This is a genomic window from Psychrobacter sp. NPDC078631 (assembly GCF_050268165.1).
Lineage (GTDB): Bacteria > Pseudomonadota > Gammaproteobacteria > Pseudomonadales > Moraxellaceae > Psychrobacter.
Genome location: NZ_JBNNGG010000005.1, coordinates 1 through 115,343 on the forward strand (window position 1 = coordinate 1; position 115,343 = coordinate 115,343).

At 42.8% G+C, this 115,343-nt stretch carries 100 protein-coding genes and 1 tRNA gene (1 of these 101 running past the window's edge); 50 read left to right on the forward strand and 51 right to left on the reverse strand.

Annotation, left to right across the window (positions count from 1 at the left end):
* The first annotated feature begins 112 nt into the window (after positions 1 to 112).
* From ACQKCP_RS11735 to ACQKCP_RS11745, 3 genes are all read left to right on the forward strand, one after another.
* A complete protein-coding gene (locus ACQKCP_RS11735; RefSeq protein ID WP_427612437.1) occupies positions 113 to 937 on the forward strand; it encodes a M48 family metallopeptidase in 825 nt (274 codons plus the stop codon).
* Between the two features lie 153 nt (positions 938 to 1,090).
* A complete protein-coding gene (locus ACQKCP_RS11740; RefSeq protein WP_427612438.1) occupies positions 1,091 to 1,264 on the forward strand; it encodes a hypothetical protein in 174 nt (57 codons plus the stop codon).
* A 205-nt stretch (positions 1,265 to 1,469) separates the two neighbouring features.
* Positions 1,470 to 3,116 (forward strand): RNA-binding domain-containing protein, encoded by a 1,647-nt coding sequence (locus ACQKCP_RS11745; RefSeq protein ID WP_427612439.1) that lies wholly within the window; start codon positions 1,470 to 1,472, stop codon positions 3,114 to 3,116.
* A gap of 87 nt (positions 3,117 to 3,203) precedes the next feature.
* On the opposite strand, the gene ACQKCP_RS11750 is transcribed toward ACQKCP_RS11745, so the two are convergent.
* The 6 genes from ACQKCP_RS11750 to ACQKCP_RS11775 form a co-directional block, all read right to left on the reverse strand.
* Positions 3,204 to 3,464 carry a helix-turn-helix transcriptional regulator gene (locus ACQKCP_RS11750; RefSeq protein WP_427612440.1) on the reverse strand — a complete coding sequence of 87 codons (261 nt, stop codon included), beginning with the start codon at positions 3,462 to 3,464 and terminating at the stop codon, positions 3,204 to 3,206.
* A gap of 168 nt (positions 3,465 to 3,632) precedes the next feature.
* Positions 3,633 to 4,544 carry a hydrolase or metal-binding protein gene (locus tag ACQKCP_RS11755; RefSeq protein ID WP_427612441.1) on the reverse strand — a complete coding sequence of 304 codons (912 nt, stop codon included), beginning with the start codon at positions 4,542 to 4,544 and terminating at the stop codon, positions 3,633 to 3,635.
* Between the two features lie 140 nt (positions 4,545 to 4,684).
* Positions 4,685 to 5,788, reverse strand: a complete 1,104-nt coding sequence (locus ACQKCP_RS11760) for a YqaJ viral recombinase family protein (RefSeq protein WP_427612442.1) — start codon at positions 5,786 to 5,788, stop codon at positions 4,685 to 4,687.
* Positions 5,789 to 5,897: 109 nt separating this feature from the next.
* Positions 5,898 to 6,890 (reverse strand): DUF932 domain-containing protein, encoded by a 993-nt coding sequence (locus tag ACQKCP_RS11765; RefSeq protein WP_427612443.1) that lies wholly within the window; start codon positions 6,888 to 6,890, stop codon positions 5,898 to 5,900.
* A 49-nt stretch (positions 6,891 to 6,939) separates the two neighbouring features.
* The gene (locus tag ACQKCP_RS11770; RefSeq protein ID WP_427612444.1) at positions 6,940 to 7,230 is read right to left on the reverse strand and encodes a hypothetical protein; all 291 of its coding nucleotides are present in this window, start codon (positions 7,228 to 7,230) and stop codon (positions 6,940 to 6,942) included.
* 133 nt (positions 7,231 to 7,363) lie between these two features.
* Positions 7,364 to 8,278, reverse strand: coding sequence for a YagK/YfjJ domain-containing protein (locus tag ACQKCP_RS11775; protein ID WP_427612445.1), 915 nt, complete (start codon positions 8,276 to 8,278; stop codon positions 7,364 to 7,366).
* A gap of 691 nt (positions 8,279 to 8,969) precedes the next feature.
* Between ACQKCP_RS11775 and ACQKCP_RS11780 the strand changes: the two genes are divergently transcribed.
* A complete protein-coding gene (locus tag ACQKCP_RS11780) occupies positions 8,970 to 10,226 on the forward strand; it encodes a hypothetical protein (RefSeq protein ID WP_427612446.1) in 1,257 nt (418 codons plus the stop codon).
* A gap of 7 nt (positions 10,227 to 10,233) precedes the next feature.
* Here ACQKCP_RS11780 and ACQKCP_RS11785 read toward each other — a convergent pair whose 3' ends face one another.
* Together ACQKCP_RS11785 and ACQKCP_RS11790 are read right to left on the reverse strand one after the other, a co-directional pair.
* Positions 10,234 to 11,601 (reverse strand): tyrosine-type recombinase/integrase, encoded by a 1,368-nt coding sequence (locus tag ACQKCP_RS11785; RefSeq protein ID WP_427612447.1) that lies wholly within the window; start codon positions 11,599 to 11,601, stop codon positions 10,234 to 10,236.
* A gap of 283 nt (positions 11,602 to 11,884) precedes the next feature.
* Positions 11,885 to 11,975 (reverse strand) — tRNA-Ser (locus ACQKCP_RS11790).
* 174 nt (positions 11,976 to 12,149) lie between these two features.
* Between ACQKCP_RS11790 and ACQKCP_RS11795 the strand changes: the two genes are divergently transcribed.
* The 3 genes from ACQKCP_RS11795 (at position 12,150) to ACQKCP_RS11805 (ending at position 13,978) form a co-directional block, all read left to right on the forward strand.
* Positions 12,150 to 12,998, forward strand: coding sequence for a DNA/RNA non-specific endonuclease (locus ACQKCP_RS11795; protein WP_427612448.1), 849 nt, complete (start codon positions 12,150 to 12,152; stop codon positions 12,996 to 12,998).
* Positions 12,999 to 13,069: 71 nt separating this feature from the next.
* Positions 13,070 to 13,333 (forward strand): hypothetical protein, encoded by a 264-nt coding sequence (locus ACQKCP_RS11800; protein ID WP_427612449.1) that lies wholly within the window; start codon positions 13,070 to 13,072, stop codon positions 13,331 to 13,333.
* 261 nt (positions 13,334 to 13,594) lie between these two features.
* On the forward strand, positions 13,595 to 13,978 hold the full coding sequence (locus ACQKCP_RS11805; protein WP_427612450.1) for a DUF2147 domain-containing protein: 384 nt from the start codon (positions 13,595 to 13,597) through the stop codon (positions 13,976 to 13,978).
* A 199-nt stretch (positions 13,979 to 14,177) separates the two neighbouring features.
* Here the strand turns inward: ACQKCP_RS11805 and ACQKCP_RS11810 are convergent, their stop codons facing one another.
* The 4 genes from ACQKCP_RS11810 to ACQKCP_RS11825 all read right to left on the reverse strand — a co-directional run bounded on the left by ACQKCP_RS11810 (position 14,178) and on the right by ACQKCP_RS11825 (position 18,894).
* Positions 14,178 to 15,440 (reverse strand): ammonium transporter, encoded by a 1,263-nt coding sequence (locus ACQKCP_RS11810; protein ID WP_427612451.1) that lies wholly within the window; start codon positions 15,438 to 15,440, stop codon positions 14,178 to 14,180.
* Between the two features lie 107 nt (positions 15,441 to 15,547).
* Positions 15,548 to 15,886 (reverse strand): P-II family nitrogen regulator, encoded by a 339-nt coding sequence (locus ACQKCP_RS11815; protein ID WP_010197981.1) that lies wholly within the window; start codon positions 15,884 to 15,886, stop codon positions 15,548 to 15,550.
* 479 nt (positions 15,887 to 16,365) lie between these two features.
* Positions 16,366 to 17,220, reverse strand: coding sequence for a universal stress protein (locus tag ACQKCP_RS11820; protein ID WP_057762029.1), 855 nt, complete (start codon positions 17,218 to 17,220; stop codon positions 16,366 to 16,368).
* Positions 17,221 to 17,394: 174 nt separating this feature from the next.
* The gene (locus ACQKCP_RS11825; RefSeq protein ID WP_057762027.1) at positions 17,395 to 18,894 is read right to left on the reverse strand and encodes a SulP family inorganic anion transporter; all 1,500 of its coding nucleotides are present in this window, start codon (positions 18,892 to 18,894) and stop codon (positions 17,395 to 17,397) included.
* A gap of 709 nt (positions 18,895 to 19,603) precedes the next feature.
* Here ACQKCP_RS11825 and murD point away from each other — a divergent pair.
* Both murD and ACQKCP_RS11835 read left to right on the forward strand, forming a co-directional pair.
* A complete protein-coding gene (murD, locus tag ACQKCP_RS11830; RefSeq protein ID WP_427612452.1) occupies positions 19,604 to 21,028 on the forward strand; it encodes a UDP-N-acetylmuramoyl-L-alanine--D-glutamate ligase in 1,425 nt (474 codons plus the stop codon).
* A 280-nt stretch (positions 21,029 to 21,308) separates the two neighbouring features.
* Positions 21,309 to 22,505 carry an FtsW/RodA/SpoVE family cell cycle protein gene (locus ACQKCP_RS11835; RefSeq protein ID WP_182176715.1) on the forward strand — a complete coding sequence of 399 codons (1,197 nt, stop codon included), beginning with the start codon at positions 21,309 to 21,311 and terminating at the stop codon, positions 22,503 to 22,505.
* A 149-nt stretch (positions 22,506 to 22,654) separates the two neighbouring features.
* Here the strand turns inward: ACQKCP_RS11835 and gluQRS are convergent, their stop codons facing one another.
* From gluQRS to ACQKCP_RS11865, 6 genes are all read right to left on the reverse strand, one after another.
* Positions 22,655 to 23,650 carry a tRNA glutamyl-Q(34) synthetase GluQRS gene (gene gluQRS, locus ACQKCP_RS11840; protein WP_427612453.1) on the reverse strand — a complete coding sequence of 332 codons (996 nt, stop codon included), beginning with the start codon at positions 23,648 to 23,650 and terminating at the stop codon, positions 22,655 to 22,657.
* 242 nt (positions 23,651 to 23,892) lie between these two features.
* Positions 23,893 to 24,330 carry an RNA polymerase-binding protein DksA gene (dksA, locus tag ACQKCP_RS11845; RefSeq protein WP_057762021.1) on the reverse strand — a complete coding sequence of 146 codons (438 nt, stop codon included), beginning with the start codon at positions 24,328 to 24,330 and terminating at the stop codon, positions 23,893 to 23,895.
* Positions 24,331 to 24,822: 492 nt separating this feature from the next.
* Positions 24,823 to 25,662: a metallophosphoesterase gene (locus tag ACQKCP_RS11850; protein ID WP_427612454.1), complete on the reverse strand. Its 840-nt coding sequence runs from the start codon at positions 25,660 to 25,662 to the stop codon at positions 24,823 to 24,825.
* Positions 25,663 to 25,971: 309 nt separating this feature from the next.
* Positions 25,972 to 26,775 (reverse strand): metal ABC transporter permease, encoded by an 804-nt coding sequence (locus tag ACQKCP_RS11855; RefSeq protein WP_427612455.1) that lies wholly within the window; start codon positions 26,773 to 26,775, stop codon positions 25,972 to 25,974.
* A gap of 113 nt (positions 26,776 to 26,888) precedes the next feature.
* Positions 26,889 to 27,686: a metal ABC transporter ATP-binding protein gene (locus ACQKCP_RS11860; RefSeq protein ID WP_427612456.1), complete on the reverse strand. Its 798-nt coding sequence runs from the start codon at positions 27,684 to 27,686 to the stop codon at positions 26,889 to 26,891.
* A gap of 72 nt (positions 27,687 to 27,758) precedes the next feature.
* Positions 27,759 to 28,337 carry a Fur family transcriptional regulator gene (locus tag ACQKCP_RS11865; RefSeq protein WP_427612457.1) on the reverse strand — a complete coding sequence of 193 codons (579 nt, stop codon included), beginning with the start codon at positions 28,335 to 28,337 and terminating at the stop codon, positions 27,759 to 27,761.
* 210 nt (positions 28,338 to 28,547) lie between these two features.
* Between ACQKCP_RS11865 and ACQKCP_RS11870 the strand changes: the two genes are divergently transcribed.
* The 13 genes from ACQKCP_RS11870 (at position 28,548) to ACQKCP_RS11930 (ending at position 41,620) form a co-directional block, all read left to right on the forward strand.
* Positions 28,548 to 29,441, forward strand: coding sequence for a metal ABC transporter solute-binding protein, Zn/Mn family (locus tag ACQKCP_RS11870; RefSeq protein ID WP_427612458.1), 894 nt, complete (start codon positions 28,548 to 28,550; stop codon positions 29,439 to 29,441).
* 277 nt (positions 29,442 to 29,718) lie between these two features.
* Positions 29,719 to 30,117 (forward strand): ATP synthase subunit I, encoded by a 399-nt coding sequence (locus ACQKCP_RS11875; protein ID WP_102093133.1) that lies wholly within the window; start codon positions 29,719 to 29,721, stop codon positions 30,115 to 30,117.
* Positions 30,118 to 30,793: 676 nt separating this feature from the next.
* Positions 30,794 to 31,660, forward strand: coding sequence for a F0F1 ATP synthase subunit A (gene atpB / locus ACQKCP_RS11880; RefSeq protein WP_101205957.1), 867 nt, complete (start codon positions 30,794 to 30,796; stop codon positions 31,658 to 31,660).
* A gap of 33 nt (positions 31,661 to 31,693) precedes the next feature.
* A complete protein-coding gene (gene atpE, locus ACQKCP_RS11885; RefSeq protein ID WP_010197960.1) occupies positions 31,694 to 31,942 on the forward strand; it encodes a F0F1 ATP synthase subunit C in 249 nt (82 codons plus the stop codon).
* Positions 31,943 to 32,059: 117 nt separating this feature from the next.
* Entirely contained in the window at positions 32,060 to 32,530 is a 471-nt protein-coding gene (locus ACQKCP_RS11890; RefSeq protein WP_101205956.1) for a F0F1 ATP synthase subunit B, read from the forward strand.
* A gap of 13 nt (positions 32,531 to 32,543) precedes the next feature.
* A complete protein-coding gene (locus ACQKCP_RS11895) occupies positions 32,544 to 33,167 on the forward strand; it encodes a F0F1 ATP synthase subunit delta (protein ID WP_057762004.1) in 624 nt (207 codons plus the stop codon).
* A gap of 93 nt (positions 33,168 to 33,260) precedes the next feature.
* Positions 33,261 to 34,805: a F0F1 ATP synthase subunit alpha gene (gene atpA, locus ACQKCP_RS11900; RefSeq protein WP_057762002.1), complete on the forward strand. Its 1,545-nt coding sequence runs from the start codon at positions 33,261 to 33,263 to the stop codon at positions 34,803 to 34,805.
* 216 nt (positions 34,806 to 35,021) lie between these two features.
* Positions 35,022 to 35,903, forward strand: a complete 882-nt coding sequence (gene atpG, locus ACQKCP_RS11905; RefSeq protein ID WP_057762000.1) for a F0F1 ATP synthase subunit gamma — start codon at positions 35,022 to 35,024, stop codon at positions 35,901 to 35,903.
* A 38-nt stretch (positions 35,904 to 35,941) separates the two neighbouring features.
* The gene (gene atpD / locus ACQKCP_RS11910) at positions 35,942 to 37,375 is read left to right on the forward strand and encodes a F0F1 ATP synthase subunit beta (RefSeq protein WP_057761998.1); all 1,434 of its coding nucleotides are present in this window, start codon (positions 35,942 to 35,944) and stop codon (positions 37,373 to 37,375) included.
* Between the two features lie 114 nt (positions 37,376 to 37,489).
* Complete coding sequence (locus ACQKCP_RS11915; protein WP_057761996.1) at positions 37,490 to 37,906, forward strand: F0F1 ATP synthase subunit epsilon; 417 nt, start codon at positions 37,490 to 37,492, stop codon at positions 37,904 to 37,906.
* A gap of 600 nt (positions 37,907 to 38,506) precedes the next feature.
* Positions 38,507 to 39,223, forward strand: a complete 717-nt coding sequence (locus tag ACQKCP_RS11920; protein ID WP_057761994.1) for a response regulator — start codon at positions 38,507 to 38,509, stop codon at positions 39,221 to 39,223.
* A gap of 329 nt (positions 39,224 to 39,552) precedes the next feature.
* The gene (locus tag ACQKCP_RS11925) at positions 39,553 to 41,250 is read left to right on the forward strand and encodes an ATP-binding protein (RefSeq protein WP_427612459.1); all 1,698 of its coding nucleotides are present in this window, start codon (positions 39,553 to 39,555) and stop codon (positions 41,248 to 41,250) included.
* A gap of 190 nt (positions 41,251 to 41,440) precedes the next feature.
* Entirely contained in the window at positions 41,441 to 41,620 is a 180-nt protein-coding gene (locus ACQKCP_RS11930) for a hypothetical protein (RefSeq protein ID WP_427612460.1), read from the forward strand.
* Between the two features lie 38 nt (positions 41,621 to 41,658).
* Here ACQKCP_RS11930 and ACQKCP_RS11935 read toward each other — a convergent pair whose 3' ends face one another.
* Positions 41,659 to 43,134 (reverse strand): ATP-binding protein, encoded by a 1,476-nt coding sequence (locus ACQKCP_RS11935; RefSeq protein ID WP_427612461.1) that lies wholly within the window; start codon positions 43,132 to 43,134, stop codon positions 41,659 to 41,661.
* Positions 43,135 to 43,560: 426 nt separating this feature from the next.
* Here ACQKCP_RS11935 and rpsP point away from each other — a divergent pair, with 426 nt between their 5' ends.
* The 4 genes from rpsP (at position 43,561) to rplS (ending at position 45,999) form a co-directional block, all read left to right on the forward strand.
* A complete protein-coding gene (gene rpsP, locus ACQKCP_RS11940) occupies positions 43,561 to 43,830 on the forward strand; it encodes a 30S ribosomal protein S16 (protein ID WP_025651495.1) in 270 nt (89 codons plus the stop codon).
* A 165-nt stretch (positions 43,831 to 43,995) separates the two neighbouring features.
* Complete coding sequence (gene rimM, locus ACQKCP_RS11945; protein WP_427612462.1) at positions 43,996 to 44,529, forward strand: ribosome maturation factor RimM; 534 nt, start codon at positions 43,996 to 43,998, stop codon at positions 44,527 to 44,529.
* A gap of 77 nt (positions 44,530 to 44,606) precedes the next feature.
* Positions 44,607 to 45,371, forward strand: coding sequence for a tRNA (guanosine(37)-N1)-methyltransferase TrmD (gene trmD / locus ACQKCP_RS11950; protein WP_427612463.1), 765 nt, complete (start codon positions 44,607 to 44,609; stop codon positions 45,369 to 45,371).
* 205 nt (positions 45,372 to 45,576) lie between these two features.
* On the forward strand, positions 45,577 to 45,999 hold the full coding sequence (rplS, locus tag ACQKCP_RS11955; protein ID WP_057761981.1) for a 50S ribosomal protein L19: 423 nt from the start codon (positions 45,577 to 45,579) through the stop codon (positions 45,997 to 45,999).
* Between the two features lie 239 nt (positions 46,000 to 46,238).
* On the opposite strand, the gene ACQKCP_RS11960 is transcribed toward rplS, so the two are convergent.
* Positions 46,239 to 46,799: a DUF4442 domain-containing protein gene (locus ACQKCP_RS11960; RefSeq protein ID WP_427612464.1), complete on the reverse strand. Its 561-nt coding sequence runs from the start codon at positions 46,797 to 46,799 to the stop codon at positions 46,239 to 46,241.
* Between the two features lie 512 nt (positions 46,800 to 47,311).
* On the opposite strand from ACQKCP_RS11960, the gene ACQKCP_RS11965 reads away from it, so the two are divergent.
* Together ACQKCP_RS11965 and uvrC are read left to right on the forward strand one after the other, a co-directional pair.
* Positions 47,312 to 48,835, forward strand: a complete 1,524-nt coding sequence (locus ACQKCP_RS11965) for a DUF3360 family protein (protein WP_394125059.1) — start codon at positions 47,312 to 47,314, stop codon at positions 48,833 to 48,835.
* A gap of 154 nt (positions 48,836 to 48,989) precedes the next feature.
* Positions 48,990 to 50,834, forward strand: a complete 1,845-nt coding sequence (gene uvrC / locus ACQKCP_RS11970; RefSeq protein ID WP_427612465.1) for an excinuclease ABC subunit UvrC — start codon at positions 48,990 to 48,992, stop codon at positions 50,832 to 50,834.
* 129 nt (positions 50,835 to 50,963) lie between these two features.
* Here uvrC and ACQKCP_RS11975 read toward each other — a convergent pair whose 3' ends face one another.
* The 8 genes from ACQKCP_RS11975 to urtA all read right to left on the reverse strand — a co-directional run bounded on the left by ACQKCP_RS11975 (position 50,964) and on the right by urtA (position 59,924).
* Positions 50,964 to 51,536: a dihydrofolate reductase gene (locus ACQKCP_RS11975; RefSeq protein WP_427612466.1), complete on the reverse strand. Its 573-nt coding sequence runs from the start codon at positions 51,534 to 51,536 to the stop codon at positions 50,964 to 50,966.
* 64 nt (positions 51,537 to 51,600) lie between these two features.
* Positions 51,601 to 52,470: a thymidylate synthase gene (locus tag ACQKCP_RS11980; protein ID WP_427612467.1), complete on the reverse strand. Its 870-nt coding sequence runs from the start codon at positions 52,468 to 52,470 to the stop codon at positions 51,601 to 51,603.
* 148 nt (positions 52,471 to 52,618) lie between these two features.
* Complete coding sequence (gene lgt / locus ACQKCP_RS11985) at positions 52,619 to 53,503, reverse strand: prolipoprotein diacylglyceryl transferase (protein ID WP_057761969.1); 885 nt, start codon at positions 53,501 to 53,503, stop codon at positions 52,619 to 52,621.
* Between the two features lie 302 nt (positions 53,504 to 53,805).
* Positions 53,806 to 54,504, reverse strand: a complete 699-nt coding sequence (gene urtE / locus ACQKCP_RS11990; protein WP_101204888.1) for an urea ABC transporter ATP-binding subunit UrtE — start codon at positions 54,502 to 54,504, stop codon at positions 53,806 to 53,808.
* A gap of 78 nt (positions 54,505 to 54,582) precedes the next feature.
* Entirely contained in the window at positions 54,583 to 55,395 is an 813-nt protein-coding gene (gene urtD / locus ACQKCP_RS11995; protein ID WP_427612505.1) for an urea ABC transporter ATP-binding protein UrtD, read from the reverse strand.
* A 32-nt stretch (positions 55,396 to 55,427) separates the two neighbouring features.
* Entirely contained in the window at positions 55,428 to 56,498 is a 1,071-nt protein-coding gene (urtC, locus tag ACQKCP_RS12000) for an urea ABC transporter permease subunit UrtC (protein WP_427612468.1), read from the reverse strand.
* A gap of 10 nt (positions 56,499 to 56,508) precedes the next feature.
* Positions 56,509 to 58,332 (reverse strand): urea ABC transporter permease subunit UrtB, encoded by a 1,824-nt coding sequence (gene urtB / locus ACQKCP_RS12005; RefSeq protein WP_427612469.1) that lies wholly within the window; start codon positions 58,330 to 58,332, stop codon positions 56,509 to 56,511.
* A gap of 239 nt (positions 58,333 to 58,571) precedes the next feature.
* Complete coding sequence (gene urtA, locus ACQKCP_RS12010; protein WP_427612470.1) at positions 58,572 to 59,924, reverse strand: urea ABC transporter substrate-binding protein; 1,353 nt, start codon at positions 59,922 to 59,924, stop codon at positions 58,572 to 58,574.
* A 411-nt stretch (positions 59,925 to 60,335) separates the two neighbouring features.
* Between urtA and ACQKCP_RS12015 the strand changes: the two genes are divergently transcribed.
* Both ACQKCP_RS12015 and ACQKCP_RS12020 read left to right on the forward strand, forming a co-directional pair.
* Complete coding sequence (locus tag ACQKCP_RS12015) at positions 60,336 to 61,988, forward strand: DUF4139 domain-containing protein (RefSeq protein ID WP_427612471.1); 1,653 nt, start codon at positions 60,336 to 60,338, stop codon at positions 61,986 to 61,988.
* Positions 61,989 to 62,096: 108 nt separating this feature from the next.
* Positions 62,097 to 62,930: an NRDE family protein gene (locus tag ACQKCP_RS12020; protein ID WP_427612472.1), complete on the forward strand. Its 834-nt coding sequence runs from the start codon at positions 62,097 to 62,099 to the stop codon at positions 62,928 to 62,930.
* Positions 62,931 to 63,027: 97 nt separating this feature from the next.
* Here the strand turns inward: ACQKCP_RS12020 and ACQKCP_RS12025 are convergent, their stop codons facing one another.
* Positions 63,028 to 63,546, reverse strand: coding sequence for an RNA pyrophosphohydrolase (locus ACQKCP_RS12025; protein ID WP_057761956.1), 519 nt, complete (start codon positions 63,544 to 63,546; stop codon positions 63,028 to 63,030).
* A 475-nt stretch (positions 63,547 to 64,021) separates the two neighbouring features.
* On the opposite strand from ACQKCP_RS12025, the gene ACQKCP_RS12030 reads away from it, so the two are divergent.
* Positions 64,022 to 64,435: an OsmC family protein gene (locus ACQKCP_RS12030; RefSeq protein WP_341610314.1), complete on the forward strand. Its 414-nt coding sequence runs from the start codon at positions 64,022 to 64,024 to the stop codon at positions 64,433 to 64,435.
* Between the two features lie 11 nt (positions 64,436 to 64,446).
* Positions 64,447 to 64,875: an MAPEG family protein gene (locus tag ACQKCP_RS12035; RefSeq protein WP_427612473.1), complete on the forward strand. Its 429-nt coding sequence runs from the start codon at positions 64,447 to 64,449 to the stop codon at positions 64,873 to 64,875.
* Between the two features lie 217 nt (positions 64,876 to 65,092).
* On the opposite strand, the gene ACQKCP_RS12040 is transcribed toward ACQKCP_RS12035, so the two are convergent.
* The 7 genes from ACQKCP_RS12040 to ACQKCP_RS12070 all read right to left on the reverse strand — a co-directional run bounded on the left by ACQKCP_RS12040 (position 65,093) and on the right by ACQKCP_RS12070 (position 71,489).
* Complete coding sequence (locus ACQKCP_RS12040) at positions 65,093 to 66,127, reverse strand: tRNA dihydrouridine synthase (RefSeq protein WP_427612474.1); 1,035 nt, start codon at positions 66,125 to 66,127, stop codon at positions 65,093 to 65,095.
* Between the two features lie 75 nt (positions 66,128 to 66,202).
* A complete protein-coding gene (locus ACQKCP_RS12045) occupies positions 66,203 to 67,702 on the reverse strand; it encodes a UvrD-helicase domain-containing protein (protein ID WP_179799124.1) in 1,500 nt (499 codons plus the stop codon).
* A 216-nt stretch (positions 67,703 to 67,918) separates the two neighbouring features.
* Complete coding sequence (tatC, locus tag ACQKCP_RS12050) at positions 67,919 to 68,656, reverse strand: twin-arginine translocase subunit TatC (RefSeq protein ID WP_379544901.1); 738 nt, start codon at positions 68,654 to 68,656, stop codon at positions 67,919 to 67,921.
* Positions 68,657 to 68,823: 167 nt separating this feature from the next.
* Positions 68,824 to 69,534, reverse strand: a complete 711-nt coding sequence (tatB, locus tag ACQKCP_RS12055; protein ID WP_427612475.1) for a Sec-independent protein translocase protein TatB — start codon at positions 69,532 to 69,534, stop codon at positions 68,824 to 68,826.
* 26 nt (positions 69,535 to 69,560) lie between these two features.
* Entirely contained in the window at positions 69,561 to 69,800 is a 240-nt protein-coding gene (tatA, locus tag ACQKCP_RS12060) for a Sec-independent protein translocase subunit TatA (protein ID WP_057761945.1), read from the reverse strand.
* Between the two features lie 205 nt (positions 69,801 to 70,005).
* Entirely contained in the window at positions 70,006 to 70,857 is an 852-nt protein-coding gene (gene hisI, locus ACQKCP_RS12065; RefSeq protein WP_427612476.1) for a phosphoribosyl-AMP cyclohydrolase, read from the reverse strand.
* 188 nt (positions 70,858 to 71,045) lie between these two features.
* On the reverse strand, positions 71,046 to 71,489 hold the full coding sequence (locus ACQKCP_RS12070; RefSeq protein ID WP_427612477.1) for a thioesterase family protein: 444 nt from the start codon (positions 71,487 to 71,489) through the stop codon (positions 71,046 to 71,048).
* Positions 71,490 to 71,924: 435 nt separating this feature from the next.
* Between ACQKCP_RS12070 and rpmI the strand changes: the two genes are divergently transcribed.
* The 5 genes from rpmI to ACQKCP_RS12095 all read left to right on the forward strand — a co-directional run bounded on the left by rpmI (position 71,925) and on the right by ACQKCP_RS12095 (position 77,083).
* Positions 71,925 to 72,122 carry a 50S ribosomal protein L35 gene (rpmI, locus tag ACQKCP_RS12075; protein ID WP_057761939.1) on the forward strand — a complete coding sequence of 66 codons (198 nt, stop codon included), beginning with the start codon at positions 71,925 to 71,927 and terminating at the stop codon, positions 72,120 to 72,122.
* Positions 72,123 to 72,241: 119 nt separating this feature from the next.
* Positions 72,242 to 72,598 carry a 50S ribosomal protein L20 gene (rplT, locus tag ACQKCP_RS12080; protein WP_011281252.1) on the forward strand — a complete coding sequence of 119 codons (357 nt, stop codon included), beginning with the start codon at positions 72,242 to 72,244 and terminating at the stop codon, positions 72,596 to 72,598.
* Between the two features lie 327 nt (positions 72,599 to 72,925).
* Positions 72,926 to 73,981, forward strand: a complete 1,056-nt coding sequence (gene pheS, locus ACQKCP_RS12085) for a phenylalanine--tRNA ligase subunit alpha (RefSeq protein WP_201608011.1) — start codon at positions 72,926 to 72,928, stop codon at positions 73,979 to 73,981.
* A 187-nt stretch (positions 73,982 to 74,168) separates the two neighbouring features.
* Positions 74,169 to 76,568, forward strand: a complete 2,400-nt coding sequence (gene pheT, locus ACQKCP_RS12090; RefSeq protein ID WP_427612478.1) for a phenylalanine--tRNA ligase subunit beta — start codon at positions 74,169 to 74,171, stop codon at positions 76,566 to 76,568.
* A 215-nt stretch (positions 76,569 to 76,783) separates the two neighbouring features.
* The gene (locus ACQKCP_RS12095; RefSeq protein WP_057761935.1) at positions 76,784 to 77,083 is read left to right on the forward strand and encodes an integration host factor subunit alpha; all 300 of its coding nucleotides are present in this window, start codon (positions 76,784 to 76,786) and stop codon (positions 77,081 to 77,083) included.
* A 246-nt stretch (positions 77,084 to 77,329) separates the two neighbouring features.
* On the opposite strand, the gene ACQKCP_RS12100 is transcribed toward ACQKCP_RS12095, so the two are convergent.
* Positions 77,330 to 77,686, reverse strand: a complete 357-nt coding sequence (locus ACQKCP_RS12100; protein ID WP_165598186.1) for a hypothetical protein — start codon at positions 77,684 to 77,686, stop codon at positions 77,330 to 77,332.
* Between the two features lie 544 nt (positions 77,687 to 78,230).
* Here ACQKCP_RS12100 and ypfJ point away from each other — a divergent pair.
* Positions 78,231 to 79,118 (forward strand): KPN_02809 family neutral zinc metallopeptidase, encoded by an 888-nt coding sequence (gene ypfJ, locus ACQKCP_RS12105; protein ID WP_427612479.1) that lies wholly within the window; start codon positions 78,231 to 78,233, stop codon positions 79,116 to 79,118.
* A gap of 195 nt (positions 79,119 to 79,313) precedes the next feature.
* Here the strand turns inward: ypfJ and ACQKCP_RS12110 are convergent, their stop codons facing one another.
* The 3 genes from ACQKCP_RS12110 to trxA form a co-directional block, all read right to left on the reverse strand.
* Positions 79,314 to 79,541: a hypothetical protein gene (locus tag ACQKCP_RS12110; RefSeq protein ID WP_057761930.1), complete on the reverse strand. Its 228-nt coding sequence runs from the start codon at positions 79,539 to 79,541 to the stop codon at positions 79,314 to 79,316.
* A gap of 317 nt (positions 79,542 to 79,858) precedes the next feature.
* Positions 79,859 to 81,127: a transcription termination factor Rho gene (rho, locus tag ACQKCP_RS12115; RefSeq protein WP_055125334.1), complete on the reverse strand. Its 1,269-nt coding sequence runs from the start codon at positions 81,125 to 81,127 to the stop codon at positions 79,859 to 79,861.
* Positions 81,128 to 81,652: 525 nt separating this feature from the next.
* Positions 81,653 to 81,979, reverse strand: a complete 327-nt coding sequence (gene trxA / locus ACQKCP_RS12120) for a thioredoxin (RefSeq protein ID WP_165598184.1) — start codon at positions 81,977 to 81,979, stop codon at positions 81,653 to 81,655.
* A 481-nt stretch (positions 81,980 to 82,460) separates the two neighbouring features.
* Between trxA and ACQKCP_RS12125 the strand changes: the two genes are divergently transcribed.
* Positions 82,461 to 83,174, forward strand: coding sequence for an RluA family pseudouridine synthase (locus tag ACQKCP_RS12125; RefSeq protein WP_427612480.1), 714 nt, complete (start codon positions 82,461 to 82,463; stop codon positions 83,172 to 83,174).
* A 216-nt stretch (positions 83,175 to 83,390) separates the two neighbouring features.
* Positions 83,391 to 84,893, forward strand: a complete 1,503-nt coding sequence (locus tag ACQKCP_RS12130; RefSeq protein WP_427612506.1) for a flavin-containing monooxygenase — start codon at positions 83,391 to 83,393, stop codon at positions 84,891 to 84,893.
* Positions 84,894 to 84,904: 11 nt separating this feature from the next.
* Here ACQKCP_RS12130 and ACQKCP_RS12135 read toward each other — a convergent pair whose 3' ends face one another.
* The 3 genes from ACQKCP_RS12135 to ACQKCP_RS12145 form a co-directional block, all read right to left on the reverse strand.
* Positions 84,905 to 85,852, reverse strand: a complete 948-nt coding sequence (locus tag ACQKCP_RS12135; protein WP_427612481.1) for a D-2-hydroxyacid dehydrogenase — start codon at positions 85,850 to 85,852, stop codon at positions 84,905 to 84,907.
* A gap of 310 nt (positions 85,853 to 86,162) precedes the next feature.
* On the reverse strand, positions 86,163 to 87,119 hold the full coding sequence (locus tag ACQKCP_RS12140) for a response regulator (protein WP_427612482.1): 957 nt from the start codon (positions 87,117 to 87,119) through the stop codon (positions 86,163 to 86,165).
* Positions 87,120 to 87,224: 105 nt separating this feature from the next.
* Positions 87,225 to 89,537: a sensor histidine kinase gene (locus tag ACQKCP_RS12145; protein ID WP_427612483.1), complete on the reverse strand. Its 2,313-nt coding sequence runs from the start codon at positions 89,535 to 89,537 to the stop codon at positions 87,225 to 87,227.
* A 666-nt stretch (positions 89,538 to 90,203) separates the two neighbouring features.
* On the opposite strand from ACQKCP_RS12145, the gene rapA reads away from it, so the two are divergent.
* Together rapA and ACQKCP_RS12155 are read left to right on the forward strand one after the other, a co-directional pair.
* Positions 90,204 to 93,092, forward strand: coding sequence for an RNA polymerase-associated protein RapA (rapA, locus tag ACQKCP_RS12150; protein ID WP_427612484.1), 2,889 nt, complete (start codon positions 90,204 to 90,206; stop codon positions 93,090 to 93,092).
* Between the two features lie 360 nt (positions 93,093 to 93,452).
* Positions 93,453 to 94,355 carry an acyl-CoA thioesterase gene (locus tag ACQKCP_RS12155; RefSeq protein WP_057761915.1) on the forward strand — a complete coding sequence of 301 codons (903 nt, stop codon included), beginning with the start codon at positions 93,453 to 93,455 and terminating at the stop codon, positions 94,353 to 94,355.
* A gap of 88 nt (positions 94,356 to 94,443) precedes the next feature.
* Here ACQKCP_RS12155 and mutY read toward each other — a convergent pair whose 3' ends face one another.
* Positions 94,444 to 95,685, reverse strand: coding sequence for an A/G-specific adenine glycosylase (gene mutY / locus ACQKCP_RS12160; protein WP_427612485.1), 1,242 nt, complete (start codon positions 95,683 to 95,685; stop codon positions 94,444 to 94,446).
* A gap of 178 nt (positions 95,686 to 95,863) precedes the next feature.
* On the opposite strand from mutY, the gene ACQKCP_RS12165 reads away from it, so the two are divergent.
* A complete protein-coding gene (locus ACQKCP_RS12165) occupies positions 95,864 to 96,418 on the forward strand; it encodes a hypothetical protein (protein ID WP_427612486.1) in 555 nt (184 codons plus the stop codon).
* A gap of 22 nt (positions 96,419 to 96,440) precedes the next feature.
* Positions 96,441 to 96,620: a hypothetical protein gene (locus ACQKCP_RS12170; RefSeq protein WP_427612487.1), complete on the forward strand. Its 180-nt coding sequence runs from the start codon at positions 96,441 to 96,443 to the stop codon at positions 96,618 to 96,620.
* Between the two features lie 100 nt (positions 96,621 to 96,720).
* Here ACQKCP_RS12170 and ylqF read toward each other — a convergent pair whose 3' ends face one another.
* From ylqF to ACQKCP_RS12185, 3 genes are all read right to left on the reverse strand, one after another.
* On the reverse strand, positions 96,721 to 97,677 hold the full coding sequence (ylqF, locus tag ACQKCP_RS12175; RefSeq protein WP_296210189.1) for a ribosome biogenesis GTPase YlqF: 957 nt from the start codon (positions 97,675 to 97,677) through the stop codon (positions 96,721 to 96,723).
* Positions 97,678 to 97,802: 125 nt separating this feature from the next.
* A complete protein-coding gene (locus ACQKCP_RS12180) occupies positions 97,803 to 101,030 on the reverse strand; it encodes a DUF2339 domain-containing protein (RefSeq protein WP_427612488.1) in 3,228 nt (1,075 codons plus the stop codon).
* Positions 101,031 to 101,202: 172 nt separating this feature from the next.
* On the reverse strand, positions 101,203 to 101,940 hold the full coding sequence (locus ACQKCP_RS12185) for a dienelactone hydrolase family protein (RefSeq protein ID WP_427612489.1): 738 nt from the start codon (positions 101,938 to 101,940) through the stop codon (positions 101,203 to 101,205).
* A 235-nt stretch (positions 101,941 to 102,175) separates the two neighbouring features.
* On the opposite strand from ACQKCP_RS12185, the gene ACQKCP_RS12190 reads away from it, so the two are divergent.
* Positions 102,176 to 102,715, forward strand: a complete 540-nt coding sequence (locus tag ACQKCP_RS12190; protein WP_427612507.1) for a YcgN family cysteine cluster protein — start codon at positions 102,176 to 102,178, stop codon at positions 102,713 to 102,715.
* Positions 102,716 to 102,722: 7 nt separating this feature from the next.
* On the opposite strand, the gene ACQKCP_RS12195 is transcribed toward ACQKCP_RS12190, so the two are convergent.
* Positions 102,723 to 104,072, reverse strand: a complete 1,350-nt coding sequence (locus ACQKCP_RS12195; RefSeq protein WP_427612490.1) for a DUF4105 domain-containing protein — start codon at positions 104,070 to 104,072, stop codon at positions 102,723 to 102,725.
* A gap of 288 nt (positions 104,073 to 104,360) precedes the next feature.
* On the opposite strand from ACQKCP_RS12195, the gene ACQKCP_RS12200 reads away from it, so the two are divergent.
* The 5 genes from ACQKCP_RS12200 to ACQKCP_RS12220 all read left to right on the forward strand — a co-directional run bounded on the left by ACQKCP_RS12200 (position 104,361) and on the right by ACQKCP_RS12220 (position 111,866).
* Positions 104,361 to 105,260 (forward strand): CBS domain-containing protein, encoded by a 900-nt coding sequence (locus tag ACQKCP_RS12200; protein WP_057761902.1) that lies wholly within the window; start codon positions 104,361 to 104,363, stop codon positions 105,258 to 105,260.
* 290 nt (positions 105,261 to 105,550) lie between these two features.
* Positions 105,551 to 107,125 carry an apolipoprotein N-acyltransferase gene (gene lnt / locus ACQKCP_RS12205; protein ID WP_427612491.1) on the forward strand — a complete coding sequence of 525 codons (1,575 nt, stop codon included), beginning with the start codon at positions 105,551 to 105,553 and terminating at the stop codon, positions 107,123 to 107,125.
* A 192-nt stretch (positions 107,126 to 107,317) separates the two neighbouring features.
* Complete coding sequence (locus ACQKCP_RS12210; RefSeq protein WP_427612492.1) at positions 107,318 to 107,773, forward strand: hypothetical protein; 456 nt, start codon at positions 107,318 to 107,320, stop codon at positions 107,771 to 107,773.
* 299 nt (positions 107,774 to 108,072) lie between these two features.
* Positions 108,073 to 109,641: a peptide MFS transporter gene (locus ACQKCP_RS12215; protein WP_427612493.1), complete on the forward strand. Its 1,569-nt coding sequence runs from the start codon at positions 108,073 to 108,075 to the stop codon at positions 109,639 to 109,641.
* 407 nt (positions 109,642 to 110,048) lie between these two features.
* Positions 110,049 to 111,866, forward strand: a complete 1,818-nt coding sequence (locus ACQKCP_RS12220; RefSeq protein ID WP_427612494.1) for an aminopeptidase P family protein — start codon at positions 110,049 to 110,051, stop codon at positions 111,864 to 111,866.
* 138 nt (positions 111,867 to 112,004) lie between these two features.
* Here the strand turns inward: ACQKCP_RS12220 and ACQKCP_RS12225 are convergent, their stop codons facing one another.
* The 3 genes from ACQKCP_RS12225 to ACQKCP_RS12235 all read right to left on the reverse strand — a co-directional run.
* Positions 112,005 to 112,850, reverse strand: coding sequence for a hypothetical protein (locus ACQKCP_RS12225; RefSeq protein WP_427612495.1), 846 nt, complete (start codon positions 112,848 to 112,850; stop codon positions 112,005 to 112,007).
* A 130-nt stretch (positions 112,851 to 112,980) separates the two neighbouring features.
* Complete coding sequence (gene fabF / locus ACQKCP_RS12230) at positions 112,981 to 114,315, reverse strand: beta-ketoacyl-ACP synthase II (RefSeq protein ID WP_427612508.1); 1,335 nt, start codon at positions 114,313 to 114,315, stop codon at positions 112,981 to 112,983.
* Between the two features lie 153 nt (positions 114,316 to 114,468).
* Positions 114,469 to 115,343, reverse strand: the 3' portion of a protein-coding gene (locus ACQKCP_RS12235; protein ID WP_427612496.1) for an anhydro-N-acetylmuramic acid kinase. The gene runs 484 nt beyond the window's last position; the window shows 875 of its 1,359 coding nt (coding positions 485-1,359); its start codon lies off the right edge, out of view; it ends in the stop codon at positions 114,469 to 114,471.

Genomic DNA, 115,343 nt, shown 5'->3' on the forward strand with positions numbered 1-115,343 from the left:
ACGGATTTGGGTATCGATAAAGCGCAACAGCTCATCGAGGAAGTGCTAAAGACTACCCGTCTTGGACTTTCAAGAGATAAGTAGCCTAAGAGCAGCAAGAGGGTAGTAGGTAATGACTGAGAATGGTGTGTTTTATTATGGTCAAGATAAGATTGATTATGAAGTCGTGCGTAAAGAAGCAACTTATAAAGAAAAGATAAATAAGCCTGAAAGCGACAAGCTGATTGCTAAAAAGGCTAAGCCTCGAAAAGTAGTCATTAAAGTACATCCTGATCAGCGTGTGGTTGCCACCGCACCTATCGATGCCAGCGAAGAAGTAATACATAACGCGATGATGAAGCGTGCTCGCTGGATATGGCAAAGCCTACAGGACTTTGCCAAGCAACAAGATCATGTATTGCCCAAACGTTATGTTAGCGGTGAAACCCAGTTTTATCTAGGCCGCCGTTACGTGTTAAAAGTGATAACCGATGCAGAAACTGCTGATGGGATAAACAGCACGGTGAAGCTCAGTCGCGGTAAATTGAATGTGGAATTGTCTCAAAGCGATTCTGAGTTGGACGCTGAAGAACGAGCTGTCTTAGTTAAACGTCTTATTGATGAATGGTATAGAAATAAATTTAGATCGATCTCTAGAGAGAGGCTTGAAGCCTTGATATATAAGGCTTCATGGGTGAAAAATAGTCCTTCAATAAAATTAATGACCATGAAAAAGCAGTGGGGAAGTTGCTCAACTAAAGGCAATTTAATACTCAATCCGCATTTAGCAAAAGCCTCAAAGGAGTGCATTGATTACGTGATACTACATGAGCTCTGCCATATCGCTGAGCATAATCATAGCGAGCACTTTTGGCGCTTATTAACACAAGTAATGCCAAACTGGAAAGAGGTGAAGGCTAGACTTGATGGTATGGCTGAGTTGTATTTGAATGAGTGAAGTTTGGAGCTAGAGAATTTAATGTTCTATTTTGGAAAAGTATTGAAGTACATAATGATCTACATTCCCAGACAAAATATTGAAAATTTACTTGAAAGAATGAATTAATCGTTCGATACTATTTTCTTACTTAATGAATGTAAGGAAAGTACGATGGGTAACCCATATGGTGACGAGCATGACGATGATGCTGAAGAATTAAATGATGCTGATCAACAAAAAGAAAATGATGAAATTCAAGAAATGGGTAAGCAAGGTTTGACTGATCAAGACTTTCCAAATGGTAGGCCACTTGGTACATTCAGTATTGGTAACACAAAAAAATAATGATCTTGCGGGTAGTTGTTTAAAACCTCACTTACAAGTGAGGTCTTTTTGTATGGGTCATTCCAGCTATGTGCGAGACTTTTTATATTCAGTTTTATAAATGACTATTTGGAAAATGGACAAATTAGTTTAAACTAAATAAGTAGATCATACCGCTCAAATAGACGCAATACACACTCTCTTTAACTAGATATAGTATCTTACTATGCCCGATCACTATCAAAGCCTTATCCTAAGCCTAACTCAACAGCCTACCGAACAAGAGTGGCTTGAGTTTAAGCATAACTTTCATAGCTCTGATGAGATTGGTAAGCGTATATCTGCGCTTGCCAATGGTGCTTGTTTATCTGGCAAGAAATTTGGCTATTTAGTGTTTGGCGTAGAGGATGGCACGCATAATATCGTTGGTACAAGCTTTAGCCCAAGGACAAAAAAAGCCAAAGGCAACGAAGACTTAGAGCATTGGCTGGTTAGCCGTTTAAGTCCTAAAATTCATTTTACAATTCATGAGTTGCAGATTGATGGTAAAGCGGTGGTGCTGTTCGAAATTCCAGCAGCCACAGATATGCCCATTAGCTTTTTACATGAGCCTTATATTCGTATTGGTAGCTTCACAAAACCACTTAAGCATTATCCTGATCAAAGCCGTAAGCTGTGGCAAAATCGAGCGGATGACTGGAGTGCCGAGATTTGCCATGAGGCAACGCTTGACGACCTTGATCCTAAAGCCATTGCTGTTGCTAGACAAGTCTTTGCTGATAAAAACAAACGTTTGGTTGAAGATATTCAAGAATGGGATGACATTACCTTTTTGAATAAAGCTAAAATTACCATTCGTGGTCAGATCACCAACACAGCCATTATTTTATTAGGACGTTATGAATCCACGTATTTCTTAAGCCCAGCGCAAGCGCATATTACTTGGATTCTAAAGGGCGTTGATGGTATTGAAAAAGACTATCAACATTTTGAACCACCGTTTTTGTTAGCCTTAGACGAGGTATATAACAAAATTCGCAATCTCAATTACCGCTACATGCCTGCTGGTACGCTGTTTCCTGAAGAGGTGCAGCAGTATGATCCCTATATCATCCGTGAAGCATTAAGTAATGCTATTGGTCATCAAGACTATCGTCTGGGCGGACGTATTACTATAGTTGAAAAAGAAGACTCAACACTGATTTTTCAAAACAGTGGTGAGTTTATGCCTAAGACCATCGAGAACGTCTTGCTACAAGATGCGCCTGAAGCGAGCTATCGTAATCCATTTTTGGTTAATGCCATGGTCAGTTTAAATATGATGGACACCATTGGTAGTGGCATCAAAAAAATGTATCAGATTCAGTACAAGCGTTTTTTCCCCTTACCAGATTATGACCTATCAGACAATATAGTGCGAGTGAAGTTCACTGGTAAAGTGCTTGATCAGGAGTACGCTAAGCAATTAGCGCAAGTTGATAACCTTGCATTACACGACATTATTGCACTAGATAAAGTACAAAAAGGGCAAGCAATCACTGAAAACGAAGCAGAAACGTTACGTAAAAAATCATTGATAGAAGGTCGTAAAAATAATTACATGATCGCCGCTGATGTTGCCAAGCATACTGAGCAGCAAGCTGAGTATATGCAAATGCGTGGTTTAAACGACGACTATTATGAAACTGCTATTTTAGAGTTCCTGAAACAATTTGAACAAGCCCAGCGTTCGGATTTCAATAAATTTTTATCTAACAAGCTTCCTGATATTCTAACGGATGAGCAGAAATTTCATAAAATAAAAAACCTACTTCAAAAAATGAAGAGGAAAAACCTCATCTATTTTGAAGATAAGGTTTGGAAATTGGTCTAAACTTAGACGAACTTAGACGAACTTAGACGAACTTAGACGAACTTAGACGAACAAGCCGCACTATACGGCTTGTTTTTACATTCCTGCTTAGTGGATCCGATCAGCCATCTTACTCTCAATCCAATCAGCCACCTCACTCTCAACCCATGCTACACGTCCCCTTGATAGCTTTACCTGAACAGGAAATGTTGGGTCGTAACGATCAGATTTTTCACTGAGCATCTCATAGATTGTAGTACTGCTAAGCGCTGTATAATGCATTACCTGCTTGAGCGGTAGCATGCGAGGTATCTGTAAAGTGCTAGCTGTTGATGCGTTTTGTTGTGTGTTCGCATTTAATAATTGCATGATTATCTCCTTTGTAAGTTAATGAGAATTTTTCTTCTCATACAGTTACGAAGTCCCATATTTTTTTACGGCATCCCATGTAGTCCCATGACAAGCCTTAGTTGAAGCAATAAAAAAAGGAGCTGATCATTCAGCTCCTCCTTATTCTGCATCTATAGCCCGATAGCGTTAGCTCACCGTTGTCACACTCTCCCTTAGACTTCTTTCAATATTACCGACATTGTAGGGAGCCATACCATTTTGTGATCTTCCTTGATGATTACTATTAGCCTCACATGCCTCTACGGGATAAAACTCTTCAGCCACATCGAGTAGACCATCGTTATCAACCTCAAAGCATGAATTCACATAACCTTGTTTGGCTGCTGCCTCTAATGCCGTTTGATCAAAGCCATGTTCGATCAGCTCCTTATCAATCGATTGTGCATCTTGTACCGCTTGTTTGAGTGTCACATCATCACGCAGCGTTAAATCCACAAAGTAAATCGGTGTGCGATAGCTTTGCGTGGTGCTTTTGCCACGTAGCGTGAGTTGCAGTGGTAGACACGACAGCGTATTACCTGATACTGCTGCAAAGTAGCTTAAGCGTGCTGCCAAGGTACGAATGCTGTTAAAGCCCGTAGTGCGAAAGATAAACGTACCCAGCTCATCGTCCTCAGACAAGTTCACGTACAGTCTGCCATACGGCTTACAAGCCCCGCCTTGCGCTAGTGGACAGCGATCAGGGGATGGACACGGTAATTGCTCGACACCATTATTGGTTCTGCGCTGACACTGTTCACCATCACCGACACATAGTGGACGACCGGTTTGTCTATCAAACAGCGTGTACTCAGCACGTAGGTTTAGCTCAGGATCATTAAACAGCATACGTACGGGTATTTGTCTCAGCTTGCCGTCATTCTTTTCGCGTAGCTTTGCATCAAGTGGGTGATTGATCCAGCCATCCTTGTTCTGAACTTGACTGGTAATGGTGAATTGATCGTCTTTGGCAGGTAAACGCTTGCCATCCTTTTGAATGACACGTCCAATGCTGATACGACCTAGAACTGGCGGGGTTATCGTTAGACCTTTAATCATGATGGTGTTCCTTATGTGTTTAATAAATTATGTTTGACCATAAAAAAGCTCACCTGTGCTAGGTGAGCAGTTATGCGCTTGCTTTGATTCATTAGCTTTGACTGTTTGATTGCTGCATTGATAATTGAATGATCTTCAGCTCAGTCATTAAGCACAACGAAGCGTCTGCTACCTTGCTTGGTTTTACTGAACTTGGCTAATAGCTCAGGATGCACTTTGATAACGGCTTTGTTATCTAGACCGACACTGTCTTTCGTGCGCTTCCATGAGATCGCGCCTTTATCAAACACAGCCACTTCATTATCAGCAATCAGCGTTTGCAGCTGATGCTTTACCTGATTATGACGCTCTTCTAGCTCTTGCATATAGTCACGGTAGCTAAGCAACTGCTCAAATAACTTATTGGCACCATCGTCATCTCTCAGATCAACCTTGCTTGACGGCTTAGGTGCGGGATAAAGCTGCTTTAAGGCCCGAGCTGCGGATTCACTATGATCAGGGGTTGGTGGCGTATCGGTTTCTACATATTGCCAGAAAAGACGCTCATGCTCGATGATGGACTCAATCAAGCGCTCATCACGCTCAACCTTGTAAATCTTGGCTTCGTGTCCACATAGCAGCACGCAGATATGAGCAGCTTGTTTACCTGTGATTGCCAGTTGATGCTGAACTTGGCACGTCACATACAACGGCACGCCATGCTTCCATAATTTAGCCCCATGTTCACCAGCAGTTTTACACTCTAGTATCTGCACCTCATCATTACCTGTAATGGCATAGTCTAGGTTAGCGAGTATAAAAGCTTTGTCAGAATCAGGATGCTGCAAGATGGCATTGACGCGGCGTACTTTGTTTCCTGTATGCTCTTGATAATACTTAGCCACCATCGGCTCAAGCGTATTGCCCCAGTACAAAGGTGAATAACCCTCGATGCTCTCATCGATGTTTGAGGTCATACGACCAGTCTTAATCATCCATAGCTCAAGCATTGATAAATACGGATGAATACCACAGGCGGCTGCGGCATCAGAGCTGCCAATGCCTTGCTTACGAAACTGTAGCCAGTCTTCACGGCTTAAGTCTTTAGTGTTGACCAAGCGCTTAGCAGTGGTTGATGTGTTCAGTTGGGTAGGTTTGTCAGCAGTATCGCTTTGCTTCGTTTTCACTACTGATGATTTAAACTTCACGGTGGCACGTTTGGCCTGTCTTGGCTGAGTAGAACTGTTTAATGCGATCATGTTCATGGCAAATTCCTTAGATAAATTGACTATTGGGATTCAATGAAGTAAGCGACATAAAAAACCACGCTCGAAGGCGTGGTTGATTGTATTGTCAGATTTTAAACGTGGCTGGTTAAGCCAGCATCAGTAAGGATTCCTCTAAACCCTTTTGTTTAAGCTTAGCGCCAGAGCCAAACCAAGCACCGTCTAATCGATGGTCTCTCGACATTGCCCTGCGTTCGTGATCGACGTATTCAGTGATGCTGCATAGCAGACCGTAAGCCGTGTCACGCGCTGAATCAAGATCTGCACCGCGACCTTGACCATTAAACATGTTCATCACTTGATTCATCGCCTTGGCATTGGGCACGGCGTCTTTCTCTTTCTTAGTGCTGTTAAATAAAATGAGGTCATTGTCCTGATCATTGAAGACACGGCTTAAATAATTGGCGGCCTCTACCTGAGTAACTCGGCGCTCAGATAACTGCTTCATCTCGTAGCTGTGCTCTTCCCACTGCTTCACCGACACGCCTAGTTGCTGCTTGACCTTTTTGGCATCAAAGGTAGTGCTATGCGGTACTTTCACTACGCCTCCGCTTCGGTTAGCTAAGCTAATAGCAAGCGTGTTATTACAGACCACACGGATCGATGTAAACTGTGCCGTGGTCGCTAGCGTGCCATCACAAGCGGTGGCAAGAAGCAAGTAGCCATTACTGACATCTTTACCTTTAAGTGTTGCTGACTGGCCTGTACGAGCCAACGCCCACATCTTACGACCGCCCTTTAAGATACCTGCGGTTTCCAGCTCAAAGTCAGACTGTTCCGTAAGATCACGATAGAATTCTAAAATCTCACGCGGCTGTACTTCTTGATAGCGTTGGCTGACCACCGATAGCGGCTCGAAGTTATCACTACGGTATAAAACCTTCTGCTCAGCAAAGGGCAAGATCAAATTATGCCCTTTGTTATCATTAGCCATGTAACTGACGTCTGAGGACTCAATACGCCAGTCCATACCGGCTTGCTTAGCCCAAACATCGATAGGCTGCTTAGGCGCAAGCTCGTTACCTAAGCCATGCCAAGGGGTTTCGCCAACGTATGCCATTGTTTCGATTAAGTGTGCCATATGAATATTCCTTTTAGATTTAATTATGAGTATTAGCTATATGTGTGCTTTAGATGGTGAAGGTTCTTGAGCAGGTATTGCAGGTATAAGTGGGCTTTGCTGTCAAAACGAGTAAGGGTGGCTGTTGTAGCTTGTCTTTAGCTAAGCTGATTGCAGAGGCAAGGGCTGTACCTACGACCACACCGATTGCTGAATTGATTTTGTAATACCTACAGATACTCGCACCAAGACCTGATAGAGCAGATTGTGAGCACAGTTGCTCAAAGATATTAAAGGGACTGTCAGTATCCGTATTGCTCGTCACCCTTGATGAATGACAGTAAGGACAGATCGTTTGCATATAAGCTCCTTAAATTAAGCGCATAAAAAAAGGCCTGCGATTAAGCAGACCTTTAGTTAGGGTGGATGGGGTTTAAACGGTCAGAAAAGCATAGCTATCTGACTGCTCTCATAGGAATACTATATATCCGAGATTATTTTGATATGGGCGGTAGGCCTCTACGTTTTTTTGTACGATAAATACCATGACCAAAGGTACGCATGTTTGGTAACCAAAGTTTAAGTTGCTGCTCACTCTTGCTTGGCTTCGTTAGGTATAAAGCTGAAGCTATAGCGTTTTCGACTTCCTGAGGGTTATCACGATGAATCATGCCGATACCTAGTTTGCCATGTTGCCTATACTGCTGCTTACGTTCTTTATCGTGATAGCTATAGTATTCGCCTAGACCAGCGGTTACCTCCTTCCATTTTTCGCCCACCTCTTTAGCCAAGTACCAATCGTTCTGTCGCTCTGAGCCATCATATATAAGTAGTAAATGACAGTGCAACCCGCCCTCGATACCGCCTTGTTCTAAAGCCCAAGCATTGCCTTGCAAATGCTCAAAGCACGTCTTTTTATTACCGATAAGCTCACGGAACTTGCTCATGTGAAAGTCAAAGTCTTCGATAGATACATGATGACTGGTCTGCTGTGCGTACTTTAGGTCGATGCGGATAAATAGCAGTTTTGAGTAATGAGTGGTCAGATTACCTACGTAATTCGCTAAATTGTTTCTATTTTGCGACTCCTGATAGCTGAACGTGATGCGTTCACGCTCAATGTCATTTCTATAGCATGACAGCATGTTGATAAAATGTTGTGTTTTATCATGATCCCAAATGACATTAACGGGATATGAATCACCAACGATAGCGTTGGTGCTATGAACAAATGCGACAACCGGCTGTGAATAGAATAGCTCAGTATTTAAGTGTGTCATGAACGGATAATACAATTCGTTCAGTTGATTTATAATCTCGTTAAAACAGATGGTGTTCGCTAGTATATCTGTAACCAGACTATGGACGTTTGCAGCAACTAGCGGTTGGTTTAGGTGTGAGTAAGACATTATGGTACTCCTATGAAGTTAGTTTCATAGGGTGGGATCAGTCCGTATTTTTATAATGTTAGTCGCTGAGAGATGAGCTCTCAGCAATAGAATAAATGACTACTGGAGTATTAATAATATACATAACCCATTAAGGATCAGCTGCCGGAAAGCAGCTGTATTTCAGCTAACGTTGAAGAATCGCACGCTAAGTAATTTCAAATTGCTGTGTGCTACAGGTGGTTTCTTGGGATGGAGTTAGCTAAACAAAGCGACAAATTATACTGAACAATTTTCCGCTGTAATATTTTAACACAGGTAGAGACCACAAATTTTTAAAGCTATTTATTCTGATTTATAACTAGGCTTGATAAGCATGTTTTCGCTATTGAACTAGCACTTTCGATTAAAGCTGTTAGTTCTTATATCTAGTAAATTCTAACTTAGTAATTACTTAGATTCATCTACGCTAATTTAGTATAGACTGGCAACATTCATCGCTGTAGCTAACCATCCCATTATTTAATAGACAGTAAAATATAGACTCTAATCGTAAGGTACTATATATTAGCTATAGATGAATAATATTACCTAGTTTTAAGGTTTCCATGGATTTATTGCTAGAAATAAACTAGAAAAAGCATAGTATAAAACCTAATAAAAACTAGGTTTTATACTATGCTTTTTCTATAATATTTTATGAGGAAATGACATGATGGATGGACAATTAACTATGCTTCCCGACAACCAGAACTATCCATTTGATCAAGCATCAATGATGTACAGTCAATCGCAACTCTTGAAATTAATGACAGATGACTACATCAAAGAGATAAAATCTGGTAGGAGAAAAATTGAAGAATTTTACAAAAGCCTGAATAGATTGAGCGCTCATGACGCAAGATCACTACTATTTATAGAGAATAATTTATTAGGCAATAGTTGGGAAAATTTAGAGTATGATGATGATGACTATAAGAACTTACTGATTAGTCATCTTAAGAATTGGCAGATGCCTGTTGAAAGATACAACTTTTTAATTCAATGTAAAGCTCAAAATCAAGTACCTGAAAAATATCTTGAATGGTTTCAAAATGATTTACGTTGCTCGCTTTTCTTGACAAGTCTAGTTGGTCATTCATTGAGTGCTGAAGCTTACAAAGGCAGATATGAACTTATAGATGGTATAACTAATTTATTACGCTATGACATTATTAGTTTTAATAGCAATGTAAATACTGGCCTAGACTATTCGGAAAAAATATCAAGAGGTGGGGATTGGCGAGTTTCATACTTATTATCATTTAAATCCACGTACCTAAAAGGGCGCACTCAGCATAAGGAATTAAGATGGCTTGATGTTTCTAACCATGAACAGATCGAGTGGGCGTATGATTATCTTGAAAAGAATAAACACATTATTCTCGAAGGTGTGTTTTTCCCTGAGACCATTGAGGAAAAATATGAGCTTATATTAGCAAGTTTAGATAGGCTTTCTAATATTGAAAGTGACGATATTGGAACTGAAAAGAATAAGGGTTATTCTCCACGAAGCTATGTTTTATTTAGTATTAAGAAGGCATGGGATGGGCAAAAGCAATATGATTCTAAGAGTAAAATGAGCGATGGCATTATAAAAATATATAAGAAAAATCAGGCTAAGTTAGACGAGCTCACAAAGAAAAATAAGATGACAGCAAATAAACTGATAAATAAATACATTGAAGACGTTCATAAGAAAATGTTGTCCCCAAACGACCAAAGTGAGAAGCAAGTTTTTGAGCACTATGAAGAATATAAAGCCGACGAAAAGTATATGAACATATCGTCAACAGAGGAGGTGCTACCTGACTCAAATTCAACTAAGCCAGCAATAGAAATTACATCTCCTATAGATAAGAAAAAAAATCACCATAATGTAAATGTTAAGCCTCGTAGAAACAACGTCTTTGAGAAGCCACCTTGCTGATTAAGGCTTAATTTTTATTAGATAATGATAATTGTATCTCTTCAGTGCTTAAACCTTTATCTATTAACGCTTGTATCAGAGCTTCGCTGTCCATATCTGACAGTGATGCTTTTTTATGCTCATTTAGCGACTTTTCAATCTGCTGCCGTGCTGTCTGAAAGTCAACGACTTTGCCTGTGTCCCTAAGCAGGTCTAAAAAGTCTGCCCAAACTTGCATAATCTTACGGCGCTCTTCTAAGTGTTGCGCGTGGTTATAAACCGCGCGAATGCTACTTTTCTTATCATGGGCCATTTGCTTTTCGATCGCATCGCCCATGTAGCCAAGTTCGTTCAGATTGGTTGAAGCGATGTGTCGAAAGCCATGTCCTGTCTGTTTACCAGCATACCCTAGTATATCTAGCGCGTTATTGATGAATTCTTCGCTATACGGCTGATGCATGCCCGTGTGATAGAAAACATATTCATATTGCCCTGTGATGGCTTTCATCTCTTCTAGCACTGCGAGCATTTGATCTGATAGTGGTACGACATGCTTACGCGCAATTTTAAGATTGTCGATATCAACACGCCATAAACGGTTAGCAAAATCAATGTGTGACCATTTCATCATACGTAGCTCAATGGTGCGACAAAATGAATAGGCTAAGAATTTCATACCCAATCTAGTTTGGTCGTGACCATGATAACCTTCGATAGCTTGTAGTAGGGCAGGTAGCTCATTAATATCTACATGCTTCATGTGCTGACTTTTGGCTTTAGGGTAAAGTGCTTTTAGATCGTCGATTGGGTTTTGCTCAATGATACGTTCACGTTTGGCACGTTTTAAAACATTAGCAACCAAATCAATGGTGCGTCTGGTGACCTCACGTGGTGGTTCCCCTCTATTGTTTACTCGCTTCTCAATCTCATCTGCCATCGATCGGCAATCTTCAAAGCTTACATTTTTTAAAGCAATACCTTCAAAGTTTGGTAACACATCTTTATGCATGCGGTTGTAGTCTTGCTTATAGGTAAGTGACTTTACGTTACGCTTGCGTTCAGCTAGCCAATCTAATGCGTAGTCATTGAATTTCTGCGCGTGGATATTAGCCAGTTTATCTTGACGCTTTTTAACTTTTGGATCTATGCCTTTAGCTAATAGCATTTTGATATCAGTATTCGCTTGTCTTGCCTCAGAAAGAGACATAAGAGGATAAGTACCAAGGGTTATATTTTTCTGCTGACCATTAAAGCGATATGCATTTATCCAAGTTTTAGTACCTGAACTACGTACCAGTAACTGCAAACCTTGTTGATCACTATATTTGTCTGGACAAGAAGGGGTGCATTTATCAGTGGGCTTAAGCTTACGAATTTTGGTATCAGTCAACTTCATGTTGGTCTATTCCTTGTACCTACGAGCTATACATTTAAAGCGTTAAGGCAATTATGTTGGTCTAAGTCGTATAAATCTAGATCGAATGTTGGTCTAATTACGATGTATATGAATAATAGACCAAAGAATAGACCAACACAAGCAACGTGATAGGTGGGTCGCATTGGGTAGAACTGGGAAAATAGCAGGCATAAAAAAAACGCTAGACGCGTTATTTATAAAGGGTTTTCTTGGTATATGTGTGGAATTGGGGCAAGGTGGGAAAACTAAGATTTCACAAGATTGGCGGTGAAGGAGGGATTCGAACCCTCGATACGCTATGAACGTATACACACTTTCCAGGCGTGCGGTTTCAGCCACTCACCCACTTCACCGTTTTTTGAACGCCTAAGTATAGCGGATACCATTTAAAATGTCACGACTTGCGCGCTATCTTTCTTTATTGGCAAGCGCCTGCTAGGATAGCAAGTATGTAACGGCAAGTATAAATGGTTGAAAGTTGAATGATAAGTTTTAGTAGGCTTAAGTACGGATGTAAGAATAGTGCGATGATGGCAGTATTGCTTGTCGCGACGGGTATTACCCAAGCGCACGCTGATGATTTGACCCAATGTAGCCAGTCTTTTTATGGGGGTGTTTATCCTGAATTTACCAATACCAAGCTAAAAAAAGACACACAAGCACTATGCATGGATGGCTTTGCGGTGATGTACTCAGGGGTATCGCGTACACCGCTATGGTCAGCAGAATATCTCGATCGCACACGTCTGCAACAAGCTAAACAGATCGATCGTGAAGATAGCTTTCATGAAGAAAGTAAGCTACCAAAGTCAGCACGAGCCTCATTATCTGATTATTCAGGCTCTGGCTATGATCGAGGACATTTGGCACCCAATGCCAATATGGCCAATCGCAGCCAGCAGTACGATAGTTTTAGTTTAGCCAATATTGCCCCGCAGTCACCACGTAATAATCGCTATATTTGGCGTAATATTGAATCTGCTACTCGGTATTTAACGCAGCAATACGGTGAGGTGTATACCATCACAGGTGTGGCATTTACTGATAAAAAAACCAAGCAGCTCGCTAACCGTGTCCTTGTGCCTAGCCATTTCTTCAAAGCGGTATATATCCCAGCAACCAATCAAGCAGGCGTGTATTACGCTCCAAATGATGAGTCAGAACGCATCGATGTGATTAGTATCGATGAGCTGAACACTGAGATTGGCATCGATGTATTACCTATGCTAGATAGTCAGTCCAAATCTCAAGCGTTTGATTTACCATTGAAGGCAGGTGAGAGCTCAGATACACCTGAGGCACCAGTGGAGGAGCCTGAGTGGATGCTGTTTGTCTGGGCTATTTTAGAGTGGTTAATTGCACAGTTGCAGGCTTAATTTGGCAGTAAGCCCCTAAAATAGCCACATTTCGAAAAATATAAAATGTTACTGACAATAAGGATAATTAAATGATTGAGCCATTCGCCAACGACCATCAAAGCATGCAGATTGGTGATCTTGTCATTGAAAATCAAAAAGACAAGATTATTATATATGGTGATATTGATCTCACTTTTGACGAGTTAGGATACGAGCAAGCCCAACAGCTACATGAGCTGTCGGGGAAAATCGTACAAGCATTTGCAGATGAAAATCTATATAGTAAGAACGATGCTAAGTCAAAGGAAAAGGATGACCAATTAGATAAAGATATTGACAATCCTTTCCTATAAGTCTTTGATATGGTTTTATTTTTACAGAAATAAGAAACTGTAAAAAAATTACTAGGCAAAACCTAAAAATTGCTTATAATGAGTTAAGACATCGCTTGTGTCGCTCGAATCTTTAACCAAAAGCTTATAAGTTGTCATGGTAACTATCATTTAAAAAGGTCGAAACCGTAAAGCTCGTAATGAAAGGTTCTAGCAAAGGATAAGCATAGGACAACAGAAACATAACGTTTCGAGTAATCATTGTATGAAGGGAGTCAATCTATGAAATTATTTACAAAGACCACTTTAGCAGTTGCTGGTATTGGTATTGCTAGCATGGCATTCGCCGCTGACCCATTAGCCAACACTACTTGGCAGACATATGATGATGGTGAACCAAAAGGTACGGTAAAAATCACTGAGTCAAATGGTGTTCTGACCGGTACTCTTGTTGCTGCCAATACTGCGAAAGGCAAAAAGCACGTTGGTACGACCATTATTAGAGGTCTAAAAGCTGACGGTGGTGGTAAATATAGTGGTGGTACGATTACTGATCCAGCAAAAGGTAAAGACTATCGCATGACTGCAAGCTTAAGCGGCAACACATTAAAGCTAAAAGGCTATATCGGGCCATTCTCTCGTAGCCAAGAGTGGAAAAAGAAATAAACTAGAAAGTTAGTCTTAGTTTAATATATAAAATCCCGCGTTACCGAAAGGCCTCGCGGGATTTTTACGTTTTAGATTTGAACTTATATTTCATATCTTCAATAGGGGAGATCTTTAAACACTAAAATTATAAGCGCCGATACTACAGTGGGTAGTATCAGCGCATTTGACAGCAATCTTTAGCTTACTTAAAAGGAGCTTATCTTATAAATTCTGGGTAAGCTTCCATACCACATTCTGCAATATCAGCACCTTCGTACTCGTCTTCTTCAGAGATACGTAGACCGATAACTAGCTTGATGATAGACCAAACCACTAGGCTGGCAACGAATACCCAAGCAAAGATGGTTGCAGCACCCACAATCTGACCGATAAAGGTAGATGCTGGGTTAGTGATAGGTACAATTAGCAGACCAAATAGACCAACAACACCATGAACTGAGATTGCACCAACTGGATCATCAATCTTGATTTTGTCTAAGGCTAAGATAGATAGCACTACAATGATACCGGCGATAACACCAAAGATAGTAGCTTGTAATGCAGAAGGCGTTGAAGGCTCAGCAGTAATGGCTACTAGACCAGCTAGTGCACCGTTTAGGAGCATGGTTAGATCCGCTTTACCAAAGATGATGCGAGCTAAGATCAAGGCACCGACAGCACCACCAGCAGCAGCAGCATTAGTGTTCAAGAATACCATTGCAACAGCATTAGCACTAGCGATGTCGCCTAATTTAAGCACTGAACCACCGTTGAAACCGAACCAACCCATCCACAAGATTAGTGTACCGAGTGCCGCTAATGGTAGGTTAGCACCAGGAATAGCACGTATCTCACCGTTAGGGCCATATTTACCTTTACGTGAGCCTAATAGTAGTACACCTGCTAGAGCTGCTGCAGCACCTGCCATATGCACAATACCAGAGCCTGCAAAGTCAGAGAAGCCCATGTCGCCTAGGTTAAATAGACCAAAGACATCGTTGCCGCCCCATGTCCAACTACCTTCTAATGGGTAGATAACCCCAGTCATGACCACAGCGAACAATAAGAATGACCATAGCTTCATGCGCTCAGCAACAGCACCTGATACGATTGACATACAGGTTGCTACAAAGACCACTTGGAAGAAAAAGTCTGATGCGGCAGAGTAGACAGAGTCGCCACCGAAGCCGTTTTCAGCAGAGGCTGCTAGGGCGTCTTCTACTAACGTATCACCGCCTGCAATTCCGCTTAAGAATAGATCGCCACCATACATAATCGCATAGCCGCATACCATATACATGATACTAGCCGTTGCAAATAGTGCGACGTTTTTGGTTAAGATTTCGACTGTATTTTTTGATCGGACCAGTCCGGCCTCTAACATAGTGAAGCCTGCTGCCATCCACATGACCAACGCACCACATATCAAAAAGTAAAACGTATCGAGCGCATATTGGAGCTCAAAGATTTGACTTTCCATTTAAATTCCCCCTTGAATTTATAATATAGATATCGGCATTACCGATAGATAAAAATGCTGTAAGAGTCTGTACCTATAAGTTTATGCCCGTAGGTAGGTCTTCAAATTTAGATAGCGTCAGGTCCCGTTTCACCCGTACGGATGCGGATAACTTGCTCAAGTGCAGTGACAAAAATCTTACCATCACCAATCTTACCAGTGCTAGCGATACGAGTGATTGCCTCGATAGCAGGCTCAACCATCTCGTCGATCACAGCGACTTCGACTTTTACTTTAGGTAAAAAGTCCACCACGTATTCTGCGCCGCGATAGAGCTCTGTATGACCTTTTTGACGACCGAAACCTTTGACTTCAGTGACAGTGACACCTTTAACACCGATGTCAGAAAGCGCTTCACGCACGTCGTCGAGCTTAAACGGTTTTAAGATCGCAGTGATTAGCTTCATAAAAAATTCCTTATTTGTGTGATGCCGCAGATTGATAGAAGTACTATGGTGCATCATCATATCTCTGCCTTGCTTACTGTAAGTTATTCAAGAACCGTGCCAACCTACTCAAGGGGGGAGGTAGAATTGGCGTTATTCATTAAAAAGTAATGACAGTAGTAACATAGAGTATGGGCTACGATGCAACGATTAGAGCCATCGCTACAAGCATAATAAAGGTGAATCAATCTTTAGCGTTTGGCTAACGAAAACTTTATTATAACCAACTTTTTGAGTGCTTGGGGAGGCTATCCCTTTATTTCATGTGACGATTTGCTAACTTGAGTTTGGTCGTTAGCTTGGCCGTTTCATGTATGCGTATCAAAGATGAATGGCGGGAAGGTAGAGAGAAAATAGAGATAAGCGGCAGAGCCTAACATAGTAGTCAGACCCCTGCGCCTAGGTAGATAAAGGGCTTGGACGTGTTTATATATACGTCGTTAGGCTTTAGGAAATAATAGATAAGGGGTTTTTGTGCTGACCAATAGCTTTTTTGTATCGCTACCTTGTAGTAATTCGCGTAGACGAGATTGGCCAAAAGCCCCAGTCATAAGTAAACCGATATCATGCTGATTTTGATAGTAGTTCAAAGCTGCTGCAACATCACGGCAGTCAAGCAATGTCTTTTTGGATTTGATACCCGCCTGTTTGAGTTTGGCGTAGGCTTCACGCAAAGCATCACAGTTATCAGAAGTTTCCTTGCCAACCATCACAATATGAACCGTTAGTGCACGCACCAGTGGCGTTTTACACAGCCAATTTAGTAGTTTATGGCACGTTGGACTGTTATCAAACGCGAATAAAGCGGTAGTAGGGGGCAAAAATGGTGCATGTGTCACCAAAATGGGGCAGTGACTGACTCGAATGAGTTGGCTCAGTGTTGATTTGCAGGTGACATGATGACCTATAACGATCATTTGTGCTTTGTCATCGACGTAATCAATGCTCTGATTGAGGTTCTCATGACGATGCAATGTATATGTCTTTAGCTTATGGCGTTGCTGCTCACAATACGAGGTTGCTTGAGATAATAGCAATCGGCCCTGTGCTTTTAGCTCACAGTTGCTCAGATGTTCTTTAGATGTGAACTGTTCGAGTAACGCATTTTCGTCATCAATATTGAGGCAACCAGAGTAATTAATAGCGGCTTTTTGCTGCAAGCTTGGCATTGAGTGCAATAAGCCAACAGGCGCGCGCAGGCGAATAGAAGCCCACATACTGGCCTCTAGTACCGCTTGAACATGATCAGGACAGTCCAAGCAAGCAATCACACTATCTGGTTTTAAATTACTCATAAAACGACCACATCATTTTAGTAATAAAAATCTGCTATTTCAGTTTAGGGTTGGCGTATGAAAAATACATCCAACCCTTTTACCAATATAACTGTCTATTAATATCCGATACATTAGCCATAGACTAAGAATATAGCCACATGGCAACCGCGTAGATTCGCTTAGCAGTTTCGCTTAGTCTAACAAGCCAATGTCTCGGCGGTCATGAACAGAGAAGCGATCAATCAGTGTTCGACTCGCATTGTTGAGTCCTACCACTTTGACATCAATACCTTCACGTTGCAAGCGCATCACTAGCTTGTCCAAGGTATCAACAGCGCTGACATCCCAAAAATGCGCTTGGCTTACATCAATCTGAATACTATCTACAGCTTCTTTGGTATCGAAACTATGCAAAAACTGGGTGGTAGAGGCAAAGAATACCTGCCCTTGAACATAATAGTAACGGGTATTGCTGCTGTCATCATATTCACTAAAGATGGTTAGGAACTGACCAATTTTATTAGCAAATGCTAAAGCAGACAGTAAAACACCTACGCCGACACCGTAAGCTAAGTTGTGAGTAAAGACGGTAGTCAATACAGTCGCTAGCATAACGATATTAAATGACATTGGATGCGTCTTAAACTCGCGAATAGATTGCCAGTTAAACGTACCAATCGATACCATAATCATCACTGCAACTAGGGCTGCCATTGGAATTTGACTGACCCACTCACTTAAGAACACGACCATAATCAGAAGGACGACGCCGGCCATCAAGGTAGATAGACGCGTACGCCCACCCGATTTGACGTTGATCATTGACTGACCAATCATCGCACAGCCTGCCATACCACCAAAGAAACCTGATACGACGTTAGCCATACCTTGACCACGACATTCTTTGTTTTTATCACTTGGTGTATCGGTCAGTTCATCGACGATCGTTGCTGTCATCATAGACTCTAAAAGACCGACGATGGCAAGCGCGATAGAATACGGTGCAATAATCAGCAAGGTATTTAGGTTTAATGGAATATCAGGCAACAAGAATACTGGCAATGAATCTGGCAAATCACCCATGCTACCAACGTTGCGAATGTCAAGATTCATATACATTGCAACAGCAGTCAAACCTACGATACAAATAAGCGGTGAAGGAACGATGCGACCGATTTTAGGGATAAGTGGAAACAGATAAATAATCGCCAAACCAGCTGCCGTCATGATATAAACAGTCATGCCAACACGCTCAGTCATTGGGTTCAATTCTGGTAATTGCGCAGCAAAAATCAATATTGCTAGGGCGTTAACGAAACCGATAACCACTGAGCGAGAAACAAAGCGCATCAGATTACCAAGTTTTAGAATGCCCATCACGACCTGAATGGCACCGCAAAGCAAAGTTGCGGCAAGCAAATATTGCAGTCCATGGTCAGCAACCAAGTCGACCATGACCAGTGCCATAGCGCCAGTCGCCGCCGAAATCATACCCGGACGACCACCGACAAAACTGATCACTACCGCGATACAAAATGAGGCGTATAAGCCAACCTTTGGATCGACACCAGCGATAATAGAAAAGGCAATGGCTTCTGGAATAAGGGCTAGGGCTACAACCAAACCCGATAAAACGTCACCGCGAACATTGGAAAACCACTCGTCACGCAAGTTATCAATAAAAGATGTCATAAGTAAACTACATAGGGTTAGAGGCAAAAAAAGTAATCATTACTCATTTATAAAATGATCGCGTCGCTAATAATAGCTATTCATTTTTCTTTTACTTCAACATGCACTAGGTCATGTTGCTGTGTTGGATTGTGAGAAACTAATAACCGAGGTATCTAACTAATAACCAAGATATCTAACTAATAACTAAGGTATCTACTGATTTTTTTGGTATCAAAAATACGCTCATCAATAATCAATACGATGATAAGGGCAGTAAATTACCTAAAAATATTTTTTAAAAGATTGCTTAAAATAGGCGACTAGATAGATGTACCTACAATAATATATAGAGTCAGCAATCACTTGCTGTAGTAGAAGGTGATATATCACTCGTCAAATTATCAAAATTGTCTGATACGCCCTTATTACAACAAGAATCGTTGATAAAGAGGCGTGACAATCGCGCGATAAATCTGACAACATGCTAAACTAAAATGCTTGAGCAATGTGCTCAGCAAAATACTGATAAATATTAATCAAGCTGACTATTATAGCATTAGCCACTTAATATAAAAACAGGCGAATAATAGCATAAACTCATAAAAAATCAGTACCGAGATCTGAACGATGGCGTTAAGATGCTGCATATCTTAGCAGCGCAGATTAGAGTCGCTATACAGCAGGTTTATTTGATACAACTTTTCTCGTTTATATAGAAGGAATAGATATGACCACTAATACAGCAACAGAAGCCTTACTTCATAAGGGTAGTGGTCTACAAGTCGTGGTGGGTTTGGGGCAGTCTGGATTGTCAGTCGCGCATTATCTGGCCAAGCAAGGCTATCAAGTCGCAGTCACTGATGCTCAAGTTACCCCTAAATTGGCCGATCAGTTGCCAGCCGAGATAGATATTCGTCAGTTTGGTGAGATAGATGCCGATTTATTGCAACAAGCCGCACGTATTATTATTAGCCCAGGTATTTCTCTTGAAACTGCCGCTGTGGCTGCTGCTCGCCAAGCCAATATTCCTGTAGTTAGTGATATTCAACTGTTCTGTGAAGCGTGTACTGCACCCATCGTAGCGATTACAGGCTCTAACGCTAAAAGTACAGTCACTACGTTAGTTGGTCAAATGGCGGCAGATGCTGGCGTTAACGTGGGTGTCGGTGGCAATATCGGTGTACCAGCTTTAACATTGCTAGATAATTCTGATATGGAACTTGCGGTGCTTGAGCTGTCTAGCTTTCAATTAGAAACCGTCACTAACTTGGGCGCAAAAGTAGCGACTGTGCTCAATATGTCGCCTGATCATTTAGATCGTCATGGAGATATGCTTGGCTACCATCAAGCCAAACACCGTATCTTCCAAGGTGCCAAGTCGGTAATGATTAACCGCGAAGATGCACTTACTCGTCCATTGGTCGCAGACAACCTACCGAGAATTAGTACGGGTATTCATGCCCCTGATAAAGGTCAGTATGGTCTGATTACCGACACAGAAGGCCAAACTTATCTTGCTCGTGGTACAGAACGATTACTGTCGGCAGACAAACTGTTGATTAAAGGTCGTCATAATCTACTGAATGCGCAAGCGGCTCTAGCACTTGGTGAACTGGCAGGATTACCGCTAGAGAGTATGCTAACCACTTTGCAGCAGTTCACAGGTCTTGAACACCGCTGCCAATATGTGGCCAACGCTGCTGGTATTGATTATTTCAATGATTCTAAAGGCACCAATATTGGTTCGACCATGGCCGCTATCGAAGGCTTAGGTGCAGTCTATGCGCCAAAAGACGGTAAGCTATTATTGATCTTAGGCGGGCAAGGTAAAGGGCAACAGTTTGGTGAATTAACGCCTTTTATCAATCGATACGTGAGCCAAGTCTTGTTCATTGGTGAAGATGGTCAGCAGATTGAACAACATCTAAGAGCTGCGAAATTGAGTGATGATGTCGCACTACATCAGTGTCAGACACTAGAGAATGCATTTGCGACTATTCAACAAGTCACTACCAGTAGTTTATCGCAAGTACAGGCTGTATTGTTGTCACCTGCCTGTGCCAGCTTTGACCAATATAGTGGTTATGCGGCTCGCGGTGAGCACTTTAGCCAACTGGTTAATCAATTAGACACCGCTCAATCAGAAGCTTGATAGGTAGTCGAATATATTAAGCAGCTATATAGGTTGGCATAGCAGACGTCTACTCTCTAGCAACAGCCAGTATTTTCTGGATAAATGATTGTTTTGCTTATAGATTGCTGCTACTGTCAAGCATATAATCTTGATTACTGAAATAGGTGCTAGCTAAGGCGTTTGCCGATGGTTACAGGTTTTCTATCACAATCTATTTAGTACGATTTATTTTATGATTTTTTAAACGGTGGCGTTTCATAGACGCCGTGTTTTTTCGTTTGTTAGTGTATATAAAATTATGGCGCTCTCTTCTTTTTTTCGTTCCTCGCCCCAAACCAAGCAAACCTCTGGCTCAGATGGTGTTCTGTCTATGCCATCAGCGCGCGCAATTTTGTTATCAAGCGTCGGCTGTATGATGGTGCTTAGTCTGCTAATGGTTGCTTCTGCTTCTATCCCTTTTGCGCTTAGCCGCGGTATGACTGAGCTGTATTTTTTCAAAAACCAGCTGTTATATATGACGATTGGTTTAATTGTTGCGGTTATTCCTTATTATGGCGTTTCTTTACGCACACTATATAAGACCGAGACCCAGTTTGCTTTGCTGGGCATCACGGGGTTGTTGCTTGTTGCCACATTGTTTAGCACACCAATTAATGGCTCTAAACGCTGGCTCACAGTAGGCGGCTTTAATTTTCAGGTAGCTGAGTTAGCCAAACTGGTCATGATTGTGTTTGTATCTGACTTTGTGGTGCGGCGATCTTTTGAAGTTCGTAATGGCCTAGATGGTTTCTTACGAATTATGTTGGTAGTGGCGCTGATAACGATACTGCTATTGTCGCAGCCAGATTTTGGTTCTTTTGTCGTCATTATTGGTACGCTGTTCGCGATTTTTTATATCGCTGGGGCGCCTTACAAGCATTTCTTAGCATTGGGTGCTGCTGCTGTTGGCGGGGCTGTCTTGATGGTGACTACGGCCGAGTACCGATTGGTGCGTGTGATGTCGTTTATGGATCCATTTGACGATGTGCAGGATACCGATTATCAGCTGGCACGTAGTTTGATCGCCTTTGGTCGTGGGCAGTTCACGGGTGTCGGCTATGGCGAAAGTGTACAGAAACTGTCGCATTTGCCTGAGGCACATACGGATTTTTTATTAGCCATTACAGGTGAAGAGTTAGGGTTTGTCGGTGTCAGCATGGTACTGATACTTGAAGCGTTGATCATCGGTAGTGCGATGCGGATCAGTTACAACGCGCTGAAACGTCGTCAAATGCGCATGAGCTATACTGCTTTCGGTATTGGTGTGGTGTTTATTGCCCAGACGATTATTAACGCTGCGATGAACATGGGTGCCATCCCAACCAAAGGTCTCACTATGCCGTTCTTTAGTTATGGTGGATCGTCTATGTTGATTAGCTTGGTTATGGTCGCGCTATTATTGAAGATATATAAAGAAAGCCCTGAAATAGAAAAAAGCCAATGCCGTTATTACTAATAGGCTCTATATATAATAGTCTCTGCATAGATTCAGAGTTTCGGTATATAGCATCTAGCATCTAGCATCTAGCATTATTGCAATAAAAGCGTCACTAATAGTGGCGCTTTTTATTGTCTATGTTATGACTTTTGATGGAATAACTCTCATTAATAAGACAAATTTAACTGCTGCTTACCTTGTAGCGGGGTGTTATCCCATTGCGCAATGGCTTGTTTGAGCATGTTTTCTGGGGTGTCGATATCGACCTTTGCTTGCTGTAGTAGTGATAGAGCTTCAACAATAAGTTGACTCGGGTCTGATGTGTCGATTGGTTGAGCAAGGTTTTGCTTAGAGAGCTTTTGGCCGTCAGCATTATTGATCAATGGCAAATGATACCATCGGTCAATAGTGGGTAGGCGCGCGGCTTGCATGATACCGATTTGCGCCGTCGTCATAGGTAGGATATCAAGACCACGCATGATATGAGTAACCTGCTGTAGACCATCATCGAGACTGGCTGCCAGTATATAATTAATCATACCGTCTTGGCGGCGAGCAACCATATCACCTAACGTCTGCTGCGGATTATCCCACTGCAATCCTTGAATACCGTCATTGAATCCAATCCGATAATCTGGTAGCTGAATACGTAGCTTATGCTGCTGTCTATCAAGGTCAGTTGCCACACAGCGACGCGGATACCGCTGTCTATTTGGTTGTACTTGGTCAATTGATGAAACTTGTTCGTCTAACGATGTCTGGTCGGTCAGCGCAGCTAAGCTGGCAGGACTATGGTTTCTACTTATCTCTTCTTGCGCCCAGTACTGCTCTAAGTCTTTACGGGAGCATTGGCAGCCATAGGTCAACGGCCCTAGATATGATGATAGATAATCGTTGTAGATATCAATGCGCTCAGACTGATAAATAACATCACCATCCCAATGCAATCCAAGTGCCTCAAGATCCATCAAAATTTGCTCAGTGAACTGTCTATCACAGCGTTCAGTATCGGTATCTTCCATACGCAACAGCCACTTACCACCGATTGATTTGATATGGCAAAAGCTGGCAAGCGCAGTGGTTAAAGAGCCGAGATGTAACTCACCCGTTGGTGAAGGCGCAAAGCGGCCAATAGGCTGTGATATTGTCGTTTGAGTTGGCATGGCGGTAGGCATTGTTTTCAAAATAAATGGCTGTCTATAAGAGGTAATAAAGATAGAATAATAAATATAAGTATCAAAAGATATTCATTAAATGAGATTGTTTTGTTAGTCATGTCATTATTCAGGCGATTGTATTTATCAGAGTAAAGTCAGAAACGCAGCAAAATAGTGAACGTCTAAAATACAAAAAGCGACCTATTATAAGGTCGCTTCTGCTTACATTTATATCTGTAATATCTGATCTAAGCGCCTTGGTTTTGACGTTCTTTGATTTCAGATAAGGTTTTGCAGTCGATACATTGAGTTGCGGTTGGACGTGCTTCAAGGCGACGTAATCCAATCTCTACACCACAAGTCTCACAAAATCCATAGTCGTCATTTTCGATTTCTAACATAGATTTGTCGATTTTGCGGATAAGTTTGCGCTCACGGTCGCGAGTACGTAATGCCAATGCAAACTCTTCTTCTTGAGTGGCACGGTCATTGATGTCTGGCATGGCGCTTGACTCATCTTGGATGTAGTTTTTGGTACGATCCGCTTCGCCAATCAGTTGGTTTTTCCAATCCAATAAAATAGCCTTAAAGTGCTCCAACTGCGCATCAGACATATACTCTTCGTCTTTGGCCGGCACATAAGGAGTAAATTTAACTTCACTCGGATTCGTGGTCAGGGTGCTCATATGGGTATCCTACTTTTTCAAATTAATTCAATAAAACGACGTATCAAAAGACAAGACGTTATTAATGCTACAAACGCTACAATTTGTCCTTTTATCAAACGTTTCACCACTTGGTAATACAAGTAACACAGCTGATCAAATAATATCGTAGACTTTATATCTTGACAGTTATACACCGATTGTTAGATAGGTTGTTATATAAACTTCGGTTTGAATAATACTGTCTAAAGCATGCCGTAGGTCATTGATTGTGAAAACTGAGCTTGTGGTTAATGGGCCATCCTAGCTATCGTGCAGTGGCTTCATATTAGATATTTGGCCACCCTTGCTTTATTTCATAAGTTGTATCATTGTTTGTAATAATAATGAAGTGATTTTTTATATTGAATGCATATTTTATTTTTTTATTACTGTATTTTTTATCAAAAAATATTGGTGAAAGCTATAAGTATAAAGGGCTAAGACTTATACCAGTACCAATAATTCTGGGCATCAAGTATCCAGTCTTTCAACCCAGCTTGCAACTGTTCCATTGTTGGCTAATTGCAACCAGCGATATCCTGGTAATGCATGCTCATCATAAGAAAAATCATCTTCATAGGGTTTGAACTGATAGCAGGTAGATGGCGTGCTATACACCGTGACGCCTTGGCGCAGTCGAACTTGCTCTTGGTGAGTATGCCCACTGATCACCACTTGTAGCTGTTCAAATGGCGCCATATGCTGCCAAAAGCTCTCAGTGTTTTCTGCCATATGGGTATCAATCCAGTCAGAGTCAACTGGAACAATATGGTGGTGTAGGGCGATTAATGCAGGCTTATTACAGGTACTGAGTCTCTCACATAACCAATTAATATCAGTAGGCGTAATCTCGCCTGCGACCTTACCAGAAATGGATGAGTCTAATAACAACAGCTGCCAGTATTCAGTCTCAATGACATGACGACTTAACAAACGTGAGTCAGCAGGCTGAGCGACAAGCTCTCGCTGAAAAAACGGCAAGTCTTTACCATTCTCGTCCGTCACATCGTGATTACCCGCAATACAAGCAAAAGGAATCTGAGTCGCTTGTAATACAGTAAAGATATGATCGTAAATTGAAGACTTTACTCGATTGACCAAGTCACCTGTCACAATAATCAAATCACAGCGAATATCTTCACTAAGTGCCTGTTGAAGCACTGCTTCAAAGCTACGCTGACAAGCCAAGTCATCACTATAGGTGTTACTCTCATCAACAAAGACAGGCGTCGATAAATGCAAATCAGTAATCTGTAAAATATTTATTGTTTGGTCGGAGGTGCTTAACTTATTGGCAGGATAGTTTGGCATTGGTTCAGTCCCTTATCGAATCACAACAATAAGTATTGTTAGCGCGAGTATGGATAAATGAGCTACTATTTTTCACTGGGTATTTATAATTATTATTAATCTACTATAAAAGAGCAGAGCGTTTGCCTGGAGCTTACTTTGACTCTAATCAACGATGTTTATACTATCAACTAGTAATATCAAAGTTAAAGCCATCTTATAGTATTATCGAGCTAAAGTATTAATTATATTAATAAAATAAAGTCCAACAAAAAGATAGCGAAAAACAGTCATGCTTTATTTATTATAACGTATTTACAGCGACGCTAACTAAAGTTTTATCTTTATTAACTTCGAAAAAATGAGTGCAGCAAAAAATAAAGCAGCTAATATCAAGACGATAGAAAGACCTGTTTGAATATCTAGCCAAATACTGCCCCACACACCAAGTGTCACACCCAGTTGAGCGATTATCAACGCTATAATCACCATTTGTTTTGGTGATGCTGACCATAGGCGTGCGGTCAGTGCAGGTAGCACTAATAATCCGCTGATTAATAGACTGCCAACCGCCTGTAGAGCAATCGCACAAAATCCTGCCAGTACACCCATAAAAAACAGTCGTTGCCGTGTTGGATTGATACCTTGAATACGTGCCAATGCTTCATGTGTTGCCAGCTTGATTTGCGCAGGCCAAATGTAGATAAGTAGTCCCAAGCCAGCTAGTACGCTACCAGCAAGCAAAGGCAAATCAGCCCAATCAAGGTCTAGCAAGTTGCCGAATAAAAATCCGAGCACATTGGCTTGTTGGTCAGTCAATTGGGTTAAGGCTAGTAGGCCTAAGCATAAGAGTGAAACCGACACGACTGCCAATACAGCATCCACTGGCAGACGCTCATCATCAATCAATACCAGTCCCAGTACGACCATGACACTGATCAATGCAATGCCGATACCCATTGGCAGTTGCCACCATACAGCCAAAGCCACACCTAACAACGTGCCATGGGCTAAAGCATCAGCGAAAAACGCCATACGCCGCCACAATACTAAGCAACCTAACGGCGCTGATAATAACGCTAATATACTGCCAGCGATCCAAGCAGGCGCAATGATGGCTAACCAAGCAGTCATAATGAATGTCCGTAAAATTTTTTATAAAAGAGTAGAGCCGTATCATTTATATGTTTGATATTTTTGGCTTTAATGAGCTGGATTTTGGCGATTTCGAGCCTTGATTACTGACGCTATAACTCGCTTGGGGCATGGTGTTCACAGGCATGGGGCTGATGCACGTATGGCTGTTCGTAATGATGACCAAATAGCTTTTGAAATTCAGTACTAATGGCCAGCTCGCTTGGTTGTCCTTCACAGCAAATATGCTTGTTCAAACAAATGACGCGGCGGCTGCCTTTCATGACCCAGTGTAAATCATGAGACACCACTAGCATGGCGCAACGTAAGAAATCCGGTAGCCCATCAATGAACTGATACAGCCAAATTTCGGTATCGGGATCGAGACCCTGCATCGGCTCGTCTAAAATAAGCAAATTGGGTTTGTCTAATAGCGCTCTGGCCAATAGTACGCGCTGCGTCTCACCACCTGATAAATGCAGCATTTGCCGTGATAGTAGATGAGTTAATGATAAGTTATCAAAGATAAACTGTCGCTGTTCAGGGGTTAAACGTTTCTTATCTGCTTGCGCCAACAAGTCGCAGACACGCAGTGGCAATATTGGTGGCACAGCAAATCGCTGCGGTACGTAGCCAAGCTGTAGCGGCTGATGTGCTGTCATAGAGCCATCAGTTGACTCAATTAAACCTAAAATAAGTTTGACTAGCGTTGACTTACCAGCACCATTTGGACCGATAAGGCTGACCGTCTCATTCACAGCAATGTCAATATCGATGTGAGAGAGCAGGCGTTGAGGCCCAATATGGTAACTGATATTGTTTAAGCTCAATAATTTGTCAGCATTACTCACAGTACTGCTATTCGCAACAGCAGTATTTGACTGATTAGAAGGTAGGGTAGAGGTATTCATAATATGACAACGCATAGGTAAATAGACAATCGACGAATCATGCTTAAAACGTTTACACAAACCATAGTAGCTCTACTGGCAAGCTTGGCAACGACCGCTAAGCTCAATGACACTACGCTCAACCACAAACCCTACATCTTGCTCGGCAAAGCTCATCATTTCCTGAACGGGTAGGCTGCTGCATTCTTGTACTCGTTGACACTGATCGCAGATTAAGAAGGCGGCTGTATGCTGGGCGCGAGGATGACAGCAAGGAACATAAGCATTGATAGAGGTTAACTGATGAATCAACCCTTCACTTAGTAAGAATTCTAAACTGCGATAAACCGTTGGTGGCGCGACATTTTTCGGTGCGCGTTTTTTGGTTGTCTTAGTGTCTTCTGACAGTGTTGGTGAGCTCGCTACTTTTTGAATATCGCTGTCATCAGGTATAGACAATCGCATTTGCTGTAACTGAGTGATTAGGTCATAAGCGCCGACCGGCTGATCTGCTTCCAAGACCAATTGATATATCTGCTGACGCAAAGGCGTAAATCGCGCGCCATTTACACGGCAATGTTCTTTAGCTGCTGCTAAGCGTTCATGAACATCATGCGGAGTCAGATCTTGCACATCATGTAAATGTTCGCAGATCGATGAAGTAATAGACATGGTACAAGCTCCTAAAAATAGCATGGTAATCGCATGACATTTTTTATGATAGCGTTTTTTATTGTTATAGTATAACATACTAAAATAATAACTGAGTCAATTGTCTTATAGTAGTCTTGTATATCTACCCTTTTTACAGGAGTGGGGCAGGACACTATTACTCATACGTTCGTTATCCAACAATGCTATCTAACAATAAAAGAGCTTACTATGAACGCTGTTTTTACTTACTCCGTACGTTCGCTTATCACATTACAGCGCTTGCTAATGACAGGACTGATCGTTCTAGGGTCTTTCACATTGAATGCACAAGCTGCAACGGTCAGTGTTAGCAATTATCCGCTATTCTTGTTAAGTGAAGCAGTAACAGAAGGCGCACCATCAGCCAATCGACTATTGCAAGCGGGGGAGGTAGGACATCATGGTAGTATCAGCCCAGGTGATATCAAAGCAATCAAAGACAGTAAGTTTGTCGTATGGTTCGGTGAGCCGCTAGAAAACAATCTAGCAGCGAGCCTGAAAACAGCCCCAAATGCCATTGCTTTATTTGAGTTTGATGCATTCAATCGACATCCATTACGTGATGTAAAGGGCAACGCTATCGCCGGTACACTAGATCCACATATTTGGCTAGATCCTGAAAATGCCAAAGCCATTACTCGTGCATTGGCCGTAATTCATAGCCATGCAAATCCACAATATAAAGATCTATACCAAGCCAACGCGAAAAAATTTGCACAGCAACTAGATAAAGAGGTTGCTGTATTAGAGCAAAGCTCTACTCAAAGTGCCTCAAAATCACGACCTTATTGGGCCTATCACGATGCTTATCAATATATCGAAGATAGTTTAAACTTAACGCTCGTCGGTAGCCTTAGCGTGGATCATCATCTATCACCTAAAGCAAGCCAACTACGTTGGTTAAATGAGCAACGCCCAGCCAAGCAAATGTGTTTGGTTAGTCCAAGTGAGCCAGCAAAAGGCTTACTTGCGAAGCTACAGCCAGTGAAGAGTACGGTACAGCCAGAAGATATGAGTAGTAGCGATGACTTTATCAGCGGTTGGCAGAATATGGCCAAACAGATATATCAATGTATCTCGTAATGTAGCCAAAAACAGCAATTTGCTAGGATTGTTTGAGTTGGTTGTATAGCTTCGCTTCAAGCATTTATTATAGACTAAATAATATAATAATCTTAGCAAAATGCGTTAGGTGACTGATAAAAGTCATATTTTACTTGCTTAATAGTTACGCTCTACCTATAATAAGTAGCGTTTTATTTTGGCCGAAAGGTAATGCCTGTAGAGTAAGTCATTCACGGATAAAATTATCATAAGTATGATATATTGTCCCAATGCTGTAAGGGCTATAGGAATACCGATGACCAAGCCTGCCAAACGCACGCAAAAAGACAAGATTGGCATCTATATTAAACGACAAGCATGGATACTATTTATCCTTATTATCATTGCTTGGATAGTAGATACTATTTGGCTACATAGTGAGCTTACGATAGCAAAAAGCGCCGCCATTGGTGCGCTACTAAGTTTTATCACTCAAGCAGTATTTGCGTTTTTTATTTTTTGGTATACCGGATATCGCGCGCGCCAACACATCGTTAGCCAGCTATATCGGGGTCAAATGTCAAAATGGTTATTGACCGTGTTTGGTTTTGCACTAATTTTTATTACCGTACAACCCCTATCTGCGCCAGCGCTGTTTATCGGTTTTATGGTAATGCAAATTAGTCACAGTTGGATGTTGTGGCATATACGCTAGCGCTAATAAATGATCGCTAAACAGATGGTTTATTAATAGTACTGGCAAGTCACCCTGCCGTCCAGCTTCTCTATGACTAGTTCGAAAAGTCGAAGCACAACGCTGTCTTAGGATAGCACCAGTGATTATAAAGACCGCACTATGAGTCTCAATGTTAGACGTAGTATGCAGTGAGAGGGTAGGGGTTACTCAACTATCTGTATTGCTGATAATTAGAGTATTGTTATCTGATTATGGTTAGTGGCTATATTAGCGAGTAAGACTGGTGGCTAACTTATTCATACAGTGGATAAAAAAATCACAATTGACTTTACACGAATACAACGCTGCATTAATATAGGCGGCTAAATATTTTGCTTATAAGCGCTACATTAAGCGCCGATTGTAAAAAACGGTCAGTGGGTAAGCACATATATAATAATTTTGCGTATAAAAATGCAAGGGCTATTACTGAGTTATCATAAGCCCTTTTTTGATAGCTAAAATTTATCTCACGCTATCAAATATTGCATATTAGTAATAGAACTATGGGTTGGATGTTGTTGGTTACATGAGTGATTTAGTACGGTTTATTTGTCTGCTTAATAGCAAGATAGATATTAATACTACACCTCATCAGATGACAACCATATTTTTGGTAGTTGATTAAATCGTTGATTAATAAGAAGCTTACATTATGGCATCCGAGCAAACATCATCAGAATATATCTCTCACCACTTAACGAATTGGACGTATGGCTATCTGCCGGGCGAAGGTTGGAAAGTTGCTCATACTGCTGAAGAAGCAGGGGCAATGGGCTTTAACGCTATCCATCTTGATTCTATGCTATGGTCGATTGGTCTAGGTATCTTATTTTGCGCTGTCTTTTGGATGGTTGCCAAAAAAGTCACTTCAGGCGTGCCAGGAAAAACTCAGGCAGCAGTTGAGATGATCGTTGAGTTTGTTGATAACAACGTTCGTGATTCATACAGTGGTACATCAAAACTGATTGCGCCATTGGCGTTGACCATTTTTGTCTGGATCTTTTTGATGAACTTGATGGATTTGATACCTGTTGATTTCATTCCAGGTATTGCTGGGCAAATCGGTGCCGCTATGGGCCATGATCCACATCATGTTTTCTTTAAGATTGTTCCAACGACTGATCCTAACATCACGCTTGGCATGTCGTTCTCTGTCTTTGCACTGATTATCTTTTATAGCATTAAAGAAAAAGGTTTGGGCGGCTTTATCGGTGAGTTAACACTGCATCCGTTTGGCGCCAAAAACCCAATCGTACAAGCGATTTTGATTCCCATTAACTTCATCCTAGAAGCAGTTACTCTAATAGCCAAACCTGTATCACTTGGTTTGCGTCTATTCGGCAACATGTATGCTGGGGAATTGATTTTCATACTGATTGCTCTAATGCCGTTTTGGATTCAATGGGCGTTATCGGTACCGTGGGCTATCTTCCACATCTTAGTTATTACACTTCAAGCGTTCGTATTCATGATGCTGACGATAGTTTACATGTCGCTTGCATCATCAACTGAACATTAATTAGACATTCAATAGGTAAATGAGGATACATCAATGGATCCAGTATTAGGTGGTTACACAGTTATCGCAGTAGCACTACTTATCGGTCTTGGCGCACTTGGCACAGGTATTGGTTTTGCTATTCTAGGTGGAAAATTCTTAGAAGGCGTTGCGCGTCAACCAGAGCTTGGCTCACAATTGCAAACTCGTATGTTCATCGTAGCAGGTCTTCTTGATGCTATTCCGATGATCGGTGTTGGTATTGCTATGCTATTGTTGTTCGCTAACCCTCTAGCAGGTTAATCCGAAAGCTCAGTTGTAAATGTTTGGTATTCGGAGACTTTCTATCAAATATAGTCAAGATTTGACTACCAAACATGATCAATGAAACTGATTTTTCATTAACAAAGAGGTGATCACGTGAATATCAATTTTACCCTCGTCGGTCAAGCCATTGCTTTTGCAATATTTGTGATTTTTTGCATGAAATTCGTGTGGCCACCACTTATCGGTGCCATCAATGAGCGTCAGCGTAAAATTGCTGAAGGTCTGAATGCCGCAGAAAAAGCAAAAGCAGATTTGGCGACCGCGGAGCAAAATGTCCAGCAGGAACTTGATCTTGCAAAGACTAAGGCTGCCGCTCTAATCGAGCAAGCGAACAAGAGTGCCAATCAGCTCGTCGAAGATGCAAAATCGCAAGCCCAAGCGGAAGGCGAGCGCATTCGTCAACAAGCGCAAGCATCTATCGATCAAGAAATCAATCAAGCGCGTGAATCATTACGTGCCCAAGTTGCTGAACTGGCTGTACTTGGTGCAGAGAAGATTTTGCAAGACAAAGTCGATGTGCAAAAACATGCCAGTATGTTAGACCAACTGGCGGCGAAGCTGTAATTGTGAGGATATAATGGCTGACTTATCAACCTTAGCACGACCGTACGCTAAAGCCGCGTTTGACTATGCCAACGAAAACGGCGCAGTCAACGAGTGGGAAAACTTCTTACTTGTTGCTAGCACTGTTGTCAATGACAAGTCGTTCAGTACTTGGCTAGACAATCCAGCTGTTTCTGCTGAGCATAAGTCAGCTGCTTTGGTCGATCTTTATGATACGCAAGTAGCTAGCGCTAATGATTCTGCTTTTAAGCAGTTATTAAGCGAAGCTCAAGGGACTAGCCTTGACAGTAACGTAAGCTATCCAAAAGTATCAGTAGCACTTAGTAACTTCGTTAAACAGTTATCAGAACAAGAGCGTCTGGCGCTGCTTCCTGAAGTTTATGAGCATTATCGCCGTCACAAGGCAATAAGCTTAAAGCAGCTTGACGCATATGTGACCTCTGCCTACCCATTGACTGATGAACAGCGTCAAACGCTACAAACGCGTCTTGCTGCCTCGCTAAATGCTAGTGTAGTGATTCACGAATCAGTTGATCCAAGTCTATTGGCAGGCGCTACAATCAAAGTCGGTGACAAAGTCATTGATGATTCGATGCGCGGCAAGTTACAACAGTTAAAAACACAGCTAACTGCCTAATGCCAATCATCAATACAGTCAAATATTGACTGTATGATTATAAGAGCAATTAAGTCAGTGGGCGGGTTATCATAAATTAAAGGAAACAAGGCAATGCAACAATTGAATCCAGCGGAAATCAGTAACCTGATTAAGCAGCGTATTCAAGACCTTGATGCGGGTGCAACTGCAAAGAATGAAGGCACGATTGTCAAAGTATCTGACGGTATCGTGCAGATTCATGGTCTTGAAGATGCCATGTACGGCGAAATGATTGAGTTTGAAGGCGAAATCTACGGAATGGCTCTAAACTTAGAGCGTGATTCTGTTGGCGCGGTAGTACTTGGTGATTACCTAAAGCTGCAAGAAGGTCAAAAAGCCTATTGTACTGGTCGTATTCTTGAAGTACCAGTAGGTCCTGAGCTGTTAGGCCGTGTTGTTGATGCTTTGGGTAATCCTATTGATGGCAAAGGTCCTATCGATGCCAAGATGACTGATAAAGTCGAAAAGATCGCTCCAGGCGTTATCGACCGTCAATCAGTAGATCAACCAGTAATGACTGGTTATAAAGCCGTTGATACCATGATTCCAATCGGTCGTGGTCAGCGTGAGCTTATCATTGGTGACCGTCAGACTGGTAAAACAGCGATGGCTATCGATGCGATCATCGCACAGAAAGCTTCAGGCATTAAATGTGTATACGTGGCTATCGGACAGAAACGTTCGACTATCGCTAACGTCGTACGTAAGCTTGAGCAAACTGGCGCACTAGAATATACCACTGTTGTGGTTGCTTCAGCATCAGAGCCTGCAGCACTTCAGTATATCGCACCGTACTCAGGTTGTACGATGGGCGAATACTTCCGTGACCGCGGCGAAGATGCACTGATTGTATTTGATGACTTATCAAAGCAAGCAGTTGCTTATCGTCAGATTTCACTACTATTACGTCGTCCGCCAGGTCGTGAAGCTTATCCTGGTGACGTATTCTATTTACACTCACGCCTACTTGAGCGTGCATCACGTGTAAATGCTGATTATGTAGAAAAGTTCACTAACGGTGAAGTGAAAGGTAAAACTGGTTCTTTAACCGCTCTACCAATCATTGAAACACAAGCTGGTGACGTATCTGCATTCGTACCAACCAACGTGATTTCGATCACTGATGGTCAGATCTTCCTAGAGTCTAGTTTATTCGCCTCAGGTATCCGTCCAGCAGTAAACGCTGGTATCTCGGTATCTCGTGTTGGTGGTGCTGCTCAGACTAAGATCATCAAAAAGCTATCTGGTGGTATTCGTACCGCTCTAGCTCAGTATCGTGAACTAGCAGCATTCGCTCAGTTCGCCTCAGATCTTGATGACGCAACTCGCGAGCAGCTTGATCATGGTGAGCGTGTGACTGAATTGATGAAGCAGAAGCAATATCAGCCGATGTCAATCTCTGAGCAAGCAGCCGTTATCTATGCTTCAAACGAAGGCTTCTTAGCTGATGTACCTGTCGAAAAGATTGGTTCTTTCGAAGAAGCGTACCTACGTTATATGCATGATGAGCAAAGTGAATTGATGCGTGAGATTGATGACACTGCGAACTACAATGATGATATCGCAGGTCGTTTAAAGTCATCTCTAGAGACCTTTAAACAAAATCACAGTTATTAATTTAACGGGTTAAGCCGAATTGGTTATAACTGTAGCTTAGAGCTGATAAAGTGGCGCGTTGTCTGACCAGATATTTGCGCCACTGTTTTAACCATTACCGGTATTAGATCGCGTAATGCCACAAGATATAAAATGTTATTCTGTAGGATTGATGTTGTATATCAAACGATTGTCGCATGCGCCAATGCTTTTTAACCCTCTTATATTGGAATCATTATGGCAAGCTTAAAAGAGATACGTGCCAAAGTCACCAGTATTAAAAGCACCCAGAAAATTACTCGTGCTATGCAAATGGTAGCGGCAAGTAAAATGCGCCGTGCGCAAGAGCGCATGGAAGTGGGTCGCCCGTATGCTGATAGTATGCGCCGGGTTATTTCACATTTGGTGCATGCCTCATCAGACTACAAACATCCGTATATGGTATCGCGTCCAGTCAATAAGGTTGGCTATATTGTCATTACCTCTGACCGTGGCCTAGCGGGTGGTTTGAATATTAACTTATTCAAAGCCCTAACTAAAAGTATCCAAGATTATCAAGATCAGTCTGTACAAGCTGAGTTTGCAGTCATCGGTGCCAAAGGTGTGAGTTTCTTCAAAAACTTTGGTGGTAAAGTTACGTCGGCTGTGACCGATTATGGCGATAAACCAACGTTTGAACAATTGAATGCACCGGTTCAAGCAATGCTTGAAGACTATAGTAACGGTAATATTGACCGTATCTATGTAGTCTATAACCGATTCATCAATGCGATGACTCAGAAACCAACAGTCAATCAGTTGGTTCCTCTACCAGAGCAGTCATTTGATGATGAAGACAGTGGTCTACAGACAGAACTTAGCTGGGATTATATCTACGAGCCTGACATCAAGACGTTAATTGATGAATTGCTTGGTCGCTATATTGAGTCGATTGTTTATCAAGCGGTAATGGAAAACATTGCCTCTGAGCAGTCTTCACGTATGGTTGCGATGAAAGCGGCAACAGATAATGCTGGTGACCTTATTAACGATTTACAGTTGGTTTATAACAAGCTGCGTCAAGCGGCGATTACCCGAGAAATCTCGGAAATCGTTGGCGGTGCTGCTGCTGTTTCATAATTGACTACACCTATATATAGAAGTTCAAGGAGAACGCAATGAGTAGCGGTCGTATTGTACAGATTATTGGCGCGGTTCTTGACGTTGAGTTCAACCGTAATGAAGTTCCTCAAATTTTTGATGCCTTGCAAGTAGACGGTACCGAAACTACCCTAGAAGTACAGCAACAGCTAGGTGACGGTATTGTACGTACTATTGCAATGGGTTCAACCGAAGGTTTAAAGCGTAACCTACCTGTTACTAATACTGGCGCACCTATCTCTGTGCCTGTAGGTACTGGTACGCTAGGTCGCATCATGGATGTTCTTGGTCGTCCTATCGATGAAGAAGGTCCTGTTGTTGCTGACGAAAAATGGTCTATCCACCGTGAAGCGCCAAGCTACGCGGATCAGTCAAACAGCACTGAGCTACTAGAAACTGGTATTAAAGTTATCGATCTACTTTGCCCGTTCGCTAAAGGTGGTAAAGTTGGTCTGTTCGGTGGTGCTGGTGTTGGTAAAACCGTTAACATGATGGAGCTGATCAACAACATCGCTCTAAAACATGAAGGTTTGTCAGTATTTGCTGGTGTTGGTGAGCGTACTCGTGAAGGTAACGATTTCTATCACGAAATGCAGGAAGCTGGCGTTGTAAATACTGAAGACTTCAGTAAATCTAAAGTAGCAATGGTATATGGCCAGATGAATGAGCCACCGGGTAACCGTTTACGTGTTGCACTGTCTGGTTTGACCATGGCTGAGTACTTCCGTGATACTAAAGATCCTGTTACTGGCAAAGGTCGTGACGTACTATTGTTTGTTGATAACATCTACCGTTATACACTAGCGGGTACTGAAGTATCAGCACTACTTGGTCGTATGCCGTCAGCAGTTGGTTATCAGCCAACACTAGCTGAAGAGATGGGCTTACTACAAGAACGTATTACGTCAACTCAGTCAGGCTCTATTACTTCAGTTCAGGCGGTATACGTACCTGCGGATGATTTGACCGATCCATCACCTGCTACAACGTTTGCTCACTTGGATGCAACAGTTGTACTAAGCCGTGATATCGCATCACAAGGTATCTATCCTGCGGTTGATCCATTGGATTCAACATCACGTCAGTTAGATCCACAAGTAATCGGTGAAGATCATTACAATGTTGCTCGTGGTGTTCAGGAAGTTCTACAGCGTTATAAAGAGCTTAAAGACATCATCGCTATCTTGGGTATGGATGAGTTATCAGAAGAAGATAAACTGGTTGTTTATCGTGCTCGTAAGATTCAGCGCTTCTTGTCTCAACCATTCCACGTAGCCGAAGTCTTCACTGGTGCACCTGGTAAATACGTACCACTACGCGATACCATTGCTAGCTTTAAAGCAATCATCGCTGGTGAATACGATGATCTACCAGAGCAAGCGTTCTACATGGCTGGTAGCATCGATGAAGTAGTCGCTAAAGCTGAAAAAATGAAGTCTAAGTCAGCGTAAGTTGTATGAGCATAAGCTAACGAGTAGATATAATATAAACCTTGTATCTACTCTTCAGTAACGCATCGCAGTTTTACTGTTTTTTGATCGCGCTTTGATGGTAAGGAATTAAGTATGGCAACGTTACAATGTCGCGTCGTAAGTGCTCGTGAAGAGTTGTATTCAGGCGAAATTAGCATGTTAATAGCTACTGGTACCGAAGGCGAGATTGGTGTATTGCCAGGTCACACACCGCTTATTACTTTGCTAAAGCCAGGTGCAATGCGAGTGCAAACACCAAACGGTGAAGAAGAAGTAATTTACGTCTCAGGTGGTGTATTAGAAGTACAGCCTAAGATGGTTACGGTATTGGCTGATACAGCCATGCGTGCACACAATCTTGACGAAAGCAAAATCGTTGAAGCACGTAAAAAGGCTGAGCAAATGCTAGTTAACCAGTCTGATACGCTACAAACCAATGCGGCTTTGGCCTCACTTGCAGAGTCAGTAGGACAATTACAGACTATCCGTAAGTATAAAAACCGCGCTTAATTTATTACTGATGGCTTTAGCTAGTCATTTAGAGTTATCGCTAGAAGTAATAATAAAAAGACAGTCCATTATATGGGCTGTTTTTTTATGTCTATTCATTATTAAATTAACTGTTCTATACTGAATACACATAGTTATTACTTCGATAGTATTTGCGGCAGTCCAATCTATTTCCAGGAAAAATCTTTTATTATCAATGAATCATTGTCCATTAGAATTTTCTTAAAAAGACACTGGCGACAACGGTAATATATGGTTATATTAGACATAACGTATTATAAGCAACGAGCAGTAACTGTACGCGATAACGTTGGCTCGATGGTTTGGATAATTAGCAAACGATAGATAATACAAATTGCGATGTACTAACGAAGTAATTGACGTAATTTCTGGACGCAAACTAAAGTTTTGATAGGGGTAGTTTATAGGTTTTGTTACCGACTATCAGCTATAGTATAGGAAGCTGATAATTTAATAGTATACTGTGCTACCAAGTTTGTAACAGCTATACGAACATCAATTGTGCCACTATATGGTGCTATTAATTTTACCGCTCTTACTTTTACTGCTTTTAAATTAGATGTATTAGAGGATATAACAATGACAACGAATGAAGAAGACAACACCCCCCGAATCTTGATTGTTGAAGATGATGAGCGTCTGGCCATGTTGACTCAAGATTACTTGGTCAAAAATGGTTTAGAAGTGGCAATTGAAACTGATGGTAATCGTGCTATTCGCCGTATCGTCAATGAGCAGCCAGATATGGTTGTACTTGATGTCATGCTACCTGGTAGCGATGGTCTGACTGTCTGCCGTGAAGTACGCCCGCATTATCAAAATCCAATTTTGATGTTGACTGCGCGTACTGAAGACATGGATCAGGTATTGGGTCTTGAGATGGGTGCTGACGACTATGTTGCCAAGCCTGCTCAGCCACGTGTATTGCTTGCACGTATTCGTGCGTTATTACGCCGTTCAGAAAATGCACCATCAGAAGATGTGCCACAACGTCTAGAGTTTGGTGAGTTAGTCATCGACAACGGTGGTCGTTCAGTTAATCTAGGTGATGAGTTGGTTGATTTCACTAGTGCTGAATATGATCTACTATGGTTGCTTGCTTCTAATGCAGGTCGTATCCTATCTCGTGAAGATATCTTTGAGCGTCTACGCGGTATTGAGTATGATGGTCAAGATCGTTCAATTGACGTACGTATCTCACGTATTCGTCCAAAAATCGGTGATGATCCAGAAAATCCAAAGCGTATTAAGACCGTACGTAGTAAAGGCTATCTATTCGTAAAAGAAGGCAACTAATATTGTTACTTCTATAGGTTGATTAATTATTAATCACTATTCGAAAAAACCAGCAACGATGCTGGTTTTTTTGTGGCTAAATTTTAATTTTTAAACTTAAATGCAGTGTTATGTGGTTTAATTAAGACATTATTATAGACGCTGACTAAATATATGTCATACATATAAGTCTTTGGATGATCGCTGCATATGGATTAAAATGCGGTCATTAAAAGTCAAAGTTAAAGTTTATCCCTATTCGATCATGTTCGATATCGTCAAACACATAGCACTACCTATATGTTTGATGATATTGGCAATCTCTATTTATTAAGTTGGTCACGGCACGTATGTCATTAGTCTCTTCTTTAAAACACAGTATTTTTGTTCGTATCTATGCTGGGCTACTTATAGTCTGCTTGTGTGTGGCACTGTTTGCGCAGTTATTGATGGATACCATTAATAAGGAGCGTGTGCAGTCCTATCGTGAAAATATGGCAATGGGGGCTTTCCATTTGGTGAGTGAAGGAATCTCTCACCAAAATAGCGAAGAAGAGCGTGAATATTGGTTATCAGATGCGAGTAGTTTGTTTGGTACTACTTTTAAAGTCTTGCCTATTGACGAAGTAGATTTTAGCGCCAGTGAGCTACGCCGTTTTAAAAATGATAATACCGTTGTGCGTTATTTTAACCAGCCTGTATATGCAGATGTTTATTATCGTTTGCCGGACAACAAGAGTGTGTTAACAGCAAGAATCTCTCAAGTTACCGAACAGCAAGTACGGGCAATCGCGGTCTTTTTATTAGATGACTTGTCTTATCACATGACATTATCGGACAAGCGTGCACGTTTGGCTGAATTGGAGAAGAAGTTTTCTTTTCCTTTAGCGTTCAAAGCAGTCAATACACTTGAGTTAGATTCAGATCAGATGTCTCGTCTGCGTCGTGACGAAGTCGTCATATCACTGCAAGATACTAATAGTAGTACAAGTAACTCGGCGATTAGAGTAGTGGTACCCTCTGAAATCAATGATATGGCAATTTTGATTGGGCCTATACCGTTATTTAATTGGTTCCCGCTCAACTTAATTATTAGTATGATTCTTATTAGCATGTTCCTAATTAGCTTAGGTGTATATGCGCTCATCTTCCCGCTTGAACGTAAGCTACAATTGATTCAGGTAGGTGTGAATGAGGTCAGTCAAGGTAACCTTGATATTCAAGTACAGGTTATTGGTCAAGATGAAATAGCGCGTTTGTCAGCGACTTTTAATGCCATGACCTCGCACATTAAGCGTTTGATTGAATCACAGCGAGAGCTTACCCGAGCGGTCTCACATGAGCTGCGTACGCCAGTGGCTCGTATTCGATTTGCAGTAGATATGCTTGCTGATACGGATGACGAAGACTCACGTTTTATGCAGCGTGACTATATTGATGAAGATATTGAATCGCTTAATGGTTTGATTGATGAAATTTTGACCTATGCTAAGCTTGAGGAAGGGTCACCAAAGTTAGATTTAGAACCAGTAAACTTAAGAGAGCTGTTAGAGCAGATCGAGCGCGAAACCAATGCACTAGGTAAGCCGATTAAAATAGTAACCAGTTTGCCAAATGCAAAAGTCACAGCAGTGGCAGATAGACGCTACTTACACCGTGTAATTCAGAACCTTGCAGGTAATGCGTTACGCTATGCAGAAACGACTATTATCATTAGTGCTGGTGTCAAAAAAGGCAATGCCTTTGTCAGTGTCGAAGATGATGGACATGGTATTCCTGAAGCAGATCGCGAAAAAGTGTTTATTCCATTCTCACGCTTAGATGACAGCCGTACACGCGCCTCAGGTGGCTATGGCCTAGGCTTGTCTATTGTATCGCGCATTGCCTTTTGGTTTAATGGTAGTATGAAAGTAGATGAGAGTCGTGAGTTAGGCGGTGCAAGGTTTGTGATGACGTGGCCTATTAAACCATTGACGCAGATTCTTGCTGCTGATGAATTGACCCAAGAGAAAAGCGAGCGCGACTTCGATACTAAGTTGCCAGATTAGGTCAAGTTATAGGGCTAAGCTATAAGAGCAAGCTATCAGGCTAAATCATCAGACTACGCCATAATTATTAGTCATGATACTAAAGACAATTAGCGTCATTTTAATGGTATAACAGGATACAGCTTTATAGCTGGGTGACGCGCTTGTCGCTATTTTTCAGATAGTTGGACAATGTCATAGGAGGCATAGGATGCCATATTTATTTGGTGGCTTGGTAATGTTGAATGCGATTACGCTAAGCTATTATTTATTCTTAAAACAGCCATCAACGACCCAAACACTACAAACAGCTCAGGCTGAAATTACCCAGCCACTAGCTTTTACTAACAGTGCTGAGTATATTCCGCCGACTATTGGTAGCAAAGACTAGCGTTGACCTCTTTGCTTATTCAGATTAAAGTCTCATCACTATTTTGAATTTGGTACCGTATTGTCTACCTCAGATACCTCTTCTACTTCAGCCGCTAACGTAGTATCTCCAGCGACTTTGGAGAGTAGGGGTATACGTACGCATACTTGTAGCCCGCCTTCAGGGTGGTTGATGGCTTCAACAGTACCATGATGTAATCGTGCAATACGATCAACAATCGCAAGACCTAGTCCGCTACCTTGAGTAGTCCGTGCCGTCTCTCCACGTTCAAACGGTTGCATAATTCGCTCTAATTGATCGTCAGCAACGCCATCACCGCAATCTCGTACACAAATCACTAGTTGTTCTTGAGCTTCTTTGTTCACCACATTTTCGCTGACCACATCCGTATCTTCGTCTTCGACAGTTTCTATAAATGTCGGTACAACCGTTGCCGATAAATAAATTGGTGGTTTTCCATAACGATTGGCATTATTGACCAAGTTGATAATCAGACGTTTGATGGATAATGGACGTACGGGAACAACCTTGTCACATTCTGACTCATATACAAACTTCATTGGCGCAAACTGCACCATGATTTCGTTAAATATGGTATCTAGATTGGTCAAGCTGACTGGCTCATCAGAACCATCTTTCATAAAAGAGATGAACTGCTCCAAAATAGCATCCATATCCTCAATATCGTAAATCAGCCCTTCACGGAAAAAATCATCTGGCAGCATTTCTGCGGTCAAACGCATACGGGTCAACGGTGTCCGCAGATCGTGTGAGATACCCGCGAGCATGATTGTTCGCTCTTTTTGCGCTTGGTTTAAGGTCGTAAACAGTCGGTTAAACGCCATATTAACCTGACGTATTTCTGTGGGGCCTTTCTGAGTGGGCAGTGTGGTTGCATGACCGAGACGAATATAATTAGTAGCCGCCCGTTGTAGGTAGCGTAGCGGACGATTTAACTGACGCGCTAATAGAATAATCGTGAGTAACGATAGGATAGGCAGTCCAATCAAAAACAGTACCAATAATGTCGGGCTATATTGTGAATAGTAGACGACAGGCTCACGCACCCAAAAACTGTCATCACGGCTATCTTGTACCCATAGCTGCGGCGTTGGCTTAAATTTAAAATAAACCTCTACAGGGCGACCGAGCTGTGCACCGATTTCACGTTGTAATACGTCAGTAAAAAAGCTTACGAATGGCTTGTCAGCGACTTCTGGAAAGTCACTCGGATTGTTTACCACGACGACATGAGAGTGCTGGTAAATCCATTGGCGTACTTCGGGACGACCTTGCCAGTCTTTATTGACGCTATTGATCAGCTGCAACTCACTCGTTAAATAACGCGCATGGTTTTTTAGCTCTGGCAGATATAGACTGCGCCAAAAGAACAAAATTGATAAGCTCACACTGATAAGCACGATAAATGCAACCATCAAAGTCGTTAGCCAAGTATTGGAATAAGAGCGTGGCAGCCAACCTTTACGACGCGGCTTTGAGTTTGGAGAGATCATATATGTCCAACAGAGTAAAAGAAAAGTTATTGTGATATAGCTTGTAGCTCTCTAAATACGATTGCCTTAAGGCTAGTCAGTGCATCAACCTATAGCGGTATATCATAGAATAGCATAATCAATAAATAGTACTGATACAGTATGCAATCGACGAGCGAGCCAAATAGTTATTGGAATAGATATAAAGTTAAGCTTAAGGATAAATGTGTTTAGCAATCATCTGTTTTTCAGAGAGAGCGATAGTAATCTATAGAATCTAAAGAAAAAATTTAAAAATAAGCCATTATCATCAGTTATATTTTACTTAGGTCGTCATTTAAGCTATTGTTAATAAATAATTAAATATGCACAGTTTATGTTTTCAACAAATAAAGACTGTGATATAATTATGCCCTTTTTGGTATACCTGCGAAAGAGAGAATTCACATGGTTGTTATTCGTTTAGCACGGGGCGGTGCCAAGAAACGCCCATTTTATCAAGTAGTTGTTGCTGATCAACGCCGCGCGCGTGACGGTCGCTATATTGAAAACATCGGCTTTTTTAACCCACTCGCTAAAGAGTCTGAAGAAGCAGTACGCCTAAACATGGAAGCGTACAATGCGTGGATCGCAAAAGGTGCACAACCTTCAGATCGCGTTGCTTCATTAGCAAAAGCTTACAACAAGTCTACAGCTCAAACTGAAGCAACTGCTTAAGTTTTGGTTGTTACTGAGACGTTCGTAGCAAAACTATGACATGACTCAGTAGACTTTAGAATACATAGCGTAACTGGTCTGACCAGGGTGCGCCATTAACTGTTTATCGCTTTTGACGCAATTGTTTTTGCAATTGCTGTTTTAATCATTGTTAGGTTAGCTGCTATGTCATCTGTTCCAAACGCTAGTGCCCTTATGAAAATTGGTCAGCTTAAGAAGCCTTACGGCATTAAAGGCTGGCTTTGGGTATTTAGTGATACGGATGACCGTACAGCGATATTCGACATGAAGCCGTGGTGGATGAAAACTGCCACTGGCATGAAACCTTTGACTGTGAAGGCTTGGCGTGAGCAAGGAACAGGAATTGTGGCTCAATTTGAGCAGATTCCTGATCGTAATGTTGCTGAGACTATGAACGGTGTTACCGTTTGGGTCGAACAAAACGTCCTACCTGAAACAGCTGAAGACGAATATTATTGGTCGGATTTGGTCAGTCTGCGCGTGATTAACGAGCAGGATGAGTATCTAGGTAATATCACTGAAATGTTTGAAACCGGTGCCCATGACATCATGCGTGTAACGGCAAATTCAGACAGTTTAGACAATGAAGAACGCCTGATTCCATGGCATAAGCAAACTGTGATAGAAGTCAATATGACTGAAAAAACAGTGCTTGTGGCATGGCCGAGTGATTACTGATAGCGTTTCTGGCTTTTTAGTCAGACGTTGTTATTACTTACACCGATTGTTGTAGCCTTAACGTAAGTAGACATCAGATGTATTTTACCGTAATTAGTATTTTTCCTGAGATGTTTGCCACGATTCGTGAATTTGGAATCACGGGCCGAGCAGTGACTCAAGAGCAAGTTACGATTGAATGCATTAATCCACGTGATTATACCACCGATAACTATCGCCGTATTGATGAGCGCCCTTATGGGGGTGGTCCTGGGATGGTGATGATGGCTGAGCCATTATCGAAAGCCATTGAGGATGCACGATTGCGTGCCAGTCAGCATGGTTGCCGTGTCGATAGTGAGCACTGTCCGGTGATTTATATGTCGCCGCAAGGCCAGACGCTTAGTGAGAGTAGCGTAGTCAATATGACTGATTACGATGGCATGATTTTATTATGCGGTCGTTATGAAGGTATCGACGAGCGTCTACTATCACAATATGTCGATATGGAAGTATCGTTAGGTGATTATGTGTTGACTGGTGGCGAGTTGCCAGCAATGGTGCTGATGGATAGTGTGATACGTCGTCTGCCCGATATCATGGGTGATGACAAGTCAGCGGAGCAAGACTCTTTTGTCGATGGCTTGCTTGACTGTCCACACTATACTAAGCCGCATGAGTTTGCGGGTATGGCGGTTCCTGAGGTATTACTTTCAGGTCATCATGCCAATATCGCTAAGTGGCGTTTTAGTCAGCAAGTCAGTCGTACGCAAACGCGTCGTCCAGACTTGTGGCAAGCGTTTACCCCAACGGTAGAGCAAGCGAAGTGGTTGAAAGCATTGGCTAAAGCAGATAAAAAGTAGATGTTTAAAATCTAATTTTATCGTTACTAAGTTTGATAAACAGTTAAGAAACAGAATTTTGAGCAATAATAAAACGAGTCATAGCATAGTGGCCGTTGGTTATAACCCATTTACGTTGTGTCTCACTATAAAGAGATGCGATTAATTATTACAAACAGGTGATATGCGTCAAGCCTCTATTATCTAATGTGAGGAGATAACTCTCATGAGCAACAAGCATCCATTGGTTCAGGTCATCGAAAACGCTCAATTGCTTGAGCGCCCAAGCTTTGCACCCGGCGATACCGTTGTGGTACAAGTAAAAGTACGTGAAGGTGAGCGTGAGCGTTTACAGGCTTTTGAAGGCGTTGTAATTGCTAAACGTAACCGCGGTTTAAACTCAGCGTTTACCGTACGTAAAATCTCAAGCGGCGTTGGCGTTGAGCGTGCATTCCAATTGCATTCACCAATCATCGAGAGCATCGAAGTGAAACGTCGCGGTGCTGTTCGTCGTGCGAAACTATACTACTTACGTGAGCGCTCTGGTAAATCAGCACGTATCCGCGAAAAACTTGGTGCTCGTCCAGTTGCTAAGAAAAAAACTGACGCTGGCGTACCTGATGCAGTTGATACTGCACCTGGTATCTAAGCACAAGTTTGCCGTTTTGAGTTAGTCCTATAATTTTAGGGTTGGCTCAAGACAAGGTAATAGTAGATACAAGCCCTTATTCATAGGTTTATTTATAAATAAGCGGGCCATACCAAAAAAGACGAAACCCCAATCTATGCGAAAGCTAGATTGGGGTTTTTGTATGTATAGCATTAATAATTTGAGTTTTATCAGCTCTAATACTATCAGCTCTAATAGTGCCAGTTATAAGATAAAGCTTATTGAGCATCAAAGGTATCGATACGGTTGACTTGCTCCTTGGACTTACTGTATTTGCGAAGTCTAATGTATAAAGTCTTGGTGACAGTCGCAATGAGCATTTGCTGCTCGTCAACGATATCGACTTTATACTCACGGAATACCGCTTCGCCTTCTTTTGCCAACTCTTGAATAGTAATAATTTCAGAGCTAGGTATTTTCATGCGCGCAGTGACTTTGCTACTGCCAGGCGCAACAAAATCAATGTGTGAGCTTTTGTCCCACACCACATAATTACTACCCAATTGATGCATCAACATGAGCATATAAAAAGGGTCAACCATCGAATATAGACTACCGCCGAACTGAGTACCGACGATATTTTTGTTCAGAGTGTTTAGTCCCATGCTTACCACGCACAAACCCTGATCGAGACTGATGTGATCGATTTTGATACCTGCGCCAATGTATGGTGCATAAGTATTAAGGCGCAGCTTTAATAGATGCGGTGTCAGCAATGGCATGATGCTTTGCTTGGCCCGACGTTTCAAAGTCTCAAGGTTGGTAGGTAATACGCTCATAAACTAGTCCTGTTGCCTTTTCTCAATTTTTTGATTGTATTAATAATGCGGTTTTACACAGTATCACTGAGAAATAAATCGATAAAAAGTATTTATCATAATTAAAAAGTGCTCAGCCTGCTAGCTCTAAAGCGTAACCAAAATGACATATTTATGCCCACTTATAAGTAACGATCGTTATTTATTATAACTATCTTTGCTATTCATCTATGTGATAAAAATCCATCTAGATGTAAATCATTATCAATAAAACGGTCGTTTACTATAATTCGAAGTCTATAAAAGAGAGGTTTTTTTCTCATGGTTTTCTATTAAGGTTAATTTTGTCTCAAATGGAAACTTTAGTTTATATATTATAATGAGATACATAGTATCTTTAAATGGTTTTAGGTTCGCATTTCATCAAGTCTTAGCATACAATAGTTCGCAGTTTGTAATAGGCGCTTTGGTCTATGACATTAGAGCAGAGCGTGTGTAGTCAATCAAAGACGTAATCGACACAAGGAAATGTGATGAGTAACCCTCAGACCCCCTCTTCAGGGTCTAATACGCCGACCTCGAACATAAACCACGACAGTCAAGTACAAGGCAGTTATGTAGATTTGCATAAGCCCAGTTCTAGTTTCGACAGTCGTGATGCTTATTTAAACCATGAATTACAAATCATGCAGCCGAAACGCTGGCGTCCTAATTTACCATTCCGTGATTACCGTTTTGAATACGAAGATACTATTCCAGCAATGGCCGCGACCATCGGTAAAGTTGTTATGGTGGGCGCCATTGCAGCAACCTTTGCAGGTCCACTTGGCCTAGGTGATGCGTTTGTTCTAGAAAACGTGCGCTATGAGCTATTGATTGTCTCCTTCTTTATTATTTTATTTTCGGGCTTTTTATTGCCGACGGCCAACCTTGCTGGTACTCACGGTCCATTAATCCCTCTGATTCCTATTGTGGTAGCAGCTGGTGGGCACCCGATGGCTTTTGGTTTGCTTATCGGTGCTTTTGGTCTGCTCCTCGCAATTAGTAAAGGGGGGAGTTTGCTGGCTAATTTGACCAGTAAGGGTGTGTGCGGTGGCCTCTTGATTTACTTGGGCTTTATCGGTACCACATCACAGGTCAAAAATCTCTTTGCTTGGGCAGAAGGGATTGGCATGTCACATATCGCTTTCTTTATTATTCTGGCGACTATCCTGCTGTATGCATTGCTTGAGCATTGGCAAAAACGCTGGCTCGCGGTTCCGCTAAGCTGTGTGTTAGGTGGTGGTCTTGCATTTGCATTGGGCGCACCTTTTGAGTTCAAAACAGCACCAGGTCTACCAAACATGAATCCAATGTATTGGTGGGGCGAAAACACAGGTTGGATGTTAGGTCTGCCGACGATTGAAAGCTTCATTGTAGTATTGCCGTTTGCTATTTTGGCCGTGGCAATGTGGTCGCCAGATTTCTTGGGCCATCAGGTATTCCAAAAAATTAGCTATCCTAAGCGTACTGAAAAAGTGCTTATGGATATCGATGATACGATGACTAGTGCTTCATTTCGTCAGGTAGTTGGCTCTGTATTGGGCGGTGCCAACTTTGCGTCATCTTGGGGAACGTATATTGTTCCTGCGGCGATTGCTAAACGTCCAATTCCTGCTGGCGCTTTATTGACGGCTCTATTCTGTATTATCGCAGGAGTTTGGGGCTATCCGATGGATTTGGCCATTTGGCAGCCAGTGATGTGTGTGGCCTTGATCGTTGGGGTATTTATTCCATTACTAGAAGCTGGTATGGAGATGACGCGTGAAGGTAAAACCACGCAATCTGCTGCTATCGTGGTATTCGCATCGGCATTGGTCAACCCAGCCTTCGGTTGGTCGCTCACATTGTTGCTTGATAACTTAGGTCTGATCGGCTCTAAAGAACGTAGTGCCAATTTGACTAAGATGAGCCGCTGGATCATACCGGGTATTATGTTCGTGGTACTGACAGGCGTCATGGCTATCGTCGGTATGCTACCGGGTATCCCAGCATTGATGGCAAACTTCCGTCATTAGCAGTAGGTTATTGCATAAACGATAATAGAACAAACTAAGCCGGCGAAAGCTGGCTTTTTTCTGGGTAGCACTGCGATAATAATTGGCTTGTAAAACAATGACTCCCGCCCCATAACTAGCAGTATTAATAAGATTTTTAAGAGCAATAAATTCTATGGTTAATGTCTCAGAATCGAGTCCTGTCGATGATAAAAAAGCCCGTCTTAAGCATTTGATTAAACGCCTGCCTAACTTGCCAGGGGTATATAAGATGCTGGGTAAGAACGGCGATATATTATACGTTGGTAAAGCTAAGTCGCTAAAAAGTCGGGTAAATAGCTATTTTGCCAAAACGATAGATCATCCAAAGACACGGGCGCTAGTGGCGCGGATTCATAATATTGAGACTATTATCACGCGTAGTGAGACCGAAGCGCTGTTGCTTGAGCAGAATCTAATCAAAGAACATCGACCGCCCTATAATGTGCTGCTGCGTGATGATAAATCCTATCTTTATGTGTTTATCTCAGCCGATAAGCCTTATCCACGTTTGGCCTACGGTCGCGGCAAAGGCAATCATCAAAAGGGTCGATTCTTTGGCCCGTTTCCCTCTGCACATGCGGCAAAAGAGACGTTGGTCTTGATGCAAAAAATGTTTCAAATGCGTCAATGTACCAATACCTTTTTTAAGCAGCGTCAGCGTCCTTGCCTTGAGTATCAGATCAAACGTTGCCGTGCGCCTTGTGTCGGTTTGGTGTCGCCAGAAGAGTACGCAGAAGACGTGAATAATACCATTCGTTTTTTAAAGGGCGACTCTAGCGATATCCATAGTACGTTGATTGAAAAGATGGAAGCGTCAGCTGAAGCACTAGATTTCGAAAAGGCGGTATTTTATCGCGATCAGCTGTCTATGCTACGTGAAGTACAAGCAAGGCAAGCGGTCTATACCGTACAAGGTGAGGCAGATGTGATTGCCATTGCTAGTCAGGCTGGCATGACCTGTGTGAACGTGCTAACGGTACGTGGCGGCCGTGTATTGGGTGGAAAAAATTATTTCCCAGATGTGGATAGTAGTGAGTCGCTAGCAGACAATTTATCAGCCTTCATTACGTCATTTTATTTCCAAGTGACCGATGATTTGCCCGCTGAAATCATATTGAGCCATCAGATACCGGATCAGGTGGCAGTGAGTGAGGCATTGGCAACGCATTTTGGTAATAAAGTAGTTATCAAGACCAATGTACGTGAGCACCGTTCAGAGTGGCTAGACTTAGCAACACTAAATACCAGTAATGCATTAAAAACCAAGCTTGGCGATTATTTAGAGCTGCATGCACGCTTTGGCGCACTAAAAGACGTATTGGCGACGGTCACCGATCGGACGATTGATCGCATTGAATGTTTTGATATCTCCCACACGATGGGTGAGGCGACCATTGGTAGCTGCGTGGTATTTGACCAAGGTGGCTCGCGCCGTCGTGATTACCGTCAGTATGCTATCCATGACATTCAAGGTGGCGATGATTATGCAGCGATGAAGCAAGTGCTGACTCGACGTTATAAAAAGCAGCCGTTGCCGGATTTGCTATTGGTTGATGGTGGTAAAGGTCAGCTTGGCATTGCCAAAGAAGTATTAACTGATTTGGGTATTCTTGGCGACACCTTGCTCATTAGTGTAGCAAAAGGGGAAGGGCGCAAGGCTGGGCTTGAGGTATTGCACTTTATCGATCATGAGCCGTTAGATTTACCGATGGATAGCAAAGCATTGCACTTGCTGATGCATATTCGTGATGAGGCGCATCGTTTCGCGATTACCGCTCACCGTAAAAAACGCGATAAGCGTCGCTCATCATCAGTGCTAGAGGTAATACCGGGACTGGGTGAGAAACGTCGTCGTGACTTGCTCAATCACTTTGGTGGTATGCAGCAGCTGTTAGGCGCTTCACAGCAGGAGTTGGCAGGCGTACAAGGTATTGGACCAGTACTCGCAAAAACGGTTTATAAAGTATTGCATGAGTAACGGATTAGATATTATCAAGCAGCAGTTTTTATTGATTGTCTACAAAGAAAACTGTGTAAAGATTAAAAAAAGGGGCAGTTTCAGATAAGTAAAATTATCCAAGACTGCCCTTTTTTTAATAGGCTTTTACTACTTATCAGTTTCTACTTTATAAGTGGTAAATTTAAAGCTTAAATTACTTTTTTCATCGTGCATCTGCTCAGACTCGTCTGCTACTTTAAAGCGTTCTGGCAACTCAGGGTAAAATGCATTGCCGTCTGCAATATCAGTATCTACATGAGTCAGTTCAATACGGTCGGTGTACATCAGAGCGTCACTAAATACGCGCTCACCGCCAATCACCCAAATCGTATCAAGATGCGCACCATGTGCAAGGCTAGCTGCTTGTGTCAGAGCATCGTCTAAGTTGTGTACCACATAAGCATTGCTGCTATCTGCAAGACCTTTTGTCTCAGCATAATCCATCTGTGTCGTGACAATAAAGCTCACGCGTTTTGGTAATGGTTTACTACCCATTGACTCAAATGTCTTACGACCCATGATTACGATACCTTGAATCTTGCTATCATTTTCTTTGGTCGTCATGCTTTTGAAATGTTGCAAATCTGCTGAGATATGCCACGGTAGCTCATTGTTTTTGCCGATACAGCGATTGCTACTAATAGCAGCGATTTGGGCAACTTCGGTATGGGCATAGCTCATAATATATCCTTTTTATTGTATTTTTAAATTTTGCTTTTATTTGGTGTAGTTAACCAGACTAACTTTATACAGCAACTTTGGCTTTGATAGCAGGGTGCGACTCATAGTCATTGACACTAATGTCTTCGTACTCAAATGCAAATATGTCTTTAACATCAGGGTTTAAAGACAACGTCGGCAGTTTATATAGCGAGCGTGTCAACTGTAGCTCGGCCTGTTCACGGTGATTTTGATAGATATGGCAATCACCACCCGTCCAAACAAACTCTCCAACTTCTAGACCACACACCTGCGCGATCATATGAGTCAATAGTGCATAGCTCGCAATATTAAAAGGCACGCCTAGGAATAAGTCAGCAGAACGTTGATACAGTTGGCATGACAGCTTATTGTCTGCGACAAAGAACTGAAATAACGTATGACATGGTGGTAAGGCTACTTGCTTTGCCTCACCTGGATTCCAGCCAGAAACAATCAAACGGCGTGAATTCGGATTGGTCTTTATCTGTTCAACGACTTGTGCGATTTGATCGACGCCATCAGCGTTATAACTGGCATCTTCATTTTTGGTCGCGCCATAGTTGCGCCATTGATGACCATAGATAGGACCCAAATCGCCAGCAGGTCTGTTAAAGCGCGCGGTCTGTTCTGCTGTCGCCCACTCATTCCAGATACGAACGTTATTCTGTTGTAGATAATCGACATGAGTGCTGCCACTCAAAAACCATAATAGCTCATAAGCGATAGATTTAAAGTGAACCTTTTTGGTTGTTAGCAGTGGAAACCCATCTGCTAAGTCAAAGCGTAGCTGTGCACCGAAATGGCTAAGCGTACCCGTACCAGTACGATCGCCTTTTTCGGTGCCATTGTCGAGAACGTGGCGTAGCAAATCTAAATAGCCTTGCTCATTATTACTTTGGGTGCCATTGATCATAAAATGCTCTTTAGTTACTGCTGACAGCGTATACAGACTAGATGGGTAGTCGATATATACACTGTCATTATTGAAAGTATTGCTAGGATAAGCGTTTTGATAGCATACCCTATTTTAAGTCATCAACCTTTATCACAAAAAGGCAGGCTTAATAGGCAGCTTGCTTACCCCAGTCGTAGATGCCGCGTTTATAGGCGTAACCGATCAAGAACAGACCGATAATTATCATTGGGGCGCTTAGTATCTGACCTTTGGTCATCCAACCTAGCAATATGAATCCTTGGTCGATGTCTGGCTGGCGGAAGAACTCAATGATGAAACGGCTAAAACCATAACCAAGCATAAAGACACCGGTCACTGCCATACGAGGACGGGGCTTCGATGAGTACCACCACAAGAATAGAAACAACAGTAGACCTTCTGCAAGGGCTTCATACAGTTGCGATGGGTGACGAGGCAACAGGTACTGACCATTGACTTCAGTCATCAGGTCTTGCAGCGCAGGATTGGCTTGTAGCTGCTGCATATCAACACTAGCGGCCTGCGGGAAGTAGGTCAACCAGTTGTAGCCACCGTCAGAAACGCGGCCCCATAGCTCGGCATTGATATAGTTACCAATACGTCCGAACAATAAACCAGTTGGTACACAGGGAACGACAAAGTCGAGCACTTGGAAAGGTGTCTTCTTATATTTGCGGGCAAAATACAGCATACCCAACATGACACCAATCAGGCCACCATGGAATGACATACCGCCTTCCCAGACTTTGAACAGATAGGCAGGGTTTTGGAGCAGTTCACCGAACTGATAAAACAATACATAGCCGACACGGCCACCTAATATCACACCAAGTGCGCCAAAGAACACTAGGTCTGAGACCATATCTGTCGTCCAGCCTTCACGCTTGGTACTGCGATACCACGCCAGTCCGTAGGCGGCGGCAAATGCCAACAAATACATCAGCCCATACCAATGGACTTCGACAGGTCCAACTGCTAATGCTACAGGATCGTACTGAGGATGAATCATCATAAGGGCATCATAATATTGATAATAAAATGCTGACTATAATAGCAAATTTCGTTCAATGGGCATACACAATTGCTATGACGCCAATCAGAGGATATTGGTAATGTGAGTTTTTGAAATGGCACAGAATATATAGGCTAAGAGTCAAAAAATAAGAAGTTAGGTAAAAAAGTGACTTTAATTAAGGAGTGTTTTCGTGATGATATGTAATCTTGGTAGCTAGCAGCTTGAGATAAAAGTGCCATTTTTAGCATTATCGAGTGTTCACTACCAATTTGTATTATTACATTTATTATTAAAAGAAATTAGATGGCGACCAGATCTTGTACGTTATTTTCGACCATCGTATCGCCTGCACCTTGTGAGACTACCTTTCCACGTGATAGTACGGTGTAATTGTCAGCGAGCTCTTCGGCGAATTCATAGAATTGCTCAACCAGCACAATGGCCATATCACCTTTATCCGCTAAGTCGCGCAGGACGCGGCCAATATCTTTGATGATAGAGGGCTGAATACCTTCAGTTGGCTCGTCTAAAATTAACACAGTCGGCTCGGAGGCTAGGGCACGGGCGATAGCAAGCTGTTGCTGCTGACCACCAGACAAATCACCACCGCGGCGATGCTTCATCTCATCGAGTACGGGGAAAATATCATATAAATGCTTAGGTACATGCTTGGCCTTACTGCGTGAAAACTTTGCCATACCAATTAATATGTTCTCTTCTACCGTCAGTGTCGAAAAAATATCGCGTCCTTGTGGTACATAAGCCAAACCTGCTCGGACACGTTGCTCTGGAGACATTTTACTAATGTCTTTATCATTAAGCAAAATCTCTCCTGATTTAATAGGTAATATCCCCATCAAACATTTGAGTAGTGTGGTTTTGCCCACGCCATTGCGTCCAAGTACCACGCTGCACGCGCCTACAGGCGCTGTAAATGAGACGTCTCGTAAAATATGACTGCCGCCGTAATACTGGTTGATATCGTTCACTTGTAACATGGCTGTCTCCTAAACTCTAAAACTTTTCTAATATTTTAAAGGGAATATTCGTTTGGCTCGTCTAGATGATACGTTTAGCTATCGACCTAAGTAGGACTCAATCACTGCTTCATTGGCTTGCACTTCAGCTAACGTACCTTCTGCCAAAATCGCCCCTTGTGCCAATACTGTGACTTTTTCACTGATGGCATCGATAAAGGTCATATCATGTTCGACTACTACTAAAGTGTGGTTCTTTTTAAGCCGTAGACACAGCTCGGCGGTATGCTCAGTTTCTGCATCGGTCATACCGGCCACAGGCTCATCAAGCAAAATCAGCTTGGGGCTTTGCATCAGTAGCATGCCAATCTCTAACCACTGTTTTTGCCCATGTGAAAGCAAACCAGCAGGTTTGTTGATTTTGTCGGTCAAACGAATTTGCTGTAGGGTAGCGTCGAGGGTATCGCGAGTATCGGCATTTAGTTTGTTAAATAAGCTTTTGACCACACGTTTGTCTTTTGGTGCGGCAAGTAACAGATTATCCATGACGGTAAAATTTTCAAAGACAGTAGGTTTTTGAAACTTACGGCCGATACCTGCTTCAGCGATTTGTTCAGTAGATAAGCTGGCAAGGTTGTGAGTCTGACCAAAAAACACGCTGCCTTCGGTAGGGCGGGTTTTACCCGTAATGACATCCATTAGCGTGGTTTTACCAGCGCCATTTGGGCCGATGATACAGCGTAGCTCGCCTTCTTCGATATATAGAGACAGATTATTAAGTGCGCGAAACGAATCAAACCAAACGCTCACATCTTCTAAATACAGAGCAATACCATGGCTAAAGTCGACGCCTGATTTTTTGGGGTGACTGAGACCGTCACGTCCATCAGTATGATCATATTCATTAATGATTTGCTCAGTCGTTGACGGTTTATCATTTAGCATTATTGTTTCTCCTTTTTGAATCGATCGAACAAGCCCATAATGCCATTGGGTAAAAACAACGTCACGACGACGAACAGTCCGCCTAATATCAATAGCCAAAATTCAGGGTAGGCGACCGTAAAGTAGGTTTTTACAGCGTTCACCACACCAGTTCCTAAGATCGCGCCAATTAAGCTTCCTCTACCACCAGTCGCTACCCAGACGGCTATCTCAATTGAGTTCACTGGGTTCATCTCACTCGGATTGATAATGCCTACTTGCGGTACGTATAGCGCACCTGCGATACCAGCGATGACTGCGGACAGCACCCAAGCGGATAGCTTGTACCACAACGTACGGTAGCCTAGATACTGCAAGCGGTTTTCGCTGTCACGAATGGCACCGAGTACTCGACCATAAGGCTGATTCATTAAATGACGCAAACCCATATAAGAGACTAACAATGCTAAGGCTGTGACAAAGCACAGCATAGAGCGGGTAGAGGCAGCAGTAATGTCATAACCTAAAAGGGTAGTAAAACCAGTAAAGCCATTGTTACCACCGAAGCCTGTCTCATTACGGAAGAATAGCAAGGCTGCTGCATAGACCATGGCTTGAGTAATGATAGAAAAATAAACGCCTTTGATTTTGGAGCGAAAAGCAAAGAAACCAAATATAAACGCAACCAAGCCAGGTACTAATACGACCAGTACGACTGCCCACCAAAAGTGCTGCGTGCCAGCCCAATACCATGGCATCTCAGTCCAGCTCAAAAATCGCATAAAATCAGGAAGCGCGTCGCCAGCAGTCTCACGTGTTAGGTACATGCCAAACGCATAGCCACCTAAGGCAAAATACAAGCCATGACCCAAGCTCAAAATACCGGCATAGCCCCAGACAAGATCTAGTGCCAAAGCCACCATGGCCAGTGCCATGATTTTACCAATTAGGGTAATCCAGTAGGCTGAAAGGTGAAAGGCTGAAGTCTCCGGCATAAGATGTAGCCAAGGCAGTATCAATAGTATGGCAAAACATAAGCCAATTAAAACAGCACTACGCGGCGTATCAGACAGTAATTTGGTCAGTATCATAGAAGTCTCCTTATTCGACAAAGCGGCCTTTGAGTGCAAATAAACCTTGTGGCCGTTTCTGAATAAACAGAATCACAAGAACCAACAACACAATCTTTGCCAATACCGCACCGATACCAATCTCAAGTACCGTACCGCTAATACCAAGTCCCAAGGCGGCCAGTACTGCGCCCCATACTTGTCCGACACCGCCAACGACGACGACTAAAAACGTATCAATGATATAGGTTTGTCCCAAATCAGGACCCACGTTGCCTACTTGGGCAAGGGCACACCCAGCCATACCAGCTAGCCCAGAGCCCAAACCAAATGCCATCATATCGATACGTGCAGAAGGAATACCGACAGCACGTGCCATTTGACGGTTTTGGGTGACGGCTCTTATAAACAATCCAAAGCGCGTTTTGTTGAGTAAGTAAACCAGCAGCGCTACGACAATGACAGTAAAACCAATAATGGCAATACGGTTGTAAGGCAGTACCAAACTTGATGATACCTGATATGCGCCGCTGAGCCATGCCACGTTACTGACTTCAACGTTTTGCGCACCAAAAATCATCCGTACTAACTGCATCAATATTAAGCTCACGCCGAATGTCGCCAGCAAGGTTTCTAGCTCACGACCATATAGCGGACGAATGACAATGCGCTCGATTATCATACCGATGATGGCGCTGACTAAAAACGCAGCTGGAATAGCAGCAAGCAAATACCAACCTGCCATATCTGGCATATAAGCTTGAAAGAAATTTTGTACCATATAAGTGGTATAAGCCCCAATCATAATTAGCTCACCGTGCGCCATATTAATCACGCCAAGCAAACCAAAGGTAATGGCGAGACCAAGCGCCGCTAGCAGTAAAATACTGGCGGTACTCATACCGGTGAAAATATGACCCGTCCATGTGCTGATTTCGATACGGCGTGACACGCTAGATTCAGCATCGATAAGTGCAGCTTTGAGCGAGGCATCTAAATTATCAGCGGCAAGGGCCGACTCGATATTGACTAAGACTTGTGGGTTATCACTATCTGCAAGTAGATTGACCGCTGCAATCTGAGTGGGCAGGTCACCGTTTTTGAAATCAATACGAGCTTGTAGAGCAGTTAGTGCTTTTTGAACTTTAGCGCTGTCTTCATTTGCCGCTGCTGTCGTAATAATGGCTGGATCTACTTGGTCAATATTATCGGCCAAAATCTCTACAGCTTGCAAGCGCTGTGCTGGCTTGTCAGATTCCAGCTTTACCTTGGCTTGCCCAAAAATGAGCGCTGAGCGAAGGGCATTGGTTAGGGTGATTTGTGATAAATCACTTGGCCAATCGTCAGTCTCTTTTTTATCAGGATAAGTAAATAGCTGGTCATCTTTATTAAGTAGATACGTTTGCCCACCGTTGCCTTGATATAGCTCATCATTGGCAATAAATTCAACCAAACTATCTAAACTCTCAACGGATCCTGGCCAATCACTTAGCATGGCTTGACGCTTACTAAAATTGCCCGCCACAAATTGTTGAATGGCATCGCCTGAGTTTGTAGTTGCTGCTGAGGTATCTGAGACGGTTTGAATAGAGATAGATTTATTCGCAGGCGTGAGCAACGATTGCTCACTATGAGTGGTATTTGTATCGTGGTCATGTACCTGACCATCATGATCGGCATACGCCGTGGTTGTAAAAGTTGTTATGCATAATGCCATCAATGCAAGTAATCGCAGAGGCGCATAAATTGAAAAACGAGCCGCATGCTGCATGACTTCACTGGCTGATGCTTGTGGGTTATTACCACTTTTGGACGATGTTTGCCCTACAAACGGGCGTAAAGTATGGTGCTGCATGTGCGGATCCCTGTTTTTCACAGACAACAAACCCTTAGCCCCTACTGCCTAGCGTACTAAGCGATAGAAGAGTTGATAAGGTTTGGTGTTATTTAAAAGTTGAGAATAAGTGTTAAAAATAAATATGAAAAGTAGGCGTTAGGACTGTTATCAGTGTCGTTTATCCATCCGCCTACTATTCAATGACTATTCAATTACTATCCAAGTGCTTTTCAGTACCGCTTTATTTGTAGAACAAGTTATTTAGGAATGTACTCGCTCCATGGCTGGGCTTGGATAACTTCTGGCGTTTTGAAAATCGTATCAAACTGTCCGTCGGCACGAATTTGACCAATCATGACAGGCTTCCATAGATGATGGTTTTCTTCATCCATTTTTAGCGTGTAGCCAGAAGGTGCATCGAACGTTTGTCCCGCCATGCTGATACGCACTTTGTCTACATCAGTCGTACCTGCTTTTTCGACAGCTTGCTTCCACATGTTGATACCGACATAAGTAGCTTCCATTGGATCATTGGTCACGACTTTTTCAGCATTTGGTAGTTTTTGGTCCAATGCATACTGCTTATAGCGTTTGGTGAAGGCACTATTGGTAGGGTTTTTGATCGACATAAAGTAGTTCCACGCCGCCAAATGCCCTTGTAGCAGACTGGTATCGATACCACGTAGCTCTTCTTCACCGACTGAGAATGCCATGACTGGAATATCTGACGCTTTGATACCTTGGTTCGCTAGTTCACGATAGAACGGAACGTTTGAGTCGCCATTAATGGTCGAGATAACGGCGGTCTTTTTACCCGTTGAGAATTTTTTGACGTTAGATACGATGGTCTGATAATTGCTAAAACCAAATGGTGTGTACTCTTCCATGATGTCTGCATCAGCCACGCCTTTTGATTTCAAAAATGCCTTTAAAATCTGGTTGGTGGTGCGTGGATAAACGTAATCAGTACCTAACAATACAAAGCGCTCTGCACCGCCGCCTTCTTCACTCATCAAGTACTCTACTGCTGGAATGGCTTGCTGGTTTGGTGCCGCACCAGTGTAAAAGATATTTTCTGACTGCTCTTGTCCTTCGTACTGTACTGGATAGAACATCAATCCGTTTAACTCTTCAACCACAGGTAATACGGATTTGCGTGATACTGACGTCCAACCGCCAAAGATAACATCTACTTTGTCTTGAGTGAGTAGCTGGCGGGCTTTTTCAGCGAATAATGGCCAATCAGAAGCAGGGTCGACGACGACTGGTTCGAGTTGCTTGCCGAGCACGCCGCCATTGGCATTGATTTCATCAATCGTCATCAACGCGGTATCTTTGAGAGAGGTTTCAGAGATGGCCATGGTGCCAGACAGCGAATGTAAGATGCCGACTTTGATAGTGTCGCCATCAGCAGCAGGCTCGGTGGTTGTTTCTGTGCTGGTTTCAGTTGTAGTCTCAGTTGATGCTGCAGTTTCGGCAGGTTTTTGACAACCAATAAGACTTAAACTGCCAACGACGGCTACTGCTAGTAACGATAAACGTGATTTTATTTTTCCGTGTGATTGAGGGTTTACTACTTGAGTATTGGCTAAAATTGGTAACGAAAACATGGACATCTCCTAATACATACAAAAGGTAAAATAATGTTCCTGAACACCTATTAAGAGTTCAAGTTCCGTGCCAAGTTAAAAAAGCCAATAATCGAGTAATAATTGAGCAATAAATAAGTTTTGATTAATATATTCATTAATTTAGTGCAGGATGGTTAATAAATTGCACCATAAAGGGGAGATGAACAAAAAATGGTGCAATGTTAAAAACCAAATTTTTAAAATTGAAGAGCTACCATATGAAGAGATTTATCGATAAAGGCGCTTTTTACTAAGAATGCTGTCTGCGAAAAGCATTTATTGCCAAAGACTTGTAAAACGGCTACGGTAATATCTCTAAGATAGTTACTATTTTGCGCGTTGAGCCAATGCATGGCTGCCATGATGGATTTTACTGCTAAGGAATGATATATGAACGCAAAATTAACGGATTCGCCTGTCTCAACAGACCATGGCAGCGTATTATCGCCACTTAACCAAATGACTAGATTTGCTATCCTGCCATTTGTACTTAGTAGTAGTGGCATCTTGGGATTGTCTTCGGCACAAGCGGCCACCAGTAGTGTCGAGCAAGTGACCATTTATCAGGGATTGGCGAGTGTGACGCGCGCATTGCCAATCAAAGGTAGCGGTGAGCAAACGGTGGTGTTTTCGTGCTTGTCACCTTATATGGATAAAGAAAGTCTAAGTGTACAAGCGACGAGTAATGTTAGAGTTGGGGAAGTCAGTATCGAAGAGCTGACAGGTGAGCAGGCAGCCCAATGCCAGTATCAAGGTGATGCCAAGTTACAGACGCAGCAAAATACCTTAGCCAATATCAATGCTGAATTAGAAGCGGCACGGTTAGCAAAGGCCTACTTGCAGAATTTGACCAAAGCCACGCAAGTCAATACAGACAATACGATTGCCAATAATGCCCGCGATATAGAAACTCAAGCGACCAGTATTAACCAAAGAATTCTAGAGATTCAACAGCGACAATCGCGTGCCCAAAACGCACTGAATCAACTGATGGCAGGCAGCGCGACATCGACCTTTAACAAGGTGACACAGGTGAGTGTACGTACGGCAAGCCGCTCGCCAAGCAGCGTTAAGTTGCATTATCAAATGCAAGGTGCAGGTTGGGAACCTGCGTATCAAGCTCGACTAAACACAAACAGTGAGCAGTTAAGTATCACAGCTTCTGCGATTATCGCTCAGCAAACTGGCGAGAACTGGACAAACGTACCACTGACACTCAGCACCGTTAATCCCAATCAAAGTACGACGGGGCAACTGCCGTATGTACAACGTCTATCATTGTATGAAGAGAGCGAAGATGCTCGAGTAAGACGTGAGCTACCTATGATGGATGCGTCCCCTGTTATGATGGAAGAGCCTGCTTATAACAAAGGAGCAGGGGCAGCTATGGCACCGCTACCTAGTTTCACGGTCAGTAGCCAAAACAAAAATGGCATTATCGAATATCGTTTACCGCAGTTGGTCAGTATTCCGAGTGACGGGAGACGGGTACGCACAGTGATTGGCGAGCAGACAGGTAATAGTAAGCTCTGGATGCGCAGTACGCCAAGTGTTGAGACTGCTGCCTACTGGTATGCGTCAGCGCCGTTTTTGACGCCGGACTGGGTCGATGGTTCGCTACAGCTGTACCGTGATGACAATTATGTGGGTCAGTCGCGTTATAATTATCAAGTGCTAAAAGAGCAGGGGATTGGATTTGGTCGTGACTCAAATATGCTCGTAAAAGAGCTGACTAATGAAGATAAGCAAGGTGAAAAAGGTGTGTTAAACCGTACGCAAACACTGACGACCACCAAAGCATATCAATTTACCAATCAGCACAATCGTAGCGTACGCTTGCAAGTACTGGGCAGTGAACCTATCAGTCGTGACGATAGTTTAAAAGTTGTGGTGACGCATACGCCGCCTGTAACTGAGCGAGATTGGAATGACAATCAAGGCATGGTAGCGTGGGAATTTGACTTACCAAGTAAGCAATCACAAGTAATACGTTCAACCTCCCAAATTAGTTATCCTGCCAATAAATTATTGACTGGCAATTAATAAGTACTGCCTGTAAGTGCTACCTTATTAATAGGTAAAGCTTGAAATAGTATTTTTGCCTCTATTAAGAATTACCCGCATAACGAAAATTATTATAAAAGGAAAGCTATGTGTATTGTCGCTATTGCTTGGCAATTATTTGATGAGTTACCACTGGTATTACTGTCTAACCGTGATGAGTTTTTGCAGCGCCCAACTGAGCCGCTCCACCAGTGGTCTGACCAACCTATCTATGCTGGACGCGATAAGCAAAGCGGTGGTACGTGGTTAGGCATTCATCAGCAAGTGTCACAAGCTCAGGAGCCAGAATACCATCATCAAAATGGTCGTTGGGCTGCAGTATTAAATTTCCGTGATGGTGTGCAGGCCAGCAGTGATGAGCGCTCACGCGGTGCACTGGTCACTGAGTTCTTGACAGGAACTCTAAGTCCAATGAATTTTGCACGGCAGATTGATTTGCAGGATTATGCGGGCTTTAATCTGATCATTGGTGACGCTGCGCAAGCTGTGATCGTCAATAATCGTGGTCATGCACCCACGCCATTGTATTCAGGTCTACATGTTATCTCTAATGGACAACCAGAGGACAGCTGGTTTAAGACAGAGCGGTTGCGCGGGCGACTACGTCAAGAAGTACTGCCATTGATTGCAGAGGATAGCTCGCCTGCGTACTGGCAAGCGGCGGCTTTTAATGTCTTGTCAGATAGTATCAAAGCACCAGAAGACAAACTGCCTATTACTGGCGTGGCATTTGAAGTAGAGCAGATGTTATCGTCTGTTTATATTGAACCCGTCGCTTTTGGCGATACTGAAACTAGCAAACCTACTTATGGTACCCGCACTCAAAGCATCTTAACGTTGCGCAAAGAGAGAGATACGGGAGCAAACTATATGGCTAATATTATTAGCCGTGAGTTTGGCAATCATAATCGTAATCACTAACAATGACTGTTAGTAGATAATAAAAAAACACCCACGGTAATTGCTAACATTCTAGCTACTATCGTGGGTGTTTTGCATCGTACTATTAAGTGATTCATTACATAAGCAGATGATTATTTTGCTCAGGAATGATCAGCTCTTGCTTTAGGGGGAGTTCGCGTACCAATTCTTGTAAGGCACGACGATAAACGCCTCGTTTAAAGTGAATCACTTGTCCGAGTGGATACCAGTAGCTGACCCATTGCCAATGGTCAAATTCAGGTTTCCCTTCATCAAAGCGGATATGTTGAGTATTTGGCTCATCTAAGCGTAGCAAAAACCATTTTTGTTTTTGCCCAATACATAAGGGATGCTGACCATGACGTACATAACGTTTTGGCAAACGATAGCGCAACCAGTCTTGCGTGACTGCCAATAAGTCTACGTGACGCGGATGTAAGCCGACCTCTTCCCAGAGCTCGCGATACATTGCATCCATCGGTGTCTCCCCGCGGTCGATACCACCCTGCGGAAATTGCCAAGCGTTGTGACCAATACGTTTTGCCCACAGAACCTGCCCTTGTGTATTTGCCAAGATGATGCCGACGTTGGCGCGAAAGCCGTCTGCATCTATCATGACTAAACCTTTTAATTTGTTTAAAAATAGCTTGTTTTGACTTGAAACCGTGACAGCAATCGTAATTATTATAAGGTGATTGTTATCGATATTCGCTCAAAACAAGATTCATTACCGTTATTAAACCAAGAAACAAGCAAAATGTGTAACAGTATTTTGCTATAAAATGTTTCACGAGTTTTACCTTTCAAAATCAACTACTTATAAACAAACTTTTGTAGGTTTTTATATGGCATTTTTAGGCAAGTGTTGAAGGGTAGTAATAGGCATATGGACATACGATTATTCAGTAAACTATCGAACTCCACTATTTTGATATGTATAAAGTGATAAAAGCACAGATTTCACTAGTGAGCTAGCAGCAAAACAATGAGCCTATAAAATCTTGCTTTGGCTTATGCTACACTAGCTAGGCAATCTATCATCTACACAATAATAATAGGCAATACGCCATTTAAAATAAGGAACATCTATAATGTCAGAATCAAAAGCAAGCGTCATATGGCAAGAGAATAAAGCCTTTATGGGTGTGTCACCATCAGGACATAATGTACAAATCGATGCTGATAAAGAAAAAGGCTCAAGCCCAATGGAGCTCATTTTGTTAGGACTAGGTGGTTGCGCCAGTTATGATGTCGTAGAGATTTTACAGAAATCACGCCAAGCAGTGACGGATGTACGTTGTGAGCTAACCGCCCAGCGCGCTGAAACTGTACCAGCGGTCTATACTGATATTCATATGCATTTCGTTGTCACTGGTCAAGAGGTCAAAGAAAAACAAGTCGAAAAAGCCATCCAGTTATCAGCAGAAAAATACTGTTCTGCCAGCCGTATGTTAGTAGCAGGTGGGGTCAATATCACCCATGATTTCGAAGTGGTTGCAGGCTAGGGACTTATATAATGATAAGTGCATTTTTTGAGTTGGTAACTGATAAAGTGGCGTCTGCCATTTTAGCCATGGTGGTAGCAAGTCTACTGCCATGGGCGGTGTCAATCGTTGCAAAAGTATCTGGTGGCTTTAGAATCAGAAATAATGCACATCCTCGCGAATTTTTTCAAAATGCGACAGGCGTGGCAGCACGTGCTAATGCAGCACAACAAAACAGCTATGAAACCTTGCCAGTATTTTTGGCAGCAGTATTGGTAGCTATGCTGTTCTTTGTACCGCAGTCGATTATTAACGTACTGGCTTGGCTGTATGTGATGATACGAATTGGTTTTTGTGTGGCGTATATTACTAATTTGGCAATGTTCCGCTCTATCCTCTGGGTATTATCAATGGCCTGCTGTCTGATGCTATTTTATTTAGCGATACGAGTCAGCGTCTAGGGCATGTCCTCAATTCAAACGACAGTTAACTAAACGGATTAAAAATGGCTCAATTTTGCCAAACAGCGTCAAACCGCTTGCTCGTATCTCGATACTATCTACGCTATTTTTCTCGTTTGACGGCAATTTATCTCATTTTTATCTCCATTTTTGAAATGAGGACACACCCTAGTAAAACTACCCGTAACTGCCAAAATGCTCAAATACAAGCAAGTGATTAATCTCGTACGCTTGCTTGTAGTGCGCTAATAATCACCGCTTTATTTTTTTCTCGTTTGATACCTTCCCACACTGTCTGCGCCTCAACATAACCTTTGGTAAGCATTCCTAACCATTGCTTATATCGACCGACTAACACAACATCGTTCTTTGCCTCACCTTCCAAAAACTTAATCTGATGGGCAATCAAATCTTGCCATAATAATGTAGCCGTATTATCTCCGTTGTCAGCACTGTTTTCAGTATCATTATCAAACTGTGCCACTAAATCAGGACGTGTTACTGCACCGCGACCTAACATTAAGTGCTGTGTACCTGCTTGTGTCATACAGTTCTGCGCATGCTCAAAGTTCCAAATTTCTCCATTGGCAATGACTGGAATATCGAGCGCATTAAAACTTTGAATTTTATCCCAATAGGCAGGTGGCTTATAGCCTTGGGTTTTGGTACGTGCATGGATGGTGAGCCAATCAGCGCCGCTAGAAGCAATCGCGCCGCGAATATCATCCATTCGGCTAGTGTCGGTATAGCCCAGACGAATCTTAGCTGATACTGGTATATGGGCGGGAACGGCTTGGCGTACGGCACTGATAATTTGATACATGGTTTCAGGTTCATCCAACAATACAGAACCACCACGATGGCTGTTGACCGTTTTTGCCGGACAGCCAAAATTGATATCGATAGCAGGCGCACCAAGCTCACAAGCGTACGCGGCATTTTCTGCCATCAGCTGCGCTTCGCTACCCAAAATCTGTACATGAATGGGCGTACCAGAAGCCGTTTTGGCATCATGATGTAGCTCAGGCACATATTTATAAAACACATGCGCAGGTAAGACGTGCTGAGTGATGCGAATAAACTCACTGACCGACCAATCATAAGGACGACCCAAATCTGTCGCAATTTGCGTTAAGATTTGGCGCATTAATGGATCGGTCAAGCCTTCCATAGGCGCGAGCAAACGCACGGGGGCTGCAAATAACTGATTAATAGTATTTTGACACGTTTGAAGTTGCTGGCTATTATTCATGCTGGTGATTCACTGCTAAAGGGTCGTTATAAGAGAGATTGAATAAAACTTGAGGCTGACAGAGGTGTAGGACAATTAAGTATTGCCAAAAATCACTTTTTTGCCCGTCTGCAATCCTGATATCAAGTCTTTAATATTATGAATATCCAAATTGCTTTGCGCACGCGTGCAAGCAACGTAGAGCAAACGCAGCTCTTCTGGACTGATCTTAACCGCATTGGTGGTCACATCGTAGTAAAAATCATCATCTAACTGTACTTTTCCCCATTCGAGCCCTTTGGCTTTATGAGCGGTAGAGATGACATAATCAGCATTTTCGATACTGGTCAGACTATTGACCGCTTGGCTCAAGACGTTGGTACCGTGGTCATCAACCAGTTTGACCAGTGTTTTGAGGTCGCTACCCTCGTTGGTCTCAGCGTACTCTTGCACATCACCCCAATTATAAAAATACGCCAGCTCAGGTACACCGTAAGCCGATTTACCATTTTTTAAATTTTCGGCTGCTTGGCAGAATTTGAGCATACGATCGGTATCCGCTTGTAGCGCCACGCGATGCCCGTGCTTTAAACCTGTCAACAGCTGCGACATGGCAGCGGCATTGGTACGGCACAAAATAGCATCTTTCTTACTATGTACCATGCCCTTATCGGTAGAGGACTGCTTATTCGGATTGCCTTTTAGCGGTACGTCCTCTTGTAATGCTTTTAATAGGGTATTGGCCACTTCTGCAATCGGCTCACCGAATCTGAAAGATTGCGTCAATAATGTCTGCGGTAATGGCAGCTTTTTCATCGCATTGACCGCGCCGCGCCACTCATAAATCTGCTGATGCGCATCGCCCACATAGATGACTTGTCTCGACTGCTGGGTCAAGATACCCATCATCAATGGATCCGCATCCTGTGCTTCATCGAATAAGATAAAGTCCGCTGGAATACTGGGCTTAGACAATGCCCAAAGCTTAAGATAAATATCATGGCCAATACCAGCAGGGTGACGCGCATCAATCGACTGTAACCAGCGCTGCTCAACAGCAGGGTAGAGCATTTCGCGTAGCTGCTCTGCATCTGAGTCATCGAGCCAGCTTGGGAACAGTATGTGCCTTGGCGCAGGGTAGCTGGCATGCGTGCTGCAAAAATTACTTACTGCATCGCTGACGAATCGAGACAATCGTGCGGGCGTCAGCGTAATATATTTATTAATCCCATCCATTTGCCGACGCACTTGTACAGGCTGTAGTCCCAAATCATCACCGAGACGCTTAGGTGAAAATCGTGGCAAAGATAGCTTGGCGGTAATATCACGAGCAACATGACGATAAGCTAATGAGTGAAAAGTACGACACTCTACATGCGGCGGAAACTTTGAACGAGCATCATTGGCAATCGCTTTGTTAAAGGCCAGATATAGTCCGCGTCCGCGTAGGCGCTCACCAATCAGCTTGAGCGTCGTTGTCTTACCGGCGCCCGCATAAGCGACCACTTTAAACGACTTGTGATCCATCGCCATATTCAGCGCGCTCAGCTGCTCGTCAGTGGGATCGCTCATATAAGCTGGCATAGATGCGGACATAATAAAGCTACCTAAATACAAAAATTGATTAAAAACAAAAGGGGCAAAAAAAGCCACTGGGTAAACAATGGCTTATAGATGATGGTGATGCTAAAACGTGATAGTAAGCAATCAGCTTACTAATGAGGCAAGAATAAAACGGTGTAATGGTAGTTTAACGCATAGCTATATGTAATCAATAACTTTATTTTAGTCTGGATTAGACTGATAAGTGTTTTATTCTTTGTCTGTCGATACGAGAGTAGGACTGGGCTCTTCTTTGATTAAAATCTTTGCCAAAAACAAACCAAGCTCAAACAATAACCACATCGGAATCGCTAGCATGAGCATCGATACGCCATCGGGCGGCGTAACAACGGCAGCTACAGCAAAACAGCCCACAATGATATAACGACGTTTCTCTTCTAAGCTCTGAATGGAGACAATACCTGCCAATATCAATAGCAAAGTGACAACTGGAATCTCAAAGGTTAAGCCAAATACCATAAATAATTTTAAGGCAAAACTGAGATAGCTGTCGATATCCGTCATGGGTAGTACGTTTTGCGGAGCAAACATAATGAAGAACTTTAAGACCCCTTTGAGCACAATAAAGTAAGAAAAAGCCACACCAGCATAGAATAAAAATATAGAGGATAGCAGCACTGGAATAGCGATTTTCTTTTCTTTTTTATACAGACCGGGCGCTACAAATGACCAAATTTGATAAAGAATGTAGGGCATCGCCAAAAACGCGGCTACGAATACGGTCAGACGTATCGGCGCCATAAAGTTCGAGGTGATATCAGTGGCAATCATGGTCGAGTTGGCAGGCAATTGCGCCACCAATGGGTCAGACAACAAGTTATATAGCTCGCGCGAATAACCGACCAAACCTAAAAATATTATCAGTACCGCCACACATATTTTGATCAAATGCCGACGTAGCTCAATCAAATGCTCGGTAATAGGCATATCAGCCAAAGGGCTTAAGACGTCATCTGATTTTTTATCTTGAATGGTATTGGTTGCTGTAGCATCTTGCCTAAGGGTGTTTTGACCAATAGCTTCTTGATCAATGACATTTTGGTCAGTAACGGCGATTTTCTCTTGACGACTTTTTTTGCGCTTGAATAATGGCATCAATCAGTCTCCTGCTTATGGTCAGAAGTCTGCATATTGGCAGGACTGTTGAGTAGGGCATCAGCTTTATAGTTTGGCACATATGGCGGCATTGGGAGCCGACGTGCTTTATCATAAGCGCCAAGTTGAAACCACATGTTTTCCCACGGTCGGGTAGTGATGGTCTGAACAACTGGTACTGCTTTAGCGTTGTCACTCACATTTGCATCATCTACATTTGGATCATTTATATTGTCACCGCTGTGACCGCCTTTCGATAATCGGCCATTTTCCAATGTATCTGGCTGCTTGTCAGTGGCATAAGCATAGTCGAATGCTTTTGGCGTGGCTGGTTGCTGCTTTTGTGTGCGGTTATTTTCATGAGCTTCGTCGCCTCTGCTATTTTCAGCATTCGTAGCGGTTTCAGAAGCTATCGAAGCAGGACTATGTGAGCTTTCAAAAGCTTTCATATTGCCGCGCATTTCAGCCATCTCTCGCCTCATTTCGGCTTCGGTCTGGCGAATTTTGGCAAGCTCTTTTTGCATTTGCTGACGTGTCTCAGCCAAGTCAAGCTCAGCCTCTATTTCAGATTGCAATGTTGAGACTGTGCGGCGAATTTTGGCGTACCATTGCCCAGCCGTGCGCGCTGCCTGTGGCAGTTTTTCTGGGCCCAGTACGATTAGGGCGATAACGCCAAAGAGAAGTAGTTCAGAAAACCCGATATCAAACATAATGGTCCGATGTCACTGTTTAGATGCTATACGTTATGCTTATCATCAACCTTGGTGGTTGAGCGCTCTTCAGTGTGTGCCGTCGCATCGTGGTCAAGAACCGCGTGTTTTTTGGCATGCTCTGTATTTTCATCTTTAACAGCTTCTTTAAAGCCTTTCACAGCACCGCCCAAATCTTTACCAGCATTTCTGAGTTTTGAGGTGCCAAACACGACAACGACAACGACCAATAGTATCAGCCAATGTGTAATAGAAAAACTACCCATAATGGTATCCTTGTGACCTGGTTTTGTGACTTGGTTTTCAGTCTTTACATGCCTGCTTTTAGTTTGCAAAAAGGTCTATCTATCAAACAAAAAGCATCGACATATAATGCGAGATAAAACAGAGCTATATTATAACCTGCACTTATTACAAATAGGTGAAAGCAACAATAATCCAATAAAATAGACGTTTATTTTTTATTTAGGCTTATCTAGCGGCTTTTTCATCGATACCGGACAACCCAAAACGTCTGCCTAGCTCGTTTAACACGGCATCCGACTCTATATCAAACCATGCTAGCCCAACCAAGGTATGGAACCAGACATCTGCGACTTCATAGATTAGCTCATGACGCGCTTCATCATAGCCTGCTTTATCTATACTCTCATCGCAGTTAGCAAAATCTTTGGCAGCGATGATACTTTCTGTACTCTCTTCACCGACTTTTTCTAATATTTTATTTAATCCTTTAGCATACAGACTGGCCACATAAGAGCTGTCGGCATCGGCTTGTTTGCGCTCTGCTAATACGCTATCAAGCTGCTGTAATACAGAGGCTCTATCGATTTGTGCTTGAGCAATATCAGATTGTGATTGAGACATATCAGTATTCGCGCCAGTGTTTTCCGTTTCATGAGTGTGGCTAGTAGATTCATGAGAATGATAAATATCTGCAGGGTCTTTCAATACTTTATCGACAGTTTGCCATTCAGGCGTTTGACCTGATAAATCCAAACGCTGATAAAAGCAAGATTCACGTCCCGTATGGCAAGCAATGCCGCCAGCCTGAGTGACACTAAGCACAATCACATCTGCATCACAGTCTAGACGAATATCATGCACAGTTTGCGTATGACCTGATGACTCACCTTTATGCCACAGCTTGGCACGCGAGCGCGAAAAATAAACCGCTGTCTGTGTTTGTGCAGTGAGCTGCAATGCTTCTGCATTCATCCACGCCATCATCAAAATACGACCTGTTTGATGATCTTGAGCAATTGCAGGAATCAAACCATCATCATTAAAAGTTACGGCAGTCAGCCAAGCAGGTAAAGTCATAATGTATTTGTCGTCTTATAGGTAGAAAGTGGAAAAGAGTGATAAGCAATTATACTACTTATGATTCAAGCGGGGAGATTATCTGAAATGCTTTGCAAGATGCTGACAGCTAGCAATATGATGTCAACTAAATGCACTATAAAATGCAAGTATGCTAAATGACAGCATGCTATTTATAACAAGCGATTCTACAGTCTAAATAAATGCGGATACAGCGCTTCTTTGATCGTATTATCAAGCTTGGTCACTTTATTGAGGTTAAAGTCGTAACCTCTAAAATGCTGGCGCGCTTTTGCTACTATCTCGCCCGTATGCATTCGCGTGACCTTTAGGATTATATTACCGCCATTATCATATATTGGCTCGACACCAACTTCAAATAACAGCTCTTCTCGTACGCGGATACGGCTTACTATATCTAGCTGCAATTTATCAATAATCAAGCCTTGATAGTCTGCATTGATTTCTTTGACACCTTTAGCGTATAGAAATCTTAGCCGTGCTTCGGACAATAGCGCTGTTAGAGATTCTACCGTCATATGCTGTCCTGCGTCGGCTTCCGTATGACGTACACGCATCACTGTCTCAAAAACAAACAAGTCGTCGTCGAATACTAACTCTTGTTTTGACACACTGTCTCCTAGAGTGATGGCCAAAGATTATTCTATTTATCATGCCGTAAGTCAGCAGCACTGTTATCGTTGTAGCTATACATTCCAGCCTAAATATTCATGATGAAAAAGCGGGTTTTAATAGTATTTATATAAAGATATAGCTCAGTCTCTACTTAAGCACAGCTTAGGCTGACATTCAATCTATTTGGATAAAAATCAGCTGCTTTATTAAGGCTTTTAAGAGAGCTGCTATCGCTTATTTGATGCTGATTACTTGTCTATACTGTCTACTAAAACCTCGCCAAAACTTTACTTGGCAAAACAAGGCACTATCTGCTAAAATAGCGCCTCCCACCTCGAGGCAAATAGAGGTTTAGTGGTTATTTATATAACGATTATTCAGTATGACTATTTGACGACCAGGTTCTAAAACAGAAAAAGAGGCAAATCATCATGAAAGTTAAGATGAAAACCAGAAGCGGCGCAGCTAAACGCTTCAAAAAAACAGCGAATGGCTTCAAGCGTAAGCAAGCATTCAAAAGCCATATTTTGACCAAGAAATCAGCTAAGCGTATTCGCCAATTGCGTGGTCTTAAGTTGGTGCACAAGTCTGACGAAGCAGCAGTTCGTCGTATGTGCCCATACATTTAATAGCCTACCGTCATCTATCTTTGATTGAAAATATTTGACTTTGCAATCTGACAATGATGTTTGTTATTTAACGGCATCATCACTCGCTTAACAGTGATTAAAAAATCTTGGAGTAAATTATGGCCCGTGTAAAACGTGGTGTACAGGCAAATCGCCGTCACAAAAAAATCTTAAAGCGCGCAAAAGGCTACTACGGCGCCCGTTCACGTGTTTACCGCGTAGCGGTACAGGCAGTGACCAAAGCTGGTCAATATGCTTATCGTGACCGTCGCAACAAGAAACGTACTTTCCGTCGTCTTTGGATCGCACGTATCAATGCTGGTGCACGCTTAAACGGCTTAAGCTATAGCCGCTTCATCAATGGCATGAAAAAAGCAAACATCGCAATCGATCGTCGCGTTCTAGCAGACATCGCTATGCATGATGCAGCGACTTTCACAGCATTGGTCGAAAAAGCAAAAGCGGAATTGGCCTAAATATTAACCGTCCTTTAGGTATGATGCTTTTAAATAATTATTTATGAGCAATTGTCTAAATGGATAGGACTAATATTGATTAATAGTATGATATTAATAAAAGCTACCGCTGGTCGGTGGCTTTTTTTATATTAAATTATTTTAAGCGTGCTCTATATTGAACTTTGTCGAGCAAAAATACGCTTATCATCGTCTAAATATTCAAGCCATTCTTATAACCAGCCTTTATATGAACTTTATATATAAACATAGCTGGATAAATGGTTTGCAATATTTGGTCAAATCCCTACAATTAATAGTCCGTTCAAATCAGGAATAATGCGTCTTATGACTAACCCTGCTGCCACCAACGACTTGTCGGCGCTACCGACCTTGTCTTCAGAGCTCAATGAGCTCAACGAAGCTCAGCTTACCGAATTTGCAAATGCTGCTGAAGCCCTAATCCTACAAGTAACTGATGCGCGTACACTGCAAGATTTGCGTGTGCAGTTGACTGGTAAAAAGAGTCCGTTAACGGGCTGGTCAAAGCAGATGGGCAAGCTCGATGCTGATGATAAGAAAACTTATGGCGGCTGGTTGCATCAAGTACGTAGCCGCATTCAGCAAGCATTAACCGATCAGCAGCAGCAACTAGAGGTCGCCGCGCTCAATGCCAAGCTAGAAAGTGAGAGCATCGATATCACTTTGCCTGCTCGCGGTGGTCAAAAAGGTCATCTGCATCCAGTAACTATGATTACTCAGCGTATGCAGCAGTATTTTATTCAAGCGGGTTTCAATGTCGCAACTGGCCCCGAAGTTGAGAGCGACTACTATAATTTTGAAGCGTTGAATATCCCGTCGCACCATCCTGCGCGCGCGATGCATGATACCTTTTATTTTGATGCGCATTATCTATTGCGTACGCATACCAGTCCTGTCCAGATTCGTACCATGGAAAAAAATGAGCCGCCGATTCGCATTATTTGCCCAGGTCGTGTTTATCGTAACGACTCAGACCAAACTCATTCGCCGATGTTCCATCAGCTAGAAGGCCTTATGGTCACCGAGTCGAGTACTTTTGCTGAGCTAAAAGGTTTGATTAGTGAGTTTCTAGAAGCGTTCTTTGCCAAAGAGCTGACCGTACGTTTCCGTCCGTCGTTTTTCCCATTCACTGAGCCGTCTGCAGAAGTGGATATCTTAGATGATAATGGCAAGTGGCTTGAAGTGATGGGCTGCGGTATGGTACATCCACAAGTATTGACCAATTGCGGTATCGATAGCGACAAATACACTGGCTTTGCTTTTGGTATGGGTATCGAGCGCTTTGCGATGCTGTATTACGGTATTGATGACTTGCGCTTGTTTTTCCAAAATGACGTGCGCTTCTTAAAGCAATTTGGCTAGAGTTTTCCTTATACCTATATAGTCAGTTCAAGATAATTTAGATCCAAGGAAGGCGCGTGAAAGTGCTACAAATCGTAGACTGAGCGAGCCGACGCTGTATCTAATTTATATAAGATTGACTATAGCAAGCGAATTCGCCAAGCTTTACTCCAACATCTTTATTATAAAATTCTGATCCGAGATATTTATGAAAATTAGCGAACAGTGGCTACGTCAGTGGGTAAACCCTACAAATACTAGCGAACAGTTAGCCGAACAGTTGACTATGGCAGGTCTTGAGATTGATGATCGCTATGCGGTTGCCCGTGCTTTTAGTGGTGTGGTTGTCGGTGAAGTCATCAGCGTTGAGCAGCATCCTGATGCAGATAAATTACGTGTCACTCAAGTAAATATCGGTGATGCTGAGCCGCTACAAATTGTCTGCGGCGCGCCTAATGTGACCGTCGGTATGAAAGCGCCGGTTGCTACCGTTGGTGCGGTATTGCCAAGCGATGATAAGAAAGGGTTTAAAATCAAAAAGAGTAAGCTACGCGGTGTGGCCTCAAATGGCATGCTATGCGGCGCTTCTGAAATTGATTTAGTTGATGATATAGATGGCTTGCTTGAGCTGCCTGAAGATGCACCAGTTGGTGCAGATATTCGTGAATATCTAGGTTTAGATAATCAAGTATTGGATATCTCAATCACCCCAAACCGTGGTGATTGCTTTAGCGTACGTGGTATCGCTCGTGAAATATCTGTCATCAACGACTTACCTGTACAAATGCCAGAAATCTCGGCCAATACTGCTGGCACTGCTGCAACGCCAGCCGTGACAGTCGATGCAAAGGAAGCGTGCCCTCGCTATCTGCTGCAGTCGATTCGCAATATTGACCGTAGCATCGATACTCCGAAATGGATGCAAGATGCGCTAGTACAGTCGGGCCTACGTTCACACAACTTCTTGGTCGATGTGACCAACTATGTATTGATGGAGTTGGGTCAACCGTTACATGCGTTTGACGCAGACATGATCGAAGGTGATATTGTTGTACGTTTGGCACAGCCTGATGAAACCATTACTTTGCTGAATGAGCAAACCGTTACCTTGACCGGTGATGAGCTGGTAATTGCTGATGATAAAGGTGCCTTGGCACTGGCTGGTATCATGGGTGGTCAGCGTAGTAGTGTCACTGATAGCACTACCAATATCGTTGTAGAAAGTGCTTTCTTTAATCAGCTAGCTATTGCTGCACGCGCACGTCGTTTTGGGCTACATACGGACGCATCACAGCGTTTTGAGCGTGGCGTCGACTTTGAATTGCCAGCATTAGCGTTGGCACGAGCTTGTGATTTAATCACCAGTATCACTGGCGGGGAAGCAGGTCAAATAGTCACGGCTGAAAACCTTGAGCATTTGCCAGCACGCGCACCGATTACATTGCCAATCGCGAAAGTTCGTGATGTCATTGGGATTGATATTGAGCCATCTGAGATGGTACGTATCTTGACCCAATTGGGTTTTGACGTAGAGCAGCAAAGCGATTCACTGATTTGCAAGCCGCCATCTTATCGTTTTGATATGAGTATCCGCGAGGATTTAATCGAAGAAATTGCTCGTATCTATGGCTATGACAATATTCCAAGTGTCCTGCCACATTTGCAAGTCAGTATGGATTATGATGATACTGCAGATTTGACGCATGAGATGAAGCTCGCATTGGTCGACAACGGCTATATGGAAGCGATTAGCTTTAGCTTTAGTGATGCAAAACTAGAAGCATTGCTTGACGACGAAGCGCTAGGGGAGGTATTGGCACTGGCAAACCCTATCTCTAGTGATTTGGCCGTTATGCGTCGTACCTTGCTATCGAGCCTACTGCCTTGCGTTCAATATAACTTAAATCGTCAGCAGCCACGTGTACGTTTCTTCGAGACAGGTCTTAGCTTTGTTGGACAAAGTATTAGTGATTTAGTACAAACGCCAAGTATTGCTTTAGTCGCAGTTGGTGATATATGGAGCGAGCAAGCTTATCAAAACCGCGCCTTAGATTTTTATGACCTAAAGCATGACATTGAGCAGCTATTACCAGCTCAAATCGATAGCGCACGTATCCGCTACGAGCGTAGCACGCTGAGCTTCCTGCATCCAGGACAAAGCGCTGAGTTATATATCGATGATGCATATATTGGTTGGTTGGGTCAGTTGCATCCAAATACTGCTAAGCAATTAGATCTGACTACTACCTGGGTCGCTCAATTGTCACTGGCACCGCTATTGACGATTGCACGTGAGCAGCATGCTATCACGACACCAAGCAAGTTCCCGCAAGTACGCCGCGATATTGCTATCTTGGTAGACAGTGACATCAGTTTGCAGACGCTAGAGACAACGGTGCGAACTGCAGCAGGTAATATGTTGACTGATCTTTGGTTATTTGATGTTTATCAAGGTGACAAAGTACCAGCAGGCCAGCGCTCACTAGCGTTTGCACTGATATGGCAAGATAGTACGCAAACGTTGTCTGATGAAGCCGTCAAGACTGCCACAGATAAAGTGGTACAAGCGCTAACTGACCAGCATTCTGTACAGCTGCGCGACAGCTAACATTTAGTAAGTATTATACCCAATGCTCTGTAGTCTTTTTACCATGAGGCTACGGAGCATTGCTATTCATAGAATAAGTTAAGTGGTTATTAATAAAGGATTTTAATGAAGACTTTGTTAAAAAACGGTCAAAAAACCTTTATAATAGCTAGCCTTAACCCTCATACCGCTAAACCATGATATTCGACATCACGACATAGCATAGGAGTCGTACTGTGAGCACCTTAACCAAATCTGACATGATTGAGCATTTGATGAGTCACCTAAACCTAACACGCCAAGAAGGCCGCTGTCTGGTGGAGAACTTTTTTGATGAGCTGTCAGAAAGTTTGATTGATGGCAAAGAGGTCAAGCTTTCAGGCTTTGGCAACTTTGAGCTTAAAGATAAAAACAGCCGTCCAGGCCGTAACCCGAAAACAGGGGAGCCTGTTGCAGTATCCGCGCGCCGTGTGGTTACTTTCAAGACAGGACAGAAATTTCGTCAGAAGGTTGACGAGCGTTTGTTTGATAGCTAATACTTAGTTTGGCACTGCGCTGAACGATAGTGTGTCTGTTTTATCGTGAGTTTATAAGAATGCTAGTGCGTATTTGCACTTAGTTATTTTTGCGTACATCTATATATTTCGATATTGCAGCATGCATCGTATATTAGGGTTATCTATAAAGTAGAGTCCTACTAAGATCATAAATCATAGACATAAAAAAAGAGAGCATAGGCTCTCTTTTTTTTACTACAGTTTATCTATTGTATGAACAATAAATTACTGAGCTTCTTCAACTACTACTTCGTCAGAAGCTTCAACAGCAGCAGTATCAGTTTCGCTAGCTACGTCTACGCTAGTGGTGTCGCCGTCTACAGGAACTTCAGCGTCCATTTCGTCAGTAGCAGTTGCTTCTTGAGCATCAGCGATGTCAGCTTCAGCGCCAGCAACAGCAGCGTCAGCATCAGCAGTCATTTCGCCTTCAGCAGCAGCTTCGTTTAGCTCTTCAGAAGCGTCTTGCACTTCTTCTTGCGCGTCAGATAAATCTTCAGCAGCGTTTTCTTTGCTGCTATCACAGGCAGTAAGGCCCATAGTTGCAGTCATGATACCAGCTAGAGCAAGTAATTTAAGTTTCATATGGTTTTCTCCGGAAAAATGAAATGAGCAGTAGCAGCAACAAAGGTCGAAATCCGATATTTCTCAGAATTCAACTAGTCTTAGTTACAGCTACTCAGCTTCCACGCATTCTATAGGTTTTCTAAGTAAATAGAAATAGTCTGTACAATTAAGTAACAATAAAATTTAAAATAATATTTTACTTTGTCTGTTCGATATACTTTTTAATACAAGAAGCTAGATTAATCGACGTATAATCAATGACATCAGAGGGATTGAGCACTTTTTCTGTTCTTGTCTTTTAACTCGAATTGTCGATATTAATCCCGTTTGTATGAGTAAAAATGAAGTTAAATAATTCGATTATCGTTCTATATTACATAAATCCTAGTTAAGTTAGCAATTTTATAGGTTTCTACTTGCTTTTAGGATAGTAGACTAGGTCATAGCGTAAATTGACTGGCCAAATAATATATAGCATCAGTAATGATTAATAGAAGTAGTGGCTAATAGAGATAATGGTTAGTAGAAATAGTGAATCAATCTATATTTGAGGAATAGAAATATGAAATGGCAAGGTAGACGAGGTAGCTCAAATGTGCGCTCTAGCACAGGTGGCGGTAAGATGATTGGCGGCGGTATTGGGGGTATTATTATCGCTGGTATCTTGTGGTTAGTATTTGGGGTAAACCCAATGACTGCATTACAGACAGGTCAAGCGGTCACAGGTGGTGGGAGTGAGTCATCTACCGAGCTTGCAACTAGCACAGACCGAGACACGCAGTTTGTGAAAGTTGTATTAGCAGATACAGAAGAGGTCTGGCATCAAATCTTTAACGAAGCTGGTAGCACTTATCAAGAGCCGTCATTGATTTTGTTTAATGGTCAGGTCAGCTCAGCATGTGGTAGTGCTAGCTCTGCAACAGGTCCATTTTATTGTCCAGGGGATCAGACTGTCTATTTGGATACGTCATTTTTTGTAGAGATGCGTCAGAATCTTGGTATTTTAGGCGATCAGCAAGGCTCTGGTGGTGAAGAGAACCAAGGCAAGGCTGGCGATTTCGCACAGGCCTACGTGATAGCGCATGAGGTAGGTCATCATGTTCAGACGCTATTGGGCATTAGCCAACAGGTCAATGAAGCTCGTCAGCAAGTGACTCAAGCACAGTCCAATAAGCTATCAGTATTGCAAGAGTTGCAAGCGGATTGTTTTGCTGGTGTATGGGCACAGCGCAATCAAGAGCGCGTACAGTTTTTAGAAGCTGGTGATATTGACGAAGCGGTAAATGCAGCTGGTCAAATTGGTGATGATCGTCTAGCGAAAGCGAGCGGTGGTGCAGTAGTGCCTGACAACTTTACTCATGGTACCAGTCAACAACGTGTCGAATGGTTCACTCGTGGTCTAGAAAGCGGTAATGTACAATCTTGCGATACGTTCAGCGGTGCACTTTAATGGACATATATATTAATAATCGTGTATTTGACTAACGATGTTTTTTAATACTGATGTTTTTAATTATAAGCCTAGCGCATGGACTTATAATCAAAATTAAGACATAAAAAAGCCTGCAACGAATTGCAGGCTTTTTTATCATCTTTCATCTGATATTACTCAATTAATTATTAAGTAATATCAGCGTAGAAAGATTTAGTTGTTGTCAAGAACATAACCACCAGCACCGCCGATCGCTGCACCAGCCAATGCGCCACGAGCGATATCTTTGCTGTCGCCTTTGCTTTTAATGAGAGCACCAGCTGCTGCGCCAGCAGTAGCACCTTTAGCTGTGTTGCTCATACCGCTATAAGAGTTACAACCAGTCATGATTAGGGCTGAGCTAGTAATTGCGGTCATTGCGATCGTTTTAGCAAATTTCATATTATCACCTATTAAGTCATCAAGTTTAAAATACAATACCTTCAAAATACTATGTCCATGATATTTTCAAGTATATTCCTACTGTCTGTCATAATAATCGGTTACTAATAATATAGTCGTAGTAAAAACGCTAAACTTTGCAAACGAGATGTAAGCGATGTTGCCGTACTGTATCATCAGTAATGCCTGTGAACGATAGAGCAGCATAGTTTAATTGGCTTAACTGTTAAGACTTCGATATTGCTATAAAAAAGACTACCTATAAGTAGTCTTAATATCAAATCAAAGCTGTATATGTCTAGCAAGCTAACTAAGAATTAGTTTTGTGATTTACGCTTCATTTGCTCGAAGAATTCATCATTGGTTTTCGCTTCTTTTAGACGATCCAATAAGAACTCAGTGGCTTGTACGCCATCCATCGGTTGAAGTAGTTTGCGTAAAATCCATACTTTACGCAGCTTGTCTTCGTCCAATAGACGCTCTTCGCGGCGTGTACCAGATTTTTTGATATTAATCGCAGGGAATACACGTTTTTCAGCCAAGTCACGCTCAAGCGTAATCTCTTGGTTACCAGTTCCCTTAAATTCTTCAAAAATAACGCTATCCATCTTACTACCAGTATCAATCAATGCACTGGCAATAATGGTCAAACTACCACCTTCTTCAACGTTACGCGCAGCACCAAAGAAACGTTTTGGACGTTCTAGAGCATTGGCATCCAGACCACCCGTCAATACTTTGCCTGATGATGGGATAACCGTATTATAAGCACGTGCTAGACGCGTAATCGAATCAAGTAAAATCACCACGTCTTGCTTATGCTCGACCAAACGTTTGGCCTTTTCGATGACCATTTCAGCAACTTGTACGTGACGCTGTGGCGGCTCATCAAAGGTAGAAGCGACCACTTCACCGCGTACCGTACGTACCATCTCGGTGACTTCTTCTGGACGCTCATCAATCAATAGTACGATCAAATAACATTCAGGGTTATTACGAGTGATTGATTGCGCGATGGTCTGTAGCAACATCGTTTTACCCGCTTTTGGCGGTGCGACGATAATAGAACGCTGACCTTTACCAATCGGAGCGATTAGATCGATGATACGACCAGTCAAATCTTCAGTGGTTCCGTTACCAAGCTCAAGCTTTAGATGCTCAGTTGGGAATAGGGGCGTGAGGTTCTCAAAGATAAGCTTATGACGTGAGCGATCTGGCGTATCAAAGTTGATTTCGCCAACTTTTAATAATGCAAAATAACGCTCAGAATCTTTTGGTGGACGAATCGTACCAGCGATACTGTCACCAGTTTTTAGACTGAAACGGCGAATTTGACTAGGGCTGACATAAATATCATCAGGACCGGCTAAATATGAGCCTTCTGATGAGCGCAAAAATCCAAAACCATCAGGAAGAACCTCAAGTACGCCGTCACCATAAATGGCTTCACCGTTACGCGCATGGGTTTTTAGAATAGCAAAGATAATGTCCTGTTTACGGCTACGCGCCATATTATCAAGACCCATTTCTTTGGCGATAGCCAATAGCTCAGCGATTGATTTTTTCTTTAATTCAGTAAGATTCATAGATAGGTCATTAGCAATTGATCAGATGAGAGATGCCATTAGCAGCACAAGTCACGACAGTGATTAAAATAACGGTAATATGATGATATGGGTGTGTGCACAGCGCTGTAGTTTATGTAGTTTTGGTTTTATATGTCTGCTTATGTACGCATTGCCATCATTGGATGCAAGGTAATAAGAAATAAGGATAAAAAAGGCTACATAAGAGTCTGCGTCAAAAACTCAATATCAGTAATTGCGTTTAGTCATTTTGTTCAGCAATGGTGTTTATAATGACGATTGTGTTTTTGTTGATAAACACGAGGAGAATAGCGACAAGATACTTAGGAAAACAGTTGGTTTTCTCTTGTCAGCAGACTATACGGTCTTCACAATAGCGTTGTCAATAAATTTTGCCAAAAAAGTCACATTATCGAGTTTTTTGCACAAAAAACAAGCAAAAAAGCCACTATCTTGGTTAGATAATGGCTTTCTCGGTTATTCTATTTTACCCGCTCAAGATAGTCTAGAGCTGATAAATTTAACTTATAAATGCTTGTCTAGTACTTTAGCCAATTCAGCTTTTGGCTGTAGACCCATTACTGAATCAACTTTTTCGCCATCTTTGAATACAAATAGCGTTGGGATATTACGAATACCAAAACGGCTAGCCGCTTGTGGGTTGTTGTCTACGTCTACTTTCACGATTTTAACTTTACCTTGGTACTCAGTCGCTAGATCTTCTAAAATAGGAGCAATAGCTTTACAAGGACCACACCATGGCGCCCAGAAGTCTACTAGTACAGGTACGTCTGATTGTAAAACGTCTTGATCGAAGTCTGTGTCGGTAGTATGTAAAATAAGGTCTGACATAATTTTATCTCTCTTGTTTTATTACTTCTATCACCACTTATCAACCTATATATTGGTTTAATAATAAATCAGTTGGTGGTCAAAGAATTGTTTAGAAGGGGTGAAAATGTGCCATTATATTAACATGTTTGCCCTAATTTGACAGATACAGGCTGGTTAAATTGTTTAACAACTAGTATTAGCACAATAAATCGAAACGGTGCAGCACAAGAGTGTCTAATCTGTTATTTAATAAGAGTATCTTTATAAAAGTATGTATCTCAGCACGATAGAAGTCTTATTTTATAACTCGTTTGTATAGTAGTTAATGATTAATAGCTAGCAATATTAATAACGTTAAAATTCAGCCAAAGTTTTGCCTTTTTGTCCAAATAATCGTTGTTCTTAAAATGACTGTCGTGCCGAATATAGCTGTCGTGTCTGAAGTATTAGCCACCAAAAATCCTTATCTTAAAACCAATTTACATAAGTAGTTAAATTTATGCCTTTTACCGATGAAGAAGTTAATGCCCTCAATGCCCAAGAAAGCGCTTATCCGCTTGAGTTCTTTAAAAATTTTGCACAAGAGATTACGGTTTATGAAGACGATGATATTTGGGTGGTTGATAAACCTGCAGGACTATTAAGCGTCGATGGTAAAACACTCAAAGTCAGTCTGCTTGCTCGTCTTGAACGTGCCAATCCAGCTGTCAAACTGATTCATCGTTTAGATATGGACACGTCGGGACTGCTTATTTTTGCAAAAAATGCAGCAGCGCAAACCAATATCAGTAAGCAATTCATCGAGCGTTTACCGCAAAAGAAGTACCAAGCGCGTGTCTTTGGTGAGTGGGAGCAAGTCGGCGCAACTGGTGAGATATCAGTGCCAGTGCGCTATGAGCCAAGTACCAAGCCGCGCCATATCGTCGATCACGACTGGTCAAAGCATGCACTGACGTTGTATGAAGTTGTGGCTCATGAACTCTGTAATGGCGAGGCAGTTACTCGGGTCATGCTAAAGCCAGTCACGGGTCGTAGCCATCAGCTACGCGTACATATGGTGCATGTCGATCATGTGATGATTGGCGATCCGATTTATGCTGAAGGTGCCGCACTAGAGATAGCGCCAAGGCTCAACTTACATGCACAGCAATTGCGTTTAAAGCATCCGGTACTGGGTGCTTGGATGGACTGGGAGAGTCCCTGCCCATTTTAAGAGTGAGATTTTGCCGTGTGCTGTTAATAGATGCGATAAATGGCTCTAAAGCCAGCTATAAAATGCCAGTCATGCAAATACAAGGATGAAAGTATGCTTGATATCACCACGACCAAACAGGCCATTAAAAACCGCCTTAAAGGTAGAAAATCAAAGACGGATAAAGTAGCCGACTATGAAGTATTGATTATCGGTGCAGGTATCGCAGGTATTGGTATGGCTTGCCGTTTACAGCAACAGCAGCATAAAGGTCTATTCGGTCATAAAGCTCCCAAAAAGCAAAAGCAGGTAAAACGGACTAATAAACATAAACCTCCAAAGCGCTTTGCTATCTTAGAAAAGCGTGCTGATTTGGGTGGTACATGGGATTTATTTACCTATCCGGGGATTCGCTCTGACTCTGATGCCTTGACCTTTGGTTATAACTTTAGGCCGTGGCTTGATTATAGAATGCTTGCAGCAGGCGATGATATTAAGCGCTATATCGCTGATACGGCACACGAATTTGGGGTGACCGAGCATATCCACTATCAGCACGAAGTTCAGCAGATATCATGGTCTAGTGATGATCAACAGTGGTCAGCAACCATCAAAAACCATGCAAACGGCGAGATGTTTGTTAAGACTGCTAAGTTTATCGTAGGTGCCACTGGTTATTATGATTATGAGCAAGGCTATCGCCCTCATTTTGATGGAGAGGAGAATTTCCACGGTCAAATCATTCATCCACAGCATTGGAACAATCTAGACTATGATGATAAAAAAGTCATCATTATTGGTAGCGGTGCCACGGCGATGACGTTGCTACCTGCGCTAGTAGATAAAGACAGTGATCAGTGTGCACGTCATGTCACGATGCTACAGCGTACGCCGACCTATGTAGCAAGCGTGCCAGGTGATGACCATGCTATTGACTGGTTATCAGGCAAGTTTTCACCATTATCAAAAGAGCAGGCCTATACGGTACTACGCGCGCGCAACGTGTTACGGCAGCAAGGCCTGTACAAAGTTGCGACTCATGCACCCAAGGTGATGAAGGCAGTCTTAAAAAACGGGATGAAAAAAGAGTTAAAAGATAGCGGCGTTGATAGCAAGCACTTTATGCCTGACTATAATCCTTGGGATCAACGAGTATGTGCGGTACCTGACGGTGATTTATTCAAAGCCCTGCAGGATAAACGCGCAACAGTGGTGACCGATCAAATCAGTCACTTTACGGCAACGGGAATTATGCTGCAATCTGGTCAGCACCTCGACGCTGATATCATCGTTACCGCGACTGGTTTAAAGCTACAGATGTTGGGCGGGGCAGCGGTATATATCGACGGTCAAGCTGTCGATATTGGCACGCGTATGACCTACAAAGCGGTCATGATAGAAGGCATACCTAATCTGGCTGCACTGTTTGGCTATACCAATGCCTCGTGGACACTAAAAATCGATTTGGCTTGTCAGTATGTAGTGAGGCTACTGGGATATATGCATAAAAACCGCTACCAAGTCGCATTACCACAAGCACAGACTGCGGATATGACAGCCTGCGCTCAAGCAGATACCGTGATGGGTTCGCTATCGTCTGGTTATGTCAGACGCGGCAAAGACGAGCTACCTAAGCAAGGCGATCGCTATCCTTGGTTTGTGACCAATAACTATCTAAGTGATCGAATCATGCTTAAGTATCGCAAGATAAAAGACGATTGGTTACGATTTAGCCGTTAGCGTCTTGGTAATTATTGATGATGGTTGTCGATGAAGTCAGCAACTTGCTTGCTTAACATCTGCCATAAGGTCTCTTGGGCGCTTTTGCTACCCCATGCATTGTGCGGACTAAAGATAACACGCGGATGGTCGCTGATACTGAGGAGCGGATCATCGTCAGCGATCGGTTCTTGTTCAAACACATCGCTAGCATAGCCGATGATTTGCTCACTATTGATCGCGTCAGTTAATGCTTGGCTATCAACGATGCCGCCACGTGCGATGTTGACGATGAGCGGCTGTTTAACCATTTTCGCCAGAGTATCTTTGTTAATAAGATGCTCAGTTTGTTCATTCAATGGACAGTGTAGACTGATCACATCTGCTCGCGCTAGCACTTCATCAAACGCGGTATAGTCGTCGCTGCGTGGTTCACGTCCTTGGTGCTCTGCCCACAGTACGGTCATACCAAAGGCACGAGCAATCTCGGTCACGCGTTTGCCGATGGTGCCAATACCAATAATACCTAACGTCTTATCTTCCAAATCTATCAGCGGAATATCCAGCAGGCAAAAATTGCCATTTGCCAGCCATGTGCCATCAGCGACTTTCTGATGGTAGTGGATGCCTGCACGCATCGCTGTCAGCATGAGCATAAATGTATGCTCGGGCACGCTTTTGACCGCATAACCAGCGACATTAAAAAGCGCAACACCGTGCTTATCGCAAGCTTCTTGATCGACGTTGTTCATGCCAGTGGCAGTCAGTTGGATAAGCTTAAGTTTCGGTAGTTGCTCTATCACTTCAGCATCGATTTGGACTTTATTGGTAATAATAATGTCAGCATCTTTGCAACGCTCAATGATAACAGCCGCGTCTTTTGGCGTGTCGTTATAAGTGATGTAGTCACTCACACCCATCGGTGCAGGCAGGTCAATACCTTCAGAAAATGTACCTTTATCTAAAAAAACGGCTTGCATGGTTAGTCCTTACTTATTGTTGTCTTATAGATAGTTAGCAAATAAATAGCTATTGTATGAATTCTTATCGGCTTAATGTAGCACGTTGTTATTTTTAGTCAAAAGGAAGCAAGCAGTAAAAAGCGATTTTCACTTTGCTTTTAGTGTGAAAGCAGGATCTGTAAAATGAACGTTATCTTAAACGAAGAAAAGACCTCTATTTCAGTATTGAAGTAGAGGTCTTTTAGTTAGACAATGCGCTTTTTCGTTGTTACAGCTTGTATTGCAAATGCTATCAAGCCAACTCTGCAAAAATTGCTAATAACAGAGGCTAAAAAGAAAAACGCTTGCGTAATTTACCAATGAAATTGCGTACGCGATTACTCAAATCAATACGCACATCATTGTCAGGGTCGTGCTCGACTTCATAACGTTTTACTAAGTCAGGGCTCGCTTTGAGTTTAGTATGATGTTGGAAAGCCCGGTTGACACTAATCTCTAATAAGCTTGCGCGCATCGGCTTCGGTAAGCATCGATAGACCTGACCCTTGTTAATTAAATCAATCAACAAACCTGCATCTTGAAACTCAGTTTGCACCAAAACGACCAAATGCGGTGCATCTTGCTTCAGCGTAAAGATTATTGGTGCGATGTTTTCGCCACTAACATTGATGTCAGTAATACACACACCAATATCATAGTTTGCCAGATAGTCATAAGCCTCCTCTAAACCTTCGGCATGTAGTACTTTATAATTATTGGAGAACTGCTTGCGAATTTGTTCAATTAGCTCACTTGTTTCGTCGATAACCAACAGGGTTTGCTTATTGTCTGAGCTATCAATCTGATCGGCATCTTCATCTGGATTGTAGGTCAACGCGATTTCAGTGGCACGACCAACCACAGCGATGAGTTCCTCAGACTTGCAGGGCTTGGTCAAATAACGATAAATCTCTCCATCGTTGATAGAACCAATAATTGCATTCAAATCGGCATAACCCGTTAATAAAATACGCATGGTAGACGGTGATATGTCTTTTACTTCGCGTAAGATATCGACACCGACACGCTCAGGCATACGTTGGTCACTGACTGCTACGTATACATGGTTGTTTTTAATATAGTCGATATATTCAGTGGGATCGGTCGTGATAAACACGTCATGAGTTTTACGAAAGAGGAGTTTCATAGAACGTAAAATGCGTTGTTCATCGTCAATAAACGCGATTTTTGGTTTAGGTTCAGTACTTAGAGCAGAGGGTTGTATGTTGTCTTTAACTTCATTCATGATCGTATCCTTACGATGAATAATAGAGGCTAGATTGTAAGTATTATGTCTGTTGTCAGCACAGCGCATAACTGAGCTGCGCCAACAATATGATAAGCGTGTTGCTTATGCCGACATACTTTGTTCCGTTAAATTATTGTTGATAGGTAGGGTTAAGGTAAACACCGTGCCAACACCTTCAGTAGATGTAGCGGTAATCGTACCATTGTGTTGTTCCATGATTTGCTGACTGATTGCCATGCCGAGGCCAGTGCCTTCACCTGCCGCTTTCGTAGTAAAGAAGGGCTCAAATATCTGATCCAATACTGCTTGGCTCATGCCTTTACCATTATCAGTTACTTCAATGTAGACGTTGGTTTCATCAGCGTAGGTACGCACCTCAATCTTGTCATCAGGATTGCCCTCCATTGCTTGCGAAGCATTGTTTAATAGGTTAACTAATACCTGATTGATTTGCGATGGTGAGCATTTGACTTCAGGTGTTGGGCCAAAATTGGTGACAATATCTTGATGTCTGATAGAGTTCCCAGCAATTTTGAGAGAAGATTCTATACATTCACGCACATCAATGGTCTTCACTTTTGACTCATCAAGGCGTGCAAAGTTACGTAAGTTGAGTACCATCTCGGTAATCTGTTCTACCCCAAACAAAGAGTCTTTAATCAGCTCTTTTAGCTCAGATGATAAGTCATCTTCTTCGATTTCATCCGAAGCACGGACAATATCTGCTAACAGTTTATCTATTTTTTCATCAGCAGCCGATTCAGATTGAACGCCTTTTAACCCTTGTACTAACTCAATCAACTCTTCGTATTGCTCAGTCAATTGACCGATGATTTCGAGGTTGTTTTGTACATAAGATAATGGCGTATTTACTTCATGAGCAACGCCTGCAACCATTTGACCAAGTGTGGCCATTTTTTCAGAACGGATCAGCTGTAGCTGAGAGTTTTTCAGCTCTTTTAGGGTGTCTTGTAGTTCAGCGGTGCGCTCTTCGACTTTAACCTCTAGCTGTTGATTGATATTGGCAAGCTTACCTTCATTAGATTGGATACGATGGAGTAGCTCACTGATAGAGTGGTTTACTAGGCCAATTTCATTACGTCCACCTGAAAATTTGACGTCACTAAGCTTGTTATATTGCTTATCATCGATTAGTTTTTCTGCGAGAGAGATTTTGTCTGTGGTCTTTTTCAATGGTTTGAATGCTAAGAACGTCAGCATGAAATAGATCAGTGCAGCGGTTATAAATAGCGCTAGCATGATTAAGTTGATTAGGTTTTTGCTCAAGTTATCTGCGATAGCATTAACGGCAGCATCTGGTTGAACTACGATTAGTTTCCAGTAGGTCTCAGGAATCTGGAAAACATATGCCTGGCTACCATTGTAGTAGCTGTCATTGGTTAGATCGAAACTTTGTAGCAAGCGACTGTCCATCGTGCTTGTATTGCTTGCATTAGCATTCAAATAAGCGGCGTAGTTGATAAGCTCAGAATTACTAACAGCAGTAGCTTCATTTTTGTCAAGTGTTGCAATAACTTGTTGTACTTCAGGAGGCATTTTTGCGGCAATTTGTTTGATAATCTCACTATGCTGAGTATCTAAAAAATCTAAGATAGGTTGCCACGCAGGGTCTGAATCAATGACTTGTTTGATATCCAGTGGGACACCAGTCTCTTCGTCAATATAGTTTAAGCGCTCAGGGTTAGATGAGGCGATAACCTTATTACTGTTATCAATCAATAAAATATAACCTGAGCCAGAGCTTTCACTTAGCTTAACGATGTTTTCTTGTAGCTGGTTGAGCGTAAAGTTAACGGTACTTGCACCCCAAAACTGATTGTCACGTTCAATAGCGACACCGCAGCTCATTGCCAATTCACCTTTGGTTTGAGTGGGGCTTACATCAGCCCATATACAGCCATTAGGTCTGAGTACTTTTACTTTGTTAAACCAGTTTTCATTGTAATAAGGATTAGCAGGGTTTGGATCCGTTAATATTGCTCGGTAATCGCCATCTTGGCGCACCATCAAAAAGGGATGAGTCGCTGTACTGTCTCCGAGCGCACCATTATCAGGCCAAATACCACCACTACCTAATAAGCTATAATCCCGCTTATCAAAAGCGTTAGCCGTGCTGGTCTGCAAAATATTTTCTTCGATTGGCAGTGTTTGAGCGCTTTGCTGTAGTTGCAACGCGCTACGCATGACGCGATTGACATCAGCCGAGATGCTGTTGACGGCGGTATTCCCTCGTTGAGCCACTAGTTTTCCTGACTCAAGTCTGATTTTTTCATAGCCTTCTTTTTCGACAATGTAAACCACAACGGCAACAACAACGGCAAAAGCAAGAAACAAAATAATGGTAACTTGGGTGCTGACTTGGTTAAATAAGCCAACTTTTTTGGAGGCACTCATAAATGTATTCATCCTTGAATTGTATAAAGTACAAAAAATACGATTAGCAGTATTTTTTGTATAAAAAGAGCTGCGATTATTAATGCTGAATAATTTGATGTCTAAATGTCTGAATAAGTAGCACAACGATGTGAAGCCATTACTTTTAAGGAAGGGCGCAATCCATAAACCCATCCGCTTATCTACAAACTAAGTCCATATAACAAGTAGTAAATCCGTCTACTTATGAACATTGATAACGGTCGATATGCAGAAGAAAAGTGCTAAATGCTATTTTTCTAGTTATAAACATGAACAATTGACGTAACGAAAAACACATCTATTTTCATAAAGTAACAGTATAGAAACAATTTTATGATGTAAATGTTTTTTCTATACTTGCGAGTCGTTATCTTATTGTTTTATATGACCAACTTATGCTTAGCTTCCGCGTCATCTTGTATGAATCTGCTCTTGAAAAGTCAACTTAACGCACTCATCTACCCGCTAACGTTATATAATGGTTGGGCTTAACGATTGGCTTGATTAGTGTTGTGGCACTTCTTCTATGTCTTTTTGACATTTTATGGTGTGAACAACCTTATTTAGCTCTTGTTAGCCGCCATTGCTGTTTTTCTAAGCTATCTATTTAATTTCTTACTACCTGAGTACAAAAGACATCGCCTTATGACTATCTCTATTGCTTCATTGCACAGTACTGAATTCGCCGTTGGTCAACGTTATTTATCTGATACGGAGTCTGAGCTTGGCTTAGGTGTGGTCATCGATGTTGACGACCGATGTGTGCATATTTTATTTCCGCAAAGTGAAGAGACGCGCGTCTACGCAAAAAACTCTGCGCCATTATCGCGCGTGGTGTTTAAAGTAGGCGATAGCATCTACGACCAAGATGGCAAAAGCTATACGGTCAATGCTGTTGATGAAGTAATGGGCGTACTGAAATATGGCGTCGATGAGCACGAGCGCGGCATCATGGAAACCCGTCTTGCTGCCAATATCACGTTGGCCAAGCCGCTTGAGCGTTTGCTTGCTGGCCGTATTGAACGTGGTGACTGGTATGAGCTGCGCCAAGACATCTTGCGCATGCAGTCAGCGCTAGCAGGTCATCCGTTAAAAGGTCTAATGGGTGCACGTGTCGATATCATCGAGCATCAGCTGTATATCGCACATGAAGTCGGTAAGCGTATCGCACCGCGTGTACTACTGGCTGATGAAGTTGGCCTTGGTAAGACCATCGAAGCGGGCATGATTATTCACCAGCAGTTGCTAACGGGCAAAGCTGAGCGTGTGTTGATTTTAGTGCCAGATAGTTTGCAGTATCAATGGATGATTGAGCTGCGTCGTCGCTTTAACCTAAACTTTGCCTTGTTTGATCTAGTGCGTACTGCGGCAATTAAAGAACACGATCCTGAACAAAACGTCTTTGCTACTGAGCAATGTATCATCGGTGGTATGGATCTATTGCTCGATCACCCAGACTTATACGACCAAGCGATGGATGCAGGGTTTGATTTATTGGTTGTTGATGAAGCGCATCATTTGCATTGGGATGAAGCACAGGGCGGCAATGATAAGTATGACTTGATTGCAGATTTCGCCGAAGAAACGCCAGGCGTGATGCTATTGACAGCAACGCCAGAGCAGCTTGGTGCGCAGAGTCACTTTGCTCGTCTGCGTTTGCTTGATCCAGATCGCTTTGATGATTTGGATGAATTTATCGATGGTCAGGAAGCTTTTGCAGAGACAGCAGCAGTTGCTGGTGTCTTGATAGAAGAAAAGCCATTAAATGAAGGTCAAATCGCTGCTTTAAGTAGCTTACTAGACATTAGTATTGAAGAACTATCTTCAATCAATGAAGATGAAAAACTGCGTACACATGCATTAAATGAGCTATTAGATCGTCATGGTACAGGTCGTATCTTGTTCCGTAATACTCGTGAGAGTGTGAAAGGGTTTTATGGCCGTAGTAGCCAACCATATCCACTGCCATTACCTGAAGCATGGAAAGATAGCTATCAAACCAATGGCAAGTTGCGTGAGCAGCTATGGGGCGAAGAAAACCAACCAGACGGTGGCTGGCTAGAAGATGATCCACGTGTTTCTTGGTTGATTGATATTTTGCGCGGTGAGCTTAAGCATCAAAAAGTGCTATTAATTGCTCGTAGTGGCACGACGGTAGAGAGTTTAGAAGCGGTACTGCGTCTGCATGCGGGCATTAAGACAGCTATCTTTACTGAGCAAATGACCTTGCTTGAGCGTGACCAAGCAGCTGCGTTCTTTGCAGATAGTGAAGGTGCGCAGATACTATTATGTTCAGAAATTGGTTCAGAAGGTCGTAACTTCCAGTTTGCAAGCCAGTTAATACTATGGGATTTACCTGCTAACCCAGATACGTTAGAGCAGCGTATCGGCCGTCTAGATCGTATCGGTCAGACGCAGCAAATCATGCTACATGTGCCTTATGTACAGGGTACAGCGCAAGAGCGTCTGTATCAGTGGTACAACGATGCGCTGAACATGTTCAATCAGATATCGCCTACGGCACAAAGCGTACAAGAGCAATATATCCAAGAGCTTAAGCCAATGCTTGAGGGTGCTGATACCGCTGAAAATAATGTCATTTTGCAAGACATCATTGACGAGGCGCTACAGACACGTTTGGGGCTAGAAGCACAGCTACAAGCTGGTCGTGACCGTCTGCTAGAGTACAACTCATGCCGTCCGCGTGTCGCAGGTCGTATCGCCGATGCTATGCGTGACTTTGATGGTAATAATTTGCTGCCGCACTTTATTGAGCGTTTCTTTGCGTCTGCCAATATTGATCACAATATCCAGCGTGATGGCTCGTGGGTGATCGCGCCTATCGATAGCACAGAGATCAGTGACTATATTGATGGCTTGCCACTTGGTGATGAAGACGGTATGACGTTGACCTTTGAGCGTGAGCAAGCGCTTCAACGTGAAGACATCGAATTTATCACTCACGAACACCCATTGATGCGTGCGATTTATGAGCTAGCAAGCACTAGCACCTTTGGTAACACGACAGTTGCTATGCTAAAAAGTGCCGCTGTTCCGCAAGGTATGGTACTGCTAGAGGTGAATTTCCGTGTTGAAGCAATCGCGCCAAAAGTGCTTAATCTGCCAGCGACTTTGTCCACGCAAAATATCCGTGTCTTTATCAGTGAGCAAGGCAGTGATTTATCGGCTCGTATCAGTGCTGAGATGATTATGCCGCACGTTGAGCGATTGGATAAAAACCGTGCTCGCCAAGTGATTAAAGTGCGCGGCGATGTGATTGAGCAGCGTTATTACGAAGCTGAAGACATCGCTCGTCAGCAGATCGCTGAGATTGGTGAGCAAGCAAGTAGCCGCTTTAGCCAGCAGTGGTCACGCGAAATTAAGCGTCTAAAACATCTACAGACGATTAATCCAAACGTACGTCCTGAAGAGATTGAGCGTTTAGAGCAGCTTAAAGCTCAAGGTGAGCAAGCACTTGGTAACTTGTCATTAGTACCGGATTCTATTCGCGTACTCGTAGCAGTTAAGCCATAAACATCGACGTATTTTTCAAAAACGAGGTGTTATTATACATCTCGTTTTTTTATGGTTGAGATTACTTGTTTTGATCTTTAGTTGTGATTTGTCTGGCAAAAACAGACAAGCAATACTTATGAGTAAGCCGACAGTAACTAGTCAAAGCCACCAATATTGGGTAAGATGTTTACCTTTTCTATAGAAAATAAATATTCGGTGATAACATCGCTAACGATGTCTGTATGTTTATTTTAAGGTCTCCTTCGACAGATCTTAACAAGTGATCTCGCATTATTTTACATTCAAATATGATGGCTATATGGCATCAATATCATCAGATGCTGAGCGTTTTTGATAAAAATAAGGAAACATATCGTCATGTCCGACAATCTACAACTGATTGATGAGCTGCTGGCTACTATCGCGCTTATTGAAGTTACCCCTGATGTGTTTGAGGGTAAAAGCCATGACTATGTGGGCAGTCGTATATTTGGTGGGCAAGTGCTCGCCCAAGCGATTATGGCAGCGGCGCATACATTAGATAAAGACAAGCCTTGTCACTCACTGCATGGGTATTTTTTGCGTGGTGGCGATATCAACCAACCGGTAATATACCAAGTCCGTCGATTGCGTGATGGTCGTAGCTTGTCTGCACGTGAAGTCACCGCTATTCAGTACAAAGAAGTACGCGGTAAGCCGCCTGTTGAGCAAGTGATATTTTCAATGATTGCCTCGTTTTCACCGATGGAAGATGGGCTTGAGTATCAAGAAGATATGCCTGTCTATCCACCGCCAGAAGACTTACTGACAGAGCAAGATTTAAAAGAAGAAAATGTCGGAAAAGTGCCAGAAGCACTAAAAGCAAGATTTATGCGCCGCCGTCATGTCGAGATTAAGCCAGTTAAGCCGCGTAATCCGATTAGCCCAGAACCAATGAAACCTAAGCAAGCAAACTGGCTACGCATTCGTGAATTGGGCAATCAGCCAGTGGCTATTCAGCAAGCGTTATTGGCATTTTCGTCAGACTTTTATTTGGTTGGCACAGGGCTAATGTCACATGGTGTTAGCTTTATGACCAGTGGTCTACAAGCTGCCAGTATCGATCACTCGATGCATTTCCATCGCGATTTTGATTTGAATAAATGGATGCTTTATGACATGTGGAGCGATACCACGTCTAATGCGAAAGGGTTGAATCATGGTCAGTTTTGGCAAGATGGCAAACTGGTCGCCACCGTGCAACAAGAAGGCCTGATGCGTTTGCGTGTGCCAAAGTCCTAAGGTGCTTTAGACCCAGTTATCTTTATATTGTCATTATAAAAAAGCGACCCAATATTAATAATGAGTCGCTTTTTTTTATTCCAATTTCTTACTCTAAGATCTTAACCATCGCGCGAGGTAGCCCTAGGCTGTCCTGCGCTTTTTGTTCGGTTAACCACTTAAAGTCAATTTCAGCTGCTGCTAACTTCTGATTTAACTCAGTTACCTGCGTCGCATCGATCGTCAGTTTACGCGGCGTCAAATACCAGTGAAAATGCGTCAGCGAATGCTTGATAGGGGCGTCATCGAGTAAAGTATTGCTAACTGATTTTGCCACCAGTTTATTTTTTATCAGCCATTCATTAATGATTTGCTCAGCGGTAGTAAACTCTGCTTCGTATACTTTTTCATTACTACGGACATCATTTGCTACGTTTGATAGTTTGTCATCGTTAGCTTCTACTTTCTTCGCAGTGCTACCAATCGTTTTACCATCAACTTTTTCCACGAACTGTAATGGCAAACTCCACAATCCACCCCAAATGCCATTATCAGGGCGTTGTAGCCACAATATTTCACCATCTTCACTTTCGATTAGCAGTGCATCACTGAATTTACTAGGCTTGGGCTGCTTTTTTGCTTTGAAGGGATAATCAGTCTCGCGCCCTTGCGCATGGGCTAGGCAGTCGGCTTGCAATGGACATAACAGGCACGCAGGCTTGCTACGAGTACATAATGTCGCCCCCATATCCATCATGGCTTGCGCAAATAGTCCTGAGTTCTCTATAGGTGTTAGGCGTTCTGCCAATGCCCATAAGTCTTTGGTGGTAGCAGATTTAGTGATATCGCCGTCAATTGCCGCCCAACGTGTCAGCACTCGTTTGACATTGCCATCGCAGATGACGCCATAATGATGTAATCCCATCGCCATAATCGCGCCAGCAGTCGATGGCCCAACGCCCGAAATCGCTTCCCATCCTGCTAGCGTCTGCGGAAACTCGCCCGTTTTATCGATTACCTCAACCAACTGCTTAGCACCTTTATGCAAATTACGTGCGCGTGCATAGTAGCCAAGCCCTGCCCAATGCTCTGCTACGGTATCCCATTCTGCTGCGGCCAAATCCTGCACAGTCGGAAACGACGCCATAAAGCGCGCAAAGTAGGGCAGTACGGTAGTCACTTGTGTTTGCTGAAGCATCACTTCGGATAACCAAACGATATAAGGATTGGGCGTATCGGTTTGATGCTGTTGCCAAGGTAAATCATGGCGACCATTTTCGGCAAACCAATCGAGTAGGCGCGGGGCAAAGGAGTTTAAGGATTGGTTTGTGTGGTTAAATGTTTGTTGCAATGGTTTTCCTAAGGTATTAGCTAGAGTGTGTGAAACGCACTCAGTTGATCTAGAGTTTTAGATATCAATATTTCTAATTTTCAATTATAAGAACTATATTCGATTATTAACTGTGTATACTTGTCTCTTAATATCGGTATTAATGTAGTTATAGATAAAATCTACTTCAGGAATTAAGATGTTTAAAAAAGATTTAAATGGTATAGAATTAAAAATAGATAATTTATACAGTATTTTGATTCCCAGTAATAACAAAACGATGTTAGATATGTGTATCAAGTTATATGATGATGAGGTTGATCGGTATAGGTTTCTAGAAGAAAAAGCCATTAAGTTCTTCAATTTTGTAGGAATACTTATTCCTATCTATATCTCTCTAATTGTCTGGCTTATGAAGTCTGATGATATTTACCTTAGTTGCTTATCAAAACTATTATTTTCTTTAACTACGGTTTCTTTAGTTACAATAATGCTTTTTTTGCTTCTTAGTTTTAAGCTCACTTTAAAGCTTGCTATCAAAATCACTGATAAAACATTTGAACTAGTCAAAGATAAGAACTATGATAATTTTTATATTCATTTCTATAAAGCTTACGATGCTGGTATCAAATCGTACAGAATCGTAAATAAAGATAAAGCTAGTAAAATATCAAATGCTCATTATGCAATTTTTGCCATGTATTTATTCTTTACTTCAAGTATCCTTAGTGTAGGATATGATTATCTATTTTAATTTAATAAGTGGAAAGCAAAATATGTCTAATAATGAGAAAGACGAATCTAGAAGAGAGTCACTTGAACCAGACTATGATACTCCTGCTGCTTCTTTAGAAGCTTGTCTTGAAAGTGTTGATAGAGAAATTCCAGAAAATGTGGTTTACGTAGGAGACCATGACATGAGCAAATACAGCGACGAAAGTGAAGAGAAAAAGTAAGAAGTTATAGTTAACTCAACTGTCCATCTAAATTCAACTCATGTAACATGGACTGAATTTAGATGGAAATCATATATCTTAAGATCTACTTAAACCAAACCTACTTCCGATTCTTCCGCGTTTTCAAACGACGTAAGCGCTTTTCTTCCTCTTTCGCCTTCTTCTTTTCTTCAGCAGCGATGCGCTGTTCAGCGACGACGATTTCTTCAGCTTCAGTCATTGCTGGTGTTTCTAGCGTGATGCGACCAATCTTCGCGCTACGCAATTCGTTAATGAGAATCTCAGACATACGGTACGTATCGACTTGGTTGCCCGCGCGTACACAGCCGCGATTACGTCCAGCCACTTCAAAAAACTCCCAGTCAGTCTTTGGCAGCTCTTCAATTTTATAGCGAGTTTTTAGCAGCTCAGGATAGGCTTGCATCAAGTACTCAGCGGTATAGCTGGCCACATCAGCGAAGTCAAAAGCCGTATCACGAATACCGCCTGTCGCTGCCAAACGATAACCTGAGTTTTCGTTTTCAACTTTTGGCCATAGCATACCGGGTGTGTCATAGAGCATGATGTCATCGTCAAGCTTAATCAGCTGCTGCGACTTGGTCACGGCTGGCTCGTCACCTGTCTTTGCCACAGCGCGTCCTGCTAGCGTATTGATCAGCGTTGATTTGCCAACGTTTGGAATACCCATAATCATCGCTTTGATTTGACGACCAGTCCCGACTTTATTGGGTACGAGATGCTTACAGATGGCGATGATGCGTTTTACATCATTGGCTTTTTCAGTATCACAAGCGATGGCTTTGACCCCATCTTGCTGCTCAAGATAATCCATCCATGCTTGCGTCAACTCAGGATCGGCAAGGTCAGCTTTATTCAGGATTTTGATAACAGGTTTTTCGCCGCGCAGTGCTGCGACCATTGGGTTTTCACTACTATAAGGAATACGCGCATCGATGACCTCGATGACCAAATCCATCTGCGGCATGACTTCTTTGATTTCGTTACGGGCTTTGTTCATATGCCCAGGGAACCACTGAATACTTGCTCTCTTATCCATCTGCTTTCATAACCTTTTATAAAAAATGCTAAAAGTAAAACAATCAACGTTTACTTTCTAATGGTGTCCAGTTTACTACAGAACCACCTTGCTCACGGCACAATTTCACCCAACCTGATTTCTCATTATGCTTGATTTTGGTTTTCTGTTTCCTCATGCGCGGGTGGTAATGGGGCAAGGTAACCAATTAATAGTATTAAACTGCCTGCGCCAAGGAAGGATATGACTCGCCAAATCGCTTCGGTCTGTGACAAATCTACCAAGACTAGCTTAAGTACGACAATACCTAACAACCCAATACCCATAAACCAAAGCGCGCGTTGCCAGTAGCGACTCGCCATGATGGTGGCGACCAATGCTAAGAGCGTCCATAGAATCGTCAGTCCAGTTTGTACCTGCTCGCTCTGCCATGCGCCGCCTTGATAGTCATTCCAAAGTGGCGTACCAATAAAGGCGTGTAGCGTTCTGACCAACATGCTGGAGATCAACCAAAAGCTAATTAGTCCCAGTATAATTAACAAATTCTCAGCGGTGAATACGCGCTTAGATTTGGCAGTAGCACTCGACTCGATAACGGTTTCATTGTGGCGGCGTTGGCTGATGTAATACAGACTAAAACCAACCGATAGCGTCAACCATGATGTGATGTCATATAGGTTAAATAATGGAACATAAGACAGTCCCCAAATCACACCGTCATAAGACCAATTGGTCAGAACAACCCACAGTAAAGCAATGGGAGCAAAGATGGCAGCGCATCCTAATAGTGCCTGTTGCCAATCAAACCAATACAGTAGACCTTGTCCTACAGCTTTATTGGTTGAGGTACTTTCTTCATTTTGACTGAGATAACGATGATTGAACCATAGTCCAAATAATATGGGTGCTGCTGAAAACAAGAAAGCCATCACGCCATCAGAGTCTGGTAGGCCATAATGCGCCGCGGCAGCAATGAGTAAGATGCCCGTACCTAGCCAGCTTGCAGCAGTATAACGTGAGGTATTCTTATTATCAGACAATGTATCAGACCAGGTTTTTAGCCATAGCTGCCCTATGACTAACCAGCCGATTATTAAGCCTACGAATACCAACCATTCCGCTGTTGCCCATGTTAAATTGCGCTCAAACTTTTGTGGCAGTTGCAGTATTAGCATAAAGTAGAACAAAGCTAGCAACCCATGACTAAGCTGTCTAATTTCCGCCCATGGACGATAGCGATTGATGACCCAATAAGCGATCAAACTGATAAGTGCTGCCAGTGCAATTACCGTCGTGCTTGATTGCCAAATATCAAACCAATGATGTAAATCAAGCATTAGTACTTGTAGCATCCAAGCCATTGCGGTCAATGTTAAAAACTTCATTAATCTAGGGCTATGCCAAACGAATTTGAATACGCGGCTCTGACTATTGATAGATGTCAGCCATTGCTGCGCTGCTTGCGTACTGACACCCAGCGCATGGGCATAGCTGGCTAATGCATCTGATGTACTGTCCAACGTTTGTGATTGTATGACCGAGGATGTTGTAGGGCCTTTATTGTTAAGGCTATTAAGTTTGTTACTACTATCTAAGCTATTAAGCAGCACAGCAGGGGAGTTGCTAGCGCGTAATATAAAGACGGTCGCTAGATAACTGAGCGCTGAAATACTAAAGGCCAAAACGGGATAGTCTTCGATAGAGAATATCGCTGTCGTCACTAGCATACCAATACTGATGAGCTGTAATAGCAAGCCGAATAATACCGACCACGATCGCAACGAGCGTCGTCCAAACCATACTAGCGCCAACCCTTGTACTGACCAGCCAAAAGCAATCCATTCAGCATCTAGCGCCAACGGAATGACTAGTGCAAAAAATCCTAATCCTAACGCCAGCATACCTTCGGTGATTAAAGCATAGCGTCTACTGCGCTGGATGAACAACCAGCCGATCCCAAGATAAACCATAGCCAAAATGGCACTGGTAATCGTGAGGGCATTAGAGATGTCGTTTAGTAACGCGGAAAATAAGCCAAAAGCCAGTAGCGGTACTGAAAACAGTAGGCCCGTATCAATAGGAAATACATAGGAGCTGCCTACATGGGCTTTGTCCAAGTGTTTTGTGTCATCTACATTATCAGCATGACTGAGGTCTTTTTCGTTTAGCGCATTATAGGTAATGATTTGTTGCGCATAACGAATGACGACAAATAAGTAAAGCAGCCAGTGTAAGGTCACTAATGCTACCAATGCCCAGCGCTGCGTTTCAATGACGGCGCTCAGGTTTTCGCTGACACCCCAATAGTATGCCAAGCCAAAGGTCACAGTCACACCGAATAGATTCAGTATTTTCCACGGTCGATAATGAGCAATAATAGCAATGGTGACGTTTAGCAGTAGATAATAGCTAAATAAGGTGACCAAGCTGCCAGTATCGTCACTGGTCAAAATCGGTGCAAAAAATCCACCAGATAATGCCAATAATGCTAATGGGAAGGCGTTTTGACGTACGGCGAGAGCAATGGTAATGGCAGACAATAACCCAAGCCCGATAAAGCTTGGGATACTAGGAATAATTTCATAAACACTGTAAGCAAAAAAGGTACTTAGATACGCAATTGCTAAGCCTGCGCCTTGTAGCGTAATCCCATATGAGAAGCGTTTTGCCGTCAGCTTTAACCCAAGTGCTGCCAATGCTAACCCTGTAGCGCCAACTGCTATCAACTTCGTGGCAATCGAAATCTCGATATATTCGCTTAATAAGCGAAGCAGGAGTACTACGCCTACCAACAGCACCAGTACGCCGACTCGCACGACTAAGTTGCCACCGAAAAACCAGTTTTTGATTGAATGAATGAGCGAGGTCACAATAGGCAATGAGCGTTCATCAGGCTCAATCGGTGCGGTAGGCGCTGTGTTTTCAGTATTGATAAGGGTATTACTGTCTATAGATTTATCGTCATAGATGTTTGATGCTGCATGTATGGTTGAGTTTGAAGCAACGGTAGGAAGCGGTGGTGGTGATACAGGCAGCCGATTATCTGGAGAGGATGATTGTGAGTCAAAAGCTATTTCTTTATCATCATGGTCTTTAGCGTTACTGTCTTTAGGAACATGGTCTTTAGGAATATTGTCTTTAAAATCGTGATCGTTAGTAGCAGTGTTGCGTGCATAATCATGTTTATCGACGAAAGGTGCAGACGGAGGCGTCATACTACGATGTCTTTGCTGCTCAAGCTCAGTTTGCAGCGTCGTCACATCGCGGCGTAGATGCTCGATTTTTCGAGCTATCCTAGTATATAACGCGACCACTACGATCAATAAAATCGTAAAAGCCAGCCAGCCCAACTGGGTCACCATTAGATACAACATCTTCGTCACTCAATCCAGTTTATAGTAAAGTGATAATGACGTGATTTAATAAGAAGCACAAGACTACTCTGATTACTGGACTAAAAGACAGATGCTAAAATGACACTCAAAATAAAAGGGTAGCTTAATAATTAAGCTACCCTTTTTGATGATTTTTATACCAAATCGTTTTTTATGCTAGATTGGCTTTCATAAACTCAAGCATGTTTTCCCAGCTTTGTTTAGCAGCGGCTTCGTTGTAGCCAAGATCCACTTCATTTTTGGCTGCACGCTCATCAGCATGCGGATTGGTAAAGCCATGCTTAGCGTTGTCATAGACGTCGATAGTGTAGTCAACATCAGCAGCGTCTAGCTCTAATTTTAGACCTTCGATAGCATCCATTGATACCATTGAGTCATCACGGCCATGAGCAACCAACACTTTTGCTGCAAAGTTTTTGTCTGCTGGCTGTTTTGGGGTTGGGTTACCATGGAAAGTGGCAACGGCTTTTAGCGGCATGCCTTCGCGAGCCATATCTAGTACAACTTTACCACCGAAGCAGTAACCGATTGCGCCTAAGTTGTCACCATCGACTGATAACTGATCGCTGAAGTCATTAAGGATTAAGCGGCAGCGTGCCATTAGCATGTCTTGATCGGCCAGTACTTGTTCCATCCACATGTTTGCCATTGCCGCATCGGTAGTTAGTTTACCTTCACCGTAAACGTCCATAGCGACTGCCGCATAACCTGCCTCTGCCAAACGCTCAACCACTGATTTTGGATGATCGACTACGCCCCACCATTCTGGTGCAACCAAGATACCTGCTGCTGGATTTTCATCTGAAGCATTCTCTGGTAGTGCTACATAACTGATAAGTTCTACACCGTTTTCGGTAGTACTGATTAATTCAAAAGTCTTAATTGACATATTATTGTCCTTTTTTATGTTGTGAGTTTTAATTATTCGTCATTGTGATGGTTCGTTTTTCTAACTCGTACTACCTTAACGCCCATGTCTAGCAAAAACAGCTATAATACTGTAACGCTCTTTATCAAAATGCTACTGCGACTTTATGACTATAAATTTGTTAAACAAAAATAATGACCAATCTGACTTGAACTTAGGTCTCGATGTAGCGGCCAAGCCTGCGCAATCGGTGAGTTTGTTCCCTGATAGTGCCGATGTCGATTCTAATGCTGATGCTGACTCTAAGTATGAGTCTGAGCCACTACGTCCGCAGTTTTGGTTGCGATTTGCGTTAACAGAACTAAACCATAGCGAGTGGGAAGCGTTGTGCGATGGTTGCGGCAGTTGCTGCTTGATTAAGTACATCGATGAGGATGAAAGCGGCAATGTGGATGAGGAGCTGGTCGAGTATACCGATGTCACCTGCCAGTTGATGGACTGCGCGACAGGATATTGCAGTCACTATGCAACACGTCAGGAGCACGTGCCAGACTGTATTCAGCTGACTATGGACAACTTGCCCAAGATGATGTGGCTACCATCGCACTGCGCCTATAAGCGTTTGTATAAAGGGCAGGGCTTACCAAGTTGGCATTTATTATTGACTGGGGATGCTGTGGTAACACAACAAAAAATGAGAGCGGCCAACGTGGGCGTCGCCGGTCGCTGTGTCACGGAAATAGGTATGTCTGATGAAGAAATGGAGACGCGGGTGGTTAACTGGGTTAATCCTTAGTCTACCGTTAGTTGGATGCCTGAGCAGTAGATTTGGCCTTTGCTTCGGCACTGGCTTGTGAGTTAGCCAATGCTGGTATCGGAATATCTTGACGAATCTGCTGTGAAAAGTTACGGCTGTTTTTATCTCTATTGATATCAGAATGTGAGTTGACTTGATTATCAAAGCCTTTTGCTTTTGGGTTGATATGAGTGCGCTCATACCACGTGTGCATTGACCAAGGCTGGTTGTTCTTTTCTGGAGCCGCATCCAACATGCCTACATCGTATAGATAGTTCGGTAACCAACCAGAGACCCAAATCCGATAATCCCATGGCAAACGATCGCCACTGACGATACGCGCCATATAAAAGATAATATTGGTACAGTTGCTGAGCAATGTATTGTACCAAGCAGGTTTAGCGTTCAAATCATCAGCCGCAGTCAGATAAGATTCAAATAGCGACCTCACTTCATGCTGTTGCAAATTGCTAATAGGAAACAGATAAACCTGCTCGCCGCGCGCGTTGCTACGGGTATAGATAATGTCGCGTTCTTCTGCGGCAATCAGGCTCAGCTCATAACGTCGAAAAAACCCAGCCAACGCTGAAAAAGACTCGCCGTCTTCTTTACGTATCTCAAATGAGAAGGCAAGTGGCCTATCATCTTCAAATCGAAAGCTAACCAAGGTATGAGCAATCAGCGGTCCCATCCAATAAGAATTGGTCACATCAACGCCAGAGAGTTTAGACAAATCAATCGTACGGGTATCCCAATGCTCGGTAGCGTCTTCTTCAGTCCGCCAATCAAAGTTACGAACATTGGTTAAAGTAATCAAGTCAGGGTTAGTCGCATCGCGCTCATAGGAGACTCGTTGGTCGACCTCAGCCATCCATTCTCGATCTTGTTTCGGTTCGATAGAAAAAAACCAACCTAGACCTACCAGCCAAACAGCGCTATACATGCCGATAAGTAGCTTGGTTGCTATATTTTTGCTAATTGACTTTTTATTAGACAATGAGTCACTGTGCAATATTTTTGTGACGGCCTCCCAATAACGAGTACTTAGCAGCGCCGCTAATATACCTACAATCGCTATTGTCGCAAGCCAAGTCAATACTGAGCTGACGCCATACTGATACCAAATCGCGAGTAACAACCATAGCGCCGATAACAATAACGTAACGGCAATTAAAAAAGTCACAAGACGCTGGCGCCATGTAGGCTTTGGCTGATTGCTATCTGATGGGCTGTTTTTTGATGTTTCGCGTTTTAAGTCCAGACTCTCTAAACCATGGTTCTCTAAGCCACGACTGTCTGACTGTCGACTGCGTGAACGCGACGAGAGTAAGCGAGAAAAAACGGAACGTAGCGACATAGGGTTTGCTTTGATAAATAAAGGCTTTGACCATAGCAAAGTTTATAACACGCTGACAATACAATTTGAGTGAATTTGTCGTTGAATGTCGGTGAGCCTTGCGATAAAGTGAAGCTAATTTGTACTAGCAAATTTGTTATTCATCCAGTAATTAATAACAAACCAGCTGTTTTATTTGCTACTTTTATCCCCATCTAGGCTCTACTTGTTTTTTTATTGAGTATTGTTCATTTTTCTATTGAATACTATTCTGATTTTTATTAACTAAAGAGGTTAAATCACACCACCATGTCTGACGACACTCCCAGCCCGAGTAGTTGGTCGATGCGCGGCTTAAAACGCTGGCTATCGACCGCCCCCGAAACCCGTGATGAATTGATTCGTCTGGTACAAGACTCGCGCCAGTTTTTAGAGCCTGATACTGTCGATATGTTAGAAGGCGTGCTAGATTTGCCTGCGACACAAGTCCGCGAAATCATGACACCGCGTCCGCAAGTGATTGGTCTGCACGAGAGCACTAGTCTTGCTGAAGTGATGGACATCATTCTTGAGACCACCCATTCGCGCTATCCTGTTTTTGACAGTCAAGATGATGATGCCGTCATCGGTATCTTATTGGCAAAAGACTTGATTCCGATTCTGGTACATATGGTTCGCAACCAAGAAGACAAAATTGACAGTAAGCGTCTTAGAGACTTGGTGCGTCAGCCGCTATATATCAGTGAGACGGCTCGTTCTGATACCTTGCTACGCTCTTTGCAGCGCACCCAAGTACATATGGCGATTGTTGTTGATGAGTTTGGTAACTTCGGTGGTGTGGTCACCATGGAAGATTTGTTGGAAGAAATCGTTGGCGACATCGTTGATGAGCATGATGACTTTGATGAAGACAGCGATATCAACAACATTGTCCCTGATCCAGAAAAGCCAAACACATGGCGTGTCCAAGCGTCTACAGTAATCGAAGACTGTAATGATGAGCTGGGTAGCCGTTTTGACGATACCGATGTCGATACGATGGGCGGTTTGGTCATGCAAGCACTTGGCTTCGTTGGTGACCTAGAAGGCGAGAGCGTCGTGATAGATGATTGGAAAATTACCATTACCGATGTAGAAGGGCGATTTATCCAAAATCTAGAGCTGACCAAAACCAATGCTGAGCAACAGATATTGATAGGTAGCCACTAGCTTTTCTATACGACTATACCAGATGCCTAATTAGTACACTTTCTGGCAAGCTTATTTCTAGCAAATTCCATAAAAAACACGATGAAAAATCGTGTTTTTTGCTTTCTGCCTTTTGAACCTTAGAATGAGGTTTTAGCTACGCAAATTTACCCACTTATAGATTTTGACTGGTATCATGGGTGGGTTTTATTTGTGGCCCTGCATAAAGCATTATGCAGTCAGGTTTTGCGTGAGTGTTATCTCATCGCTTAGCTGAGAAATTTTAGTAAATATGGTTTTGGATAACTGCTATGCGTCTGTCTACTGTTGATTTACAAAAACGTCTGAACCCTGATAAGCCAAAAGGTTTACATATAGGGTTGACGGTACTAATAGCTTGGCTGGCAGGGGCCGCTTTTATACTCGCGCTCGCGCCTTATGGCATTTGGCCCGTTGCCTTGGTATCACCTGCTATTTTATATGCGTTATTGGTACCAACGATGACAGGTCGCCGCGCCTTTCTGATTGGTCAAGCGTACGGTACAGGGCTATGGTGTGTTGGCGCGTTTTGGCTATACACCTCGATACACGTTTATGGCGATACGCCCGCATGGCTTGCGCTGATTATGATTGCGCTCATGGGTTTAGGCATGGGACTATTCCATGGCTTTTTGGCGCTAATTTTTAATCGTGTGGTCGGCAAGCAGCCGTTATCTTTTGCTGCCCTGTGGATACTCCAAGAGTGGATGAAAACGTGGCTATTTACTGGCTTTCCTTGGCTATTCGTCGGTTATGCGTTTACTGAGCAGTATTGGCTGTCGTCGCTCGCGCCTGTGGCTGGTGTCTTTGCGGTTTCTTTCGTGGCGGTACTACTGGCTGCCAGTATCGTTGAGCTATTGCGTCGCCGCGGTGGCTATATGATTCCATCGATAGCATTGTTAATCATTAGTAGCGCGCTATGGTTGATCAATCCGCAATGGACCAAACCAAAAGGCACTCCTGATCTATCGGTATCTTTGATTCAGGGTAATATCCCGCAAGATCTAAAATGGCTCACCGAGTATCAGATTGAGACGCTAAAAATCTATGCAACACTGACTCGTGACGAGTGGGGACGTGACATCGTGCTGTGGCCTGAATCGTCGATTCCTATGTTTCAGACAGAAGCTGTTGGTTTTATCAGCGAAATGGTCGCGATGGCCAAAGAGACTGACACGACATGGGTGACTGGTATTCCTTATAAGGATGAAGCAGCGTTTGATGCCAGTACAGATAAATATCCGCCATTCTACAATAGCGTGGTAGCGCTAGGGGCACAGGCAGAGGGGCTGTATAAAAAGCAACGTCTGGTGCCATTTGGGGAATATATTCCATTCCAAGGCGTGCTCGATATTCTACCTAATCTAGCAGGCAGCCAAGACATTATGAGCTATAGTCGTGGTAGTGATCAGCAGTCACCGCTACGTGTGCGAGGGCATAATTTAGGTGCAGCCATCTGTTACGAAGTGGCGTATCCAGATACCACGCGCAAAAATGCCATTGGCACGGACTTCTTATTGACCATCTCAAACGACGCTTGGTTTGGTACGTCAGCAGGCCCACTACAGCATCTACAAATGGTACAGATGCGCGCACTAGAAAACGGCCGCTGGTTTATGCGTGCGACCAACACAGGTGTGACAGCTATTATCGACCATAAAGGTCGTATCGTAGAGCGTGCACCGCAGTTTGAACGTACTGTATTGCGTGGTGATATTCAGGCACGAGTTGGTAATACGCCATTTATGCGCTTTGGTCAATATCCTATTTTGTTTATCATGGCACTGTTGCTAATACTCAGCTATTTGGGTAAACGTCCGAAAACTCCAGTACGTTTGGTTAAGTAGTATTATTAAGTAAGATGTGTTGATAGTGAATAAGAGATAACTGATTAAGTAGTTAGCTGTCATAAGTGATAAAAATGAATAGTTAAATTGTGGATAATAAACCCTTTAAATACTTAAGGGTTTTCACAAATCAGTATAAATTGCGATATAATAGGTCAATATTTCAAATATTTTGTGCAAGGTGGATAAGGTATGTCAGAAGGTATCGTTAATAACAATCCAAAAAAAGAGCTGTTATTCGCTTTAGGTGGCATTGCCATGTTCTTAGGTATTGTCTTACTTATTGGTGTTTCTGCATTTTTGCGTCCAGCAGGCGAGCATATCACTGCTGAGACAACTGAAGCATCAGCCGCGGCAGATGAAGCAGAAGCCACTGCTACTGAAGAAGCGGCTCCAGCTGATGCAGAAGCTGCAGCAACAGAAGAAGCGTCAGATGCTACAGCGCCTGATACTGCAGCAGATGCAACCGTAACACCAGCGGCAGATGCAGATAGTGCAGTTGTCACTGCAGAAGCTGGTACCGCAACTGCTTCTGGTACTGTAAGCCAAGCCGCTGTTGCTGATGCTGATTTGACAGCTGAGCAAGCAGATGGTGACTTAGATGCTGGGAACGCTAGCGACGCTACTGATGAGGCCGCAGCACAGTAAGCTGTAGTATGATTATGTAAATGATTTAAAATAGTGCTACTTGATTGTCAAATGAGCTGCATTATGAAGTCTATATCAACAGTGCTATAAGCATAATATTACTGTCTTAGATACCCATAAAAAGAGTCCGTTCTCAACCATTGAGAGTGGGCTTTTTTTATGAGTATTTGTGTAATTTTTGACCAATTCTTTCTTTACTTGATTATAGCCAAGTGAAACAATGTTCCGCCTATATGACCGTCCATCTGGATAATCAGGGGTTTGGTCATTACAAATATGATCTTTAAAGGAATAAAGTTATGGGCACAGAAACAAAATCGGGGGCTAGTGCAGCAGAGCTAGAAGCACTAGACAATGGCTTTATGGGACATCCTGCGCCCTTACGCTCATTGTTTTTTACCGAAATGTGGGAGAGATTTTCTTATTATAGTATCCGTCCACTATTAGTTCTATTTATGGTGGCAACAGTGAGTAGTGGCGGTTTTGGCTTCGATGAAGTCACCGCTTCTGCTATTTATGGTATTTTTGCGGGTTCGTTATACTTAGCAGCAGTACCAGGTGGTTGGTTAGCAGATAACTGGTTAGGTCAAGAGCGTGCGTTATGGTGGGGCAGTATTATTATTGCCCTTGGTCACTTGTGTATCGCGCTTTCAGCGATGTTTGGCATGACGCTGTTTTTTGTTGGTTTAATCTGTATTGTCTTGGGTTCAGGGTTATTTAAGACCTGTATCTCAGTGATGGTCGGTGCGTTGTATCCTAAAGGCGACTCTCGCCGTGATGGTGGTTTTACCTTGTTTTATATGGGTATTAACATCGGTGCGTTACTAGCGGCACTTATCGTCGGCGTATTCAAAGAAAAAGGCATGTGGCATGTCGGCTTTGGCGTTGGTGGTTTGGGTATGTTGGTTTCATTATTGATCTATCGTTTTTTCGCGCAAAAGAATTTAACGCGCTATGCACGCGCCAAAGGTATTTCTGCTGAGTGGGAAAAATCTAACGACCATTACAAAAACATCGGTCGCTGGGTTGGTGGTTTTGTCGCCTTGCTAGTAGCCGCAGTGCTATTAGTATCTACCGGCATGATATCGTTCAATCCTGAGATGGTTGCAGAGTATATGACGTATATCATTGCTGCGGTCGTCATTTTGTATTTCGCTATTATGTTTATCTCACCGCGATTGGATAAGACGGACAAACTACGCTTGCTAATTTGCTTTGTCTTAATCATTGGCTCAACGCTGTTTTGGTCAAGCTTTGAGCAGCAGCCAACGTCTTTTAACTTATTTGCCGATCGTTATACCGATCTGAATGTTTTAGGATTTGAGATACCAAGTATCTGGTTCCAGTCATTGAACCCACTATTTATTTTAATATTAGCACCTATTGTTAGCATCATTTGGGTCAAGCTTGGTAACCGAGGTCTTGAGCCTAGCAGTATGGCTAAGTTTGCACTCGGTATGCTACTGGCAGCTGCAGGTTTTGCCTTGATGATTTTTGCCTCAAAAAGCATTTTAGCACCTGGTGCTGGCTTGGCATCGCCGCTATGGTTGGTTGGTAGTTTATTATTATTGACGCTAGGTGAGTTAGCATTAAGCCCAGTTGGGTTATCTGCCATGACTAAGCTAGCGCCAGAGGGTATGCAAGGCCAAATGATGGGGCTGTTCTTCGCTTCTATCGCTATGGGTAACTTGGTTGCTGCTTTCTTTGGTGGGCATGTATCAGCTGACAAAATCGAAGGCTTACCAGGTCTATTTACTACCATGACCATCTTCTTGGTAGTTACCGCTGTACTACTATTGATACTAGCAAAACCTATTAATAAGATGCTTAAAGAAAGCGAGCATGAGAAACAATTGGCCAAGCAATAAGATAATCTGATGTACATTTGTGATTAACAACAGCACAAGTGACACATGATGAGACGTGTTACCATTACTGGTAGCACGTTTTATTGTTTTATTTGATGAGATATTTGGCACAAGCCATTGAAAGCTTACTATCTGCCCAAACATCTAATGATAGGGCACTGTGAACCCCAGTGACGCAATATTAATCTCAATTTTTTATTCTCAATAAGTAGAAGTAATTACCCAAACAAACATAATTAGATAGCTAAATAAGTAGATTGTTTGCTTGAATAATTGCTATCGATAATAAATGTCTTATTAAAACTAAAGCGGTATTAATAACTCAAACAAGATGACTATTAGAACAAGACGATTGTAAATAATCGCTCCATCATCATATTTTTATAATTTCTATAAGGACACATTCAATGAATAAACAAGCCATTCACGAACGTATTGCTAACTTACGTAGCACCTTAGCCGCGCAAGATCTCACCGCAATCATCGTACCCTCTGCTGATCCCCATTTATCTGAATATCTACCAGAGTACTGGCAAGCACGCTTATGGCTGTCAGGATTTACCGGTTCTGTCGGTACGCTGGTCGTGACCGCTGACTTTGCAGGTCTATGGACGGATAGCCGTTATTGGGTACATGCTGCCGACCAGCTAGAAGGCACAGGTATTACTTTAGAAAAGCTTGCGCCAGGTCAGCCAAATAATATCGACTGGCTAGCCGATCATTTGCAAGAAGGGGATAGCGTAGCAGTAGACGGCAACGTACTATCTATCGCTGAGCAAGATCGCCTGTTAAATGCTTTTGATGCCAATGACATTACTTTGATCACTGAGCGTGATGTGCTGACAGAGATTTGGACAGATCGTCCAGCACTACCAGCGGCCAAATTATATGCTCACGATGAGCAGTTCCTTGCTCAGTCTGCCACCTCAAAGCTGGCTGCAGTACGCGAAGGCATGGCAGAAGCAGGTGCGACCCATCATTTACTTTCAAGCTTAGACGATATCGCTTGGTTGACGAACTTGCGCGGCGCTGATGTTGATTATAATCCGGTATTCTTGTCACATATGTTGATTGACGCAGACAAAGCAACGTTGTTTGTTGATACTGATAAAGTAAGCGAAGATATTGCACAGAGTCTAAAAGACAGTGGTATCACATTGGCTGACTATTCTGCTGTTCAAGATGCATTGAGTTCATTGACGCCGGAAGACTTATTACTATTAGACCCAAGTAAAGTCGCAGTCGGCACCTTATCCAAAATGGCAGACGATGTTGGCTTTATTGAGCAGATGGCACCGAGTACACTGCTCAAATCTGTTAAGTCTGACTCAGATATCGATCATGTGCGTGAGGCAATGCGTCAAGACGGCGCGGCTTTAGCGGAGTTCTTTTCTGAGTTTGAGCAGCGTCTAGTAGCAGGCGAGCGCCTTAGTGAGCTGGATGTAGACAGTATGCTGATAGAGGTACGTAGCCGTCAGCCGCATTATGTATCGCCAAGCTTTCCAACTATCGCTGGTTTCAATGAAAATGGTGCATTGCCGCATTATCGCGCAACGCCAGAGAAGTTTAGCTATCTTGATGTGGCTGAGGGTGAAGGTGGTTTACTACTCATTGACTCAGGCGCTCAGTATCAAAACGGTACGACAGATATCACCCGCGTGGTCGGTATTGGACAAGTTAACGCTGAGCATAAACGCGACTTTACGACCGTACTCAAAGCCCATGTTGCGCTTGCCCGTGCTTACTTCCCTAATGGTATCGCCTCTCCATTGATTGATGCGATTTGCCGCGCACCATTATGGCAGGCTCAGATGGACTATGGTCATGGTACTGGTCACGGTGTTGGTTATTTCTTAAATGTACACGAAGGTCCACAAGTGATCGCTTATAGCGCCAGCACACCAAAAGAGCGTGCGATGAAAGTCGGTATGATTTCAAGTAATGAGCCAGGTTTGTACCGCGAGGGCAAATGGGGTATCCGTATTGAGAACTTGGTCGTGAATACACCAGTTGCCAATCCTACTGAGACAGAGTTTGGTCAATTCTTAAACTTCGAAACCATCACTTATTGCCCAATCGACACGCGTCTGATCGAGCCCTCACTACTGGATCAAGTCGAGATTGATTGGTTAAATAGCTACCACAGTCAAGTCTTCGCAGAGCTAAATGATCGCGTAGAAGGTGCCGCCCTTGAGTGGTTGACTGAACGTACCAAAGCCATCTAATACCCAGCTCAAAACATTAACTAAAAGTACTAAAAAGCCCCGTAAATTATTTACGGGGCTTTTTAATGTTCGTTATTTAATACTTACTATTGAGTGTCTGTTTCTAACTGTAGGTTCAACACTGAAAAATAATTACTGCTAGTGAATGCTTTTCTTAGCAGCTTCATTATTAGTAGTTGAGTCATTTTGTTCGCTAAAGTGTTGAGTGACCTCAGCACGTAGCCAAGACTTTAGGTTTTCAGACATTAGCATCATTTGCTCACTGAGATAGTCATCGACCTGAGTTTCTAGCTCACGGATTAGCTGTTGATGTGTTGAATCTAGCTTCGCGTCTTTTAATGCTAAATTAATCGCTGCACTGGCTTTATTATTAATATCTTTAATGTGGTTATCGCTAAGTGTATGTGCCTGTTCGCTAATGGTTTTGTTACCAGCACTTTTATTATCGCTAGTATTGCCTTCAGTATTTACGACTTCTGATGCGTCTTTTTCAATCTTTGCGCTAGAATTATCAGTAACAAAATCGTCAGTAACAGCACTATCTGCCACGAATTTATCTGTGTTTACTTTAGCTACGCCGGTAGCAGCCAGTTCTTTGTCGTTGTCTTTCTCTAACGCTGACTGCTCATTTTTTTCTTGTTCTTTTTGAGTCGCTTCTGCCTTGCGTGTGGCTTCTTCTGCTTCTTTTTTCTTCTGCTCGTCTTCTAGTTTTTGTTTTGCAGCGGCTGCGTCTTCTAGATCTTGTTTGTCCGTAATTGCTTTCGCAATGGCTTGCTCAGCATTGTAGTTGTCGTATAGCTCGTCTACATGCGCATCTAAATCATGAGTATTAAAAGTGAAGTCTTCAAATGAGGTGTCAGATTGCAGCAGAGTAGTGATGTCTTTTAGTTCTTGGGTAATCGCTGCGCGTACTGGCTCAGGTGCACACGTCCAGCGTTGATAAAACTGATGGGAAAATGAGTAGCTTGACATGGTATCTTCCATAAATGTTCCAAAAATTACCCCTTATCATACGCAAGTACGATAAGGGGCTGCAAGTGGACAAACGTAGCAAATCTGACACCAACGTTACAACGCATTCATTACCATGCGCTGCGAGGTGGTTGGGTGGCTGTTATTGATTGACAGGCCAGCGAGCAAATACCAATGAGCCATTGGTACCACCAAAGCCAAAGCTGTTGGATACTGCATACTGCAAGTTATCAACTTTGCGTGATTGATTAGCCACATAATCAAGGTTACAGTTGTCCTCGACATCGTCTAGATTGATCGTAGGTGGTACATGCTGATGCTGTAGGGCTAATACTGTAAAGATAGCTTCAACTCCGCCAGCAGCACCAAGTAAGTGACCGGTCATCGATTTGGTTGAGCTAACTAAGATGCTGTCTTTTACAGGAGAGAACACAGTTTCAATAGCAATAGACTCAGCCACGTCACCCGCGGGGGTACTGGTACCATGAGCGTTGACATAGCCGACGCTTGATGACTCGATACCAGCATCGTTTAGCGCATTTTGCATCGCTCTTGCCGCACCGCTACCGTCTTCTGGTGGTGCAGTAATATGACTGGCGTCATCGCTCATACCGAAACCGACTAGCTCTGCCAATATCGTTGCACCGCGCGCTTTGGCATGGGCAAGGCTTTCTAATACCACCACACCAGCACCATCACCAAGGACAAACCCGTCACGACCTTTATCAAACGGACGTGAGGCTTTGGTTGGCTCATCGTTGCGCGTAGAGAGTGCATGCATAGCACTAAAGCCAGCTATACCAAGTGGGCTAGAACCCTTTTCACTACCGCCTGCCAACATAACGTCAGCATCACCATAAGCGATCAAACGAGCAGCAAGACCCATAGCGTGAGTCGCCGTGGTACAAGCCGTTGATGTCGCAAGGTTCGGGCCTTTTAACTTATGCTTAATCGCTACCAGTCCAGCGGCCATATTAACGATAGAGCCTGGGATAATAAAAGGTGAGACTTTGCCTGCGCCTTTTTCGTGTAAGGTATCACGGCTGTTTTCAATCGTTTGAATACCGCCAATACCTGAACCTAAAATAATACCAAAGCGATCTTGGTCAACACCTTGTACAGGCGCATCAGCAGCACTGACTTCCTCGATAAAACCAGCGTGCTTTAGGGCCATTGCCGAAGCGGCAACCCCATAATGCATGAACTCATCATAGCGACGCGCATCTTTGGCATTCATATATTGCTTGGCATCAAAGTCTTTGATCACGCCTGCGATTTGCGCACGGTAGCCGGTGGCATCGAAATGCGTAATCGGTGAAATACCACTCTCGCCATTGAGCAATTTGGTCCATGAGCTATCGACGTCTAGACCGAGCGGCGTAATGGCGCCCATACCTGTGACTACCACACGCGTATCATCAGAACGCTCGTAGTGAGGTGGTTTTTGACGCGATTTATGTACAGGTGCTGCAGTCATATTATTTGTGTCATCAGTGGTGGCTTGGTCGATAGGTGAACTACTATTCTGGCTCATGCGATATATCCTATACTTACAGGTCCTAAGAGGATGGCGTTTCAAAAGTCATTATAAAACACATAGGTGCACGTATGTAAACTAAAATTTAACTGGTCAGGCAAAACATACTTGACCCAATACCACGCCTTTATTTGCACCAGTCACCGCTGGTAAATTACCAGTTTCACCCATCAATGTTTGTCTGGCTAACCACGCAAAAGCAACGGCCTCTACCCATGTTGGCGCAAGCCCTAAATATTCAGTGGTTTTTACTGTGCAATGGGGTAGGTGTACTTGAAAGCGTGTCATTAAATAGTCATTCAGTGCGCCGCCACCGCAAACATAAACCGAGCTGTTTTTTGAATGACTGATAAACGTATTGATTTGCATACTGGCACTGATAGCCGTTAGCTCAGTCAAGGTTGCTTGCACATCGGCTGCTAAATAACTGATGTTAGCATTGGCTTGCTCAAAAGCCTGTAGCTTATCTTGCAACCAAGTTAAGTTAAAGTCCTCACGGCCTGTGCTTTTTGGATGAGACTGAGCAAAAAATGGATGTGCCAAAAGTTGCTGTAATAATGGCTCAATGATGGTTCCGGACTGCGCCCAAGCGCCACCTGCATCATAAGCATTGTCAGTATGCAAAGATATCCACGCATCCAATAACAAGTTGGCAGGTCCCGTATCGTAGCCAACAACTTGAACTCCTTCACTGGCTGGCAAGACGGTTATATTGGCAATACCGCCTAAGTTTAATAGTATACGTGTGCTATCGGGATTGGCGAATAATGCCTGATGAAACGCAGGTACCAACGGTGCACCTTGACCCCCAACTGCCATGTCACGACGTCGGAAATCACTGACCACACTGATACCTGTGCGCTCAGCGATGATATTGGCATCAACCAATTGTAAGCTAAAACCCATCTGCGGGCGATGGCGTACGGTTTGTCCATGACAGCCAATCGCTAGCACTGACTCAGGATCAG

Bases quoted from the DNA above. Each gene is read 5' to 3' on its own strand.
- rpmI (WP_057761939.1), top strand. From the start codon at position 71,925: ATGAAAGTTAAGATGAAAACCAGAAGCGGCGCAGCTAAACGCTTCAAA.
- ACQKCP_RS12035 (WP_427612473.1), top strand. From the start codon at position 64,447: ATGATAAGTGCATTTTTTGAGTTGGTAACTGATAAAGTGGCGTCTGCC.
- ACQKCP_RS12220 (WP_427612494.1), top strand. From the start codon at position 110,049: ATGAATAAACAAGCCATTCACGAACGTATTGCTAACTTACGTAGCACC.
- ACQKCP_RS12045 (WP_179799124.1), bottom strand. From the start codon at position 67,702: ATGTCCGCATCTATGCCAGCTTATATGAGCGATCCCACTGACGAGCAG.
- ACQKCP_RS12125 (WP_427612480.1), top strand. From the start codon at position 82,461: ATGCCTTTTACCGATGAAGAAGTTAATGCCCTCAATGCCCAAGAAAGC.
- uvrC (WP_427612465.1), top strand. From the start codon at position 48,990: ATGGTTAATGTCTCAGAATCGAGTCCTGTCGATGATAAAAAAGCCCGT.
- pheT (WP_427612478.1), top strand. From the start codon at position 74,169: ATGAAAATTAGCGAACAGTGGCTACGTCAGTGGGTAAACCCTACAAAT.
- ACQKCP_RS12215 (WP_427612493.1), top strand. From the start codon at position 108,073: ATGGGCACAGAAACAAAATCGGGGGCTAGTGCAGCAGAGCTAGAAGCA.
- rplS (WP_057761981.1), top strand. From the start codon at position 45,577: ATGAGCAACAAGCATCCATTGGTTCAGGTCATCGAAAACGCTCAATTG.
- rapA (WP_427612484.1), top strand. From the start codon at position 90,204: ATGACTATCTCTATTGCTTCATTGCACAGTACTGAATTCGCCGTTGGT.
- ACQKCP_RS12185 (WP_427612489.1), bottom strand. From the start codon at position 101,940: ATGTCAATTAAGACTTTTGAATTAATCAGTACTACCGAAAACGGTGTA.
- ACQKCP_RS11855 (WP_427612455.1), bottom strand. From the start codon at position 26,775: ATGACTGCTTGGTTAGCCATCATTGCGCCTGCTTGGATCGCTGGCAGT.
- ACQKCP_RS11820 (WP_057762029.1), bottom strand. From the start codon at position 17,220: ATGAGTAATTTAAAACCAGATAGTGTGATTGCTTGCTTGGACTGTCCT.
- ACQKCP_RS12200 (WP_057761902.1), top strand. From the start codon at position 104,361: ATGTCTGACGACACTCCCAGCCCGAGTAGTTGGTCGATGCGCGGCTTA.
- pheS (WP_201608011.1), top strand. From the start codon at position 72,926: ATGACTAACCCTGCTGCCACCAACGACTTGTCGGCGCTACCGACCTTG.
- ACQKCP_RS12165 (WP_427612486.1), top strand. From the start codon at position 95,864: ATGTTTAAAAAAGATTTAAATGGTATAGAATTAAAAATAGATAATTTA.
- ACQKCP_RS11735 (WP_427612437.1), top strand. From the start codon at position 113: ATGACTGAGAATGGTGTGTTTTATTATGGTCAAGATAAGATTGATTAT.
- ACQKCP_RS11815 (WP_010197981.1), bottom strand. From the start codon at position 15,886: ATGAAGCTAATCACTGCGATCTTAAAACCGTTTAAGCTCGACGACGTG.
- lgt (WP_057761969.1), bottom strand. From the start codon at position 53,503: ATGATGATTCATCCTCAGTACGATCCTGTAGCATTAGCAGTTGGACCT.
- ACQKCP_RS11755 (WP_427612441.1), bottom strand. From the start codon at position 4,544: ATGATTAAAGGTCTAACGATAACCCCGCCAGTTCTAGGTCGTATCAGC.
- ACQKCP_RS11780 (WP_427612446.1), top strand. From the start codon at position 8,970: ATGATGGATGGACAATTAACTATGCTTCCCGACAACCAGAACTATCCA.
- ACQKCP_RS11765 (WP_427612443.1), bottom strand. From the start codon at position 6,890: ATGGCACACTTAATCGAAACAATGGCATACGTTGGCGAAACCCCTTGG.
- ACQKCP_RS11980 (WP_427612467.1), bottom strand. From the start codon at position 52,470: ATGATCAATGGCACCCAAAGTAATAATGAGCAAGGCTATTTAGATTTG.
- murD (WP_427612452.1), top strand. From the start codon at position 19,604: ATGACCACTAATACAGCAACAGAAGCCTTACTTCATAAGGGTAGTGGT.
- atpB (WP_101205957.1), top strand. From the start codon at position 30,794: ATGGCATCCGAGCAAACATCATCAGAATATATCTCTCACCACTTAACG.
- ACQKCP_RS12170 (WP_427612487.1), top strand. From the start codon at position 96,441: ATGTCTAATAATGAGAAAGACGAATCTAGAAGAGAGTCACTTGAACCA.
- ACQKCP_RS11785 (WP_427612447.1), bottom strand. From the start codon at position 11,601: ATGAAGTTGACTGATACCAAAATTCGTAAGCTTAAGCCCACTGATAAA.
- ylqF (WP_296210189.1), bottom strand. From the start codon at position 97,677: ATGGATAAGAGAGCAAGTATTCAGTGGTTCCCTGGGCATATGAACAAA.
- ACQKCP_RS11865 (WP_427612457.1), bottom strand. From the start codon at position 28,337: ATGTCTATTACTTCATCGATCTGCGAACATTTACATGATGTGCAAGAT.
- ACQKCP_RS12135 (WP_427612481.1), bottom strand. From the start codon at position 85,852: ATGCAAGCCGTTTTTTTAGATAAAGGTACATTTTCTGAAGGTATTGAC.
- ACQKCP_RS11960 (WP_427612464.1), bottom strand. From the start codon at position 46,799: ATGAGCGTATTACCTACCAACCTTGAGACTTTGAAACGTCGGGCCAAG.
- ACQKCP_RS11975 (WP_427612466.1), bottom strand. From the start codon at position 51,536: ATGAGCTATGCCCATACCGAAGTTGCCCAAATCGCTGCTATTAGTAGC.
- ACQKCP_RS12015 (WP_427612471.1), top strand. From the start codon at position 60,336: ATGAACGCAAAATTAACGGATTCGCCTGTCTCAACAGACCATGGCAGC.
- tatB (WP_427612475.1), bottom strand. From the start codon at position 69,534: ATGTTTGATATCGGGTTTTCTGAACTACTTCTCTTTGGCGTTATCGCC.
- ACQKCP_RS11770 (WP_427612444.1), bottom strand. From the start codon at position 7,230: ATGCAAACGATCTGTCCTTACTGTCATTCATCAAGGGTGACGAGCAAT.
- ACQKCP_RS12145 (WP_427612483.1), bottom strand. From the start codon at position 89,537: ATGAGTGCCTCCAAAAAAGTTGGCTTATTTAACCAAGTCAGCACCCAA.
- ACQKCP_RS12100 (WP_165598186.1), bottom strand. From the start codon at position 77,686: ATGAAACTTAAATTACTTGCTCTAGCTGGTATCATGACTGCAACTATG.
- ACQKCP_RS11925 (WP_427612459.1), top strand. From the start codon at position 39,553: ATGTCATTAGTCTCTTCTTTAAAACACAGTATTTTTGTTCGTATCTAT.
- ACQKCP_RS12110 (WP_057761930.1), bottom strand. From the start codon at position 79,541: ATGAAATTTGCTAAAACGATCGCAATGACCGCAATTACTAGCTCAGCC.
- ACQKCP_RS11800 (WP_427612449.1), top strand. From the start codon at position 13,070: ATGATTGAGCCATTCGCCAACGACCATCAAAGCATGCAGATTGGTGAT.
- tatA (WP_057761945.1), bottom strand. From the start codon at position 69,800: ATGGGTAGTTTTTCTATTACACATTGGCTGATACTATTGGTCGTTGTC.
- rpsP (WP_025651495.1), top strand. From the start codon at position 43,561: ATGGTTGTTATTCGTTTAGCACGGGGCGGTGCCAAGAAACGCCCATTT.
- ACQKCP_RS12040 (WP_427612474.1), bottom strand. From the start codon at position 66,127: ATGAATAATAGCCAGCAACTTCAAACGTGTCAAAATACTATTAATCAG.
- ACQKCP_RS11835 (WP_182176715.1), top strand. From the start codon at position 21,309: ATGGCGCTCTCTTCTTTTTTTCGTTCCTCGCCCCAAACCAAGCAAACC.
- ACQKCP_RS11750 (WP_427612440.1), bottom strand. From the start codon at position 3,464: ATGCAATTATTAAATGCGAACACACAACAAAACGCATCAACAGCTAGC.
- tatC (WP_379544901.1), bottom strand. From the start codon at position 68,656: ATGCCTATTACCGAGCATTTGATTGAGCTACGTCGGCATTTGATCAAA.
- ACQKCP_RS12155 (WP_057761915.1), top strand. From the start codon at position 93,453: ATGTCCGACAATCTACAACTGATTGATGAGCTGCTGGCTACTATCGCG.
- rho (WP_055125334.1), bottom strand. From the start codon at position 81,127: ATGAATCTTACTGAATTAAAGAAAAAATCAATCGCTGAGCTATTGGCT.
- ACQKCP_RS11810 (WP_427612451.1), bottom strand. From the start codon at position 15,440: ATGGAAAGTCAAATCTTTGAGCTCCAATATGCGCTCGATACGTTTTAC.
- trxA (WP_165598184.1), bottom strand. From the start codon at position 81,979: ATGTCAGACCTTATTTTACATACTACCGACACAGACTTCGATCAAGAC.
- ACQKCP_RS11875 (WP_102093133.1), top strand. From the start codon at position 29,719: ATGACCAAGCCTGCCAAACGCACGCAAAAAGACAAGATTGGCATCTAT.
- ACQKCP_RS11920 (WP_057761994.1), top strand. From the start codon at position 38,507: ATGACAACGAATGAAGAAGACAACACCCCCCGAATCTTGATTGTTGAA.
- ACQKCP_RS11745 (WP_427612439.1), top strand. From the start codon at position 1,470: ATGCCCGATCACTATCAAAGCCTTATCCTAAGCCTAACTCAACAGCCT.
- rimM (WP_427612462.1), top strand. From the start codon at position 43,996: ATGTCATCTGTTCCAAACGCTAGTGCCCTTATGAAAATTGGTCAGCTT.
- ACQKCP_RS11740 (WP_427612438.1), top strand. From the start codon at position 1,091: ATGGGTAACCCATATGGTGACGAGCATGACGATGATGCTGAAGAATTA.
- ACQKCP_RS12030 (WP_341610314.1), top strand. From the start codon at position 64,022: ATGTCAGAATCAAAAGCAAGCGTCATATGGCAAGAGAATAAAGCCTTT.
- ypfJ (WP_427612479.1), top strand. From the start codon at position 78,231: ATGAAATGGCAAGGTAGACGAGGTAGCTCAAATGTGCGCTCTAGCACA.
- ACQKCP_RS11860 (WP_427612456.1), bottom strand. From the start codon at position 27,686: ATGAATACCTCTACCCTACCTTCTAATCAGTCAAATACTGCTGTTGCG.
- fabF (WP_427612508.1), bottom strand. From the start codon at position 114,315: ATGACTGCAGCACCTGTACATAAATCGCGTCAAAAACCACCTCACTAC.
- ACQKCP_RS11805 (WP_427612450.1), top strand. From the start codon at position 13,595: ATGAAATTATTTACAAAGACCACTTTAGCAGTTGCTGGTATTGGTATT.
- ACQKCP_RS12025 (WP_057761956.1), bottom strand. From the start codon at position 63,546: ATGATAGATGCAGACGGCTTTCGCGCCAACGTCGGCATCATCTTGGCA.
- trmD (WP_427612463.1), top strand. From the start codon at position 44,607: ATGTATTTTACCGTAATTAGTATTTTTCCTGAGATGTTTGCCACGATT.
- ACQKCP_RS11935 (WP_427612461.1), bottom strand. From the start codon at position 43,134: ATGATCTCTCCAAACTCAAAGCCGCGTCGTAAAGGTTGGCTGCCACGC.
- ACQKCP_RS12020 (WP_427612472.1), top strand. From the start codon at position 62,097: ATGTGTATTGTCGCTATTGCTTGGCAATTATTTGATGAGTTACCACTG.
- ACQKCP_RS12195 (WP_427612490.1), bottom strand. From the start codon at position 104,072: ATGTCGCTACGTTCCGTTTTTTCTCGCTTACTCTCGTCGCGTTCACGC.
- ACQKCP_RS12225 (WP_427612495.1), bottom strand. From the start codon at position 112,850: ATGGAAGATACCATGTCAAGCTACTCATTTTCCCATCAGTTTTATCAA.
- ACQKCP_RS12210 (WP_427612492.1), top strand. From the start codon at position 107,318: ATGTCAGAAGGTATCGTTAATAACAATCCAAAAAAAGAGCTGTTATTC.
- ACQKCP_RS11795 (WP_427612448.1), top strand. From the start codon at position 12,150: ATGATGGCAGTATTGCTTGTCGCGACGGGTATTACCCAAGCGCACGCT.
- ACQKCP_RS11760 (WP_427612442.1), bottom strand. From the start codon at position 5,788: ATGAACATGATCGCATTAAACAGTTCTACTCAGCCAAGACAGGCCAAA.
- atpE (WP_010197960.1), top strand. From the start codon at position 31,694: ATGGATCCAGTATTAGGTGGTTACACAGTTATCGCAGTAGCACTACTT.
- ACQKCP_RS11965 (WP_394125059.1), top strand. From the start codon at position 47,312: ATGAGTAACCCTCAGACCCCCTCTTCAGGGTCTAATACGCCGACCTCG.
- ACQKCP_RS11825 (WP_057762027.1), bottom strand. From the start codon at position 18,894: ATGACATCTTTTATTGATAACTTGCGTGACGAGTGGTTTTCCAATGTT.
- ACQKCP_RS11915 (WP_057761996.1), top strand. From the start codon at position 37,490: ATGGCAACGTTACAATGTCGCGTCGTAAGTGCTCGTGAAGAGTTGTAT.
- ACQKCP_RS12140 (WP_427612482.1), bottom strand. From the start codon at position 87,119: ATGAATGAAGTTAAAGACAACATACAACCCTCTGCTCTAAGTACTGAA.
- ACQKCP_RS11870 (WP_427612458.1), top strand. From the start codon at position 28,548: ATGAACGCTGTTTTTACTTACTCCGTACGTTCGCTTATCACATTACAG.
- ACQKCP_RS12180 (WP_427612488.1), bottom strand. From the start codon at position 101,030: ATGTTGTATCTAATGGTGACCCAGTTGGGCTGGCTGGCTTTTACGATT.
- atpD (WP_057761998.1), top strand. From the start codon at position 35,942: ATGAGTAGCGGTCGTATTGTACAGATTATTGGCGCGGTTCTTGACGTT.
- hisI (WP_427612476.1), bottom strand. From the start codon at position 70,857: ATGACTTTACCTGCTTGGCTGACTGCCGTAACTTTTAATGATGATGGT.
- lnt (WP_427612491.1), top strand. From the start codon at position 105,551: ATGCGTCTGTCTACTGTTGATTTACAAAAACGTCTGAACCCTGATAAG.
- atpA (WP_057762002.1), top strand. From the start codon at position 33,261: ATGCAACAATTGAATCCAGCGGAAATCAGTAACCTGATTAAGCAGCGT.
- urtE (WP_101204888.1), bottom strand. From the start codon at position 54,504: ATGTTACAAGTGAACGATATCAACCAGTATTACGGCGGCAGTCATATT.
- ACQKCP_RS11850 (WP_427612454.1), bottom strand. From the start codon at position 25,662: ATGCCAAACTATCCTGCCAATAAGTTAAGCACCTCCGACCAAACAATA.
- ACQKCP_RS11895 (WP_057762004.1), top strand. From the start codon at position 32,544: ATGGCTGACTTATCAACCTTAGCACGACCGTACGCTAAAGCCGCGTTT.
- dksA (WP_057762021.1), bottom strand. From the start codon at position 24,330: ATGAGCACCCTGACCACGAATCCGAGTGAAGTTAAATTTACTCCTTAT.
- ACQKCP_RS11775 (WP_427612445.1), bottom strand. From the start codon at position 8,278: ATGTCTTACTCACACCTAAACCAACCGCTAGTTGCTGCAAACGTCCAT.
- ACQKCP_RS11930 (WP_427612460.1), top strand. From the start codon at position 41,441: ATGCCATATTTATTTGGTGGCTTGGTAATGTTGAATGCGATTACGCTA.
- rplT (WP_011281252.1), top strand. From the start codon at position 72,242: ATGGCCCGTGTAAAACGTGGTGTACAGGCAAATCGCCGTCACAAAAAA.
- gluQRS (WP_427612453.1), bottom strand. From the start codon at position 23,650: ATGCCAACTCAAACGACAATATCACAGCCTATTGGCCGCTTTGCGCCT.
- urtB (WP_427612469.1), bottom strand. From the start codon at position 58,332: ATGCAGCACCATACTTTACGCCCGTTTGTAGGGCAAACATCGTCCAAA.
- urtC (WP_427612468.1), bottom strand. From the start codon at position 56,498: ATGATACTGACCAAATTACTGTCTGATACGCCGCGTAGTGCTGTTTTA.
- ACQKCP_RS12130 (WP_427612506.1), top strand. From the start codon at position 83,391: ATGGCTTGCCGTTTACAGCAACAGCAGCATAAAGGTCTATTCGGTCAT.
- urtA (WP_427612470.1), bottom strand. From the start codon at position 59,924: ATGTTTTCGTTACCAATTTTAGCCAATACTCAAGTAGTAAACCCTCAA.
- atpG (WP_057762000.1), top strand. From the start codon at position 35,022: ATGGCAAGCTTAAAAGAGATACGTGCCAAAGTCACCAGTATTAAAAGC.